General features: G+C 65.5%; 96 protein-coding genes, 1 pseudogene and 1 riboswitch (1 of these 98 only partly in view). Of the genes and pseudogenes, 42 read left to right on the forward strand and 55 right to left on the reverse strand.

Going from position 1 to position 113,889, the window contains the following annotated elements; all coding sequences use genetic code 11:
• Nucleotides 1-468 precede the first annotated feature (468 nt).
• The 6 genes from ACVWWQ_RS06640 (at nucleotide 469) to gltS (ending at nucleotide 9,614) form a co-directional block, all read left to right on the forward strand.
• Nucleotides 469-1,374, forward strand: coding sequence for a LysR substrate-binding domain-containing protein (locus tag ACVWWQ_RS06640; protein WP_099653378.1), 906 nt, complete (start codon nucleotides 469-471; stop codon nucleotides 1,372-1,374).
• Between the two features lie 366 nt (nucleotides 1,375-1,740).
• Nucleotides 1,741-4,227, forward strand: coding sequence for a TonB-dependent receptor (locus tag ACVWWQ_RS06645; RefSeq protein WP_133948622.1), 2,487 nt, complete (start codon nucleotides 1,741-1,743; stop codon nucleotides 4,225-4,227).
• A gap of 252 nt (nucleotides 4,228-4,479) precedes the next feature.
• The gene (gene ggt, locus ACVWWQ_RS06650; RefSeq protein ID WP_457383403.1) at nucleotides 4,480-6,138 is read left to right on the forward strand and encodes a gamma-glutamyltransferase; all 1,659 of its coding nucleotides are present in this window, start codon (nucleotides 4,480-4,482) and stop codon (nucleotides 6,136-6,138) included.
• Between the two features lie 176 nt (nucleotides 6,139-6,314).
• Complete coding sequence (gene dgcN, locus ACVWWQ_RS06655) at nucleotides 6,315-7,358, forward strand: N-acetyltransferase DgcN (RefSeq protein WP_133948618.1); 1,044 nt, start codon at nucleotides 6,315-6,317, stop codon at nucleotides 7,356-7,358.
• The gene (gene dgcA / locus ACVWWQ_RS06660; RefSeq protein WP_133948615.1) at nucleotides 7,343-8,329 is read left to right on the forward strand and encodes an N-acetyl-D-Glu racemase DgcA; all 987 of its coding nucleotides are present in this window, start codon (nucleotides 7,343-7,345) and stop codon (nucleotides 8,327-8,329) included. The genes dgcN and dgcA overlap by 16 nt, the downstream gene beginning before the upstream one ends.
• Nucleotides 8,330-8,393: 64 nt before the next feature.
• Nucleotides 8,394-9,614: a sodium/glutamate symporter gene (gene gltS, locus ACVWWQ_RS06665; RefSeq protein ID WP_133948613.1), complete on the forward strand. Its 1,221-nt coding sequence runs from the start codon at nucleotides 8,394-8,396 to the stop codon at nucleotides 9,612-9,614.
• Between the two features lie 15 nt (nucleotides 9,615-9,629).
• Here gltS and ACVWWQ_RS06670 read toward each other — a convergent pair whose 3' ends face one another.
• Nucleotides 9,630-11,612, reverse strand: coding sequence for a UvrD-helicase domain-containing protein (locus tag ACVWWQ_RS06670; RefSeq protein ID WP_133948611.1), 1,983 nt, complete (start codon nucleotides 11,610-11,612; stop codon nucleotides 9,630-9,632).
• A gap of 104 nt (nucleotides 11,613-11,716) precedes the next feature.
• Here ACVWWQ_RS06670 and ACVWWQ_RS06675 point away from each other — a divergent pair, with 104 nt between their 5' ends.
• The 3 genes from ACVWWQ_RS06675 to ACVWWQ_RS06685 all read left to right on the forward strand — a co-directional run bounded on the left by ACVWWQ_RS06675 (nucleotide 11,717) and on the right by ACVWWQ_RS06685 (nucleotide 14,625).
• Entirely contained in the window at nucleotides 11,717-13,060 is a 1,344-nt protein-coding gene (locus tag ACVWWQ_RS06675; protein WP_133948609.1) for a tryptophan 7-halogenase, read from the forward strand.
• 130 nt (nucleotides 13,061-13,190) lie between these two features.
• The gene (locus ACVWWQ_RS06680) at nucleotides 13,191-13,823 is read left to right on the forward strand and encodes a thymidine kinase (protein WP_099652998.1); all 633 of its coding nucleotides are present in this window, start codon (nucleotides 13,191-13,193) and stop codon (nucleotides 13,821-13,823) included.
• 31 nt (nucleotides 13,824-13,854) lie between these two features.
• Nucleotides 13,855-14,625, forward strand: coding sequence for a hypothetical protein (locus ACVWWQ_RS06685; protein ID WP_133948607.1), 771 nt, complete (start codon nucleotides 13,855-13,857; stop codon nucleotides 14,623-14,625).
• A 66-nt stretch (nucleotides 14,626-14,691) separates the two neighbouring features.
• On the opposite strand, the gene ACVWWQ_RS06690 is transcribed toward ACVWWQ_RS06685, so the two are convergent.
• The 8 genes and pseudogenes from ACVWWQ_RS06690 to ACVWWQ_RS06725 all read right to left on the reverse strand — a co-directional run bounded on the left by ACVWWQ_RS06690 (nucleotide 14,692) and on the right by ACVWWQ_RS06725 (nucleotide 20,914).
• Complete coding sequence (locus ACVWWQ_RS06690; RefSeq protein ID WP_133948605.1) at nucleotides 14,692-15,291, reverse strand: nitroreductase family protein; 600 nt, start codon at nucleotides 15,289-15,291, stop codon at nucleotides 14,692-14,694.
• A gap of 265 nt (nucleotides 15,292-15,556) precedes the next feature.
• Nucleotides 15,557-15,787 (reverse strand): annotated as a pseudogene (locus tag ACVWWQ_RS06695) (DNA-formamidopyrimidine glycosylase); the annotation flags it as partial.
• An 11-nt stretch (nucleotides 15,788-15,798) separates the two neighbouring features.
• The gene (locus ACVWWQ_RS06700) at nucleotides 15,799-16,578 is read right to left on the reverse strand and encodes an SEL1-like repeat protein (protein ID WP_133948602.1); all 780 of its coding nucleotides are present in this window, start codon (nucleotides 16,576-16,578) and stop codon (nucleotides 15,799-15,801) included.
• 123 nt (nucleotides 16,579-16,701) lie between these two features.
• Nucleotides 16,702-17,529 (reverse strand): bifunctional DNA-formamidopyrimidine glycosylase/DNA-(apurinic or apyrimidinic site) lyase, encoded by an 828-nt coding sequence (gene mutM / locus ACVWWQ_RS06705; RefSeq protein ID WP_133948600.1) that lies wholly within the window; start codon nucleotides 17,527-17,529, stop codon nucleotides 16,702-16,704.
• Between the two features lie 12 nt (nucleotides 17,530-17,541).
• Entirely contained in the window at nucleotides 17,542-18,039 is a 498-nt protein-coding gene (locus tag ACVWWQ_RS06710) for a hypothetical protein (protein ID WP_133948598.1), read from the reverse strand.
• Nucleotides 18,040-18,042: 3 nt separating this feature from the next.
• Nucleotides 18,043-19,398: a GldG family protein gene (locus ACVWWQ_RS06715; protein WP_133948596.1), complete on the reverse strand. Its 1,356-nt coding sequence runs from the start codon at nucleotides 19,396-19,398 to the stop codon at nucleotides 18,043-18,045.
• On the reverse strand, nucleotides 19,398-20,153 hold the full coding sequence (locus ACVWWQ_RS06720; RefSeq protein ID WP_133948594.1) for an ABC transporter permease: 756 nt from the start codon (nucleotides 20,151-20,153) through the stop codon (nucleotides 19,398-19,400). Before ACVWWQ_RS06720 ends, ACVWWQ_RS06715 begins: the two co-directional genes overlap by 1 nt.
• The gene (locus ACVWWQ_RS06725; protein WP_133948592.1) at nucleotides 20,150-20,914 is read right to left on the reverse strand and encodes an ABC transporter ATP-binding protein; all 765 of its coding nucleotides are present in this window, start codon (nucleotides 20,912-20,914) and stop codon (nucleotides 20,150-20,152) included. Before ACVWWQ_RS06725 ends, ACVWWQ_RS06720 begins: the two co-directional genes overlap by 4 nt.
• Before the next feature lie 175 nt (nucleotides 20,915-21,089).
• On the opposite strand from ACVWWQ_RS06725, the gene ACVWWQ_RS06730 reads away from it, so the two are divergent.
• Together ACVWWQ_RS06730 and ACVWWQ_RS06735 are read left to right on the forward strand one after the other, a co-directional pair.
• On the forward strand, nucleotides 21,090-22,283 hold the full coding sequence (locus ACVWWQ_RS06730) for a DesA family fatty acid desaturase (RefSeq protein WP_133948590.1): 1,194 nt from the start codon (nucleotides 21,090-21,092) through the stop codon (nucleotides 22,281-22,283).
• Between the two features lie 73 nt (nucleotides 22,284-22,356).
• Complete coding sequence (locus tag ACVWWQ_RS06735) at nucleotides 22,357-23,469, forward strand: saccharopine dehydrogenase NADP-binding domain-containing protein (protein WP_133948588.1); 1,113 nt, start codon at nucleotides 22,357-22,359, stop codon at nucleotides 23,467-23,469.
• Here ACVWWQ_RS06735 and ACVWWQ_RS06740 read toward each other — a convergent pair.
• The 4 genes from ACVWWQ_RS06740 to rpmB form a co-directional block, all read right to left on the reverse strand.
• Nucleotides 23,459-23,875: a thiol-disulfide oxidoreductase DCC family protein gene (locus ACVWWQ_RS06740; RefSeq protein ID WP_133948586.1), complete on the reverse strand. Its 417-nt coding sequence runs from the start codon at nucleotides 23,873-23,875 to the stop codon at nucleotides 23,459-23,461. The two genes, ACVWWQ_RS06735 and ACVWWQ_RS06740, sit on opposite strands and share 11 nt — an antisense overlap.
• The gene (locus tag ACVWWQ_RS06745; RefSeq protein ID WP_133948584.1) at nucleotides 23,865-24,440 is read right to left on the reverse strand and encodes a DUF4166 domain-containing protein; all 576 of its coding nucleotides are present in this window, start codon (nucleotides 24,438-24,440) and stop codon (nucleotides 23,865-23,867) included. The genes ACVWWQ_RS06740 and ACVWWQ_RS06745 overlap by 11 nt, the downstream gene beginning before the upstream one ends.
• A gap of 89 nt (nucleotides 24,441-24,529) precedes the next feature.
• Nucleotides 24,530-24,697, reverse strand: a complete 168-nt coding sequence (rpmG, locus tag ACVWWQ_RS06750) for a 50S ribosomal protein L33 (protein WP_007810357.1) — start codon at nucleotides 24,695-24,697, stop codon at nucleotides 24,530-24,532.
• 10 nt (nucleotides 24,698-24,707) lie between these two features.
• Nucleotides 24,708-24,944 carry a 50S ribosomal protein L28 gene (gene rpmB / locus ACVWWQ_RS06755; protein ID WP_007810354.1) on the reverse strand — a complete coding sequence of 79 codons (237 nt, stop codon included), beginning with the start codon at nucleotides 24,942-24,944 and terminating at the stop codon, nucleotides 24,708-24,710.
• 293 nt (nucleotides 24,945-25,237) lie between these two features.
• Here rpmB and secB point away from each other — a divergent pair, with 293 nt between their 5' ends.
• The 3 genes from secB (at nucleotide 25,238) to ACVWWQ_RS06770 (ending at nucleotide 29,903) form a co-directional block, all read left to right on the forward strand.
• Complete coding sequence (gene secB, locus ACVWWQ_RS06760) at nucleotides 25,238-25,741, forward strand: protein-export chaperone SecB (protein ID WP_133948581.1); 504 nt, start codon at nucleotides 25,238-25,240, stop codon at nucleotides 25,739-25,741.
• A gap of 8 nt (nucleotides 25,742-25,749) precedes the next feature.
• Nucleotides 25,750-26,775, forward strand: coding sequence for an NAD(P)H-dependent glycerol-3-phosphate dehydrogenase (locus ACVWWQ_RS06765; RefSeq protein WP_133948579.1), 1,026 nt, complete (start codon nucleotides 25,750-25,752; stop codon nucleotides 26,773-26,775).
• Nucleotides 26,776-26,885: 110 nt separating this feature from the next.
• Complete coding sequence (locus ACVWWQ_RS06770; RefSeq protein ID WP_457383339.1) at nucleotides 26,886-29,903, forward strand: DEAD/DEAH box helicase; 3,018 nt, start codon at nucleotides 26,886-26,888, stop codon at nucleotides 29,901-29,903.
• A 172-nt stretch (nucleotides 29,904-30,075) separates the two neighbouring features.
• Here the strand turns inward: ACVWWQ_RS06770 and ACVWWQ_RS06775 are convergent, their stop codons facing one another.
• The 4 genes from ACVWWQ_RS06775 to ACVWWQ_RS06790 all read right to left on the reverse strand — a co-directional run bounded on the left by ACVWWQ_RS06775 (nucleotide 30,076) and on the right by ACVWWQ_RS06790 (nucleotide 33,953).
• Nucleotides 30,076-30,393, reverse strand: a complete 318-nt coding sequence (locus ACVWWQ_RS06775) for a hypothetical protein (protein WP_133948575.1) — start codon at nucleotides 30,391-30,393, stop codon at nucleotides 30,076-30,078.
• Nucleotides 30,394-30,508: 115 nt separating this feature from the next.
• Nucleotides 30,509-31,192 carry an HAD family hydrolase gene (locus ACVWWQ_RS06780; protein WP_133948573.1) on the reverse strand — a complete coding sequence of 228 codons (684 nt, stop codon included), beginning with the start codon at nucleotides 31,190-31,192 and terminating at the stop codon, nucleotides 30,509-30,511.
• A 26-nt stretch (nucleotides 31,193-31,218) separates the two neighbouring features.
• On the reverse strand, nucleotides 31,219-32,232 hold the full coding sequence (glk, locus tag ACVWWQ_RS06785) for a glucokinase (protein ID WP_133948571.1): 1,014 nt from the start codon (nucleotides 32,230-32,232) through the stop codon (nucleotides 31,219-31,221).
• Between the two features lie 104 nt (nucleotides 32,233-32,336).
• A complete protein-coding gene (locus tag ACVWWQ_RS06790; protein ID WP_133948569.1) occupies nucleotides 32,337-33,953 on the reverse strand; it encodes a S53 family peptidase in 1,617 nt (538 codons plus the stop codon).
• A gap of 171 nt (nucleotides 33,954-34,124) precedes the next feature.
• On the opposite strand from ACVWWQ_RS06790, the gene hemB reads away from it, so the two are divergent.
• Nucleotides 34,125-35,114, forward strand: a complete 990-nt coding sequence (gene hemB / locus ACVWWQ_RS06795; protein WP_099652979.1) for a porphobilinogen synthase — start codon at nucleotides 34,125-34,127, stop codon at nucleotides 35,112-35,114.
• 624 nt (nucleotides 35,115-35,738) lie between these two features.
• Nucleotides 35,739-36,788, forward strand: coding sequence for a dihydroorotase (pyrC, locus tag ACVWWQ_RS06800; RefSeq protein WP_133948565.1), 1,050 nt, complete (start codon nucleotides 35,739-35,741; stop codon nucleotides 36,786-36,788).
• 3 nt (nucleotides 36,789-36,791) lie between these two features.
• On the opposite strand, the gene ACVWWQ_RS06805 is transcribed toward pyrC, so the two are convergent.
• The 4 genes from ACVWWQ_RS06805 to trxA form a co-directional block, all read right to left on the reverse strand.
• Complete coding sequence (locus tag ACVWWQ_RS06805) at nucleotides 36,792-38,027, reverse strand: lytic murein transglycosylase (RefSeq protein WP_133948563.1); 1,236 nt, start codon at nucleotides 38,025-38,027, stop codon at nucleotides 36,792-36,794.
• A gap of 10 nt (nucleotides 38,028-38,037) precedes the next feature.
• Nucleotides 38,038-39,405 (reverse strand): glutamate--cysteine ligase, encoded by a 1,368-nt coding sequence (locus tag ACVWWQ_RS06810; protein WP_133948561.1) that lies wholly within the window; start codon nucleotides 39,403-39,405, stop codon nucleotides 38,038-38,040.
• A 225-nt stretch (nucleotides 39,406-39,630) separates the two neighbouring features.
• A complete protein-coding gene (rho, locus tag ACVWWQ_RS06815; protein WP_133948559.1) occupies nucleotides 39,631-41,463 on the reverse strand; it encodes a transcription termination factor Rho in 1,833 nt (610 codons plus the stop codon).
• A 187-nt stretch (nucleotides 41,464-41,650) separates the two neighbouring features.
• Nucleotides 41,651-41,977 carry a thioredoxin TrxA gene (trxA, locus tag ACVWWQ_RS06820; RefSeq protein ID WP_099652973.1) on the reverse strand — a complete coding sequence of 109 codons (327 nt, stop codon included), beginning with the start codon at nucleotides 41,975-41,977 and terminating at the stop codon, nucleotides 41,651-41,653.
• Between the two features lie 453 nt (nucleotides 41,978-42,430).
• On the opposite strand from trxA, the gene ACVWWQ_RS06825 reads away from it, so the two are divergent.
• The 5 genes from ACVWWQ_RS06825 to ung all read left to right on the forward strand — a co-directional run bounded on the left by ACVWWQ_RS06825 (nucleotide 42,431) and on the right by ung (nucleotide 47,732).
• Nucleotides 42,431-44,191 (forward strand): DEAD/DEAH box helicase, encoded by a 1,761-nt coding sequence (locus ACVWWQ_RS06825; protein ID WP_133948557.1) that lies wholly within the window; start codon nucleotides 42,431-42,433, stop codon nucleotides 44,189-44,191.
• A 188-nt stretch (nucleotides 44,192-44,379) separates the two neighbouring features.
• On the forward strand, nucleotides 44,380-45,057 hold the full coding sequence (ftsE, locus tag ACVWWQ_RS06830; RefSeq protein ID WP_133948555.1) for a cell division ATP-binding protein FtsE: 678 nt from the start codon (nucleotides 44,380-44,382) through the stop codon (nucleotides 45,055-45,057).
• 23 nt (nucleotides 45,058-45,080) lie between these two features.
• Nucleotides 45,081-46,034: a permease-like cell division protein FtsX gene (gene ftsX / locus ACVWWQ_RS06835; protein ID WP_457383404.1), complete on the forward strand. Its 954-nt coding sequence runs from the start codon at nucleotides 45,081-45,083 to the stop codon at nucleotides 46,032-46,034.
• A gap of 139 nt (nucleotides 46,035-46,173) precedes the next feature.
• Nucleotides 46,174-47,016 (forward strand): response regulator, encoded by an 843-nt coding sequence (locus ACVWWQ_RS06840; RefSeq protein WP_133948551.1) that lies wholly within the window; start codon nucleotides 46,174-46,176, stop codon nucleotides 47,014-47,016.
• Nucleotides 47,013-47,732, forward strand: coding sequence for a uracil-DNA glycosylase (gene ung / locus ACVWWQ_RS06845; protein WP_133948549.1), 720 nt, complete (start codon nucleotides 47,013-47,015; stop codon nucleotides 47,730-47,732). Before ACVWWQ_RS06840 ends, ung begins: the two co-directional genes overlap by 4 nt.
• A gap of 4 nt (nucleotides 47,733-47,736) precedes the next feature.
• On the opposite strand, the gene ACVWWQ_RS06850 is transcribed toward ung, so the two are convergent.
• The 8 genes from ACVWWQ_RS06850 to thiC form a co-directional block, all read right to left on the reverse strand.
• Nucleotides 47,737-48,411, reverse strand: coding sequence for a Fe2+-dependent dioxygenase (locus ACVWWQ_RS06850; protein ID WP_133948547.1), 675 nt, complete (start codon nucleotides 48,409-48,411; stop codon nucleotides 47,737-47,739).
• Between the two features lie 100 nt (nucleotides 48,412-48,511).
• Entirely contained in the window at nucleotides 48,512-49,276 is a 765-nt protein-coding gene (gene thiD, locus ACVWWQ_RS06855) for a bifunctional hydroxymethylpyrimidine kinase/phosphomethylpyrimidine kinase (RefSeq protein ID WP_133948545.1), read from the reverse strand.
• Nucleotides 49,273-50,259, reverse strand: a complete 987-nt coding sequence (locus ACVWWQ_RS06860; protein WP_133948543.1) for a ThiF family adenylyltransferase — start codon at nucleotides 50,257-50,259, stop codon at nucleotides 49,273-49,275. The genes thiD and ACVWWQ_RS06860 overlap by 4 nt, the downstream gene beginning before the upstream one ends.
• A complete protein-coding gene (locus ACVWWQ_RS06865) occupies nucleotides 50,256-50,864 on the reverse strand; it encodes a thiamine phosphate synthase (RefSeq protein ID WP_133948541.1) in 609 nt (202 codons plus the stop codon). The genes ACVWWQ_RS06860 and ACVWWQ_RS06865 overlap by 4 nt, the downstream gene beginning before the upstream one ends.
• The gene (locus ACVWWQ_RS06870; protein WP_133948539.1) at nucleotides 50,861-51,631 is read right to left on the reverse strand and encodes a thiazole synthase; all 771 of its coding nucleotides are present in this window, start codon (nucleotides 51,629-51,631) and stop codon (nucleotides 50,861-50,863) included. The genes ACVWWQ_RS06865 and ACVWWQ_RS06870 overlap by 4 nt, the downstream gene beginning before the upstream one ends.
• Nucleotides 51,632-51,634: 3 nt before the next feature.
• Complete coding sequence (gene thiS / locus ACVWWQ_RS06875) at nucleotides 51,635-51,832, reverse strand: sulfur carrier protein ThiS (protein ID WP_133948537.1); 198 nt, start codon at nucleotides 51,830-51,832, stop codon at nucleotides 51,635-51,637.
• Nucleotides 51,832-52,815: a glycine oxidase ThiO gene (gene thiO / locus ACVWWQ_RS06880; protein ID WP_457383340.1), complete on the reverse strand. Its 984-nt coding sequence runs from the start codon at nucleotides 52,813-52,815 to the stop codon at nucleotides 51,832-51,834. The genes thiS and thiO overlap by 1 nt, the downstream gene beginning before the upstream one ends.
• Complete coding sequence (gene thiC / locus ACVWWQ_RS06885; RefSeq protein WP_133948535.1) at nucleotides 52,812-54,653, reverse strand: phosphomethylpyrimidine synthase ThiC; 1,842 nt, start codon at nucleotides 54,651-54,653, stop codon at nucleotides 52,812-52,814. Before thiC ends, thiO begins: the two co-directional genes overlap by 4 nt.
• A gap of 69 nt (nucleotides 54,654-54,722) precedes the next feature.
• Nucleotides 54,723-54,823, reverse strand: a riboswitch (TPP riboswitch).
• Between the two features lie 274 nt (nucleotides 54,824-55,097).
• On the opposite strand from thiC, the gene rpoH reads away from it, so the two are divergent.
• Nucleotides 55,098-55,958 carry an RNA polymerase sigma factor RpoH gene (gene rpoH, locus ACVWWQ_RS06890; RefSeq protein WP_099652960.1) on the forward strand — a complete coding sequence of 287 codons (861 nt, stop codon included), beginning with the start codon at nucleotides 55,098-55,100 and terminating at the stop codon, nucleotides 55,956-55,958.
• 98 nt (nucleotides 55,959-56,056) lie between these two features.
• Here rpoH and ACVWWQ_RS06895 read toward each other — a convergent pair whose 3' ends face one another.
• The 3 genes from ACVWWQ_RS06895 to ACVWWQ_RS06905 form a co-directional block, all read right to left on the reverse strand.
• Nucleotides 56,057-57,352 (reverse strand): NAD(P)/FAD-dependent oxidoreductase, encoded by a 1,296-nt coding sequence (locus tag ACVWWQ_RS06895; RefSeq protein ID WP_133948533.1) that lies wholly within the window; start codon nucleotides 57,350-57,352, stop codon nucleotides 56,057-56,059.
• Nucleotides 57,353-57,356: 4 nt separating this feature from the next.
• Complete coding sequence (locus ACVWWQ_RS06900) at nucleotides 57,357-58,730, reverse strand: S41 family peptidase (RefSeq protein ID WP_133948531.1); 1,374 nt, start codon at nucleotides 58,728-58,730, stop codon at nucleotides 57,357-57,359.
• A gap of 131 nt (nucleotides 58,731-58,861) precedes the next feature.
• Complete coding sequence (locus ACVWWQ_RS06905) at nucleotides 58,862-60,085, reverse strand: peptidoglycan DD-metalloendopeptidase family protein (protein ID WP_133948529.1); 1,224 nt, start codon at nucleotides 60,083-60,085, stop codon at nucleotides 58,862-58,864.
• A gap of 87 nt (nucleotides 60,086-60,172) precedes the next feature.
• On the opposite strand from ACVWWQ_RS06905, the gene ACVWWQ_RS06910 reads away from it, so the two are divergent.
• A complete protein-coding gene (locus tag ACVWWQ_RS06910; protein ID WP_133948527.1) occupies nucleotides 60,173-60,946 on the forward strand; it encodes an NRDE family protein in 774 nt (257 codons plus the stop codon).
• A gap of 108 nt (nucleotides 60,947-61,054) precedes the next feature.
• On the forward strand, nucleotides 61,055-62,746 hold the full coding sequence (gene ligB, locus ACVWWQ_RS06915; RefSeq protein ID WP_133948525.1) for an NAD-dependent DNA ligase LigB: 1,692 nt from the start codon (nucleotides 61,055-61,057) through the stop codon (nucleotides 62,744-62,746).
• Nucleotides 62,747-62,749: 3 nt separating this feature from the next.
• Here the strand turns inward: ligB and ACVWWQ_RS06920 are convergent, their stop codons facing one another.
• From ACVWWQ_RS06920 to dinG, 6 genes are all read right to left on the reverse strand, one after another.
• Nucleotides 62,750-63,151 carry a YchJ family metal-binding protein gene (locus ACVWWQ_RS06920; protein ID WP_133948523.1) on the reverse strand — a complete coding sequence of 134 codons (402 nt, stop codon included), beginning with the start codon at nucleotides 63,149-63,151 and terminating at the stop codon, nucleotides 62,750-62,752.
• 29 nt (nucleotides 63,152-63,180) lie between these two features.
• On the reverse strand, nucleotides 63,181-63,789 hold the full coding sequence (locus tag ACVWWQ_RS06925; protein WP_133948521.1) for a DUF938 domain-containing protein: 609 nt from the start codon (nucleotides 63,787-63,789) through the stop codon (nucleotides 63,181-63,183).
• 13 nt (nucleotides 63,790-63,802) lie between these two features.
• Nucleotides 63,803-64,000 carry a hypothetical protein gene (locus ACVWWQ_RS06930; RefSeq protein ID WP_099652952.1) on the reverse strand — a complete coding sequence of 66 codons (198 nt, stop codon included), beginning with the start codon at nucleotides 63,998-64,000 and terminating at the stop codon, nucleotides 63,803-63,805.
• Between the two features lie 80 nt (nucleotides 64,001-64,080).
• On the reverse strand, nucleotides 64,081-64,659 hold the full coding sequence (locus ACVWWQ_RS06935) for an NnrU family protein (protein WP_133948519.1): 579 nt from the start codon (nucleotides 64,657-64,659) through the stop codon (nucleotides 64,081-64,083).
• Nucleotides 64,660-64,727: 68 nt separating this feature from the next.
• A complete protein-coding gene (locus ACVWWQ_RS06940) occupies nucleotides 64,728-65,267 on the reverse strand; it encodes a HutD family protein (RefSeq protein ID WP_133948517.1) in 540 nt (179 codons plus the stop codon).
• Nucleotides 65,264-67,384: an ATP-dependent DNA helicase DinG gene (gene dinG / locus ACVWWQ_RS06945; RefSeq protein ID WP_133948515.1), complete on the reverse strand. Its 2,121-nt coding sequence runs from the start codon at nucleotides 67,382-67,384 to the stop codon at nucleotides 65,264-65,266. The genes ACVWWQ_RS06940 and dinG overlap by 4 nt, the downstream gene beginning before the upstream one ends.
• A 212-nt stretch (nucleotides 67,385-67,596) precedes the next feature.
• Here dinG and ACVWWQ_RS06950 point away from each other — a divergent pair, with 212 nt between their 5' ends.
• Complete coding sequence (locus tag ACVWWQ_RS06950; RefSeq protein ID WP_133948513.1) at nucleotides 67,597-70,536, forward strand: EAL domain-containing protein; 2,940 nt, start codon at nucleotides 67,597-67,599, stop codon at nucleotides 70,534-70,536.
• Nucleotide 70,537: 1 nt separating this feature from the next.
• Here the strand turns inward: ACVWWQ_RS06950 and ACVWWQ_RS06955 are convergent, their stop codons facing one another.
• The 4 genes from ACVWWQ_RS06955 to ACVWWQ_RS06970 all read right to left on the reverse strand — a co-directional run bounded on the left by ACVWWQ_RS06955 (nucleotide 70,538) and on the right by ACVWWQ_RS06970 (nucleotide 74,882).
• Nucleotides 70,538-71,197 carry a DsbA family oxidoreductase gene (locus ACVWWQ_RS06955; RefSeq protein ID WP_133948511.1) on the reverse strand — a complete coding sequence of 220 codons (660 nt, stop codon included), beginning with the start codon at nucleotides 71,195-71,197 and terminating at the stop codon, nucleotides 70,538-70,540.
• An 80-nt stretch (nucleotides 71,198-71,277) separates the two neighbouring features.
• Complete coding sequence (locus ACVWWQ_RS06960) at nucleotides 71,278-72,921, reverse strand: NAD(P)/FAD-dependent oxidoreductase (RefSeq protein WP_133948509.1); 1,644 nt, start codon at nucleotides 72,919-72,921, stop codon at nucleotides 71,278-71,280.
• 87 nt (nucleotides 72,922-73,008) lie between these two features.
• Nucleotides 73,009-73,515, reverse strand: a complete 507-nt coding sequence (locus ACVWWQ_RS06965) for a DUF1993 domain-containing protein (RefSeq protein WP_133948507.1) — start codon at nucleotides 73,513-73,515, stop codon at nucleotides 73,009-73,011.
• Complete coding sequence (locus ACVWWQ_RS06970) at nucleotides 73,512-74,882, reverse strand: TCR/Tet family MFS transporter (protein WP_133948505.1); 1,371 nt, start codon at nucleotides 74,880-74,882, stop codon at nucleotides 73,512-73,514. The genes ACVWWQ_RS06965 and ACVWWQ_RS06970 overlap by 4 nt, the downstream gene beginning before the upstream one ends.
• Nucleotides 74,883-75,009: 127 nt before the next feature.
• On the opposite strand from ACVWWQ_RS06970, the gene ACVWWQ_RS06975 reads away from it, so the two are divergent.
• Nucleotides 75,010-76,722: a dipeptidyl-peptidase 3 family protein gene (locus ACVWWQ_RS06975; RefSeq protein ID WP_133948503.1), complete on the forward strand. Its 1,713-nt coding sequence runs from the start codon at nucleotides 75,010-75,012 to the stop codon at nucleotides 76,720-76,722.
• A gap of 79 nt (nucleotides 76,723-76,801) precedes the next feature.
• Here the strand turns inward: ACVWWQ_RS06975 and ACVWWQ_RS06980 are convergent, their stop codons facing one another.
• Together ACVWWQ_RS06980 and hemH are read right to left on the reverse strand one after the other, a co-directional pair.
• Nucleotides 76,802-77,653, reverse strand: a complete 852-nt coding sequence (locus tag ACVWWQ_RS06980; RefSeq protein WP_208321580.1) for an alpha/beta fold hydrolase — start codon at nucleotides 77,651-77,653, stop codon at nucleotides 76,802-76,804.
• Nucleotides 77,637-78,773, reverse strand: a complete 1,137-nt coding sequence (gene hemH, locus ACVWWQ_RS06985; protein WP_099652942.1) for a ferrochelatase — start codon at nucleotides 78,771-78,773, stop codon at nucleotides 77,637-77,639. The genes ACVWWQ_RS06980 and hemH overlap by 17 nt, the downstream gene beginning before the upstream one ends.
• 128 nt (nucleotides 78,774-78,901) lie before the next feature.
• Between hemH and ACVWWQ_RS06990 the strand changes: the two genes are divergently transcribed.
• The 4 genes from ACVWWQ_RS06990 (at nucleotide 78,902) to tatC (ending at nucleotide 81,146) form a co-directional block, all read left to right on the forward strand.
• The gene (locus ACVWWQ_RS06990; RefSeq protein ID WP_099652941.1) at nucleotides 78,902-79,591 is read left to right on the forward strand and encodes a lipid-binding SYLF domain-containing protein; all 690 of its coding nucleotides are present in this window, start codon (nucleotides 78,902-78,904) and stop codon (nucleotides 79,589-79,591) included.
• A gap of 64 nt (nucleotides 79,592-79,655) precedes the next feature.
• A complete protein-coding gene (gene tatA / locus ACVWWQ_RS06995; RefSeq protein WP_099652940.1) occupies nucleotides 79,656-79,904 on the forward strand; it encodes a twin-arginine translocase TatA/TatE family subunit in 249 nt (82 codons plus the stop codon).
• Nucleotides 79,905-79,921: 17 nt separating this feature from the next.
• Nucleotides 79,922-80,401: a Sec-independent protein translocase protein TatB gene (tatB, locus tag ACVWWQ_RS07000; protein ID WP_133948501.1), complete on the forward strand. Its 480-nt coding sequence runs from the start codon at nucleotides 79,922-79,924 to the stop codon at nucleotides 80,399-80,401.
• Nucleotides 80,388-81,146, forward strand: coding sequence for a twin-arginine translocase subunit TatC (gene tatC / locus ACVWWQ_RS07005; RefSeq protein WP_099652938.1), 759 nt, complete (start codon nucleotides 80,388-80,390; stop codon nucleotides 81,144-81,146). The genes tatB and tatC overlap by 14 nt, the downstream gene beginning before the upstream one ends.
• A 39-nt stretch (nucleotides 81,147-81,185) precedes the next feature.
• Here the strand turns inward: tatC and ACVWWQ_RS07010 are convergent, their stop codons facing one another.
• Complete coding sequence (locus ACVWWQ_RS07010) at nucleotides 81,186-83,360, reverse strand: primosomal protein N' (protein WP_133948499.1); 2,175 nt, start codon at nucleotides 83,358-83,360, stop codon at nucleotides 81,186-81,188.
• Between the two features lie 401 nt (nucleotides 83,361-83,761).
• On the reverse strand, nucleotides 83,762-84,964 hold the full coding sequence (locus tag ACVWWQ_RS07015) for a DUF3667 domain-containing protein (protein ID WP_457383341.1): 1,203 nt from the start codon (nucleotides 84,962-84,964) through the stop codon (nucleotides 83,762-83,764).
• Between the two features lie 103 nt (nucleotides 84,965-85,067).
• Between ACVWWQ_RS07015 and ACVWWQ_RS07020 the strand changes: the two genes are divergently transcribed.
• Both ACVWWQ_RS07020 and sppA read left to right on the forward strand, forming a co-directional pair.
• Entirely contained in the window at nucleotides 85,068-86,453 is a 1,386-nt protein-coding gene (locus tag ACVWWQ_RS07020; RefSeq protein ID WP_099652936.1) for an MATE family efflux transporter, read from the forward strand.
• A 40-nt stretch (nucleotides 86,454-86,493) separates the two neighbouring features.
• The gene (sppA, locus tag ACVWWQ_RS07025) at nucleotides 86,494-88,353 is read left to right on the forward strand and encodes a signal peptide peptidase SppA (RefSeq protein ID WP_133948497.1); all 1,860 of its coding nucleotides are present in this window, start codon (nucleotides 86,494-86,496) and stop codon (nucleotides 88,351-88,353) included.
• 122 nt (nucleotides 88,354-88,475) lie between these two features.
• Here the strand turns inward: sppA and ACVWWQ_RS07030 are convergent, their stop codons facing one another.
• Nucleotides 88,476-88,676, reverse strand: a complete 201-nt coding sequence (locus ACVWWQ_RS07030) for a hypothetical protein (protein WP_099652934.1) — start codon at nucleotides 88,674-88,676, stop codon at nucleotides 88,476-88,478.
• 107 nt (nucleotides 88,677-88,783) lie between these two features.
• On the opposite strand from ACVWWQ_RS07030, the gene ACVWWQ_RS07035 reads away from it, so the two are divergent.
• Complete coding sequence (locus ACVWWQ_RS07035) at nucleotides 88,784-89,566, forward strand: SDR family oxidoreductase (protein WP_133948495.1); 783 nt, start codon at nucleotides 88,784-88,786, stop codon at nucleotides 89,564-89,566.
• A 40-nt stretch (nucleotides 89,567-89,606) separates the two neighbouring features.
• On the opposite strand, the gene ACVWWQ_RS07040 is transcribed toward ACVWWQ_RS07035, so the two are convergent.
• Nucleotides 89,607-90,551, reverse strand: coding sequence for a DegV family protein (locus ACVWWQ_RS07040; RefSeq protein WP_199107339.1), 945 nt, complete (start codon nucleotides 90,549-90,551; stop codon nucleotides 89,607-89,609).
• Nucleotides 90,552-90,749: 198 nt separating this feature from the next.
• Here ACVWWQ_RS07040 and ACVWWQ_RS07045 point away from each other — a divergent pair, with 198 nt between their 5' ends.
• From ACVWWQ_RS07045 to ACVWWQ_RS07055, 3 genes are all read left to right on the forward strand, one after another.
• Nucleotides 90,750-91,541 (forward strand): AMP nucleosidase, encoded by a 792-nt coding sequence (locus tag ACVWWQ_RS07045; protein WP_099652931.1) that lies wholly within the window; start codon nucleotides 90,750-90,752, stop codon nucleotides 91,539-91,541.
• A 239-nt stretch (nucleotides 91,542-91,780) separates the two neighbouring features.
• Nucleotides 91,781-93,112 (forward strand): hypothetical protein, encoded by a 1,332-nt coding sequence (locus tag ACVWWQ_RS07050; protein WP_457383342.1) that lies wholly within the window; start codon nucleotides 91,781-91,783, stop codon nucleotides 93,110-93,112.
• A 454-nt stretch (nucleotides 93,113-93,566) separates the two neighbouring features.
• A complete protein-coding gene (locus tag ACVWWQ_RS07055; RefSeq protein WP_457383343.1) occupies nucleotides 93,567-96,740 on the forward strand; it encodes a TonB-dependent receptor in 3,174 nt (1,057 codons plus the stop codon).
• A gap of 142 nt (nucleotides 96,741-96,882) precedes the next feature.
• Here ACVWWQ_RS07055 and ACVWWQ_RS07060 read toward each other — a convergent pair whose 3' ends face one another.
• From ACVWWQ_RS07060 to ACVWWQ_RS07075, 4 genes are all read right to left on the reverse strand, one after another.
• Entirely contained in the window at nucleotides 96,883-98,487 is a 1,605-nt protein-coding gene (locus ACVWWQ_RS07060) for a tetratricopeptide repeat-containing sulfotransferase family protein (protein ID WP_166669710.1), read from the reverse strand.
• 82 nt (nucleotides 98,488-98,569) lie between these two features.
• Entirely contained in the window at nucleotides 98,570-99,493 is a 924-nt protein-coding gene (grxD, locus tag ACVWWQ_RS07065; protein ID WP_133948491.1) for a Grx4 family monothiol glutaredoxin, read from the reverse strand.
• Nucleotides 99,494-99,603: 110 nt separating this feature from the next.
• Entirely contained in the window at nucleotides 99,604-100,218 is a 615-nt protein-coding gene (locus ACVWWQ_RS07070; protein ID WP_133948489.1) for an SGNH/GDSL hydrolase family protein, read from the reverse strand.
• On the reverse strand, nucleotides 100,218-101,459 hold the full coding sequence (locus ACVWWQ_RS07075) for an aminotransferase class I/II-fold pyridoxal phosphate-dependent enzyme (RefSeq protein WP_133948487.1): 1,242 nt from the start codon (nucleotides 101,457-101,459) through the stop codon (nucleotides 100,218-100,220). Before ACVWWQ_RS07075 ends, ACVWWQ_RS07070 begins: the two co-directional genes overlap by 1 nt.
• A gap of 171 nt (nucleotides 101,460-101,630) precedes the next feature.
• On the opposite strand from ACVWWQ_RS07075, the gene rsgA reads away from it, so the two are divergent.
• The 5 genes from rsgA (at nucleotide 101,631) to ACVWWQ_RS07100 (ending at nucleotide 107,992) form a co-directional block, all read left to right on the forward strand.
• Nucleotides 101,631-102,686 (forward strand): ribosome small subunit-dependent GTPase A, encoded by a 1,056-nt coding sequence (gene rsgA, locus ACVWWQ_RS07080; RefSeq protein ID WP_099652924.1) that lies wholly within the window; start codon nucleotides 101,631-101,633, stop codon nucleotides 102,684-102,686.
• 114 nt (nucleotides 102,687-102,800) lie between these two features.
• Nucleotides 102,801-103,247 carry a hypothetical protein gene (locus ACVWWQ_RS07085; protein WP_457383344.1) on the forward strand — a complete coding sequence of 149 codons (447 nt, stop codon included), beginning with the start codon at nucleotides 102,801-102,803 and terminating at the stop codon, nucleotides 103,245-103,247.
• A gap of 2 nt (nucleotides 103,248-103,249) precedes the next feature.
• Nucleotides 103,250-104,533 carry a flavohemoglobin expression-modulating QEGLA motif protein gene (locus ACVWWQ_RS07090; protein WP_208321579.1) on the forward strand — a complete coding sequence of 428 codons (1,284 nt, stop codon included), beginning with the start codon at nucleotides 103,250-103,252 and terminating at the stop codon, nucleotides 104,531-104,533.
• 103 nt (nucleotides 104,534-104,636) lie between these two features.
• Nucleotides 104,637-106,952 (forward strand): NADP-dependent malic enzyme, encoded by a 2,316-nt coding sequence (locus tag ACVWWQ_RS07095; RefSeq protein ID WP_099652921.1) that lies wholly within the window; start codon nucleotides 104,637-104,639, stop codon nucleotides 106,950-106,952.
• A gap of 26 nt (nucleotides 106,953-106,978) precedes the next feature.
• Nucleotides 106,979-107,992 carry a glycosyltransferase gene (locus tag ACVWWQ_RS07100; RefSeq protein ID WP_133948480.1) on the forward strand — a complete coding sequence of 338 codons (1,014 nt, stop codon included), beginning with the start codon at nucleotides 106,979-106,981 and terminating at the stop codon, nucleotides 107,990-107,992.
• Between the two features lie 15 nt (nucleotides 107,993-108,007).
• On the opposite strand, the gene ACVWWQ_RS07105 is transcribed toward ACVWWQ_RS07100, so the two are convergent.
• Nucleotides 108,008-108,973, reverse strand: coding sequence for a glycosyltransferase (locus ACVWWQ_RS07105; protein ID WP_166669709.1), 966 nt, complete (start codon nucleotides 108,971-108,973; stop codon nucleotides 108,008-108,010).
• A 159-nt stretch (nucleotides 108,974-109,132) separates the two neighbouring features.
• Between ACVWWQ_RS07105 and aceE the strand changes: the two genes are divergently transcribed.
• Nucleotides 109,133-111,832 carry a pyruvate dehydrogenase (acetyl-transferring), homodimeric type gene (gene aceE / locus ACVWWQ_RS07110; RefSeq protein WP_133948476.1) on the forward strand — a complete coding sequence of 900 codons (2,700 nt, stop codon included), beginning with the start codon at nucleotides 109,133-109,135 and terminating at the stop codon, nucleotides 111,830-111,832.
• Nucleotides 111,833-111,890: 58 nt separating this feature from the next.
• Here the strand turns inward: aceE and ACVWWQ_RS07115 are convergent, their stop codons facing one another.
• Together ACVWWQ_RS07115 and ACVWWQ_RS07120 are read right to left on the reverse strand one after the other, a co-directional pair.
• Nucleotides 111,891-113,492: an MFS transporter gene (locus ACVWWQ_RS07115; protein WP_133948474.1), complete on the reverse strand. Its 1,602-nt coding sequence runs from the start codon at nucleotides 113,490-113,492 to the stop codon at nucleotides 111,891-111,893.
• A gap of 234 nt (nucleotides 113,493-113,726) precedes the next feature.
• Nucleotides 113,727-113,889 carry the final stretch of a hypothetical protein gene (locus ACVWWQ_RS07120; RefSeq protein WP_099653373.1) on the reverse strand. The gene runs 170 nt beyond the window's last position, so only the last 163 of its 333 coding nucleotides appear in the window; the start codon falls outside the window, past its right edge — the gene reads right to left on this strand; it ends in the stop codon at nucleotides 113,727-113,729.

Raw genomic sequence — 113,889 nt, forward strand, 5'->3', positions numbered from 1 at the left:
CGCGCCCGCGCGTGGGAGCTGCTGGTGGCGATGCTGCTGATGGAAGCCGCCTTCGGCCTGCCCGGCGTGATCGCCGCGCCGATCTATTACGCGTACCTGAAAAGCGAACTGGAAGCCGAGCAGCTGCTGTAGGAGCGCACCCTGTGCGCGATGTTCTTCGTGACGCTGAAGAGAAAGCATCGCGCACAGGGTGCGCTCCTACGGGAACGCGCGCATCGTGGGCACGTAGATCCGCGCCCGCGCGTGGGAGCTGCTGGTGGCGATGCTGCTGATGGAAGCCGCCTTCGGCCTGCCCGGCGTGATCGCCGCGCCGATCTATTACGCGTATCTGAAGAGCGAGCTGGAAGCCGAGTCACTGTTGTAGCGTCGCCGTGCGGGCGCCATTCGGACAAGGCTTGCTTCGTTCCGGGCGCTATGTTGCACTCGACGGCCGTCGCCGCGGTGATGCCAGGGGGCACTGATCCGATCATGCGTCTGCGCCATATCGAGCTGTTCCATGCCGTGCTCACCACCGGCAGCCTTACCGGTGCGGCCGACCTGCTGAACATTTCGCAGCCGGCAGCCAGCAAGGCCTTGCAGCATGCCGAGCACCAGCTTGGCTTCGCCTTGTTCAGTCGCGTGCGCGGACGGTTGCAGCCGACCGAGCAGGCACTGCTGTTGCGCCACCGGGTCGACAAGATCATCCAGGAGCTGCACGACCTGCAGCGGCTCACCGCGAACATCAGCCGCCCGGAAAGTTACCCGTTGCGGGTGACCTGCACGCCAACGCTGGCGCAGGCGCTGGTACCGGACGCGACCACGTTGCTGCGCAAGAGCTTTCCCGGCACCACGGCGGAACTCTTCACCCAGCACTCCGCGGAAATGTGCGAATCCCTGATGCTGCACGAATCCGACATCGGGCTGACCTTGCAGGACGCCAGTCATCCGGGGCTGCGCCAGCAGGCGTTGTGCCATGGCCATGTGATGGTGATCGCGCCGCCGGGATGGTGGTCGGCGGAGGAGCTGACGCAACCGTTGCCGGTGTCCGCACTGGCCGACCAGCCGATGATCGGCATTGCGGTGCATGACGCGCTGGGGCGCATGTTGCAGAGCCAGCTGGCGCAGGTCGAGCCGGCGCCACGCACTTCGGTCTGGGTGCAAACCTATCAACTGGCCTACTCGTTGGTCGCCCAGGGCGAAGGACTGGCCCTGGTCGATCCCTTCACCGCCTCGCGCGGCAGCGGCGTGGCGGTGCAGACGCGCCCCTTGAAGCTGCAGCTGGATGTGGTGCTGTATGCGCTCTACCGCTTGGACAGTCCGCTCAATCCCGTGCAGCGGCAGTTCCTGGAACTGGTCGGCCAGCAGGCGCGAAGCATGCTGGCGTGCCCGGCCTGACGAAGCCCGGCAGCGCCAAAGTCGGCGCCGTTCGGCGTCGGCACATCCACAACCCTCGGTTATGGCCACTGCCGGTCTTTTCATTGGTGGCCCGCGTCGCCCTGTGACTATGCTCGGTCATGCGGTGGTGCATACCCATTCGGGACGGCCATACCGCGACAAGGCACGAACGCGGCGCGGGGGCGCTGCTTTGGGCTGCAAGAGAGACATCCGGGAGGTCAGTGATGCGCCCGTTGTCTGCACCAGTGCTTCGCGACAAGGACACGCTTCAGGACCATCCACCAGGGACCAGTCGTTGCCTGGCAGCCGCACGGTCGCGTCGACCGGTGGCGCGCTCATGGCGCCAAACCACGTTGGGGAGATCTCATGAACAAGCGCTCCGGTCGGCTCACACCGACTCTGCTGGCCACTGCGGTCATGTTGGCACTCAGTCACGCGGCGGCAGCGCAGACTGCCACTCCGGCCGATCCGACCGAAGCGACTTCGACGTCCGCGCAGACGCCAGTCAAGGCGAAGAACCTGGGGCCGGTGGTGGTGACCGGCACGCGCGCCGGCAACCGCACGGAAAGCTCGTCGCTGACACCGATCGACGTGATCTCCGCCGACGTGCTGAAGCAGACCGGCACGATCGACCTGACCCAGGCGCTGGAACGCGCCATCCCCTCGCTGAACTTCCCGTTCGCGCCCGCCTCGGACACCTTCGCCTTCCAGCGACCGTTCGAAATGCGAGGGTTGTCGCCGGATCAGGTGCTGGTGCTGGTGGACGGCAAGCGCTGGCATCCCGGTGCGCTGGTCTTGAGCCTGGGCCAGATCGGCCAGGGCTCGCAGGGCATCGATCTCAACACGATCCCGCTATCGGCGATCGATCACATCGAAGTGCTGCGTGACGGCGCGTCAGCCCAGTACGGTTCGGACGCGCTTTCCGGCGTGGTCAACATCATTCTGAAAAAAGGTGCCGCCGGCGGCGACGTGCAGGTGAGTGGCGGCCAGTTCTCCGCCGGTGATGGCCGGCAATGGCAGGGTGCGGCGAACTTCGGCATTCCGTTGGGGGGCGAACAGGGCTGGTTGCGGATCACCGCCGAAGACAGCAACCAGAGTCCGAGCAACCGTGCCGGGGTGGATCGACGCCCCGGCCTGGCGCAACTGGGCGTCAAGTTCCATTACGGCACGGTGTCGTTCAAGAACAAGAACCTGTTCCTCAACACGCAGTACGACATCAGCCCGGGGGTGCAGTTTTACGCGTTCGGCCACTACGGTCGCCGCGTGGGCGAACCGCGCGGCTTCTATCGCTACGGCAGCAATACGGCCTACCCGAACAATCCGCTGATCGGTCTGGTCTATCCCGATGGCTTCCTGCCGCGCGAGCATGGCGATTCGTCCGACAACTCGCTGGTGGCCGGACTGCGCGGCACCTGGAACGGCTGGCGCTGGGACGTCAGCGGCAACTACGGCGGCAACCGGGTTTCCTACAGCACGCGCAACTCCACGAACTACGCGATGCTCAATGACTTCGGCAGCAGCCCGACGAGTTTCCACGACGGCATCCTCACCGCCAAACAGCAGACCTTTGACATCGACATCTCCAGGGAAGTCGCTTTCGGCTGGCTGCCGAATCCGCTGACGGTGTCCTTCGGCACGCAATGGCTGCGGCAGAGTTACGACGTGACGGCGGGCGACTTCGGTTCGTACTACGTGGGCACTTCCGGTGTACGCGGCGGCGCCCAGGGCTTTGCCGGCTGGGGTCCGCAGGATGCCATCTCGGTAGCCCGGCACGACGTGGCCGAGTACCTGCAACTGGAAGGCAACCTGACCGAGCGCTTCGGCTTTTCCGCCGCCGTGCGACATGAAGACTATTCGGACTTCGGCACCACCACGTCGGCCGCGCTGTCCGGTCGCTTCGACTTCACCGACTCGTTCGCGCTGCGCGGCAGCGCCTCCACCGGATTCCGCGCTCCGGGCCTGGGTCAGCAGCACTATTCGGAAACCACGTCGGCCGCCTACGGCACCGGCAATTCGCTGGGCTTGCCGCCGGGCATCTACCTGCGCGGACTGGTGCCGGTGGACAATCCGCTGGCACGGCTGCTCGGCAGCGAACCGCTGAAGGCGGAGAAGTCGCGCAACTTCACCGCCGGCGTGGTGTGGAATCCGACCAACGAACTCAACATGTCGTTCGATGCGTACCAGATCACCGTCACCAATCGCATCGCCCTGTCCAGCTCGCTCTCGCTGTCGACGCCTTCGGTGGTGGCCTACCTGGCCGCCAACGGCGTGACCAATCTGCAATACAGCGGACTGTCCTACTTCACCAACGCCGGCACCGTGCGCACCCAGGGTGCCGATGTGGTGACCAGCTATCGCAGCGATTTCGGCGACAGCGGCAACCTGCTGTCGACCCTCAGCTACGGCTACCACAAGAACAAGGTCACCGACGTCAAGCCGAACCCGGCGGTGCTGGATTCGCTGGGGGTCATGTTCCAGCGCCTCAATCGCAGTGCGACCAAGGGTCTGCTGGCCGACACCGCGCCGCGCAGCAAGCTGATCCTCAACGAGACCTACAGCATCGGCCACTGGGGCTTCAACGGCACGCTGACCCGATATGGCGGGATCACCGAGTACGGCTCAAGCAGCTATCTGGATGATGTGGTCTACCCGAGCAAATGGCTGCTGGACCTGGCGCTCAGCTACAACCGTGATCGCTGGACGTTCACCGTGGGTGGCGACAACGTGCTGAACACGTATCCGAAGAAGGCGCCGATCGGCGACGATCAGAATGGTGCCTTCCCGTATTCGTCCAGTTCGCCGTTCGGGTTCCAGGGTGCGTACGTGTACGGCAAGGTGCAGTACCGCTGGTGAGCGCGCTGCTGCGAACTGGTCGGCCGCGTTTCCCGTGGACGGTAGCGGTGCGGCAGGGGTGCATGGCACAACCGTCGGTTATGCCATGCCGCGGTCTTTTCATTGGTGACACACGAGCGCCTGTGACTATGCTCGAACCTTGTCAGGGAGGGTGATCGGATGACCGACCGCAACACGCCATGCAGCGACGCTGAAACCATCGGCCGCCGGCCAGCGCGTCGCCAGTCGTACTGGCACCGCAGCTTGCTGGTGATGACGATGGGCAGCTTCGGCGTGCTGGCTCACGCGCAGGGTCCTGCGGCCAATACGGCGGCGATCGCCAGCGCCAACGCGCTGGCCACCGAAGCCGGCTTCGAAGTGCTGGCGCGTGGCGGCAACGCGGTGGATGCGGCGATCGCGGTCGGTAGCGCGCTGTCGGTGGTGCAGCCGGAAGCGTCAGGCATGGGTGGCGGCTTTCTCGCCGTGATCCACGATGCCACGACCGGCAAGAACACCTTCATCGATGCACGCGAGATGGCGCCGCAGGCAGTCAGCGAGAAGGATTATCTGAAGGCGGACGGTACGCCCGATCGCGACACCTCCCTGAATGGCCCACTGGCCGCGGGCATCCCGGGCTTTCCCGCGGGCCTGGCCTACATGGCGGGCAAGTACGGCAAGCTGCCTTTGGGCGTCTCGCTGAGTCCGGCGATCCGGCTGGCCGAGGCAGGTTTCCATCCGAGCGGTTCACTGGTGCGTTCGATCGGCCACAAGGCTGACGTGTTGCGCCGCTATCCCGCCTCTTCGGCCAAGTTCATGCCGGGCGGCAAGACCCCCCTGGAGACGGGCCTCCTCCGCGATCCCAACCAGGCGCGCACGCTGAAGGCGCTGGCCGAAAAGGGCGCGGACGGTTTCTACAGGGGCGCCGTGGCGAAGGAACTGGTGAAGTCGGTGCGTGCCGCCGGCGGCACCTGGACGCTTACCGACCTGGCCAACTACCAGGCGAAAGAGCGTCAGCCGATCGAACTGAATTACGCCGGCTACAAGGTGATCACCGCGCCACCGCCTTCCTCCGGCGGCGTGGCGATCGCCGAGATGCTCAACATCATCGCGCCGCTTGATCTCAAGAGCATGGATGAGGCCCATCGCATCCACTACCTCGTCGAAGCGATGCGGCGCGCGTTCCGCGACCACAACGAATACCTCGGCGACCCCGATTTCGTGAAGATGCCACTGGACATGCTGCTGTCGCCTTATTACGCGGACGGCCTGCGCCAGAGCATCCTGCCGGAGCAGGCGACCAGATCGGCGTGGCTGCCGTCGGTGCATGCGAAAGATCCGGGCATGCACACCACGCATTACTCGATCATCGACAAGGACGGCAACATGGTCTCGATGACCGCCACGGTGAACACCACGCTGGGCTCCAGCTTCGTCGCCGGCAACACCGGCATTCTGCTCAACAACGAGATGGACGATTTCGCCCTGGTCTCGGGCCAGCCGAATGCGTTCGGGCTGATCGGCGGCAGTGCCAATGCGCCGGTCGGTGGCAAGCGGATGCTCTCGTCGATGTCACCCAGTTTCGTCATCGGCAAGGATCGTCTGGCCGTGATCGGCTCGCCCGGTGGCTCCACCATCATCACTCAGGTGTTCGAGGCGATGCTCGCCTTCATCGATGGCAAGGATGCCGGCCAGATCACTGCGCAGAAACGCATCCACCACCAGTTCCTGCCTGATCGTATCGACATCGAGAAAGGCAGCGACATCCCTGCTGACGTGCTCGCGAAGCTGAAGGCGATGGGCTATGAGATCAACGACAGCGAATCGTGGGGCAACATGAACGTGGTGGTCTGGGACCAGTCCGGCAACACCAAGACCGCGGCCAGTGATCCGCGCAATCCGGACGGACTGGGCAAGGTGGAAGCCATCGAATGAGGTGGCGGCCCGTGGTCGGCGCACTGCCGGGGAGCTTTCCAGCCAGGCTTCGTGCGCGTGCCCGCCCGTGACCTCCCCAGTCCTGCCACCGCACCGGTCTCATTCCTCGGACCTGGTCGGGCGCGAAAATTTTTCCCACTGAACGACGGCGCGGCCGCCATCTGGAGTCCTCTTTCATGTCCACCCATGGCGATGCGAGCCTGCCCGCTCAGTGGCGTCCCCCGTACCTGCTGTATCTCGGCAACGCCGCCGACGATCTGGCCATCAAGACGGCCAGGGGCGTGGCGTACTGGCGGCCGGAATGGTGCGTGGGCCAGCATCGCCATCCCGAATGCAAGCCGACGCTCGGCTTGCCCGACATCGGATTCGCCGAAGCGAAAGCCATGGGCGCCGACACCATGCTGATCGGTACCGCCAACGCCGGCGGCGTGATGCCGCCGGAAATGGTGGCGGATGCGATCGCGGCACTTGATGCCGGGCTCAACGTCGTGGCCGGGCTGCACAAGAAGCTGCGAGAGAATGCCGACATCGTGGCCGCGGCGCGTCGCAATGGCCGGGTGCTGTTTGATGCCCGCGACCCCGCACCCGGCATCCCGGTCGGCAATGGTCGCCCGCGCGCTGGCCGACGCCTGCTCACCGTGGGCACCGATTGCTCGGTCGGCAAGATGTACACCACGCTGGCCCTCGAGCACGCGATGCGTCAGCGCGGGCTGTCGGCCGATTTCCGCGCTACCGGCCAGACCGGCATTTTCGTGGCGGGGGCGGGCGTGCCGATCGACGCGGTGGTGGCGGACTTCATTTCCGGCGGCGCGGAATGGGTCTCCCCGGCGCGCAACGACAACGGCTGGGATCTGATCGAAGGTCAGGGCTCGCTGTTTCACCCGTCCTATGCCGGCGTTTCATTGGGTTTGCTGCATGGTTCGCAGCCGGATGCGCTGGTGTTGTGCCATGAGCCCACCCGGCGCCACATGCGTGGCTTGCCAGGCTATCCGCTGCCCGATTTGAAGCAGTGTCTGGAGGCAAACCTGGTCGCCGCGCGCCTGACCAATCCCGCGGTGGTCGCGGTCGGGGTGGCGCTGAACACCGCCGGCATGGTGGCCGCGCAGGCGGGGGATGCCTGTCGGCAGGTGAGCGACCTGCTCGGCTTGCCCTGTCAGGACCCGGTCAGCATGGGTGTCGAAGCGATCGTGGACAACCTGCTCGCATGCTTCGCGAACTGAACGTCAGCGAGCGCAGCTATCCGCTGGTGGCGCCCTTCCGCATCGCGCGCGGGGTGAAGTACGCCGCCGAGGTGGTCACAGTGGAAGTGCGCCAGGCAGGTCGGGTTGGTCGCGGCGAAGCGGTGCCCTACGCACGCTACGGCGAGTCGATGGCCTCGGTGCTGGATGAGATCGAGTCATTGCGGGGGCGGCTTTCGACCGGCATGGGGCGCGACGAACTTCAACTTTGTCTGCCACCCGGTGCCGCACGCAATGCGCTGGATGCGGCGCTGTGGGATCTCGAATCGCAACTGAGTTCGGTTCCGGTATGGGTGAGCCTGGCGCGTCAGCCGCGTACCCCACTGAGAAGTGCGATCACCCTGAGCATCGACACGCCTGCGCGGATGGGCGAAGCCGCTGCGCGCATTGCCGATGCGGGACTGATCAAGATCAAGGTGGATGCCGACGATCCGGCCGCACGGATCGAAGCGGTGCGGCGAGCGGCGCCTGCGGCGCATCTGATCGTTGATCCCAACGAAAGCTGGACCATCGACATCCTGCGCGAGCTCGAGCCGATGTTGCGGCGGATGGGGGTGGAGCTGCTTGAGCAGCCGTTGCCGGTGGAGGCGGATGACGCCTTGCGGGACTTTCGCAGTCCCATTCCGATTTGCGCCGATGAGGCCTGCCACGTGACTGCGGATCTGCCACGGCTGCGCGATCGCTATCAGGCAATCAATATCAAGCTGGACAAGACCGGTGGACTCACCGAGGCTTGGCGTCTGTTGCGCGCCGCCCGCGCCGGGGGTTTCAAGATCATGGTGGGTTGCATGGTGTGTTCCTCGCTCGGCATCACGCCGGCACTGGAAATTGCCCGCGAGGCAGAGTTCATCGATCTCGATGGCCCGCTGTGGTTGCAGGACGACTATCCCGGTGGAGTCAGTCTTCACGATGGCTTGCTGGCGCCGCCGGCGGCGGCGTTCTGGGGCGGCTGACGATGCCGGTCACGCGCCAGCCAGACCTTCTGCTGTTGCCGCGGCTCAGGCGGGAACCGGGCGCATGCTGACACTGGATCCGATCCAGAGCGTGGCCTGCGGCGGCCTGTTCCTGCTGCTCGGTTACGCGATACGCAAACGCGTGCCGCTGCTGACGCGCTTCAGCATCCCGGCGCCGGTGATCGGTGGCTTGCTGGTGGCGCTGGTGATGCTGCTGTGTCGCCAGTGGGACTACACGCCGGTCCGTTTCGACAGTGCGCTCAAGCAGCCACTGATGATTGCGTTCTTCACCGCGATCGGCTTCAACGCCAGTACTTCCCTGCTCAAGGCCGGTGGTCGCCAGATGCTGTTGTTCCTGGGCCTGGCCAGCGCCTTGGCGGTGGTCCAGAACATGGTCGGCATCGGCGTGGCCATGGCCTTCGGCCTGCCGCCGCTGTTCGGCGTGATCACCGGCTCGGTGACGCTGACTGGTGGGCCAGCCACCGGCATGGCCTTCGCGCCGCTGTTCGCCGAGGCTGGCGTGCATGGCGCAGCCAGTGTGGCGCTGGCCAATGCCATGGCCGGCATCGTGCTGGGTTCGGTGATCGGTGCGCCGGTGGCGACCATGCTGATCGAGCGGTTGAAATTGCGTGCACCAAGGATGGCCGCTGAGGCGGTGGATACCTTGCCGGTCGCCGCGACCACACCGATACCGGTTGTCGCGCCAGCGCGCCGCGCCGACGAGAGGGCTTATGCGGGACTGCGGAGCTTCGTCTGGATTCTGCTCGCGATGGGCATCGGGGCCTGGATCAGCGCTGGATTGGGCGCCCTCGGAGTGACCCTGCCCAGCTATATCGGCGCCATGCTGACAGGCGCCCTGATCCGCAACGTGGATGATCGCCGCGGCTGGTTCGGCCTGTCGATGCCCGACATCGACATCATCGGCAACATCTGCCTCTCGCTGTTCCTGGTGATGGCGCTGATGGACCTGCACTTGTGGGAACTGAGCGGGCTGGCCGCGCCGCTGCTGGTCAATCTGGGCGTGCAATCGCTGATCGTCGTGGCGTTCTGCTGCTGGCCGCTGCTGCAACTGATGGGGCGCGATTACGATGCCGCAGTGATGGCCAGCGGCTTCATCGGCTTCATGCTGGGAACCACCGCCAACGCCATGGCGGTGATGAGTTCGCTTACCGAACGCTACGGCCCGGCCGCGCGTGCGTTTCTGGTGGCGCCCATCGTGGGTGCGTTCCTGATCGACTTCACCAACGCGTTGATCATCACCGTCTTCGTCAACGGTTTCAGTTGAGCGCGCCGCGAAGGTCTACTGGGCGGCCAGCATCGCCTTGATGCGCGCCATGTGCGACTCGGCGGTTTCGCGGGTCACTTCCTTGTCGGCTACCGGGTCCTTGCCCTGCCAGTGCAGGTCGTCTTGCGGCAGTTCGTGCAGGAAGCGGCTGGGCTGGTTGCGGTGGATCTCGCCGTAACGCTTGGTCTGCGCCGACCACGACAGGGTCAGCAGCTCCTTGGCGCGAGTGATGCCGACGTACATCAGGCGGCGCTCCTCGTCGATGCGGCCTTCGTCGATGGCTCCCTCGTGCGGCAGCGTGCCGTCTTCGCAGCCGACGATGAAGACGAAGCGGAATTCCAGCCCCTTCGCCGCATGCATGGTCATCATGCGCACGGCATTGCCTGGTTCGTCGCGATCGGCGTGGCTCAGCAGGGCCAGCTGCGGGGCGAGATCGCCGGCGCTGTTACCACTCTTCTGCATCGCGCGGAACCAGTCGGCGAGTTCCTGCAGGTTGCCCAGCTTGCGGTCACGCACGCTGGCATCGGGTGTGCCGGCGGCAATCTGCGCGGCGTAGCCGGTACGCTTGAGGATCATCTCCACCAGGTCGGCGGCGCTTTCATGCAGCGAGGCGCTGCGCAGTTCGTCGAGCAGGTTGGCGAATGAGGCCAGTGCCGCTGCCGGACGTGGGGTGAGCTGTCGCAGCACGCTGTCGCTGCGGGTGGCGTCCAGCAGCGACGAATGGCGCGATTGCGCGAACTGGCCGAGTTTTTCCAGCGTGGTGGCGCCGATCTCGCGCTTGGGCACGTTGACCACGCGCAGGAACGCCGCGTCGTCGCTCGGGTTGGTCAGCAGGCGCAGATAGCACAACAGATCCTTCACCTCGGCGCGGTCGAGGAAGCTCAGCGCGCCGGTCAGGTGGTAGGGCACACGCGCCAGCCGCAGCGCCTTCTCCAGCGGACGTGCCTGGAAGTTGCCGCGGTACAGGATCGCCATGTCGTCCCAGCGCGCCTTGTGCTTTTCGGCCAGGATGGTGGCGATCGCGGCGACGCGCTCGGCCTCGTGCTCGGCTTCCTTGCATTCCAGCACGCGGATCTGCGCACCTTCGGGATGTTCGCTCCACAACTTCTTTTCGTGCAGGTGAGGATTGTTCGCGATCAGTTTGTTCGCGGCGCGCAGGATGCGCTTGCCGCAGCGGTAGTTCTGCTCCAGCTTGATCACGCGCAGGTTCGGCCAGTCACGGCCGAGCTGGTCGATGTTCTCCGGATTGGCGCCGCGCCAGGCGTAGATCGACTGATCGTCGTCGCCCACGCAGGTGATGCCGCCGCGTTCGCCGGTCAGTGCTTTCAGCAGGCGGTATTGCGCGTCGTTGGTGTCCTGGTATTCGTCCACCAGCAGGTAGCGAAAGCGCTCTTGCCATGCCGCGCGGCATTCGGCGTCGCTTTCCAGGATGCGTAGCGGCAGGCGGATGAGGTCGTCGAAATCCACCGCGTTGAACGCACTCAGGCGCTGCTGGTACAGGTCGTAGATGGTGGCCGCCTCGATCTCGCGCGGACTGCGTGCGGCGGCCATCGCCTCCTCCGGCGACAGTCCGCCGTTCTTGGCGCGACCGAGCAGGTTGCGGATGCCGAACAGTACGTCGTTCTTGGCGCCCTTGGGGGCGAGCTCCTTGACGATGCCGCCGCTGTCGTCCGCATCCAGCACCGAAAAGCCGCGGCGCAGACCGGCGCGCTCGTGCTCGATCTGCAGGAACTTCAAGCCCAGCGCGTGGAACGTGCTGACCGTGAGTGCGGCGGCGTCCTCGCTGCTGACCAGCTTGGCCACGCGCTCGCGCATCTCGCGCGCGGCCTTGTTGGTGAAGGTGATCGCGGCGATCTTGTGCGCGCTGAGTTTGCGGCGCTGGATCAGGTACGCGATCTTCTGGGTGATCACGCTGGTCTTGCCGGAGCCGGCGCCAGCCAGCACGAGCAGTGGCCCCTCGCAGTGTTCGACGGCGGCCAGTTGTTGGGGGTTGAGCATGGATCGGAACAGTGCGTGATGCGGAGGCCGATGTTAGCAGAGCGAGGCTGGCGTACCGGCGCGCTTCAGCCATAATCGTCTCCGGACAGTCGCTGGGGAGAGGCATGGCGGAACAGGATGTGGGGAATCAGGTGGAGCAGTGCGATGTGGTCGTGATCGGGGGCGGCCCGGGGGGCAGCACCGCAGCGGCATTGTTGGCGCGCAAGGGCTACAAGGTGATCGCGCTGGAGAAGGCGCATCACCCGCGCTTCCATATTGGCGAGTCGCTGCTGCCGATGAACCTGCCGGTGTTCGAGCGCCTGGGTGTGCTGGACAAGGTGCGGGCGATGGGCGTGTTCAAGCCCGGCGCGGATTTCGAGGCGGACAACGAGCGCGGCTACAACACCTACGCGTTTGCGCGCGCGATCGGGCAGAGTCCGCCGCATGCCTACCAGGTGTGGCGGCAGGATTTCGACCAGATGCTGTACCACCACGCCGGCGAATGCGGCGCGGATGCTCGTGAGGGGCATGAGGTGCGATCGTTCGAGCAGCGAGGGCCGCGCGAAAGCCTGCTTCAGGTGCATGCCGACGATGGTCGCGACTACACGATCCAGGCGCGTTACGTGGTCGATGCCAGCGGTCGTGATGCGCTGTTGTCGGCGAAGAAGAAACTGCGGCGCAAGAACAGCCAGCATCAGAGCGCGGCGATCTTTGGCCACTTTCGCGGAGCCGAGACACGTGCCGGGGAAGATGCGGGCAACATCAGCATCTACAGTTTCGAGCACGGCTGGATGTGGATGATTCCATTGCCGGGCGGGGTGATGAGCGTCGGGGCCGTGTGTCGGCCGGAGTACCTCAAGCAGCGCAAGGGCCGCACCGTCGAGTTCCTGCTGGACACGCTCAAGCTCAGCCCCGCGCTGTGGCAGCGTGTGCGGCATGCCGAGCTGATCGACGACGAGGTGCGGGTCACCGGCAACTATTCCTATGATTCCACCTGCATGGGCGGACCGGGCTGGATTCTGGTCGGCGATGCGTTTGCCTTCCTCGACCCGGTGTTCTCCTCCGGCGTGTATCTGGCGATGAGTGGCGCGGAAAAGGCGGTGGAGGTGGTTGACGCCGCGTTGCGCGATCCGGCCTGCGAGACGCGGCGGATGCGCCGGCTGGAAAAGCGGCAGCGGGCCGCGATGGCACGTTTCTCGTTCTTCATCTACCGCTTCAATGGTCCGGTGATGCAGCAGATGTTCCGCCAGCCGCGCAACACCTGGCAGCTGGAACAGGGCGTGATCTCGATGCTGGCCGGCGACCTGTTCGATACGCCGAAAGTGTTGTGGCGGCTGAAGCTGTTCAAGCTGGTCTATGCGATCTGCGGCCTGCGCGACTGGCGTCGCTGGCGTGCCGAGCACCGTTATCGGCTGGACCAGGCACGCACACAGTTCACCGGCGGCAACACGCCGCTGGACAAGGCCTGAGCTTGCTTCCTCCCCGGCACACGCCGGGGAGGGTCGGGGCAGGTGCCTGGGCTTGCGCGCGGTTCGGGCAGGGCGATGAACCGCGGCCGGTCCGCGTTACCATGCATGGTCATTACACCAGCACACGCCCATGGCCAAACTCTATTTCTATTACTCGGCAATGAACGCCGGCAAGACCACCACCCTGCTGCAGAGTGCGTACAACTATCACGAGCGCGGCATGCGCACGCTGATCCTCACGCCGGCGCTGGACAACCGTTTTGGCGACGGCGTGGTGGCCTCGCGGATTGGGCTGAAGGCGAATGCGCGACGCTTTGCCGGTGACGAGGACCTGTTCGCCCTGGTCGATGCGGATATCGCCGCGCGCGGACCGCTGCACTGTGTGTTCGTCGACGAGGCGCAGTTCCTCACCAAGTCACAGGTCTGGCAGATCAGCGACGTGGTCGATCGGCTGAACATTCCGGTGCTGGCTTTCGGTCTGCGCACGGATTTCCGCGGCGAATTGTTCGAAGGCAGCCGTCACCTGCTGGCGTGGGCCGACAACCTGGAAGAGATCAAGACGATCTGCCACACCGGGCGCAAGGCGACCATGGTGGTGCGGGTGGACGAGCAGGGGCGCGTGGTGACCGACGGCCCGCAGGTTGAGATCGGCGGCAACGACCGCTATGTCTCGGTGAGTCGCGCCGAGTTCAAGAAGATCAGCGCCGGGCAGGGTCGCATCGAGTTGCAGCAGACCGTATTGCCGCTGGGCGAGCGCGAATGAACCGAATCACGAAGTCCCTCAAGGAATCCGCATGAACGAAGCCACCCCACCCGCCAGCTGGCCTCGCCCCTATTGGCAGGGCAGCGACGAAGAGGCGGTCCTGCAGTTCTACGTGTTCGGCAAGTTCGAGCCGGAGCTGCTGATCCCGTCACCGCGCTACGGCAGCCCCGGCTTGCCGGCCGGCGTCGAGATCCAGCGGTTTCAGAATGCGGTGCTGCGCCAGTGGGAGGGCTATCCGCTGAGCGGCGCGCTGGGCAAGCTGCTCAAGGAAGACACGCCGGCCGCCTGCGAAAGTGCGCGGATCGCGCCGGAGGTGCTGGTAGTGCGTGGGGTGCTCAAGGATGCTGCCAGCCTGGATTACCTGCGCGACACGATGGGTGTGCTGGCCGGCATGCTCGACGTGGGCGGCACCACCATCCTGGACCCGCAGATCCTCACCCTGTTCGACGCCGAGCATTGGCGCCGGCACTACCTGGTGAAGGGCGGTGCACCGCCGCGCAACCATGTGCTGATCCTGCGCAGTGGCGATGAAGGCGCCGATCGTTCCTGGATCCATACCCGCGGCATGCGCAAATTCGGCCGCGCGGACATCAGCTTGCGCAACGTGCCCGAGAGCGACATCGATCGCGCCGGCGTGCTGTGCGAACGGCTGGTGGAACTGTTGTCGCTGGGTGCGAACTTCCACGCCGGCCAGGAGCTGGAGGTCGATGGCCTGGCCGAGGGTCTGGTTGCACAACCCGGTGGCAGCCTCGACGATCCCGACTTCAACAACAGCCATATTGCGTTCCACTGGCCGCAGTAGGCGCGGCTGCCAGCACGACAAAGGGCGACACCGTGGTGTCGCCCTTTGCGCGCGTCAGGCCATGGCTCAGCCCTTGACGATGAAACGCTGGCTGTCGTCCATGAAGCCTTTCTCGCCAAAGCCGCCTTCGTGTGAGCCGAACGGCATCTGTGCGCGCAGCTTCCAGGACGTCGGCACGTTCCACTCCTGCCGTGTCGCGTCATCCGCCACCGGGTTGTAGTGCTGCAGGCTGGCGCCCACGCCGGCCTCGGTCAGTGCCAGCCAGACCGCAAACTGGGCCATGCCGCCGGCCTGCTCGGACCAGACCGGGAAGTTGTCCGCATACAGCGCGAACTGTTCCTGCAGACCGGTCACCACGGACTGATCCTCGTAGAACAACACGGTACCGACACCGGCGGCGAAGCTGTCCAGCTTGGCGGCGGTCGGTTCAAACGCTTCGGGCGGCACGATCCTGGCCAGCTCCTGCTTGGTCAGCTCCCAGAACTTCTCGCTCTGCTCGCCGAACAGGATCACCGCACGTGAACTCTGCGAGTTGAACGAGGACGGCGTATGCCGGATCGCTTCCTTGATCAGGGCGGTGAGAGCGTCCTTGTCCAGCGACACGTTCCTGCCCAGTGCGTACTGGGTGCGGCGCTGCTTGAGCTTTTCGATCAGGGTGCTGTTCATGGTGATTCCTCGGGCATGTGGGGTTCGATGCATGGGAATCGCGATGCGTACAGGCGCTTCAGGGAAACAGTCGACATCGGGCCATTTTGCATGAGCCGGCCGGCCTGGACTTCCTCTTCATCGCCTTGTTCGCGCAATATCGCGATTCATGGCCGACAGGTTAGGCCCATATGGCGGCTTGGCTAGCCCGTAACTCGAAGTCAGTCTGTTTCCAAAAGGAAACGATGGGCAGCCGAACGCAGCCCTGCTTCAACACTGGCGGCGGGGCACCAGAACGTCGACGCAGATCGATGCCGGCGTAGAACGGCGCCTCGCCCACGCCCATGACGATGGCGTTGTCCATCAGGAACAATTTCACCGCGGCCGCACGATGGCGTGAAAGCCGCTACATCAGCTCGCCATCGAATGCGTCCATCCGCGGCTCCGGGCCCAGCTTGGCTGGCAGCAATTCATTGGTCTCACCCGGCGCCTGCCACAGCAGGCAGCCGAAGCGCCGCGATGAAGGCGCTACTTGCTGTCCGATGCAGGTGCTGCCGGCAAGCTCTGCAATGGCCCCACCTCGACCCTGCCCATTTCATGGTGCGCATATTCCCACACGCGGTCCTTCAGCTTCGCGTAGGGCGCGGCCGACCACAACATCGGTGAGTAGTAGTCGGTACCGCGAACCGGTGTGCCACCCAAAACGGTGGGTCCGCCATCCAGGGCGGGCGCGAGCGAAGGGCCCGCTTTGCCGCCACGCATCCGGACCGTCAGGTTGCCGCCGCCGAACCCGGTGCGGCTTCCCGTCGCCTGATTGGCTCCCCGCTGCAATACCTGGTCGAGCTTGCGCAAGCCTTGCTCGTCATTGTATTCGGCATAGATCCGGCGCCCTTCGCTGACCGCGCGCTGGCGCTCGGACGTGCTGAGTTCTGCCCAATATTTCTCGCGCTGGATCAGTAGATCCTTGTAGCCACGATCGGCGGCCAGGTCCAGCCAGGCATAACCACGCGGACGGTCTGCCGCGATGCCATCGCCATTCCAGTACATTGCCGCAAGCATCGCCTGTGCCGGCTTGTCGGCATAACTTGCGGCTTTGAGCAACAGAATCACAGCCTTCTGCTTGTCTCCTGCCTGATAGGCCCGTACGCCGAGATCGCGATAAAGCAGGTCGGGGTGCGCCGCCACGATCTGGCTGTTGTTGAGCACGGCGATCTGCAGGCTTTCGTCCGACGACTGCGCCATGGCCGGGAGCACGGCAACGCTTGCACCGAGGACGAGAGCGGCGATCAGCTTGTGTAGAAGGCGCATGGTAATGCGTGTCCTGTGTCGGCGGCAGGCAGGGGGCGAGCTGCCTTGCCTGTTTTGCACGCGTGCCGTCGGGGATGTGTTTACGGCTCTCGACGGGAAGCGTTGAATGTTGATCCGTCCGCCTCAGGTCTGGCAGTGCGGGCACCAGAATGTCGAACGCTGGCCCAGGGTGACCTGGCGGATCGGTGTGTTGCACACGCGGCATGGCTCTCCAGTGCGGCCGTAGACCGTCAGTTCGCGGAAGAAATAGCCGGGCGCGCCGTCGGGACTGATGAAGTCACGCAATGTCGTGCCGCCGCGCTCGATCGCCCAGGCCAGCAGGCGTTTCACTTCCAAGGCCAGTCGCGCGTAGCGTGGCCGCGAGATATTGCCGGCGGCACGGCGTGGATCGATGCCGGCGTAGAACAACGCTTCACTGGCGTAGATGTTGCCCACGCCGACCACGATGGCGTTGTCCATCAGGAACAGTTTCACCGCGGCGGTCCGTCCGCGTGATCGATGCCACATCAGCTCGCCATCGAACGCGTCGGTCAGCGGCTCCGGGCCCAGCCTGGCCAGCAATTCGTGGGTTTCGCCCGGCGCCTGCCACAGCAGGCAGCCGAAGCGGCGCGGGTCGGTGAAACGCAGGATGCGCGGTGCCTGCGCCGGCGTGCGTTCCAGCGCGATGTCGACGTGGTCGTGTTTGCCCACCGGTGCATCCGGCGGCAGCACCCGCAATACGCCACTCATGCCCAGATGCAGCAGCGCACTGCCGGCTTCGGTATGCAGCAGCAGGTATTTCGCGCGGCGCTCCACGGCGTCGATGCGTTGGCCAGGCAGCAGCGCGCCGATCTCGTCAGGAATCGGCCAGCGCAGATCCGGGCGACGCAGGACCACCCCGGTCACGCGGCGACCGATCAGATAGGGCGCGATGCCGCGCCGGGTGGTTTCGACTTCGGGCAGTTCAGGCATGCGGTTCTGCCCTCAGTGCAGTTCGGTGACGGCAACCGCGGGCGAGCGCGGCATGTAGCGCGACGACACCAGTGCGACACGATCGCCAACGCGCACGTAATGTTGCGGCCCGGTGACCGAGCTCTCGCCGAATTCCAGCTTTTCTCCGTTCAGTACCAGCACGGCACGGGGCGGCGCCAGCCCGATCTTCGCCGGCTCGAAGTCGCCGGCTGCACGCCAGCTCAGCACGTGGGCCGCGGCGATGTCGGTGAGGTCGTTGAGGCGGTCGTCGTCAGCGACGCGATGGGGCGTTTCATCGGTTCGCCACCAGTGGCCGTCGCCGCGCCTTTCGTAATGCAGCGGCGCATCGCCCGGCAAGCTGAGGCTGATCTGCGTGATGGTGACCGGCTCCAGCGTGGTCAGGCTGCCGGCTTCGGCCTGGGCATCATGATGAAGTTGCCAGCCGGTCAGGACGGCCAGCACCCCCGCTGCAAGCAGCAGGAAAAGCGTTTGGCGTTGCGCGCGCTTCATGACTCAGCGCCGCCGCCGGCGCCACACGATGGCGCCACCGATCAGCAGCAGCAGCAACGGCAGCGCGATCAGGAAGCCGAAGCTCAGCGCGTTCAATTCCCCCTGCGTTATCTGCAACAGGCGATCGGGTGCGCCACGAGGCGGCATGTTGACCAGCTTGTCGTCGCCCAGCAGCCAGTCGAACACGCGTTCGCCCAGTGCGCGGTTGCCGCCGTTGCCGAGGAAGGTGTTGGAAAGGAAGTCGCCGTCGCCGATGACCACCACCCGTTGTTCGCTCTTGTCGGGACTGGGCGACAGTCGGCTCAGCGCGAAGCCGAAGTCGAGCGGACCTTTCAGCTCGCCCGCGTCGGCATCGAAACGGATGTCCGAAGACTTCGCGTTATCGATCGGGTGGAACTCGGTCCAGCTTTGCGCGCCGGAGCGCAGGAAGGGCGCAAACGCCCAGCCACTCTGGTCAAGCTGCGCCAGCGCCGAGGTCTGCGGAAACAACGTGGTCAGGGTGAACCCGCGGGTGATCGCCTGTGGCGGGTAGTTGCCCAGCGCAAGCAGGCGCGGGTCGTGCAGGCCCAGCGCCGCGCCTGAACCATCCACCAGCACCCCGGGCAGCACGCGCACGCCGAGCGTCGCGGCCAGCGGCTTGAGGCCAAGGTCATCGTTCGCCGGCTCGGTCAGCCACAACAGATTGCCGCCGTTCTGCACGTAAGCGACCAAGGCCTGCACGGCCGCCGGGGGCAGGGCCAGTTCCGGGCTGGCCAGCACCACCAGGTCCGTATGCTCCGGGACACCGCTGACCTGGCTGAAATTCAGCGGTACCGCGCGCATGCCGCGGCTTTCCAGTTGCTTGATGAATGTACCCAGGTCGCCATTGCCCTGGCCGTCGGCGCGACGTTCACCGTCACCGGTGACAAACGCCACGATGCGATCGCTGCCGCGCAACAGCCGCTCCAGCGCATTGGTCAGGCTGCGCTCGGACAATTCGTCGAGTCGTTGCTCGCGATGCTGGTAATGCAGGATCAACGCGCCGTCGACGGTGATGCCCAGTTCGCGCATCTTCGCCGGATCCAGCTGCGGGTCGACGAAGCGCAGGCTGAGATCCGCTTTCGCTGCCTGATAGCGCTGCATGAAGCCGGCGACCGTCTGGCGCAGGTTGCCCTGCGGATTGGCGTAGCTGACGATCTCGACCGGGCCTTTCATCTGCGCCAGCACCGCACGGCTTTCCGCGGACAGGCCGGTGCGGCCGTTGGCCGTCCAGTCGGCCTGAGTCGCGTAACGCGTGGTGAAGTAGCCGAGTGCGCCGACCGCCACCAGCAGCAATGCGGTGAACAACCAGCCGTCCAGACGTCTGAAGATATGTCGCATCAGCCACGCCCCCTGTCAGCGTCGAGTCGGCGAGTGGCGAGCACCAGCGACAAGGCAGTGAGCAGCAGGAACCACGCGATGTCGGCGCTCGACACCAGTCCCCGCAGCAAGGGCTGCAAATGGGTGCTCATCGCGATCCAGTTGATGACGCCGCCATTGATGCCGGCCATTTGCGCGCCGAGGTTCACTCCCCACAGCGCCAGCGCGATGATCAGCGCGGCGGCGGCCGCAATGGCCGGGTGCGACGCGAAGCTGGAACACGCCACCGTGATCGCGGCGAGCGTAGCCAGCATCAGCGCCAGGCCCAAAGTCGCGGCGGCGAGCTTGCCCCAGTCGACGTGGGTGGCGTGCATCAGCACCAGCGGCATCGCCAGGGTCAGTGCCAGCCACAGCAGCAGCCAGCCCAGGACGGCCAGGTATTTGCCCAGCACGATGCGTGAGGCGGGTACCCCGGCAGCAAACAACAGCGGCAAGGTGCCGTTGCGACGCTCACCGGCGATCACCGACATGCCGAGCAGCGGCACCACCAGGAACGCCAGTTGGGCGAGTTGTCCCAGCAGCGGCACGCCAACCAGATCGATGAAGCCCGGGCCGTCAGGTTGCGCGGCACGCTGGATCTGCCCGGCCAGGAAGCCGCCGAGCAGCAAGGTGAAGTTCCATGCCAGCCAGGCCAGCGTCAGTGCTGCCAGTACCCAGGCCAGCGGACGGACCAGCAAGCGCCGCCACTCCAAGCGTGTCACTGCCAGCAGCCTCATGCGGCGCGCGCCGGGGCGTTGCTGCCGCTCATCGCGACTGCGAAAAAGGTCTGCTCCAGCGCGGCATGGTCATCCGCATGCACCGCGCCATCATGGCGCAGCGTGCCTTCGTGCAGGATGGCCACGCGGTCGCAGACCGCGGTCACTTCCGCCAGCAAGTGGGTCGACAGGATCACCGCGGTGCCGGCGGCGGCCTGTTCGCGGATCAAGGTTCGCAGGGCCGCCACCTGCACCGGATCCAGCGCGTTGGCCGGCTCGTCCAGCACCAGCAAGCCGGGTCGATGCAACAGCGCGCAAGCCAATCCGAGCCGCTGCCGCTGCCCTTGCGACAGCACGCCTGCCAGACGTCGCGCCAACGGCTGCAACTCCAGCCGCTCGATGATCGCCGTGCGCGCCTGGCGCAATGCGCCGCCGCTCATCCCTCGCAACCGGCCATGCGCGTCCAGATGTTCCTCGACGCTGAGTTCGGCCCAAACCGGCGCCCGTTCCGGCAGCCAGCCGATCTGCGTGCGGGCCAGCTCCGGATGCTCGAGAAAATCTTCGCCGTTCAGCTTGATGCCACCGCTGTCGGGTCTGAGCGCACCGGCGATCATCGAGAGTGTGGTCGACTTGCCCGCGCCATTCACGCCCAGCAAGCCCATCACCTGGCCTCCGTGCAGCGACAAGGTCAGGTCCTGCACGGCCTGCCGGCCGGCGCGTCGGCGGCTCAGGCGGTCCAGTTGCAGCACGGTCTTCGGAGAGGCGGGAACGATGGTGGTCATTGCGTGATTGTCATGGCGCCCCCATGGTTAAACAACAGGCGCAGGCGGTGCCCGTGAATAACGTCACCTTAGCGTCCGGCGCTTGACCGACTGCTATCATTCGTGGTCAGCGCCATGCTGGCGGGTACGGAAACCCCTCATTTACACTGACTTGTCTCTTATTCCGGTGCCTTCCATGTTCGACGCGGTAATCAATTTCCTCAACGATGGTCTGACTGGCGCAAGCTGGGGCCAGATCGCCGTGTACATGCTGGTGATGACCCAGCTGACCATCTTCACGGTGACTCTGTACCTGCATCGCAGCCAGACCCATCGTGGCGTGGATTTCCATCCGGCGCTGGCGCACTTCTTCCGTTTCTGGGGCTGGCTGACCACCGGCATGGTGACCCGTGAATGGGTGGCGGTGCATCGCAAGCACCACGCCAAGGTCGAGACGGTGGACGACCCGCACAGCCCGATGATCTACGGCATCAAGAAGGTGTTCTGGGACGGCGTGTCGCTGTACCGCGACGCCTGCGAGAACAAGCAGGACATGGAGCAGTACGGTCGCGGCACGCCCGACGACTGGGTCGAAAAGCACGTTTACGGCGCACACCCGTACTGGGGCCCGGCCCTGATGCTGGTCATCAGCGTGGCGCTGTTCGGCGTGATCGGTGCGGCATTGTGGGCGGTGCAGATGATCTGGATCCCGTTCTGGGCCGCCGGTTTCGTCAACGGCATCGGCCATTGGGCCGGCTACCGCAATTTCGAAAGCGCCGACACCGCGCGCAACCTGATCCCGTGGGCGTTCTGGATCGGCGGTGAAGAGCTGCACAACAATCACCATGCCTTCCCCAGTTCGGCCAAGTTCGCCCTGCGCAAGTGGGAATTCGACATCGGCTGGGCGGCCATTTGCGGTTTGCGTGCCGTCGGTCTGGCCAAGGTGCTGCGCGTGGCGCCGTCGCTGGATGTTCGCCCGAATGTGCGTCTGCCTGACTCCGATACGCTGAAAGCCGTGCTGACCCACCGCTTCCATGCGATGACCGACTATTACCGCGCAGTGATCGTGCCGACCATCGGCGACGAGGCACAGCACGCCGGCGAAAGCATCAAGTCCGTTCCGCGTCGCCTGCGCCGGGCCCTGGCCGATGGCGGACGCTGGCTGGACAGCGAAGGGCGCGATCGCCTGCAGGTCGTGCTGGCCAAGCGACCGACGCTGGCCATCGTGGTGGATTTCCGCACTCGTCTGGTGGCGCTGATGGAACAGCGTGGCGCCGAGCAGGCGCTGAAGGGCTTGCAGCAATGGATTCACGAGGCCGAAGAAAGCGGCATTCGTTCCCTGCAGGAATTTGCCCAGCGGCTCAAGGGCTACAGCGTCGCCGCGGCCTGATCGCAACGACCGTGTTCCAGCAAAACCCGCCGCTCGGCGGGTTTTGTTTTTGGGGATGCCGACGAGGAATGGAATGGCCTTGCACGTAGTGTTGATCGGCGCCAGTGGCGTATTCGGTTCACGGATCGCCAGCCAGCTGGCCGGGGATCCCCGCTTCCGGCTCACGCTGGCGGGTCGGCATGCGGACAGCCTGGCGGTGTTGCGTGATGCACTCGGCGATGGAGCGGTGCAGGTGGCCTCGCTGGACGTCACGGCACCGGATCTGGAGAAGACGCTTGCTGCATGGCGACCGCAGCTGGTGATCCACGCGGCGGGGCCGTTTCAGCAGCAGGACTATCGCGTCGCCGAGGCGTGCCTGGCCTGCGGCAGCGACTATATCGATCTTGCGGACGGGCGTGACTTCGTCGGCGGCATTGGCCGTCTGGACGGCCGGGCGAAAGCCGCCGGACGCTTGCTGGTCAGCGGCGCGTCCACCGTGCCGGCCATCAGCAGCGCGGTGGTGGACAGCCTGCTGTCGCGGTTTGCCGTGCTGGACACCATCGAGCATGCGATCAGTCCTGGCAATCGCACGCCACGCGGCGATGCCACCGTGGCGGCGATCCTCGGCTACTGCGGCAGGCCGGTGAAATATTGGCGCGACGGCCGCTGGCAATCCGGTCATGGCTGGATGCTGACGCGCCGACCCGTGTTTCCGTTCGGGCGGCGCTGGGTCGGTCTGTGCGAGGTCCCGGATCTGCAGCTGTTTCCGTCGCGCTATCCCGGCGTGCGCACGGTGATTTTTCGCGCCGGCCTGGAGCTGGGGCTGCTGCACTTCGGCACGCTCGCTGCGGCGTGGCTGGTGCGGCTCGGTCTGGTCCGCGACCTGGCGCGCCATGCCACGCGATTGCGCCGAGCCAGCGAATGGTTCATCGACGTCGGCAGCGACGTGGGTGGCATGTTGGTGGAAATGGCGGGGTACGACGCTCAGGGACGGCCGTTGCGGCTGCGCTGGTCCTTGCGTGCGGGAGCCGGCGATGGTCCACAGATTCCCGCCACCCCGGCCGTCGTGCTCGCGCGCAAGCTCGCCGACGGCAAGCTTGCGCTGCCCGGGGCGATGCCGTGCATGGGCCTGTTCACGCTGGACGAAACGCTGGCGGCACTCGACGGTTTCGCGATAGACACGCAGTTGGAAATGCTTACGATCTGAAGCGGGCGCGCTGCTCGGGCGTGGGCAGGAAGCAGCTTCGGCTCTGTCCGAAGAGCCGGTAGCGATGGCGGGCCACGAACCGATAGCTGCCATCGCGGACCCGACGAGGCACCAGCCGCAACGCATGACCCAGCCAGCGCCAGCGGCGCGCTCCCAGCCCCTGCAGGATCCGCATGATCGCCCGGGTATCGGTGTAGCCATTATCGCCGTCGACCAGCAGGAACGATAGCGGCGAGTCCGGGTCCAGTCCGTGCGCCAGCAGCAGGTCGCGACCGCTGGCGGACTGCATGGAGGCAAAGTGGTAGCGGCCGGTGCGGTCGTGCTTCAACACGAAGTGCACCCAGCGGCTGCACAACAGGCAGACGCCGTCGAACACGATCACCGCGGGCGCGGCTTCAGTGCTCATCAGGCGTCGGCGCATGCGATGAAGGTTCCAGCACGCCCTGGTACGCCACCAGTTGACCCAGCCACGGTAGCCGCACGTCGACGCTGAAGTGGTAGCGACCCTCGCGAACGCCGCTGCGCGAAAGCACCTGGCCGCACAACGCGTGCGGGCAGGGCAGGCCGAACACATGCACGGAGTGCAATTGCCAGTCGATGGCGTCGCCGTCATGGCGCAACGCAAAGCCCAGTCTGGCCGGCCCCAGGCTCTCGTACAGCAGGGGTGAGCCGGCACGGCGCCCCAGCGTGGAACGCATGTTTTGGCTGGCGAAGCGCCGCGTCCATATTTCGCGCTTGCCCTGGCGTTCGATGGTCAATGCCAGGGCTTGGGCGGGGCCGGGGGATGGCAGCCCCAGCCAACGGCGCAGCCAGCGTGCGGGCCAGTGTTCGGCACCGGCGATATCGGCCGTGCCGCGCGCGTGCAGCAGCGGCGCGGAGCCATGCATGGCCCGTACGGCCGGCGGAAGGTCGCGCCACGTGGTCGCGCCAAGCAGGTCGGGAAACAAGGCGGTGAAAGGGGCAGGGTGCATCCGGCGATGATGCGGGGCCGTCGCCGGCCCGGCAAGCGCGCAAAAGAAAACCCGCCACAGGGGCGGGTTTTCTTCGGGGCGGTGATCAATTACTTGATCTTGCCTTCCTTGTACATCACATGCTTGCGCACCACCGGATCGTACTTCTTGAATTCGAACTTTTCCGGCGTGTTCTTCTTGTTCTTCTGCGTGGTGTAGAAGTGGCCGGTGCCGGCCGTGGAGATCATGCGGATCTTGTCTTGAGTCTTGTTTGCCATGATTTGATCCTCAGACCTTTTCGCCGCGGGCGCGCATGTCGGCAATCACGGCCTCGATGCCATTCTTGTCGATGGTACGCAGGGCGTTGTTGGAAACGCGCAGCTTGATCCAGCGGTTCTCGCTGGCGACCCAGAAACGACGCTCATGCAGGTTCGGCAACCAGCGGCGACGGGTGCGGTTGTTGGCGTGCGAGACGTTGTTGCCGCTCATCACACCCTTACCGGTGACTTGACATACACGGGCCATGACGACCTCCGTAATTATTTTTTGACACCCGTTGGCCAGGGTGTGATCGGCCCAGCGGCGCCATGCGCCACGCGATGCTGGAGTTGGTGCAACGCATGATCGTGAGGTCCGTACCGCGTGGCGGACCGCCCGGAGAAACCGGGTCGACAGAGGCGAGCCGCGTATTGTTGCAGTAAAACAAGGCTCTGCGCAATCTTTATGGCGTGCTTCGGGCGGCGTCGGCGTGCGCAGGGCCGGGATGTATGGAACAATCGTCCTCTTTTATCTCAACGACCCGACTCGAGGAACGCCCGATGGCACAAGAGATCACCCACGACCAGGCCAACGGCCAGTCCAGCCAGCCGCAGCTGGTGATGCAGAAGATCTATGTGAAGGACGTTTCCTTCGAGGCGCCGAATGCGCCGCAGATCTTCCAGGAGATCGACGACAAGGAACAGCCGCAGGTGCAGCTGAACCTGGGCCAGAAGGCGACCGACCTCGGCAACGACCTGTACGAAGTGGTGCTCAGCCTGACCCTGACCTGCACGATCGGCCAGCGCACCGCGTATCTGGCGGAAGTGGAGCAGGCCGGCGTGTTCGGCATCGCCGGTTTCAACGAAGCTGACCAGGCCGGCATCATCGGCAGCTACTGCCCGAACCTGCTGTTCCCGTATGCCCGCCAGGTGATTTCGTCGCTGGTGCTGGAAGGTGGTTTCCCGCCGTTCCTGCTGCAGCCGATCAACTTCGACGCGCTGTTCGCCGAGCAGCAGCGCCGCGCGATGGGCGGCGACGAAGCCCCGGCCACACTGAACAGCTGAGTCCGGCCATGCCTGACCACCCGACACTGACCGTTCTTGGTGCCGGCTCCTGGGGTACGGCGCTGGCGGCATTGATCGCGCGCAATGGCGTGCCCACCACCTTGTGGGGGCGCGACGGTGACGCATTGGCGGCGATGGCGGCCAGTCGCGTCAATCAGCGCTATCTGCCGGGTATCGAGCTGCCGGCGGAACTGCGTTACCAGAGTGATCTGGCTCGCGCCGTGCGCGGCGCCGACATCGTGCTGATCGTGGTGCCCAGCCACGCGTTCGCCAGCATGCTGGTCGAGCTGGCCCCGCTGCTCGATGCGGACACCGCGATCGCGTGGGCCACCAAGGGGTTCGAGCCGGGTACCGGCCGCTTCCTGCACGAACTGGTCGCCGAACAGCTGCCTGGTCGCCCCGCGGCGGTGGTCACCGGACCGTCGTTTGCGAAGGAAGTCGCCTCCGGCTTGCCCAGTGCCGTCACCGTGCATTCGGATGATGCGGCCTTCGCCCAGCAACTGGCGACGCTGCTGCACGCACCGAACTTGCGCGCCTATTCCGGCAGCGACGTGCTCGGTGCCGAAATTGGCGGTGCCATGAAGAACGTGCTGGCGGTGGCCACCGGCATCGCCGACGGCATGGAACTGGGCCTCAACGCCCGCGCCGGCCTGATTACCCGCGGCATGAACGAGATGCTGCGCCTGGGCGTGGCACTCGGCGCGAGGCCGGAGACCCTGATCGGCCTGTCCGGCCTGGGTGATCTGGTGCTGACCTGCACTGGCGATCTGTCACGCAATCGGCGCCTCGGGCTGGCCTTGGGGCAGGGCATCGCGATCGATGAGGCCGTGCGTCAGATCGGTCAGGTGGTGGAGAGCATTCTCACCGCCGACGAGGTGGCGCGACTGGCCGACAAGCATGGCCTGGACCTGCCGATCAGCGCCGGCGTGCGCGCCGTATTGCATGGCGAAGTGACGCCGGTCGACGGCCTGAAGGCGTTGATGGCACGCGAACAGAAGCCGGAATACCCGCACGGTTTGTTCGGCAACGTCTGAGTTTCCCGCGGCACCCGGCCGCTTTGGCCGGGCATCGGATCGCAACGGTCGCATCTTGCCCGCGCACTGCTAAGCTCAATGTTTTGGTCGTCGCCACGGATCGCATGCGCATGCCGCAACCGGACGAAAAGCAGCACGTCGCCAGCGCGCCACCCGGCGACGACGAAGCCTTGCCGCAGGCATGGCGACGGCTGCTGGCTGCGCCAAAGCCGGTCGTGGCGGACGAGCACGGCGTGCTCGGTTTCTTTCTGGAAGTGATGCCCGAAGAGGGCGCTGCCTTCATGCGGCTGGAGGTGGCTCCGGTGCTGCTCAGCAGCGTCGAGCACGGGCGCTACGCGCGACCGGTCCCGCTCGACAGTCGACACCTGGCGCAGTCGCCGTTGCAGCCGCACGAACAACGCCTGGCCGCCACCATGCTCGGTTTGCCGCAGAGCGTCCGCAAGGGGCGCAGCTACGCGCGTCTGGCCGGACACGTCGGCGATACCCTGCTGGCCGAAATTCTCGATACGGCGCCCAGCTTTCTCGGGGGTCTGGCCGGGTTGCGCTTGTCGCGCGGCAAATCGCACCAGCTCAACTGGCATTGGCAGATGGAGCCGGACGGCAGCCAGCGCCTGTCGCCGGTGCTGCCGCACAACCAGCGTCTGCTGCGCATCGACAGTCTTTGGTATCTCGATGTCGAGCGCGCCACGATGGGCCGCCTGGAGGCACCTGCCGAGGAAACAAGCTGGCTCGATCTGCCGTTGCTGAAACACGAGCACGGTCGCCGTCTGCGCCAGCGCCTGGGTGGCAGCCGGCTGGCAACCCGGGTGCCGTTGCCCCAGGTATTCGGCGAAGTGCTGCGTTCCGAGCTGGCACCCAGGCCGATCGTGGTTCTGCACGCGCTGACCCGCCATGCGCGGTTGGCGGCCGGTACGCCGCCCCTGGGCTATGCACGCCTCGCCTTTGACTATGCGGGCGAGCGTTTGCCTGGACGCGGTGGCGAACCACTGGTACGCCGCGTGCGCAACGGAGAGCTGGTCGAGATCAACCGTCGTCGCGCCGAAGAGCTTTCCGCCATGGAACAGCTCGAACGTGCCGGACTCACTCCCGGCGTGGACACCGAGGGGTTGCCCTGGGATGTCGCCGAAACCCTGCCCGACGATGCGTGGCTGTTCCCCGGCACCGGCTATGCCGGTGCGCTGGAGGTCAACACGCCCGCGCGCTGGCTGGCGTTGCGGCCCAAGCTGGAGGTCGAGAACTTCCAGATCGAATACGCGCCCAGTTTCCCGTTCGAGGTGCTGGAAGGTCCGGTGCGCTGGTACGGCCACGCGGTGGAGGATACCGACGACCATGCCTTCGATCTGGAGATCGGCATCGAGCTGGACGGGCAGCGACACAACCTGCTGCCGGCGGTGGCGCAGGCGCTGGCCGAGCATCAGTTGAACCTGAGTCCGGCCCCCAACGAGCCGGAAGACGCCGTGTGGTATGCACCGGTCGACACGCGCCGGCGCGTGCCGATCCGGTTGAAAGAGTTGCGCGGGTTGCTGGCGCCGCTGGCCGAATACCTGGAGAAGCCGCGCAAGAAGCTTCACCTGCCGCGGGTGCAGGCGGGCCGGTTGGAGGAACTGGCCGCGGCCATGCCCGGCGGCGGCCAGCTGGAAGCCGCCGAGCCGTTGTTCGGCTTCGCCAAGCGTCTGCGCGACGCGGCCGAGCGCGCCAGCGACGCGGTGCCCGAAGGCCTGACCGTCGAGATGCGGCCCTACCAGCGCGAAGGCCTGCGCTGGCTGAACGCGCTGGCCGAAGCCGGCGTGGGCGGCGTGCTGGCCGACGACATGGGCCTGGGCAAGACGCTGCAGCTGATCACCCACTTGCTGTCGCTGAAGCAGTGCGGCGCACTGACCCAGCCGGCGCTGATCGTGGTGCCGACCAGCCTGATCCCGAACTGGCAATCGGAGATCGCGCGCTTCGCGCCGATGCTGCAGGTGCTTACCCTGCACGGCCCGCAGCGCGCCGAGGAATTTGATCAGCTGGGCGCGCAGGACATCGTGCTGACCAGTTATGCGCTGTTGCCGCGCGACGTCGTCGCGCTGCGCCAGCAGCCGTTCGCGTTGATCGTGCTGGACGAGGCGCAGCAGGTGAAGAACCCGCGGACCCAGGCGCGGCGGGCCCTGCTCAGCCTGCGCACGCCGCGTTACGTCTGCCTTACCGGCACGCCGCTGGAAAACCATCTGGGCGAGCTGTGGTCGCAGATCGATCTGGCCGTACCCGGCCTGCTCGGCGACGAAAGCGCGTTCCGGCGTTTCTATCGCGTGCCCATCGAAAAGCAGCACGACGAGGAATGCCAGCAGCGCCTGAACCTGCGCCTTGCCCCCTTCATCCTGCGCCGGACCAAGGGGCAGGTGGCAACCGAGCTGCCGCCGAAGACCGAGATCACTCGTCGGGTCGTACTCGAAGGCCGCCAACGCGAACTCTACGAAGGCCTGCGTCTGGCACTTGCCGAGGAGTTGCGGGAAGTGATCGCGCAGCGCGGCATTTCGCATTCCGGCATCGTGGTGCTGGATGCGCTGCTCAAGCTGCGCCAGGTCTGCTGCGATCCGCGCCTGGTGAAACTGGAAGCGGCACGCGGCGTGCACGAATCGGCCAAGTTCGAATTGCTGATGGACATGCTGCCGGCACTGCTCGACGAAGGCCGCAAGGTGCTGCTGTTTTCGCAGTTCACCGGCATGCTGAAATTGATCGCCGCCGAGCTCGATCGCCGCCGCATTCGCTATGTCACGCTCACCGGCGAGACCCGCGATCGCGCCGAACCGGTCCAGCGTTTCCAGAACGGCGACGTACCGCTGTTCCTGCTGTCGCTGAAAGCCGGCGGCGTGGGGCTGAACCTCACCGCCGCCGACACCGTGATCCACTACGACCCGTGGTGGAATCCGGCGGCCGAGGCACAAGCCAGCGATCGCGCCCACCGCATCGGCCAGGACAAGCCGGTGTTCGTGTTCCGCCTGATCACCTCGGGCACCGTGGAAGAGCGCATCGAAGAGTTGAAGCTGCGCAAGGCCGAACTGGCCGCGGCCGTGCTCGAAGGCGGCGGCAGTCGGCAGAAACTGAGCTTCGACCAGAGCGACCTGGATACGCTGCTGGCGCCGGGCTGACTGGCGAAATCAACTTTCGGGTTACGCCCCTGCCAGCTCATCTTCCCGGACACATGGCCCGAATGTCGGCGCCGCAGACGCAACGCCGAATTCGAACGGCCGGCGCGCAGGGCGTCGACGATCGCGCGTCGATATGAACTGCCGCGGGCGGCGGATGTCAGGCAATGGACGGCTATTTCGGGCCGACCGCGCGGGTACGCAGCAACGCATCAACCGATTGCTGCCATTCCGGTGAACCGGGTTGCGATTGCGGCGCCTCCTGGCCCAGTTTGCGTTGCACTGCCTGGTTCCACTCCGGCGAGCCGCGGTCGGGGCCATGGCCATCGCTGTCAGTGACAGACAGCGTCTGGTCGACCCAGGCATACCACTGGGGAGAGCCCAGGGCGGCATTGGCCGGCGCAGTTTGCGCGGTGGCCGAAGGAGGGGATGGCGCGGGCGAGCACGCGCTGAGCAACAACGCGAATGGCAGGCTGGCGAGAAGTCGACGCATGGGCGGCTCCCTTGACGGTAAGGACGTGACAGATCGGCAGCCTACTGCGTGGCGTGATGCTGGTGATTAACTTTTCATTGGCTGCCGCATGACGGTTCAGCTGCAGTGAGCCTGCTCAGTCGCGGGCGGCGACTTCGTCCACGTGACGCAGCAGATCGGCCGGATCATCGTAGACGCGGAACGCGCCCGACTGTTGCAATTCGGCCAGGCCGTAGCCGCCGCTCAGTACGCCGACGCCCAGGGCACGCGCTCGCTGCGCGGCCAGCATGTCCCACACACTGTCGCCGATCACCAGTGATCGCTGGATGTCCACGCCAAGGCGATCGGCAGCGGCGATGAACAGGTCAGGGTCGGGCTTTGCATGGCGCACCTGGTCGCGCGTCACCACCGGCACCTTCGCCGGGTCCACGCCAAGTGCCTGCAGATTCGGCGCGGCGGTTTCCATCCGTCCACTGGTCGCGATCGCCCACGGAATATCTTGCGCAGTGAGGTAATCAAGCAGCTCGCGTGCTCCCGGCAGCGGTCGCACGGCTCCCAGCGCGTGCTGACGGTTGAACGCCTCGGCATGCCAGCGACGCAGGCGCTCGAGTCGATCATCGGTGATGGCCAGTCCGGTCTCGCGCAACAGCATGTTGGCGAACAATCCGCCGCTCATGCCGATCTTGCGGTGGATGCGCCATACCGACAGTTCCACGCCTTCGCGGTCCAGCGCTTCCTTCCAGGCCAGCACATGCTGGTACACGCTGTCGATCAGGGTACCGTCGAGGTCGAACAGGAAAGCGGTATCGCGGCGAGGCATGAGGGCTTCCGAAGTCAGGGGGCGGTTCAGGAGTTGTGCAACAGCGATCGACCCGATTCCAGCGCCGCCAGCGCGGCCGCGCCGAGCAGGCCCGGTTCGGGATTCATGATGGCCTGGGTCGGCACCTTTTCCATGATGTCGCGGAAGCGCCCCTTGGCCTCGAAACGCTCGCGGAAGCGGCCACGTTCCAGCCACGGCAGCAGGATCGGAATCAGCCCGCCGGTAAGGTAAACACCATCCCATGCACCCAGAGTCAACACCAGGTCACCGGCCACGCTGCCGAAAATGCCGGCGAAAGTTTCCACCGTGCGCGTGCACAGCGGGCAGCTGCCATCCTTGGCGCGCGCGGTAATGTCTTCCGGCTTCAGATCTGCCGGTGTGGCACCGACCATGTGACAGATGGCGTCGTAAAGATTGACCAGACCCTGACCACAGATCAGCCGTTCGTTGGAGACGCGGCCGTATTTGTGGTTGAGGTAATCGAGGATGGCGATGTCTTCCGGCGTATGCGCCGCGAAGCCGGCGTGGCCGCCCTCGGTCTGCAGCACGCTGCAATGGCCCTGGCGGACCAGCAGGCCGCCCACGCCGAGGCCGGTACCGGGCCCCACGATGGCGAAAGTCTGCTCCTTCTCGGCCCCGATCACCGGACGTGGCATGGGCCCCACGTCGACCAGATCGTCGCCTTGCAGCAGGGTCACCGCCATGCTCTGCGCGGCGAAATCGTTGACCAGGTGAACCCGTTCCAGTCGCAAAGCCGCGGCCGTCTGGTGCGCCGAGATCGCCCACGGATTGTTGGTGACCTTGACCGTCTCCCCGTCGACGATGCGACCGGCGGCGGCCACGATGGCGCGGCGTACTTCCAGCCCGGTGTCGGCGAGGTACTGCTTCGCGGTGGAGACCAGGGAGTCGTGCTCGGCCACCCGGTAGCGCCGGATGCTGTCGGTCATTAGCGGCTTGTCGTGCGAGGGGTTGGCCACCCCGAAACGAACGTTGGTGCCGCCGAGGTCGACGAGCAGGGTGGGGGCGGCGGGAACGTGCATCGGATCTCCATGAGGGCGCGCAAGACAGCAAGCCTGCCGTGAATGCAGGCCATCGTCCAGCACTCCTGAGGATCCGGAATAGTGGACGAGGGATGGGGCGCCGGTCAGCTCGACGATTTGCCGTTCGGCGGCTTGTGGCCGGAGGCAGGAGGCTTCGCGGGCTTCTTGTGCTTTTTGTGAGCCGGCGCCGGCGCGGGAGCTGGAGCGGCCCCTTGCAGCGCGCCGAGCAAGTCCACTCCGTTCGGGCTGCCCAGCCCGGTGCAGGCATCCCAGCCCGGGCCGGCGGCATACGCGCCGTTGTTGCCCTGGATGATGTCGCGGAACCCCTTCGTGCCGGCGCCGTAGAGGGTGGCGTGGGCAGCGCCCAGCGGATGGCCGAGTTGCTGGTTGAGGCGCGCAACCAGCGCCGCCCACAACGGCGCCACCGCGCTGGTGCCGCCGATGACTTCGTTCTTGCCGTCGACGCGCACGTCGTAGCCGGTGAGGGGATCCGCGTTACCGGCGACATCGGGCACGCCGCGTCCGGCGAAGCCGGCTGCGGTGGTCGGTACTTTCGAGCCTGCCTGCCATGCAGGCAGCGCGAACACGGCACTGACGCCACCGCCCGTGGCACCCTCATTGCCGGCGATCTGGTTCCACACCACTTCGCTGCCGATCTTGCTGCCGCTGCCCAGCAGCTTCGTGCCCCCGCAAGCCAGCACGGAGGGGCTGGAAGCGGGGAAATCCACATGCGGCAGGCCATCGCTCTCGCCGTCGGTGTCACCGCTGTCGCCGGCCGCCACGGTCACCGTCACGCCGAGCGCGACCGCATCCTCCAGCGCGGATTCCATGGCATCGCGCGATGCCGCACTCCAGCTGTCCTCGGGGCCACCCCAACTGATCGACATGACCGTGGCCGGCTGACTGGTGCTGTGCGCGGCCTGCGAGATCGCATTGTAGAAACCCTGGTCGGTGTTCGTGGTGAAGTAGACGACGAACTTTGCCGCCGGAGCCAGTGCGCCGGAAACCTCGATGTCCAGCATCACTTCCGCGTCTGCGTCGCCACCCGGCTGGTTGCTGCCGCCATCGACGGAAACCGTGCTCACGGCAGGCGTGACCAGGCCAAGTCCCTTGAAGTACGTAGCCAGGTCGGCCGCTAGGTAACCGCCCCCGAGCTCGATGATCGCGATGATCTGGCCGCTGCCGTCGCCGCCGGGGAAGTTGTACAGCCGGCCCACCTGCAGCGGCGTGTACGTCGTGGCAGGTTGGGCCTGCGCGATGCGGAAATGCGGCCGCGCGACCGGGCGCCGGTCCAGCCCCAGCACGGCGAGCACCGCCGGGTCAGGCAGGGCAGGTATGTGTGCGGCGCCGACATACGGCGTGCCGCCGGGCGTCAGCTCGTACTGCCCCAGCTGCACGCCGAAGGCCTGCTGCAGCGATTGCGCGGTACCGCGCAACTGCAGCGTTCGCCGTCCCGGCTCACAGGCCAGTTCGTGCAGGTCGTGTTGCCGACTGAAGTCGCGCAATCGCGTCACGTCGGCCGGATCGGCACCGTAGCGCGCCACGAAATCGGCGTGCCGGGCACTGCGCGACGTGGAAGGTGCCAGCGCTTCCAGCGGGTTCTTGCGGCGCAACACCAAGGTCACGTCGAGCGTTTCATCGGGCGCATGCGGCCCCAGGTATCGCGCGCCAAAGGGCAAGGGTCGACTGACCGTCGAGGCGGCAGGCCTGGTCTTGTTCATGATGATTCCTCCGGCGGGAACCTCGACAGATCTCAGCGGCAAGCGTGCTCCCGGAAACGTTAGGGCGAGGTATCCGGGCTCGTCGCGAAAGGTGCAGCGCCTTGTCGCAGCACGGCAGCAAGCTGCGGATGTAGCCTAAAATGGCGGGGTTATCCACCGTCAGGATCCGCCATGAGCTTTCCCGCCATCCGCATGCGCCGCATGCGCCGCGACGCCTTTTCCCGCGCGCTGATGCGCGAGCACACCCTGCTGGCCAGCGACCTGATCATGGTCGCCTTCGTGATCGAGGGCGAGGGGCAGCGCGAGCCGGTGCCATCGATGCCGGGCGTGGATCGGCTGTCGATCGACGAGCTGCTGAAACTGGCCGGCGAATGCATGCGCCTCGGCATTCCGGCGTTGGCACTGTTCCCCTCGCCGGGTTCGTCGGTGAAGAGCGAGGATGCCGCCGAAGCCTGGAACCCCGACGGCCTGATGCAGCGCGCCACCCGCGCGCTGAAGGCCGGGTACCCCGAGCTGGGCCTGATCGGCGACGTCGCGCTGGATCCGTACACCACGCACGGTCAGGACGGCCTGATCGACGACACCGGCTACGTGATGAACGAGCCCACCGTCGAGGCACTGATCAAGATGTCGCTGGCGCAAGCCGACGCCGGCATGGATTTCGTGGCCCCGTCCGACATGATGGATGGTCGCATCGGCGCGATCCGCGAAGCGCTGGAAGACGCCGGCCACATCCACACCCGCATCCTCGCGTACTCGGCCAAGTACGCCTCCGCGTTCTACGGCCCGTTCCGTGACGCGGTCGGTTCGTCGGCCAGCCTGGGCAAGGGCAACAAGCACACCTACCAGATGGATGTCGGCAACAGCAACGAAGCCCTGCATGAAATCGAACTGGATATCGCCGAAGGCGCGGATGCGGTGATGGTGAAACCGGGTCTGCCGTACCTGGATGTCGTGCGCCGGGTAAAGGACACGTTCGGCGTGCCGACGTTCGTCTATCAGGTCAGCGGCGAGTACGCGATGCTGAAGGCCGCCTCGCAGAATGGCTGGCTGGATGAGAAGGCGGTGGTGCTGGAGTCGCTGACTTCGATGAAGCGGGCAGGGGCGGATGCGATTCTGACCTATTACGCGGTCGACGCCGCACGCTGGCTGAGAGAGTAGGCACAGAAAGCGTTGATGCAGACACGCCGGTGGCATGCGCGGGCTTCTTTGTTTGGCAAGCACCCGCTAAGATCCAGATGTGTGATGTTCATCACATTTGAGACGATACGGATGGCGGCGCAAGCCGCCATCTTTGCGTCGATTTGATCACGGTCATCGGACCTTGCGCGCGTCACGGATGTGATCGCGCGATGCCGCATGCCCGCCATGCATGACAGCCAAGGGGGTGGCTCCATGAATAAAGCGGCAGACAGAAAGGGGTGGGTTTGGGCCTATCGAAAGATACGCTCTCTGCATTGCGGTCGAATTGTCGCCGCCTATCGGGCCACGTTGTACGTCCTGTTGGGGGACACGGGGAAGTTCTGGACTCATCGTGGCAGCGTGAAGGCGCGCATATCCCGCGAACGCTCCACAGCTTCCGATTAGCAGAGGAAGGAGGCTGGGAGGTCGGGGCAGGTTCAGTTTCTGTGGCAGCCCAGTGCGTCGCCGACGCAAGAGCTTTCGTGCGCCTTCCGAAGGAGGACGAAAGCTCTGCGTTTCAAGCTGGCCAGCCTGTACGCAGGCCCTTAAGCACGCTCGCGCGATACCATTGCAAATCTGATCGCAAATCCGAGTTCGCCTGCCATGACGCCGACACGCCTGGAAATCACCCGCCCCGACGACTGGCATCTGCACCTGCGTGATGGCGATGCACTCGCCTCCGTGATCGGCCACACCGCCGAGCGCTTCGCCCGCGCCATCGTGATGCCGAACCTCAAGCCGCCAGTGACCACGGTGGTGCAGGCCAAGGATTATCGAGCACGGATTCTGGCGAGCCTGCCAAAAGACTCAAGTTTCCAGCCGCTGATGACGCTCTATCTCACCGAAAGCACGACGGTCGAGGAAATTGCCCGCGCCAAGGCCAGCGACAGCGTGTTTGCGGTGAAGTACTACCCGGCGGGGGCCACCACCAATTCCGACTCGGGTGTGCGCGAGTTGTCGCGGGTGTATCCCGTGCTCGAGGCAATGCAGCAGCATGATCTGCCGCTGTTGTTGCATGGCGAGGTCACCGATCCGCAGATCGACATCTTCGATCGCGAGCGGGTCTTCATCGAACGTCACCTGATGCCGCTGCGCGAGCGGTTTCCGGGTTTGCGCATGGTGCTGGAGCACATCACCACCAGTGACGCAGTCGACTTCGTCAGCCAGGCGTCGGCCACTCTGGCGGCGACGATTACCGCCCACCATCTGCTGCTCAATCGCAATGCGATCTTCGAGGGCGGGATCAATCCGCATCATTACTGTCTGCCGATCCTGAAGCGCGAGACGCATCGTGCCGCGCTGGTGAAGGCGGCAACCAGTGGCAGCGGGCACTTCTTCCTGGGCACCGACAGTGCCCCGCATGTGCGTTCGGCGAAGGAGTCGTCATGCGGTTGTGCCGGCATCTATACGGCACATGCGGCGATCGAGCTGTATGCCGAGGCGTTCGAGCAGGCGGGAAAGCTGGATCAGCTGGAGGCGTTTGCCAGCTTCCACGGCCCCGACTTCTATCGTCTGCCACGAAATCAGGAGCGCATCACGCTCGAGCGCAAGGCGTGGACGGTACCCGATGCCTACCCGCTGGCAGGCGAGAGCTGCAAGCCGTTGCGGGCCGGCGAGCCGATCGCCTGGTCGATGATGGGCGCGGGCGACTGATACTCAGGAGCCAGGCTGCGTGTGCAGTGCCGCAAGAAACTTTTTGCCGGCGCGTCCATCGACCGGCATGCCCAGCTTCTGCTGTTCGGCGCGAATCGCGTCACGCGTCTTGCCGCCGATCAGCCCGTCGGCTTCGCCGATGTCGTAACCGCGCTTGAGCAGCAGGCTTTGCACTTCGCGGTTCTCCGCGCGCGACAGGCCCGGGTCATCGGTGGGCCATGGAGTGACGAAGCCGATATCGGTCTTGTGGTTGTCGACCAGGGTGGATAGCTGGGCGATCGCCAGCGCGTAATTCTCGCTGGCGTTGTAGCTGTAGATCGTGTCGAAGTTCTTGCCGGTCAGGAACGCCGGACCCTCGCTGCCGGTCGGCAACAGCAGGCCGGAATCGGGCAGCGTCGACGGCAGTGGTTGACCGTTGGTTTGCCTGATGCCGCGAGCGGACCAGTAGGCGACATCGTGCTTGCCCTTGCGCCCGGATTCACCGGCATAGCCGCTCGGCAGCTTGACTTCCATGCCCCAGGGCTCGCCTTTGCGGTAACCCGCGCGGTGCAGGAAGTTGGCGGTGGAGGCCAGCGCATCGGGCACGCTGTCGACCAGGTCGCGACGACCATCGCCGTCGAAATCGACCGCCGTGGTCAGAAACGTACCCGGCATGAACTGGGTCTGCCCGAACGCACCCGCCCAGGACCCGTTCAATTTGAACGGTGCGATGTCGCCGTTCTGCAGAATGATCAACGCGGCGGCAAACTGCCCGCGGAAAAACGCCTGGCGTCGCCCGAAGCACGACAACGTACCGAGGGACTGCACCAACGGCCGGCCACCGGTGTTCTTGCCGAAATTGCTTTCCACGCCCCACACGCTGACGACGATCGCCGGATCGACGCCGTAGCGTTGCTGGATCTCGCGCAGCTGCGGAAGCCACTTCTGATAGGCAGCGCGTCCGTCGGCCACCCGCTCCTGGTCCGCCAGTATGGCGATGTAATCCCATGCGGGCAGGGTGAATTCGGGCTGCTTGTCCAGCTTCGGCAGCACGCTGCCGTCCGGCGCCAGGTTCGTGGTGAAGCGACGCCAGGTGTCGGCACCGATGGACTTGAACTGGCTGTCGTGGTGCAGGCCACCGAGGCACTGGTTGAATTCGCCCTGGCTGAGCTGTGGCGTCGCCGTGTCATTCGCGGCCGCCGAGGTGATCGACGGCACCGCCAGAAGCACGGCGACGGTGAGGCTCAGGTTGCGAAGCATGGTCAATCCTTCAGTAGGCAAACTCGCGAAACACCGGGTCCACGCTACCGTTCCACGCGCCGTGGAACAACTCCAGCTTTCGCTCGGCCGGCGTCTGGTTGGCCTGCACGATCTCGATCAGCGGTTCCAGAAAAATGCTTTCGTCGGCGCCATGCTTGTTGAGACGGGCGCGGCGCTTGAGTCCGTGCGCGGCGATCTTCAGTGCTTCCTCGGCAAGGTCACGTACCGTGCCGCCGCGGAACGGCAGCTTCAGTGCATGCTTCGGCACGCCGTCGCGCAGGACATGCCGTTCCACCGGGGTGAAATCCTTGACCAGTTCCCAGGCGGCATCCAGTGCTTCCTGGTCGTACAGCAGCCCGACCCAGAAGGCGGGCAACGCGCACAATCGATTCCACGGGCCGCCGTCCGCACCGCGCATTTCCAGATACTGCTTCAGGCGCACTTCGGGAAACGCGGTAGTGAGGTGATCGGCGAAGTCCTTCATGGTGGCATGCGTGCCGGGCAGCGCGGCCAGCTCGCCAGTCATGAACTTCTTGAAATCCTGGCCGGCGAGATCGAGATACTGACCGTTCTGCAGGCTGAAATACATGGGCACATCGAGAATGTAGTCCACATAGCGTTCGTAGCCGAAGCCGTCGGCGAAGACGAAGTCGAGCATGCCCGTACGGTCCTTGTCGGTATCGGTCCAGATGTGCGAGCGATACGACAGATAGCCGTTTGGACGTCCTTCGGTGAAGGGCGAATCGGCGAACAGCGCGGTGGCGATCGGCTGCAGCGCCAGGCTGGTGCGGAACTTCTTGATCATGTCCGCTTCGGACGAGAAATCCAGGTTCACCTGCACGGTGCAGGTGCGCGTCATCATGTCCAGGCCGAGCGAGCCGACCTTGGGCATGTACTCGCGCATGATCTTGTAACGGCCCTTCGGCATCCACGGCATCTCGTCGCGGCGCCACTTCGGCTGGAAGCCCATGCCGAGGAAACCCAGGCCGAGTTCGTCGGCGACCGAGCGCACGTCCTTCAGGTGCGAATTCACTTCGCAACAAGTCTGGTGGATGGTCTCCAGCATCGCGCCGGACAATTCGAGCTGGCCGGCCGGTTCGAGCGTGATCGACGCACCTTCGCGTGACAGCGCAACGGGGTTTTCACCCTCGCGCGCCACGTCCCAGCCGTAACGGGTGGCCAGCGTTTCCAGCAGCATCTTGATGCCGCGATCCCCCTCGAAGGTGGGTGGACGCAGATCGTCGGTACGGAAGCCGAATTTTTCGTGCTCGGTGCCGATGCGCCAGGCCTCGCGCGGCTTTTCCCCCGCGGCAAGATAGTCGGTGAGCTGCTGGCGACCCGAAATCGGGGTGCTCTTCACGGCGCTGGGTATGGACACGGACGAAGCCTCGCAGGGGGAGCCGACACTATGGGGGCGGCGCAGCGCCACGAAAAGGGGTGTCGTGGGAGCCGAGCCGCTCAGCCTATTGGATCAGTGCCCGATGGAGCGCGCCTTGCGCTGGGTCAGGGCGCATGGCATTCAAGACAAAACGGCGGCCCAGGGCCGCCGTTTTGTTGGAGCGGGGGAGTCGTGGTTGACTCCCCAATACCGATTCCCGGTTCTTTACCGCTTCATCGAATTGAAGAACTCGTCGTTGGACTTGGTGTTCTTCATCTTGTCGAGCATGAACTCCATCGCGGAGAGCTCGTCCATCGGGTGCAGCAATTTGCGCAGGATCCAGATCTTGGCCAGCATGTCCGGGTCGATCAGCAGGTCCTCGCGGCGAGTACCGGAGCGGTTGATGTCGATCGCCGGGTAGACGCGCTTCTCGGAGATACGGCGGCTCAGGTGCACTTCCATGTTGCCGGTGCCCTTGAACTCCTCGTAGATCACCTCGTCCATCTTGCTGCCGGTTTCGGTCAGCGCGGTGGCGATGATGGTCAGGCTGCCGCCTTCCTCGACGTTGCGGGCGGCACCAAAGAACCGCTTCGGGCGCTGCAGCGCGTTCGCGTCGACACCACCGGTAAGCACCTTGCCGGAGCTGGGGATCACGGTGTTGTAGGCACGCGCCAGGCGGGTGATCGAGTCGAGCAGGATGATCACGTCCTTCTTGTGCTCGACCAGGCGCTTGGCCCGCTCGATCACCATCTCGGCGACCTGCACGTGACGCACGGCGGGTTCGTCGAAGGTCGAGGAGATGACTTCGCCGCGCACGGTGCGGGCGATCTCGGTGACTTCTTCCGGGCGCTCGTCGATCAACAGCATGATCAGGTGCGCTTCGGGGTGGTTGTACTGGATCGCCTGGGCGATGTTCTGCAGCATCATCGTCTTGCCGGACTTCGGCTGGGAGACGATCAGGCCGCGCTGGCCCTTGCCGATCGGCGCGATCAGGTCGAGCACGCGGCCGGTGATGTCCTCGCTCGAACCGTTGCCGCGCTCCAGCTTGAAAGCCTTGCGCGGGAACAGCGGGGTGAGGTTCTCGAACAGCATCTTGTTCTTGGACGCTTCCGGCGGATCGCCGTTGATCGTCTCCACCCGCAGCATGGCGAAGTAACGCTCGCCTTCCTTCGGATGCCGCACGCGGCCGGTGATGTAGTCGCCGGTGCGCAGGTTGAAGCGGCGGATCTGGCTGGGGCTGACGTAGATGTCGTCCGGACCGGCCAGGTAGGACTCGTCGGCCGAGCGCATGAAGCCGAAGCCGTCCTGCAGGATTTCCAGCACGCCTTCGGCCCAGATGCCACCGCCGGAGCGGGCGTGTGCCTTCAGCACGTTGAAGATCACGTCCTGCTTGCGCGCGCGGGCGACGCCTTCGTGCACGTTCAGCGACTCGGCGAATTCGAGCAGCTGTGGCGCCTTCATGCGCTTCAGCTCGGTCAGGTTGATGACCCGGTCGTTGCTGCCGGGATCGGCGTTGTCATCGTCGACCGGCAGCCCGTTCGGGTTGGGTCGCGGATGATTCTGCGGACGGCCCTGCGGCTGATTGCTGCGCTCATTGCGCTCGCCACGATCACCGCGCTCATTGCGTCGGCGGCGGCCACGACCTTCGCGAGCGCCATTACCCTGGCCGCCGTTCTGGCCCTGATTCGGGTTGGAGCCGGACGCCGCCTGGTTCTGCCCGCCCTGATTCGGCGTGGCCTGGTTCTGGCTGGGCGGCGTCTGTTGGCCACCGTTCTCGCGAGGTTCCTGCGCAGCGCGCGGTGCAGCAGGTTCCGCGTTCGTCACCGGCAGGCTGGCCTGCACCGGAGCGGGTGCCGGGGCTGGGGCTGGTGCTGGTGCCGGTGCCGGTGCCGGTGCGGCGGCCTTTTCGCCGCCGGCTGCCTTCTCCGCATTCGCTGCCGCAATGGCGGCGGCGGTACGGCGCGGCGCACGGGTACGCGGCTCGGGCTTGCCTTCGGCAACAGGCTTGGCATCGGCGCTCTTGGCGTCGTTCGGGGTTTTGTTATCGGTATCAGACACGGGCAATCCTCGCAGGGCGCCGTTGAATTACAGGAGGGAGGGTGTGCGTCGCGCGGAAGGCGCAAGGGGACAGGACTGTCCCGACGGACGCGAGGAATCTAGCACCCGTCGTGGTGTGGCGTAAAGCCTCGCGAGCCTGCCGGACAGCGCCGGGCAGGCTGCGGGTGACGGGTTGGCAACAACCGGATCAGATGGCCTTGTCGATCATCTGGGTCAGCTGGCCCTTGCTGACGGCGCCGATCTGGGTCGCCTCGACCTTGCCGTTCTTGAACACCATCAGGGTGGGAATGCCGCGTACGCCGTACGTACGCGGGGTCTGCTGGTTCTGGTCGATGTTGACCTTGACCACGCGCAGCTTGCCTTCGTACTGCTGGGCCAGCTCGTCCAGCATCGGCGCGATGGCCTTGCACGGACCGCACCATTCCGCCCAGAAATCCAGCAGTACGGGGGTTTCGGACTTGAGCACCTGCTCTTCGAAGGCGTCGTCGTTCACATGGGTAATCAGGTCGCTCACCGGGAATCTCCGTGGCTGGGGGCCAGAACTGGCAGGTCGAGAACAATGGGGTGGCAGGGGCAGGAAAACAAGGATTGACGACGCGCAGGGCCGTCATCGGCTACACTCAGGCGCCCACGAAGCGCGGGTTGAGCCCGGAACAGGTCCTGCCACGACGGCAGGTCTTCATTCCAGCGCAACTCTGGGCACGATTCAAGGGTGGTCCTCCAGACCGCCTGTCAGGCCGCCGGCAAATACGGCGTCGCAGAGTCTTGATGGCAGAAATCCGGCAGCGACAGGCGCTGTGTTTCTGCCATCCGGACTCACCACCGCGGCGCGATCTTGTTGACCTGGCATTGAGCCGCTTCGCTGCGCATCGCGCACCCGTCCTGCACCGTTTCGCGCCGAATGTCGGCCGCACAAACGGGTGCAGCGCATCACGCCGCCGTCAGGCAAAGGTCCCGAATTCCCCATATGTCCCAAACTGTACTCACCGATACCTTCTTCACCAATTTCGATCTTCATCCGCTGCTGCAGCAGGGCCTGGACGACAGCGGTTTCACCCGCTGCACGCCGATCCAGGAAATGACCCTGCCGCTGGCCTTGGCCGGCCGCGACGTTGCCGGCCAGGCCCAGACCGGCACCGGCAAGACCTGCGCCTTTCTGGTCGCGTTGATGAATCGTCTGCTGACCACGCCGGCCGTCGCCGACCGCAAGGACAGCGATCCGCGTGCGCTGATCATCGCGCCGACCCGCGAGCTGGCGATCCAGATCGACAAGGATGCGCGCAACATCGGCCAGCACACCGGCCTGAAGACCGCGCTGATCTACGGCGGCGTGGATTACGACAAGCAGCGCCAGCAGCTGAAGGATGGCTGCGACATCATCATCGCCACCCCTGGCCGCATGCTCGACTATCACAAGCAGGGCGTGTTCAGCCTCAACAGCGTCGAGGTGATGGTGATCGACGAGGCCGACCGCATGTTCGATCTGGGCTTCATCAAGGACGTGCGCTTCATCTTCCGCCGCCTGCCGCCACGCGAGCAGCGCCAGGTGCTGCTGTTCTCCGCCACGCTGAGCCATCGCGTGCTGGAGCTGGCCTACGAGCACATGCACGAGGCCGAGAAGCTGGTGGTGGAGAGCGACAACGTTACCGCCGACAAGGTGCGCCAGCTGGTCTTCTTCCCGGCCAAGGAAGAAAAGATGCCGCTGCTGCTGAACCTGATCGACCTGCACAAGCCCACGCGCAGCATCATCTTCGTCAACACCAAGGCCGCTGCCGAGCGCGTCACCGACCGGGTCAAGCGCCACGGTTGCCGGGTGGGCGCGATCTCCGGCGACGTGCCCCAGTTGAAGCGGCAGAAGCTGCTGCAGCGTTTCCAGGATGGTCAGCTCGACATTCTGGTGGCCACCGACGTGGCCGCCCGCGGCCTGCATATTCCGGCCGTGAGCCACGTGTTCAACTACGACCTGCCGCATGACGCGGAAGATTACGTGCACCGCATCGGGCGCACGGCTCGCCTGGGTGCCGAAGGCGACGCAATCAGCTTCGCCTGCGATCTGTACGCAATGTCGTTGCCGGATATCGAGACCTATATCGGCCAGAGCATCCCGGTGGCTGCGATGGATCCGGCCTTGCTGGTCATGCCGAAGCCGCGCGAAGTCGACGCCGAATTCGCCGCGAATGCCGCCGCCGACAGCGCCGCGTTCGGTGACGTGGTGCCGCCGCGTCCGGGTGAAAAGCCGCGTCGTGGCGCCGACTCCAGCCGCAGTGGCGAACGCAGTCGCGGCAGCCGCAGCGCGGGTGCTGCGCGTCCGCCGCGCGAGCCCAGGCCGGCGACGATCGATGCCGGCGCGGCCGCAGCGGCCGAACAGCCGGTAGCGGTTCCGGTGCAGACGACCGCCACGGCACCGTCCGCTGATGGTGGCGCCGCCGCCGAAGGTCCGCGCAAGCCGCGGCGCCGTCGTGGCGGTCGCAATCGCCGTCGCGAAGGTGCGCCCGCGGAAGGTGTGGAGGCGAAGACCCCGCCGGGCACGGTCGCCGAGGGTGATCGTGCTCCGCGAGGCGAACGCCGACCGCCGCGCGATCGCAATGCGACCCAGGCCTCCGAGGCGCCCAAGCACAGCCGGCCTTCGCGCCAGGTGGCGGTGACTTCGGGCAAGCCCGTCGAACATGCGCATCCCAAGAAGCCGGGTCTGTTCCGCCGCCTGACCAAGTTGTTCACCGGCCGCTGACCGCTGACCGGGGAACGTCGCAAGACGCGTCCCGGCCTGCCAGGCGACACGTGCGCGGCATCTGCCGCGCCGTTTTCGCGCCCGTCCTGAATCAACCGCGCTGGATTGTTGCGTCAAGACGTCATCTTGATGCCGGCATCCCTTATCCTTGCGACTGATATGACGAAACACAGGCTCGGGGACGCTCGGTGATCCAATTCGACCAGGTCAGCAAGCGCTACGAGGGCGGCCATGAGGCGCTCTCGCAGTTGTCGTTCGAGGTGCCGACGGGCGAGATGGCCTTCGTCACCGGGCATTCCGGTGCCGGCAAAAGCACCTTGCTGAAATTGCTCGGGCTGATCGAGCGGCCATCGCACGGCGTGATCAACGTCGATGGCAAGAGCCTGGCGAAGATTCGCCACAGCGGGATTCCGAAGTGGCGCCGCCACGTGGGCATGGTGTTCCAAGATCACCGCCTGCTGCTTGATCGCACCGTGTTTGCCAATGTCGAACTGCCCCTGGTGATCGGCGGCATTGCCCGGGCGGAGCGTTCGCGGCGGGTGCGTGCGGCGCTGGAGAAAGTCGGCCTGCTTGCCTATGAACGGCAGTTGCCGGCCACGCTGTCCACCGGCGAACAGCAACGCGTGGGCATCGCCCGCGCGATCGTGGCGCGGCCCAGCCTGCTGATCGCCGACGAACCCACCGGCAACCTCGACCCGCAACTGGCGGTGGAAATCATGGGCCTGTTCGACGAGTTCCAGCAGGTCGGCACCACGGTGCTGATTGCCAGCCACGACCTGCCACTGATCAAGCGCATGAAGAAGCGGGTGATCGTGCTGGATCATGGCCGGCTGGTGGCGGACTTGGCAGCGCAGGAGGTGTTGTGAGCGAGTCTTCCGAATCCGTGCGGGTGGCGGCGGATGCGCCACAGCGCAATGGCCACAGTCGCGGCAGCCGTTTTGGCAGCTGGCAGGAACACCATCGCTGGAGCGCCGGTTCCAGCCTGCGCCGATTGGCGTCCCGTCCTCTTGGCAGCCTGCTCACGATTGCCGTGATGGGCCTGGCGCTGGCGTTGCCGCTGGCGTTCTATCTGTTGCTGGGCAATGTGCAGCAACTGGGTCGCGCGCTTGGCCAGAGCCAGTCCATCAGCGTGTTCCTGCAACCGGGGCAGAGCGCGACACAAGCGCAACTGCTGGCCAGACAGCTGGGCGATCGGCCTGAATTGGCGTCGGTGGCTGTGAAAACGCCGCAGCAGGGCATGGACGAGCTGGCCAGGATGCAGGGCTTCTCCGGTGCGCTGCAGACGCTTGATGACAACCCGCTGCCGTACGTCTTGCAACTGCAACCGCGCGACGGCAGCACCGCCCAAGCACTGGAGCAACTGGTGGTGGATGTGCGGGGCATGCGTGGCGTGGATCTGGTGCAGGACAGTGGTACCTGGCGGCAGCGCCTGGATGCCCTGCTGGGCGTCGGCAACCGCGTGGTGCTGGTCTTGGCCTCGTTGCTGGCGCTGGCCGCGCTGCTGGTGGTGGGCAATACCGTGCGCGTGGACATCGCCAGCCGCAGCGAGGAAATCGGTGTGCTGCTGCTGGTGGGCGCCAGTGGCGCCTTCATCCGGCGCCCGTATCTTTACGCCGGCATCTGGTACGGCTTGTTCAGTGGCCTGCTGGCCGCCTGTCTTGCCGTCCTGATCGAGTGGACGCTGGCTGCACCGGTAGCGCAGCTGAGCCAGGCTTATGATGGCAAGCTGCATGTGGGCGGCTTGCCGCTGTGGTTGTTGCTCGCCGTGCCGCTGGTGGCCGCCGCACTGGGCTGGCTTGGCGCACGTCTGGTCAGTGCCTGGCAATTGCGCAAGGCGGGCTAGCCGCATGCGACGGGGGTGACGTGAATCGCAGCGCCGGGAGCGCTGATCGAGGCACTATGGTTGTTCAAGCTTGTGCAGGGGATGCGCTTGCAGGTTCCGTGGCCGGGAATGGTCACAGGTCAAGTGGATGAGCTAAGGAATGACTACGAATATCAGTGGCCGTCTGCTCACCGATGCACCGCGGGTGCTGGTGGTGGATGGCTCGCGGGTGGTGCGCCAGCTGATAACCCGTGTACTGAAGGCGGAATTGCCCGGGGTGGAGGTGATCGGTTGCGGCAATGGCGCCGAGGCACAGCAGGTGCTGGGCGACGGCGTGTTCGACTTCATCACCATTGCGCTGCGGTTGCCCGACATGGACGGGCTGGAGCTGGCGCGATTCGTGCGCGAGTCCGCGCCACAGGCCTATGTGCCGATCGTGGTGGTGTCCGGTGACGTCGACGATCGCCTGCACCGGCGATCGCTGGGCGAACATGTCACCGACTATTTCGACAAGGCGCTGGGTTTCCAGGCGTTGGCAGAATTCATTCGTGGCTACGTGAGTCCGGATGCCAGCGCCCAGGGCGTGGTGCTGTACGTCGAAGACAGTCGCGTGGTGGCGCTGGCGACGCGTCGCATGCTGGAGAAAGTCGGCCTTACCGTGCGTCACGTGGTCAGCGTGGAAGACGCTCTGGCGCAGCTGGAAACCTCGCGTGCGCAAGGCGAGGTCGGTGCCGACGTGGTGCTCACCGACGTCAGCCTGAAAGGCGAGCTGACCGGTGGCGACCTGCTCGAACACATCCGCAACGAGTTCGGTTACGGCAAGGGTCGTCTGCCGGTGCTGGTGATGACCGGTGACGAGAACCCGGCCAATCAGGCGGCGCTGATCAAATCCGGCGCCAACGATCTGGTCGAGAAGCCGGTCGAGGAAAAGCTGCTGATCACCAAAGTGCTGTTCCAGTTGCGCGTGTCCAGGCACCTGCGCGAGCGCGCGGACCAGGCATGAGCGAGGCGGCGAAGGTGCGACTGGAGTCGTCGTGGGCGACACGCATCGGCGACTACCTGCAGCGTCCGGACATGCAGGCGCTGGCAACCTTCCTGCGCGAGGAGATTCGTCGCGGCAAGCATGTCTATCCGCCTGGTCCGGAAATCTTCGCCGCGTTCGCGCATACGCCGTTTGATGCCGTGCGTGTGGTGATCCTGGGACAGGATCCGTACCACGGTCCGGGCCAGGCGCACGGTCTGTGCTTTTCGGTACGCCCCGGCGTGCGGGTGCCGCCGTCGCTGGACAATATCTTCAAGGAAATCCAGCGCGACCTCGGGCTTGCCCGCCCCGACCATGGTTGTCTCACGCCGTGGGCGGATCGTGGCGTGCTGTTGCTCAACAGCGTGCTCACGGTGGAAGAGGGGCATGCCGGCGCACACCAGAAAAAGGGCTGGGAAGGCTTCACCGACGCGGCGATCGAGGCGCTCAACCGGGAGCGCGAAGGCCTGGTGTTCCTGCTGTGGGGCGCGCATGCCCAGCGCAAGGGGCAGTTGATCGATCGCACTCGCCACTGCGTGCTGAGCTCGGTGCATCCTTCGCCGTTGTCGGCGCACCGGGGTTTCATCGGCTGCGGGCATTTCTCCGCAGCCAATCGCTATCTGGAAAGCCACGGGCATGCGCCGATCGACTGGTCGCTGCCGCCGCGCGCCGCGTTGCCGGACGTCGCGGCGGGCTGAGCCGCTAGACGTTGGCCCACATGCGCAGCAGGTTCGCATGCGACTTGCTGATGGTGTCGAACGTGGCGCTTTTGCCCTCGCGGCTGAAAATCTGTCGCTTGGCGGTGTCCAGGTCCCACAGCACTTCACGCCTGGCCGGATCGCGTACTTGGCTTTGCACCCAGATGATCGCGGCATGCCGCGCGCCGCGGATAACCGGTGTCACGTGGTGAAGCGAATTGGCCGGATAGGCGATGGCGGCGCCCGCGTCGAGCTTGAATCCGCAATCCATGCCGCCGGCATCCACCACCAGATCGCCGCCGTCGTAGGTGCCCGGATCGGAGAGAAAAAGTGTGATGGCCACGTCGGTGCGCACTGCATGGCCCAGGCCGCCCATGACGGGTGCGTCGACATGCCGCCCGTATTGCATGCCGACGTCGTAGCGGTTGAACAGCGGCTGGGTCATCGCCATCGGCAGCAACGCCGTCTGCAACATCGCGTGGCGCATGAAGGCGCTGCGCACGATATCCCGCAGCCGCGACTGACTCTCGGTATCCGCATTGACCTGCAGATTCTTCTTCACCTCGCGCGCCGACCAACCCGCCGTCCCGGCGCCGTCGATGAAAGGCGCCTCGCGGAGTTCATGGCGAATAGTGCCGAGTTCTTCGGGCGTCAATACGTTGGGGGCGCAAATGATCACTGATGCCACCTGGCGGTGCGGCCGTGGAAGTGTGTGGATGAATGCGGATTGATTGTATCGGGCCATCCGGTGTGTGGAAACGCGCGACGAGTGGTGCCCGTCAAGATGCGTGCGCAGACGGTGCGCTTTGCCGACCGGTCAGCACGCGCCGCAGGTGGGTCCTCGCACGAGCCACCGCATCCGCCAGATCGTCACCCAAGACCACGCCGGCCGCGACACCTGCCGCGAGCATGCAACCGGTGCCGTGCAGCTGATTGGTGGCGATCCACGTGGCGGCGAAGCGTCGGGTAGACCGCGCGGTGACCAGCAGGTCGACGGCTTCCGGCAAGTCGGCATGGCCGCCTTTCATCAAAACCGCGCGCGGCCCGAATGCGAGCAGGGCGCGGCCCTGTGCTTCCATGTCCTGTTCGGTGCGGGCGCAGGGCGCGTTGAGCAGCGCGGCGGCCTCTGCCAGATTGGGTGTGAGGCAGTCCACCCGTGGCAGCATCTGCACGCGCAGCAGCTCCAGTGCGGTGGCATCCAGCAGCTGCGCACCCGACGTGGCGCGCAGCACCGGATCGAGGACGGTGAAGGGCGGTCGCCTGCGATCCAGCTGCGCGGCAACGGTCGTGGCGATTCCACCATCGCCCAGCATGCCGATCTTGACGGCGGCAATCATCATCTCGTCGAACACCGCATCCAGCTGCGCCTGCACCAGAGCTGCCGGCATCAACTGGATGGCGTGGACTCCCTGGGTGTTCTGGGCGGTGACCGCGGTGATCACGCTGGCGCCGTCCACGCCGAAGGCGGCAAACGTCTTCAGGTCGGCCTGCAGGCCGGCACCGCCGCATGAATCGGAGCCGGCGATGGACAAGGCATGCTTCATGGCGCGGCAGCAGCGAACGACACCAGCGCGAGGTCATCGAATCCGTGCGACTGCAGCATTCGCCCCGCCCGCCAGGCGCGTATGCCGCTTTGGCAACAAAGCACGACACGCTGACTCGTTGGGGTGGGGGCGGTGGCAAAGCTTTCGATGTGCCCGACGTCGAGGCGCAAGGCCCAGCCAAACACTGAAACGGGCGCTTCGTCCAGGCTGCGCAAGTCGATCACGACATCGCGGGGTGTGACGTCATCGGCGTCGATGAAGCGCAACGGCGTGCCGCTCGGCTCGCTGGCGTGGTGGAACGCGAAGCCGCCGAAGGCGAGGCGACCGGCATCGAAACTCAGCAGTCGCCCCAGCGGCGAGGGCTCGATGCCGAGTATCAGCTGCAACACGAACTGGGCCTGCAGGCAGCCGACCAGGCCGACCAGGCTGCCGAGCACGCCGGCACTGCTGCAGTTCGCGGCACGCTCGGGCATGTCGGGAAACACGGCGCGATAGCTCGGTGCGTCGCCACAGAATCCGCCCACGTAACCGGACAGGCCGAGTGCCGAGGCGCTGATCAACGGTGTGTGTCGTGGCCAGCAGGCATCACTCAGCGTATAGGTCGCGGCCAGGCTGTCCGTGGCATCGACGACGATATCGGTCGCCGCGACCAGCGTTGCCGCGTTGCCCGGCGTCAGCCGTTGCGCCAACGCCTCCACCACGATGGCCGGATTCAAACGACGCAGAGCCTCGCACGCCGCTTCCGCCTTCGGTGCGCCGACATCAGCCATCGTGTACAGCGGTTGTCGGTGCAGGTTGCTTTCCTCGACCACGTCATCATCGAGGACGATGAGCCTGCCGACCCCCGCCGCGGCAAGATAGTGCAGCACCGGACAGCCCAGTCCGCCGGCGCCGACCACCAGCACGCGCACGGCGGCGAGTCGGGCCTGGCCGGCCTCGCCGATCTCGGGCAGGGCGATCTGACGCGCGTATCGTTCACTCATGGGCGTGCTTCCGCCGACGCGATCCACGCCGTCACGCGAGCGGCGGGATCGGGGTGCCGCGTCACATCGCTGACCACCGCCACGCTATCCGCGCCGGACTCGAAACAGCCCGCCGCACGCTCCAGCGTGATGCCGCCGATAGCCACCAGCGGCAGCTCGCCGACCCGCCGCTTCCACTCGCCGATGCGGGGCAGGCCCTGCGGCGCCCACGGCATCTGCTTGAGCGTGGTGGGATAGATCGGGCCGAGTGCGACATAGTCCGGTGCCAGGTTCAGCGCGCGATCCAGCTCGGCGTGGTCGTGGGTGCTGATGCCCAGCTTCACGCCGCGCGCGCGAATTGCCCTGAGATCCGCCTCGTCCAGATCCTGCTGGCCGAGGTGGATGAAGTCGGCGCCTTCGTCGAGCGCGATCTGCCAATGGTCGTTGATGACCAGTTGCACCCGGCGTGACCGACAGATCGCCAGCGCGGCGCGCACCTCGGCGCCGACGACTTGCGGCGACTTATCCTTGATCCGCAGCTGCACCATCGCGACGCCGAGCGCGGCCAGTCGCTGCACCCAGTCGGCGCGATGGACGATCGGATAGAAGCTGGGGAATGCGCTCATTCCAGCCACGCCTGGCCGGACACCGGTGTCGACGGACGGGCGAGGTCGCGTGGTTCCATTGGCTGCGCTTCAAAGCCCGCGCGACCGGCCTCGATCGCGCGCGCGAACGCGCTGGCCATCGCTACCGGATCGCCGGCCATCGCCACGGCGGTATTCAGCAACACGCCATCGTAGCCCAGCTCCATTGCTGCCACGGCATGCGACGGCCGGCCGATGCCGGCGTCCACGATCAGCGGCACGTCCGGGAAATGCGCGCGCAGCGCACGCAGCCCGAACACATTGTTCAACCCGCGGCCACTGCCGATCGGTGACCCCCACGGCATCAATACGCGACAGCCAGCCTGCAACAGCCGGTCGGCGACGACCAGATCCTCGGTGGTATAGGGAAACACCTCGAAGCCGTCAGCGCACAGCCGGGTGGCGGCTTCGACCAGGCCGAACACATCGGGCTGCAGGGTGTCGGCGTCACCGATCACTTCGAGCTTGATCCATGCCGTCTGGAAGATGTCGCGCGCCATCTGCGCGGTGGTCACCGCCTCCTTCGCCGAATGGCAACCGGCGGTGTTCGGCAGCACCCGCACGCCCAGCTCGCGGATCAGCGACCAGAAGCCTTGGCCGCCGCGCTGCGTGCCGGCTTCGCGTCGCAGCGACACGGTGACCACCTCGGTGTTCGCGGCGCGTACCGCAGCGGCAAGCATGGCCGGCGAGGGGTAGCGTGCGCTGCCGAGCAGCAGGCGTGATTGCAGTTCGATGCCATAGAGATTCATGGCTCAGCCACCCTGCATGGGCGCGAGGATTTCCAGTGCATCGCCGTCTGCCAGCACGGTGCTGTCGCGACGGCTGGCTGGCACGAACGAGCCGTTCAACGCGGTGGCGACGATGGACTCGCCGTAGCCGAGAGCGCCCAGTGCCTGGGCCAGGGTAGTGGCGGCGACCTCACGGGCGATACCGTTCACGAGAAGACGCATCAGGATGCCTGCGAAAGGTCGGGGAAGAGAATCTGCGCGGCTTGCCGCGCGACGGCTGGCGCCAGCAAGAAGCCATGGCGATAGAGGCCGTTGATGCACAGGGTGTTGCCGCGACGGGACACGCGCGGCAGGTTGTCGTCGAATGCCGGACGCACGCCCACGCCCAACTCCAGGATTTCCGCCTCGCCGAACGCCGGGTGCAGCGCGTAGGCGGCGTTGAGCATCTCCATGGCCGAACGGGCGGTGACCGGGCCGTGGTTGCTGCTTTCCAGCAAGGTGCCGCCGAGCATGAAGATGCCGTTGCCACGCGGCACCACATACACGCTGAAGCGCGGATGCAGCAGGCGCACCGGGCGCGACAGCTGGATCTCGGGTGAACGCAGCAGGATCATCTCGCCACGCACGCCACGCAAATCCTTCAGCGTGTCGCGTGCGGCGATACCGCGGCAGTCGATCACCTGGTCCGCATCGATGCGCTCGGCCTCAGCATCGACACCATGGCGGATCGTCACGCCCAGGGCCTGCAATCGCGCGGCCAGCGCATGCAGCGCGCGGCGGGGATCGAGATGCGCTTCTTCGGCGAAAAACAGGCCCTGCCGAAAGCGTCCGGCCAGCTCCGGTTCCAGTGTGCCGATCCGGTCGGCGTCCACGGGTTGAAAGCGTTCGGTGCGTCGGCCGAACAAGGTCAGTTCGCTGGCATCACGGGCGGCGGCCACCACCAGGCTGCCGCGGCAGACCGTGCCCTCGAAGTGCTTTTGCCACCACGCGATCGCCGTGGCGCCCAGCCTGGCCACCTCGGGTTCGGCGGTGGCCTGTTCGCACCAGGGTGCCAGCATGCCGCCGGCGAACCACGCGCAGGCCTGTGTGCCCAGGCTTGGTGCGCGTTCGAGAATTTCCACGCGCGCACCGTGCCTGGCCAGTTCCGTGGCCGTGACCAGGCCGGCGACACCGGCGCCGATGATGGTGACGCGCATGGTGCTCATGGCGTCGGCACGTAGAGCGTGGCGCCCTGCTCGGCGAACTCGCGCGACTTGTCGTCCATGCCTGCGCGTGCTTCGGCTTCCTCCATCTCGCGCACTTCGCGGCGCAGGTCCTGAGTGATCTTCATCGAGCAGAACTTCGGTCCGCACATCGAGCAGAAGTGCGCGACCTTGTGCGCCTCCTTCGGCAGCGTGGCGTCGTGGTAGGCGCGGGCCGTGTCGGGATCGAGCGACAGGTTGAACTGATCCTCCCAGCGAAATTCGAAACGTGCGCGCGAAAGCGCATCGTCGCGGCGCTGCGCGGCCGGATGGCCTTTGGCCAGATCGGCGGCATGCGCGGCGATCTTGTAGGTGATCACGCCGGTCTTGACGTCGTCGCGGTCGGGCAGGCCCAGGTGTTCCTTCGGCGTCACGTAGCAGAGCATGGCGGTGCCGAACCAGCCGATCATCGCCGCGCCGATGCCCGAGGTGATGTGGTCGTAGCCCGGCGCGATGTCGGTGGTCAGCGGGCCGAGCGTGTAGAACGGCGCTTCGGCGCAATGCTCCAGCTGCTTGTCCATGTTGAGCTTGATCTTGTGCATCGGCACGTGACCGGGCCCTTCGATCATCACCTGGCAGCCGTGCGCCCACGCGATCTTCGTCAGCTCGCCGAGGGTTTCCAGTTCGCCGAACTGCGCCGCATCGTTGGCGTCGGCGATCGAGCCGGGGCGCAGGCCGTCGCCCAGCGAGAACGCGACGTCGTAGCGCCGCATGATGTCGCAGATCTCGGTGAAGTTTTCGTACAAGAAGCTTTCGCGATGGTGGCTCAGGCACCAGCGCGCCATGATCGAACCGCCACGCGAGACGATGCCGGTGACGCGATTGGCGGTCAGCGGTACATGGTGCAGGCGCACGCCGGCGTGGATGGTGAAGTAGTCCACGCCCTGCTCGGCCTGTTCGATCAGGGTGTCGCGGAAGACTTCCCAGGTCAGCCTGGCCGGGTCGCCGCCGACTTTCTCCAGCGCCTGGTAGATCGGCACCGTGCCGATCGGCACCGGCGAGTTGCGGATGATCCACGAGCGGATGTTGTGGATGTTGCGACCGGTGGACAGATCCATGATCGTGTCGGCGCCCCAGCGGATCGCCCACACCAGCTTCTCGACCTCCTCGGCGACGCCGGAGGATACCGCCGAGTTGCCGATGTTCGCGTTGACCTTCACCAGGAAGTTGCGCCCGATCACCATCGGCTCGAGTTCGCCGTGGTTGATATTGGCCGGGATGATGGCGCGCCCCCGCTCGATCTCGCTGCGCACGAACTCGGGCGTGACGAAGGCGGGCAGGGCAGCGCCGAACGCCTCGCCGTCGGCGAGGCGGGCAGCGGCGTCTTCATGCCACTGCGCACGCGCCAGGTTCTCGCGCTGGGCGACGTAGATCATTTCCTCGGTGATGATGCCGGCGCGGGCAAACTCCAGTTGGGTCACCAGCTGGCCCGGCGCGCCCATGCGCAGCGTGCGGCGCGCCGGGCAGGGCGCCACCAGCCGCTCCGGTCCCACCCCGCCGTTGTCTTCCGGCCGCGTGACGCGGCCCTCGATGGTCGTGAAAGCACGGGCCTCGACCCATGTCTCGCGCACCATCGGCAAGCCGGCGGCCAGATCGATCCGGGCATGCTCGTCGGTGTACGGCCCGGACGGGTCGTAGACATGCAGGGTGGGGGTCAGCGCATCCTTCAACGCAATTTCGCGTACCGGCACGCGCAGCGACGGATGTCCTGGCGGGGTGATGTAGACCTTGCGCGAGCCGCCGATGGGTCCGGTGGTGACCGTCAACGGCGTGGCGCCGGATGCAGGTGCGGGATGGTTCATGGATCTCCTCCTTGGATGGAGACCCGGGGCGTGACGCTGCAACGGCACACGGGCGCGCCGCAGCCGGCCGCCCATGGTGATTCCCGTTCCTACGCCGGCATGACCCGGATCAGGTTCAAGGGTCAGCTCGCGCTATCTCAGCCCCTTGCAGGGCACCCCTCGGAATGCGCCGGAGGATGGCGGCGCGGCCGGGGGCTGTCAAGGCGCGTCCTCCCGGAACGGGATCCAGCAGGCCGTTTTCCCCGTAACAGCTTCCAAGAGGCGCCCGGTCGTGACGTGTTCTGGACGTAACCGGGCGCAGGCTGGCTTCGAAAGCAGGTATGGCTGGACAGTTTCCGGCAATATGTGTACCATTAAGTTCATTAAAAGCCCGGAACCAAAGCCGGGCTTAGCACTCCAAGTACCCGAGTGCTAAACTTTGACGTCTTGCAGGAGGTTTCATCCATGTCTCAAGCCTTGGTGACCGCCAACTTCCCGCTGCCGAGCGTCGTCGGCAGCCTGGATGCGTACATTTCCGCGGTCCATCGGATTCCGGTGCTCAGCTCCGAAGAAGAGCAGTCGTTGTCGCGTGACTATCTCGAGGAAGCCAACCTGGCGGCCGCGAAGAAACTGGTCATGTCGCACCTGCGCTTCGTCGTGCACGTGGCACGCGGCTATTCCGGTTACGGTCTGCAGCTCGCCGACCTGATCCAGGAAGGCAACATCGGCCTGATGAAGGCGGTCAAGCGTTTCGATCCCGACCAGGGCGTGCGTCTGGTCAGCTTCGCGGTGCACTGGATCCGTGCCGAAATGCACGAATTCATCCTGAAGAACTGGCGCATCGTGAAGGTCGCCACGACCAAGGCGCAGCGCAAGCTGTTCTTCAACCTGCGCAAGAGCAAGAAGCGCCTGGGCTGGATGAATGCGGCGGAAGTGAGCAAGGTGGCGCTGGATCTGGGCGTGCCCGAGGCGACCGTGCGCGAGATGGAATCGCGTCTGTCCGGTCGTGACATCGGCTTCGAACCGGTAGGCGATGACGAGGATGCCAAACCGGCACCCGCGGCCTTCCTTATCGACGATGGCGCCGACCCGTACGAGAACGTGTCCGACGAGGATTACGCCGACAACCAGATGCAGACGCTGACCGATGCGTTGAGCCATCTGGACAAGCGTTCGCGCGACATCATCCAGCGTCGTTGGCTGGATGACGACAACAAGGCTACGCTGCAGGATCTGGCGGACGAGTACGGCGTTTCCGCCGAGCGCATTCGTCAGGTCGAGGCCAACGCGATGAAGAAGATGCGCGGGCTGTTTGCCACCGCCTGAGGTCATTCGCGCCAGCGCCCGTCCATGGATGGGTGGATGAAAAAGCGGCTCCGTGAGGGGCCGCTTTTTTTGTATCGGTCAGGCCAGGTCAGGCCACGTCACTCATCGGCGGGAGCGTCGTCATCCGGCGTGTCACCACTGGCGACGATGCGAGCGCTTCGCTGGTGCGTGCAATACGCCCACGCCCAGTCCAGCATCACCACCAGCCGGTTGCGGAAACCGATCAGGAAATAGATGTGTGCCAGCAGCCAGGTGGCCCAGGCGGCGAAGCCGGAGAGTTTCAGCTTGCCGAATTGCGCCACCGCCGCCATCCGCCCGATCGTGGCGAGCGAGCCGTCATCGCGATAGCGGAACGGCGGCCTTTCGTCGCTGCCGTGCAGGTGCGCAAGGATCATCGTGCCGACATGCCGGCCCATCTGCTTGGCCGCCGGCGCCACGCCCGGTACCGGCTTGCCACTGGCCTGGGCGATCCCGGCGAGGTCGCCGATGACGAACACCCGCGGGTGCCCGGGCAGACTCAGGTCAGGAAGCACCTGCACCCGACCGGCATGATCCAGCGCGGTATCGAGCATCCGTCCCACAGGTGAAGCGGCCACGCCGGCGGCCCACAGCACGGTGCGTGCGGTCAACCGGCGTTCGCCCAGTTTCACGCCAGTCGCGTCGATCCCGGTCACGGCGGTGCCGACATGCACTTCCACGCCGAGCTGCTCGAGTTGATGGCGTGCCTTGTCTGACAAGCCCGGATCAAACGCCGGCAGCAGGCGCGGACCCGCCTCGATCAGGCGCACCGAGGCACGCCGCGGATCGCTGCGGCGAAACTCGTGCGACAAGGTATGCCGGGCCAGTTCGATCAGAGTGCCGGCCAGTTCGACGCCGGTGGAGCCGCCGCCGACCACGACGAAATTGAGCCAGGCCTGCCGCAGCGCAGGATCGTCCTCGCGTTCGGCGTGTTCGAACGCCAGCAGCACCCGACGGCGGATAAGGAACGCGTCGTCCAGTGTCTTCAGTCCGGGCGCATGGGGTTCCCATTCGTCGTGTCCGAAATACGCATGAGTGGCGCCAGTGGCGACCACCAGAAAGTCGTAATCCAGCCAGCCATGGGCGCATTGCACCCGCTGGCCAGCGAGGTCGACGCCGGTCACTTCGTCCAGCAGGACGTCGAGATTCTTCTGGCGACGCAGGATCTGCCGCAAGGGCGCCGCGATCGATGGGGCGGCCAGACTCGCCGTGGCGACCTGGTACAGCAGGGGCTGGAACAGGTGATGGTTGCGCCGATCCACCAGGGTGATGCGTGCCGCCGCGCCGGCCAGTCGCCGGGCCGCCGTCAGGCCGCCGAAGCCGCCGCCGAGAATCACGACATGCGGCAGGCGGGCATGGTCGGCAGCGCTGGACATGGGATCAGCGTTTGGCAGTCACAGGCTGGCGCAGCGCCATGCCCTTCAGCACATTCAATGCCTGTGACAGCGCGTAGTCGCTGGTGGCCAGCTTTGCATCGGCGGCGCTGCCGTCGTTGTTGATGTCGGTGCCTGCCGCCGCGTTTTCGTTGGCCAAGTGATTGGGCAGGTCCGCTTCCGAACTGATCAGCACCGGGCCATTGTCGGCCTTGTTGACGGTAAGGTCGGCCAGCGGAATGTCGGGCTTGATGCCTTCGGCCTGGATCGAGGTGCCGTTCGGGGTGTAGTAGCGCGCGGTGGTGATCTTGACCGCGTGGTCCGCGTCCAGCGGCAGCACGGTCTGCACCACGCCCTTGCCGAACGTGCGCTGGCCCATGGTCAGCGCGCGATGGTTGTCTTTCAGTGCGCCGGACACGATTTCGGCGGCCGAGGCGGTGCCGTTGTTGGTCAGCACGATCATTGGCGCGCCATTGAGCTGGTCGCCGGGATGCGCCTTGAAGCTCATGTTGGCGTCCTGCAGCCGACCGCGGGTGGTGACGATGATGCCGCTGTCGAGAAAGTCATCGCTGACGCCGACGGCCGCGGTCAGCAGGCCGCCCGGATTGTTGCGCAGGTCCAGCACGACGCCTTTCTGCGGACCGTTCTTGCTGATCAGCTCTGCCAGTTTGTGCTGCAGGTCACTGGCCGTGTCTTCCTGGAATTGACTGATCCGTACATAGGCGTAGCCCGGCTCCAGTTCGCGCACCTTGATGCTGCTGACTGAAATGTTTTCGCGCACCAGGTGCAGATCGATCAGCTTGTCGCTGTTCGGGTGCACGATGGTCAGGTCGATCTTGCTGCCGGGCTTGCCGCGCAACTGCTTGAACATGGTGTCGACATTCTGCGGGTCGATCAGCGTGCCGTTGATCTTGACGATGCTGTCGCCCGCCTTGATGCCGGCGCGCGCGGCCGGCGTGTCATCGATCGGCGAGACGATGCGCAGGCCGCCATCGACCTGCAGCACTTCGATGCCGAGGCCGCTGTATTCCCCGGTAGTGTCTTCGTTGAGCTGGGCCAGGCCTTCCTTGTCCAGATACTCGCTGTGCGGATCGAGCCCGGCCAGCATGCCGGTGATCGCGGCCTTCATCAGCGTCTTGTCGTCGACCTTCTCCACATACGCCTGGCGCACTACTTCGTAGACCCGGCTGAAATTGCGGATGTCGTCCAGATCCACGCTGCTGGGTGCGCTGGCACTGCTGCTGCTGGTGGCTGGCAGGTCCACCGGCGGTGCCACCGAGGCACTGGTGGCTGGCCGGTCCTGAGCGAACCCGACCGGTGCTGCCAACAGGAACGGTGCGGCCAGCAGCAGGGCAAGCGGGGTGCGGGAAATGGGGCGCATGAAGGGTAACTCCGTACAACGGACAGGCAGCAGGCTCGCATGCCATTGAAAGGGTGACAGGGTTTGGGACAACCAAACCCCGGGGGAATTCATCGAACCCTGGCCTAGCCTGCGGCGCCACCGATGCGGCGTCAACGGCGCTGGCTCAGCCAGCTGCGCGGATCGACCGGCTTGCCGTTCTTGCGCAACTCGAAGTAGACGCCGGTATTGATGCCCGTGGGCGGGCTGGCAGTGCCAAGCACCTGTCCGGCCTCGACCGCGTCGCCGACGTCGCGCAACACGCTTTCGTTGTTACCGTACATGCTCATCCAGCCGTTGCCGTGGTTGACGATCACCAGCATGCCGTAGCCGCGCAGGAAGCCGGCATAGATCACCTTGCCGCGTGCCACCGAATGAATCTCGCTGCCACCGCTGGCCTTGATCAACACGCCATTGCCGTAGCTGTTGACCACGCCGCTGGCCGGCCATGGCAGGTTGCCGCGGATGTTCGCGCCGGCGCCGCCGATCTCGATCGCCGGTGGCGGCTTGTGGCCCGGATGTTTCCGGGCCGCCTCGGCACGTTCCGCGGCGGCGCGTGCGGCAGCATCGTCGATCGCCTTCTGCAGCTTGGCGAGCAGATTGTTCAGGGACTGCGCGTTCTGTTTCAGGGCGGCCAGCTTCTCGGCCTGATCCTTGTACTGGGCGTCGGTTTCAGCCGCCAGCTTCTGCTGGGCGGCACGTTGCTGGCCCAGTTCCGCCGCTTGCTTCTCGCGCTTGGTCTTGGCCGCCTGGAGTGCCTGCTGCTCCGTGTTGATCGAGGTTTCCAGCTGCTGCAATGTGGCCAGGTCACCCATCAGTTTCTGGACGCGTTGCACGCGGTCTTGCTGGAAGTACCTGGAATAGACCAGCGCGCGCGCGATGCGAGAAACGTCCTCATCACCCAGCAGCAGGCGCAAGTCCGAGCCGTGACCGAGCGCATACGTGGCGCGCAGCAGATCGGCGATCGCGGCGCGCTGGCTGTGCAGGGTCTGGTTCAGCGCCGTGCGTTGTTGCTGCAACTGTTCCAGCTGTCGCTGCTTGCCGGCCAGCTCCGTATCGGTCTGGCGCACCGCGCGCGCCGCGCTGGCCAGCGCATTGGCCTGCTTCGCCAGCTGTGCATTCACGCTGTCCCGTTTTGCGGCGGTGTCGGCCTGCTGCTTGGCCAGCGCCTCCATTTTCTGCTGCAACTCGGCCAGCTTCTTCTTCGCTTCGGTCTGCTCCGAAGTGCCGCCCTTGCTGGGGCGAGCCAAGCTCGCGGAGCTGGCCAGTCCGCATACCAGCAACGCGGCAAGCAGACCGGGGATGAATGAGCGGGCAAAGCGATGGCGAGTGGGCATGCGCCGATTATCGCCGAGGTGGAGCCCCGGCGGCGAGCGGGCATTGGACGATGGCGGACGCCACCTTGCATGGCGTAGATTCACCGCATGTGCCTGATCGCCTTCGCCTGGAACGTGCACCCGCGCTGGCGCCTGTTGCTGGCGGGCAATCGCGACGAGTTTCATGCGCGTCCGAGCGAGCCGCTGGCTCATTGGGCGGGTTCGGCGATCATCGGCGGCCGGGATATCGAAGCCGGGGGCAGCTGGCTCGGGGTGACGGATGCGGGTCGCTGCTGCGTGGTGACCAATGTGCGTGATCCTGGCGATCCGCAGGTTGGCAATTCGCGTGGCTTGCTGGTCACCGACTATCTGTCGGCTCACGCCGATGCCGCGACGCATGCGGAACGGCTGCTGGAATCGGCGGCCGGCTATCGGCCGTTCAACCTGCTCACCTTCGACGCCGATGCCGCGTTCTACCTGGGCAACCATCCCCTGCCGCGTGCGCAGCGGATCGACGACGGCGTGCATGGCTTGTCCAATGCCGACTTCAACACGCCGTGGCCCAAGACCCGGCTCCTGATGCAGCGCCTGCAAGGCTGGATCGACGAGGGTGGCGACGGGGCGTTCGAACCCTTGTTCGCGGCGCTCGCCGACGAGCGGCAGGCGCCGGATGCGCAACTGCCGGATACCGGGCTGGGGCCCGAACGCGAACGCTGGTTGTCGTCAGCGTTCATTCGGGGCGAGCACTACGGCACCCGCGCCAGCACGGTGGTCGCCATCGATCACGACGGCAGGGGTGTGATCGTCGAGCGGCGCTTCGGCCCGAATGGCCGCTTCGATGGCGAAACCACGTTGCCGTTTGGCGCGCCTCCGCCTGCCTGAGTCGTTCACTGCAAGCGTGGGCCTTACGTGCAGCGTCGGCATCCACGGCTGCCCGTACATCCGCGAGCTGGATAGCCTGTGCGTCATGTCCACGGAGGGGAACGAAACATGCGCAAGAAAAGCATTGTGCCGGTGCTGCTGATCGTCTTGCTGGCCACCGGCGGTGTGCGTGCGGCGGACTGTCCCGGATGGTCGGCGGCGCAGGCACGACAGGAACTGGCGGCGCTGCATGATCGTCTCGACGGCTGGAACCACGCCTATCGGGTCAGCGGCCAGTCGCCGGTGGATGACGCGGTCTACGATCAGGCAAAGCAGCGCCTGGCGCAGTGGAGTCGCTGCTTTCCCGCGCAGGCGCCGGCGCCGCTGGCGCATCTGGCCGATGCCGGCGGCAAAATTCGTGCGCCGGTGGCGCAGACGGGGCTGGCCAAGTTGCCGGATGCGGCCGCGCTGGTGGCATGGATGCACCAGCGCGGCGATCGCGATCTGTGGGTGCAGCCAAAAGCCGATGGTGTCGCGGTGACGCTGCTGTATCTGGACGGCCAATTGCGCCAGGCGAGCAGTCGAGGCGATGGCCTGCACGGCTCGGACTGGCTGGCCAAGGCGCAAGTCATCGACGCGATTCCCAAGCACCTGCCGAACGCCCCGGCACGCGTGGTATTGCAGGGTGAACTCTACTGGCGCGTGCCAGGTCACGTGCAGGCGACCGCCGGCGGCGTCAACGCGCGCTCGGCGGTTGCCGGCGCGCTCGCGCGGGACGTGCTGGATGCGCAAGCTGCGGCGCGGATCGGCCTGTTCGTATGGGACTGGCCCAGCGGGCCGGCCGACATGGAGGCGCGATTGGCCGGCCTGCAGGCGATGGGGCTGGCCGACAGTGTGAGTTACACGCACGCGGTGTCCTCTCTTGACGACGTGAAGCGCTGGCGCGAGCAGTGGTATCGCCATGCGATGCCATTCGCTGCGGACGGCACCGTCGTGCGCCAGGGCCACCGTCCGGCCGCGGCCAGTTGGCAGCCCGCACCGCCGGAGTGGGCGGTGGCGTGGAAATATCCGGCCGCCTCGGCGCTGGCCGAAGTGCGCGCGGTGAACTTCACCGTGGGTCGCAGCGGCCGCATCACGCCCGTGCTCGAACTCGAACCGGTGCAGCTGGATGATCATCGCGTGCAGCGGGTCAGCGTGGGCTCGCTCAGGCGTTGGCAGGAGCTCGACATCCGGCCCGGCGACCAGGTCGAGGTGGTGCTGGCCGGGCTGACCATTCCGCGCCTGCAGTCGGTGGCGTGGCGCGCGCAAGAACGTGTTGTCGTCACGGAGCCGGATCCCCAGCAACACGGGCCGCTCAGTTGCTGGCGCGCCAGCCCCGCGTGCACGCAGCAGTTTCGCGCGCGGCTGGCCTGGCTGGGTGGTCGTCAGGGCTTGCAGTTGGAGGGACTGGGTGAGGACACCTGGCAGGCCCTGGTCGAGGCGGGCCTGGTGCATGACCTGCTGGACTGGATGTCACTCACGCCGTCGCAGCTGGCCCGTGTGGCCGGCATCGGCGACGTGCGTGCGGCCACGCTGACGAGTGTCTTTGCCGGTGCGCGTGAGCGTCCGTTTCCGCGTTGGCTGCGTGCTCTCGGACTTCCTGCCGGCGTCGCCACGAGTGGCCCCGACTGGTCCACCTTGAGTGCGCGTACGGCAAGCGACTGGCAGAGGATCGACGGCATCGGTGCTGCCCGCGCGGAGCAGTTGGTGCAATTCTTCGATTGCCAGGACGTGCGCGCCCAGGCAGAGCAGCTACATGCCGCAGGTGTACAGGGTTTCTGAGGGTCAGTTCTTCAGTTCGCCGTCGAGGTAATACCAGCGCCCGTCCCGGCGTTCGAAGCGGCTGGTCTCGTGCTGACGTTGGGCGCGGCCGCCGCCCAGCCGATAGCGGGCGACGAATTCGACCGTGGCGTGATCGCCATCGACATCTTCCGAACGGCGTACCTCCAGCCCCAGCCAGGTCGGTGGCGGCTGCTGCGCGGACAGCCGCAGCGTGGCCGGACGGGTATCCGGATGCCAGCTGGCCAGCAGGTAGTCCTCGCGCTTGAGCACATAGGCGCTGTAGCGCGAGCGCATCAACTGCTCGGCACTCGCGGCCACGACTCCATCGTGCAGCGTGCCGCAACATTCGGTGTAACCGGCCGGGTTGCCGCAGGGGCAGGGGGTCAGGGTATCGATCGACTTCATGCCGCCTTTGTACCCGGTTCGGCGAAATTTTACAGGTGGGGCCGGGCCGGGCCGCGACGCCACACGCGGCAGCGGTTGTTGGCCGGCATCGCGATGTCGGCGACCAGATGCAGACCGGCGTCCGCCGCCAGCGCGTCCACCGCTTCCGCATCGCGGATCGCCATGTGTGCGCCGCGAGCCTTCAGCCACTGATCGAACGCGGCATTGCTGTCGCTGCTGTAGCGACCGTCATGGTTGAACGGACCGTAGATCACCACCATGGCATCGTCGGTGAGGATCGTCGGCAGCCGCGCGAACAACTGGCGTACTTCGCTCCACGCCATGATGTGCAAGGTGTTGGCGCTGAACACGGCATCGAACGGACCGACAGGCCAGTCACCGCCGACGTCGAACTCCAGGGGATCGGGCGTGTTGGTCAGTGCGGCTTCGTCCAGCCACGCGCGAATGCCGGCCAGGTTGTCGCTGCGGTCGGAGCTTTGCCAGCCCAGTTGTGGGAGTGCCGCGGCGAAGTGCGCGGCATGCTGGCCGGTACCGCTGCCGATCTCCAGCACATGGCGGCGATCGGCGAAATGCTCGCGCAACACTTCGAGAATCGGATCGCGATTGCGTTCGCAGGCGGCCGAGTACGGTTTCTCCATGCCCCGGTCGGGGTCAGACCGGATGGCCGCGGAGCACGCGTGCGGGAAGCATCAGCAAGGCACCGAGAAAGGCGAACACGGCATGCACGGTGATGCCGACCAACCGGAACGGCAGCAACACCAGCCACACGATCGGATACAGCACCAGCGCCAGCAGGGCGATCGGCCAGCAGAACACCAGCAGCAACAGCCAGAGCAGAAAACCAGCCATGGGTAGCACCTCAAGTCAGGTCGATGGAGCCGATTCTAGTCCACGATGAGGTGGCGGGAGCAGATGACTCCCGGCACCCCTCAGCCCATCGGTTTCACGCCGATCAGCCACAGATGCAGCCAGAACGCGAAGGCGACCCAGCCCGCGATGCCGATCACCACGACCAGCGCGTCGCCAGCCAGCGTGCCGGCAGAATAAACCGTGCCGAGCCGGCGATCGCGTCGTCGCGACACGATGAACAGCACCACCGCCCACGCCAGGAACGCGCCAAACAGCACCACGTCGCGCAGCATGCCGGTGGCGAGCAGGTGACCGAAGGCCCAGACTTTCACGCCAAGCAGCATCGGGTGGCCGAACTTTGCCTTGAGATGGTTGCGCGGAATGTAGGCGGCAGCCACCAGCACAAAGGCGATCAGGGTGAACAGCGCATTGAGGTGGCGCAGCGCCATTGGTGGCGTGTACAGATGCACCGGATGCTGTCGCGCCAAGCCGAACCCCCACACGATCAACACGAAGCCGATCAGCGAAATGACGGCGTAGATGCCCTTCCAGCGCATCTCGCCCAGCCGGGCCACCTGCCGGCTGCGCCAGTCGTCGGCGAAAATGCGCAGTGAGTGGAGTCCGAGAAAGATCAGCAGGCCGATGAGCAGTACGGTCATGACAGGAACCCCGGGTGGCAGATCCGTCGAGTATAGGCAGCTATCGCACGATCCACAGGCAACAAGGGTCAGGTCACGCGAATGATGAAGGCGACCGCATCGGCAGCAAGGGTGATCTCGCGTGTGCCGGGTAACCAGCTGTCGCCAGCCTGCAGTATGCCGTCGACGGTTTCGATCTCGCCGCGTGCGCAGTAAACCAGTACGACGCCTTCATCGAGCGGGTGCCTGCCGCCCACGCGGCATACCTGCAGTTCGCTGCTGGCTTGCGCACGTCGCACCATCAGGTTGAAGTCGCGAGTGGGGCCGCCATTGAGGGTCACCGTCACGGCGTCCTCGCCGGCAAATGCAAACGGAACGAACGGCGTGGTCAGCGCGTGCACTCGGCTCGCACCCAACATCATCGTGAAACCCTCGCCGTCGAGCAGCACGATCTGTCGGTCGATGCCGGGAAACAGCGAGAACGGCGCGCCGCTGTCGACCTCGGCGATGCTGACGCGCCAGCGGAAATCGTCGATGCCGGCGCCGGCCGGATGGACGGCTATTTCACGGGTGCGACCCAGCCCGTTCTTCCACGGTTGCGAAGGGCAGTCGGCGAGGCGAATGATCATGGGCTTTTCTCGATGACGCGCTCGAACGGTGGCAGCGCGCGCAGCATGCCGGCGCCGTAGCGCTTGGTGACCACGCGACGATCCAGCAGCACGATGCGGCCGTGGTCGGTCTCGTTGCGGATCAGTCGGCCGCAATACTGGATGAGCAGCCGGGTGGCCTCGGGGATGCTGACTTCGATGAACGGGTTGCGTCCGCGTGATTCCAGCCATTCGGCATAGGTCGCCCCAACCGGATCAGTCGGCACCGCGAACGGCAGCTGGGTGATCACTACCGTCTCGCAGAACTTGCCCGGGAGGTCGAGGCCTTCGCCGAACGAAGCCAGCCCGAACAGGGTGCTGCCCTTGCCGGCGTCGATGTCGGCGCAGTGTTCGGCGACCAGTTGCGACTTGCCCAGCGAGCCTTGCGCGCGCACCTTGCGCACCTGCGCGATTGGCAGTTTCTGCAATACGCGGTCGAGTTTCACGCGCGAGGTGAACAGCACCAGGTTGCCGGCGTCCCAATCGAGGTTCTCGGCCAGCCACTCGCTGATCTCCTCGGCATGCGCTTCGCGCGCGTCGGGCATCGTGCGCATGGCCGGCACTTCCAGTCGTGCCTGCGCGGTGAGGTCGAACGGCGAGGGCAGGCTCAGCGTGACCGCGTCATTGGGCAGGCCGACGGCATCGGCGAAGCTGCGGAAGTTGCCGCCGGCGCTGAGCGTGGCCGAGGTCATCACCACGCCGCTGGCGTTGTCCCACAGCACGTTGCGCAGCAAGCCAGCCGCAGAGACGGCGGACGCATGGCAGACCAGTTGCTGGTCAGCGCCCAGGGTGACCCAGCGCGCCATCGGCGGTGCGTTCTCCGGATCATCGCTGGACCACGCACGCCAGCACGATGCCTGCTTTCCGATGCGCTCCAACGCGATGCCGAGCTCGCGCGACAGCGCCTCCTGGGTCGGTCCGCCATCGGTCATCTCGACCACCGCGCGACGCACCGCGGCAAGCCAGCGCTGCACCTCGCCGGTGAGCACGTCGAGCACGCGCGCGTGTTCCACCCACGGTTCCGGCAACTGGCCCAGCGAGCCGCGATACATCGGCTCGGTTTCGCCCGGATCGGGCAGCCAGCCGAGGCGGATTTCCTTCTCCAATTCCTCCAGCGTGTTGCTCAGTTCCTGCAGTTTCTCGTCGCCCTGGTCAAGGCCGAGCTTGCCCAGGCGTTCCTTGTCGGTCAGCGAATAGGCGGCGTGCACCTGCCGCCCGAGCCGGCTCAGCTGGCGCACGGTGGCGGTCATGTAGACCTCGGCGGCGCCGCGATCGATCGCCTTGCCCGGCACGTGGTGGCCTTCGTCGAAGATGTACAACGTCTCGTCCGGCCGCGGCAGGATCACGCCGCCCCAACCCTGTACGCCTTCGCCGCCGCCTTCGCCGGGCATGGTCAGGTCGGCCAGCACCAGATCCTGGTTCGCCACGACGATCTCGGCATCGTCCACCGCGCGGCGCGCGGCGAAGAACGGGCAAACCATGAACTGGCCGCACTTGCGCCCGGTGCAGCCGCCGGCGCTGGTGGTGATCATCGGTCGCAGCAGGTCGCTGACCGGCTCCGGCGCGCTGTCCATGTCGCCGTTCCATTCGTGCTGGTCAAACGCCACGCGCAGCTTCGCCAGCGACTGCTTGTCGCGCGCCTGCGGCGGTTTGGTCCACAGCACCAGGTCGGCGTCGAAACCGGCCAGGCCCATCTGCGCGGTGTCATTGATGCTGTTGGCCGCCATCAGCAGGTTGCGCGGGCACAGGTAGCGGCCGCGGCCCTTGGCCAGCGCCACCTTCGCCTCGATCCCGTTGAGCTGCAGATAGAGCGGGATATCACGCTGCACCAACTGCTCCTGCAGTGCCACGGTGGCGGTGGCGATCAGCAGCTTCTTCTTCTGGAAACGCGCCACCTCGACCCCGGCGATCAGGTAGGCCATCGACTTGCCGGTGCCGGTAGGTGCCTCGATCACCGCCACGCCGCCGGTCTGGCCGAACGCCTTGGCCACCTCGGCGATCATCCGCCCCTGCGAGGCGCGGGCGCGGAAGCCCGGCAGGCCGTCTTTCAGGCGCGCATAGGCGGCGCGAATGGCGTCTTTGGTGGTATCGGCAAGCATGGGCGGATCAATAACCTTTGGCGCGGTCGAAGCGGCCGGTCGCAGGATGGCGACGGACCGTGGTGACCGGATGCAAAGGCCCAGTCTATCGGTATTGAGTGTTCCGCCCCATGCAAGCGGGCTGGGCTTTGATCGGTGGCCCTTGCCGCGCAGGCGTGAGGCGGTATCCTGAGACTCCGGCAATGGCAGGCCCGGCAGGGGGATCTTCATCGATGAAGCAGGCGGTTGCTGTGGGTTCGACGCCGCACGGGGGATCGCCGCAGGCAGGCTGGCTGGCCCGGCTGATCATTGCGCATGCACCGGAAGAAGTCGTCGCCGCCCTGCTCGACCTGATCAGCAGTGATCCACGCTGCGCCGCCGCGGAAGTGTTTTGCGAAACGCCTGACGTGGATGCGGGGCTGCACCGGTCCGATGGCCTGGTCGGAGCAGCCGATGCTTCCTGGCTCGAAACGGCGCGGGCGAAGTCCGAGCCCGTCTGGCATGCCGATGCGCAGCGAGTGGCCTTGCGCTTGTGCGAAGCTCCCGAGCCGGCATTGCTGGTGATCAAGGTGGATCGTGCCAGCGCGTCCGACTTTTTCGCGGCCTGGCAACTGCCACTGCAGTTGGCCGGGCAGTTGCTGCAACGCGCGCTGGAGTGGGCCGAGCTGCGCGACTCGCACCAGCAATTGGAGCGTTCGGAAAATCTCCAGCGCGCGCTTTTTGCGATTTCCGACCTTGCCGGTTCCGAGCGTGACATGTCGGACATGTTGCGTGGCATCCACGCCATCGTCAGCACGCTGATGTATGCGGAAAATCTCTTCATCGTGACGCGTACCCGCGATGAGGACACGATCCGCTTTCTCTACTACGTCGACGTCCAGGAACTCGCCGTGCCCGGCAGCGGGGAAGACATGCCGCTGAGTGCGATCGAGCATACCCTGACCTGGTACGTGATGAGTGACGGCAACGCGCGCATGGGCAACGCCGAGGAATTGCGCAATCAGGTGCGGGGTCCGGTCACATTGATCGGGCCGGACAGTCACGACTGGCTTGGCGTTCCGATGCTGCGCGAGGGGCATGTCGGCGGCGTGCTGGTGGTGCAGAGCTACCAGCAGAACATCGGCTTCAGCGACGAGGATCTCGCCCTGCTGCAGTTCGTCGGCAGTCATATCCTCACCGCGCTGGAACGCAAGCAGGGCAAGGATGAGCTGGAGCGGCAGGTGCAATTGCGCACGGTGCAACTGGCCGAGGCCAATCGGGGCCTGCAACAGGAGGTCATCGAGCGTCAGCGCGCTGAGCACCTGCAGACGGCGCTGTTCCGGATTGCCGAAATGGCTACCGCCGACATCGATCAGGACGCCTTCTACCGGCGCGTGCACGGCGTGGTTGGCGAGCTGCTGAACGCCGAGAACTTCTTCATCGCGCTGCTTTCCGATGATCGCCGGAATCTGACATTTCCCTATTCGGTGGATGCCATGAAGCCGCCGCCGGCCGAGCGACCACTGGGTCGCGGCCTGAGCGAGTACGTGTTGCGCACGGGCATCGAATTGCGCGTGGACAATGCGCAGATCGAAGAGCTTGAGCGGCTCGGCGAGATCGCGCCAGGTCGGATGGGCTCGCCCGCGGCGTGCTGGCTGGGCGTGCCGCTGGTCGTGGGTGACGAGGTGATCGGCCTGGTCACCGTGCAGAGCTATCGCACCGAGGTGATGTACGGGCCGGCCGACCAGGAGTTGCTAAGTTTTGCCACCTCGCAGATCGCCAACAGCCTCACCCGGCGCCGCTCGGCCGAGACTTTGCGGCGCGCCTACGGCGAGCTCGAGCAGCGGGTGGAGCAACGCACGCTGGCGCTGCGCAAGGAAATCATCGAGCGCGAGCGCATGCAGGATCAGCTGCGCCATCAGGTCATGCACGATTCGCTGACCGGTCTGCCGAATCGCAGCTATCTGCGCGACCGGATCGACCGCGTGCTGGCCACGATGCGGCACAACGCGGAGCAGCGCTGCGCGCTGCTGTACCTGGATGTCGACCGTTTCAAGATCATCAACGACAGCCTCGGTCACCTTGCCGGTGACGAGGTGCTGAAGGAAGTGGCCAATCGCCTGGCCGCCTGCGTGCGCCATCCTGATCTGGTGGCACGCCTGGCTGGCGACGAATTCGCGATCCTGCTGGAACAGGAAGAGCTGCCGCCAGCGGCGGCTTCCGTGGCCCAGCGCATTCTGGATGCGCTGGGGCCGCCGATGCTGATCGCCGGCAAGGAGTTGCAGGTCACCGCCAGCGTGGGCATCGCGATGGGCGACGATCACTACGCCGCTGCCGACGAAATGCTGCGCGATGCCGACATTGCGCTGTATCGAGCCAAGGAACTCGGGCGCAAGCGTTTCGCGATGTACGACGAGACGTTGGCCAAGAACGTGATCGACGTGCTGGCGATGGAAGGCGAGCTGCGCCAGGCGCTGCAAAACGATCAGTTCGAACCGTATTTTCAGCCGATCTGCGCGCTCGACGGCAGCGACCGCGTGCTCGGCTATGAGGCGCTGATTCGCTGGAGTCATCCCCGTCGCGGCGTGCTGATACCCGGCGATTTCCTGAAAATCGCCGAGGACAGCGGTTTGGTCGAGGCGATCGACTGGCGCATGTTCGAGCTCAGCTGCCAGCGACTGTTGGATCAGGAAAGCACCGCGACATTCATGACCATCAACGTCTCGGCGCTGCATCTGCGCCATGCGGATTTCGACCGTCGCCTGGTGCAGATGCTGGACCGCACGGGCCTGCCACCTTCCCGGCTGGTGGTCGAGGTCACCGAAGGGGCGCTGCTGGACAACCCCGAGCACGTGCGCGCCACGCTCGATCGCTTGCGACTTATCGGCGTTGGCGCCGCACTGGACGATTTCGGCACCGGCTACTCGTCATTGAGCTATCTGCACTCGCTGCCGCTGCGCATCCTGAAGATCGACCGCGCCTTCGTGCATGAACTGGACAAGGGTGCCAACACCTCGGGCACCACCGTGGTCGCGGCGATTCTGGCGCTCGCCCGCGCGCTCAACATCCAGGTGATCGCCGAAGGCATCGAGACGCCGATCCAGCGTGGTGCACTGATCGCCATGGGTTGCGAGATGGGGCAGGGCTATCTGCTCGGGCGTCCCGCGCCAGTGGTGCACGACGCCCCCGGCTGAGTCACCCCGCGTCGCCCGCCGCAATCTGGCGCAAGGCCTGTTCGAACGTCTCCGGCGGCTGACCGCCGGAAATCAGGTGTTGCCCGTTGATGATGACGGCCGGCACCGAACGGATGCCGCGGTTCTGGAAGAAGGCTTCCTGCGTGCGGACTTCGACGGCGAATTCATCGCCGGCCAGAATGGCCCGTGCCCGCTCCACGTCCAGCCCCACTTCACCGGCCAGGCGCAGCAAGGTGGCGTGCGCACTGACGTCCTCGCCGTCCGTGAAATACGCACGCAGCAGCACCTGCTTCAGCGCCAGCTGACGACCTTCCAGCTCGGCCCAGTGCAGCAGCCGATGTGCATCGAACGTGTTGTAGACACGGCTGCGGCGATCCATGTTGAAAGTGAAGCCCAGCGCGGCGCCACGCTCGCGGATCGCCGCGCGGTTGGCGTCAATCTGGTCGGCGCTGCTGCCGTACTTGCGAACCAGGTGCTCGGTGGAATCCTCGCCTTCGGCAGGCATCTGCGGATTCAGCTCGAACGGCTGGAAGTGGATCTCCGCGCGGACTTCGCCGTCGAGCGTTGCCAGCGCCTGCTGCAACGAGGCCAGACCCACCGCACACCAAGGGCAGGAAACGTCGGAGACGAAGTCGATGCGGAGGGAAGCGGGAGCTGTCATGGCGAGCCTGTGAGGTGGACGTCGGGTTCCCTCAATGTTGGGGTGCTGCGAAGGGGTTCAATGGTGGGCGCCTGCCACTCTCAACGCGACATGCTCAATGCCACCGCTTCGGCCACCTTGATGCCATCGACCGCGGCAGAAAGAATCCCGCCGGCGTAACCGGCGCCTTCGCCGGCGGGGTACAAGCCGCGGGTGTTGAGGCTTTGCAGGCTGTCGTCGCGCTTGATCCGCACCGGCGAGGAGGTGCGGGTTTCCACGCCGGTGAGGATCGCGTCGCGCATCGCGTAGCCGCGGATTTGCCGCTCGAACGCGGGCAGCGCTTCGCGGATCGCGGCGATGGCGTAGTCGGGCAGGGTGCTGTCCAGGCTGCCCAGCGTGACGCCGGGGTTGTACGAAGGCTGCACGTCACCGAATTCGCGCGAGGCGCGGCCGGCGAGGAAGTCGCCGACCAGCTGCGCCGGCGCGCTGTAGTTTTCGCCACCCAATACATAGGCGTGGCTTTCCAGCGCGCGTTGCAAGGCGATGCCGGCCAAGGGGCTGCCGCTGGGATCGAACGCGGCGAAGTCCGCCGGTTCGATGCCGACCACGACCGCCGCGTTCGCGTTGCGCTCGTTGCGCGAGTACTGACTCATGCCGTTGGTGACCACCCGGCCCGGTTCGCTGGCCGCCGCGACCACGGTGCCGCCGGGACACATGCAGAAGCTGTAGACCGAGCGTCCCGCTCCGGCATGCTTGCCCTTGCAGTGATGTACCAGTTTGTAGTCGGCGGCGCCGAGGATCGGATGGCCGGCTTGCGGGCCGAAACGGGCCAGGTCGATCACCGACTGCGGGTGCTCGATGCGGAAGCCGACCGAGAACGGCTTGGCTTCGAGGTAGACGTCGCGTGCGTGCAACATCTCGAAGGTGTCGCGTGCGCTGTGGCCCAGCGCCAGCACCACGTGGTCGGAACGCAGCTGCTCGCCGCTGGCCAGGATGACGCCGCGCACATGGCGTTCGCCGCCGGCGTCGGTGTCGATCAGCAGATCATCGACGCGTTCACTGAAACGGATCTCGCCGCCGAGCGACTCGATCGTGGCGCGCATGTTCTCCACCATCGTCACCAGCCGGAAGGTGCCGATGTGCGGTTTGCTGACGTAGAGGATCTCCTCGGGCGCGCCGGCCTTGACGAACTCGGTCAGCACCTTGCGGCCGTGGTGCTGCGGATCGCGGATCTGGCTGTACAGCTTGCCGTCGGAAAACGTGCCGGCGCCGCCCTCGCCGAACTGCACGTTCGACTCCGGGTGCAGGTTGCGTTTGCGCCACAGATCCCAGGTGTCCTTGGTGCGTTCGCGCACGGCCTTGCCGCGGTCGAGGATGATCGGGCGAAAACCCATCTGCGCCAGGATCAGCCCGACGAACAGCCCGCACGGACCGAAACCGATCACCAGCGGGCGGTACGCGAGCTGCGCGGGCGCCTTCGCGACGAAGTGGTAATTCGTGTCCGGCGTGGGCTGCACATGTTGGTCATCGGCAAAGCGCTGCAGCAGTTCGGCTTCGCGCGGGGTGTCGATGTCCAGCGCGTAGATCAGCAGGATCGCGCCGCGCTTGCGCGCATCGTGGCCGCGTCGGGCCACGCTGTAACTGCGGATATCGGAGGCTTCGATGTGCAGCCGCTGGCGAATCGCGGCGCCCAGCGCCGCCTCGTCGTGATCGAGTGGCAGCTTGAGGTCGGTCAGTCGCAGCATGGTCCAGCTATCCGGAAGGGCGTGAGATGCATCCGGCGATTTTCGCAGATATCGCGCCGTCGCGATCATCGCGACGGCGCATGCCACTCATGCCTGGCCGATGAAGTCCGTCTTGCCGATCTCGGTGCCCGCTTCGCGCAGGATGTTGTAGGCGGTGGTGCAGTGGAAGAACAGGTTGGGGATCAGGAAGGTCAGCAGGTAGGTCTGGCCGTCGAAATTCAGTTCGCCGTTGCGCATCTTCAGGTGGATCGCGCGGGTTTCGCTGCCGTCGATCTGCTCGGCGGTGAAGCCCTTTACATACTCGATCGAGCGTTCGATGCGGCTATAGGCCTGTGCCAGCGTGGTTTCGTTGTCCTCGAACGCTTGCGGCTCCATGCCCGCGAGTCGAGCGGTGCCGCGGGTGGCCATGTCGCAGGCGATCTGGATCTGCTTGATCAGCGGCAGCATGTCCGGAATCAGCCGCGTCTGCAGCAGCACTTCGTCGCTGACACCCTTCGCCTGGGCGTGCTGTTCACCCTTCTTCAGCACATGGGCGAGGTTGCCCAGCGCACGGACAAAAACGGGCACGGCGGCCTGATGCATGGAAAGTGTCATGGTGGTTCTTCCTGGTCGTGAACAGCTTGGGGTGGATGGGATGGTGCAGGCGGGTGGATCGCGACAAGCGGCGGCATCTCGCCGGGATTCATTTCCGGCAGTGGCTCCGCGATCGGCGCGATGACGCCAGACGGCACAAGGTCGCGCGTCGCGCGGACGGCGATCACCAGGCCGAGCAACATCAGTGCGGCGGACAGCACGAAGGCTACACCCGGCAGATGAATCGCCGCACCGGGCGCGATCGACAGCGCAAAAACCTGCGCGAACAAAAAGGGCCCGAAGATGCCGGCGAAACTGCCCAGACTGCCGATCGCACCCTGCAGGCGACCCTGCTCGGATGAATCGACCTGCTGCGTCATCAATGACTGGATCGGTGGCATCGCCAGTCCCCACAAGGCCAGCAGCGGAATGCCGAACAGGAAGAGCCAGCCAATATGGGCCAGCCCCATCACCATGAAGGCACCCACGCCGAACAGCATGCCGGCCAGCAGCACGCGACGTTCGCCGAAGCGCGGCGCCAGCTTGCCGGTCAGCACCGCTTGCACGAAGCCGTCGCAGGCGCCGACCAGCATCAATACGTAGCCGACCGCCTGCGGGCCCCAGTGGTAGCGATAGTCCGCGTACAGCACGAACACCGTTTGCAGCACGTAATGGGCGAGGTAGACCAGGAACAGCACGACCGCCAGCTGGAACAGCTGCCGTTGCCGGCGCAGTAGCTTGAGCGCGCCAAACGGGTGGGCACTGTGCAGTTCGATGCGCGCGGTGCGGCGCTCCTTCGGCAGCGACTCGGGCAGGATGAAACAGCCGTACAGGAAGTTGCACAAGGCGAGCGCCGCCGCCACCCAGAACGGCAGTCGCAGCGCGATGCCACCGAGGAAACCGCCCAGTCCCGGGCCGATGATGAAGCCCAGCCCGAATGCGCTGCCGAGGATGCCGAACGCGGCGGCGCGCTTCTCGGCGGGGATGATGTCGGCGACATACGCATTGGCGGTACTGAAGCTGGCTGCGGTCATGCCCAGCAGCACGCGCGCCACGAACAGCAGCCACAACGTCGGGGCCAGCGCCAGGATCACGAAATCCACCGCCAGGCCCAGGTTGGAAATCAGGATCACCGGGCGCCGTCCGTATCGATCGGACAATGCGCCCTGCACCGGCGCGAAGACGAACTGCACCAGGGCGAACACCGTGCTGAAAATGCCCACCCACCACGCGGCCCTGGCGATGCCGCCCCCGGCCAGTTGCTCGATCAGATGCGGCAGCACCGGAATGATGATGCCGAATGCCAGCATGTCCAGCAGCACGGTGACGTAGATGAAGGCCAGCGCGGCACGATGGCGCGGAGCGACGGGAACCGACGGCTGGTCCATGGGCGTGGCGAAGCAGGGGGATGGCGACGATACCTGAAGTGCGGGGCGTGCGGCATGTGCTTCCGGTCAGGTATGCCCGCGGCGTGGCCGCGATACCATGGAACATTCACCTCGTCAGGATACGATCATGGTTCGACGTCTGCTTCCCGTCTGTCTGCTGTTGGCGCTTGCCGCCTGTTCCTCCCATCAGGACGCACCGGCGCCGTCGCCGGTCTCGAAGGAAGAACTGGCTCCGGCACCGCCGGTCAGCGCCGCGACCCCGGGCGCCGTCGAATCCGCCGCCGCCGTGAAAAAGCATGTGGCCGACTACGCCACGGTGAAGCTCACCGCCGACCTGTCGAAGTTTGACGCGAAACAGCAGCAGATGATCGCCCTGCTGGTCGAAGCGGCCGACAGCATGAACGCGCTGTATTGGCAGCAAAGCTGGGGCGACAAGGACGCGTTGCTGCAAAAGATCAGCGACCCGGCCACGCGCGAATTCGCCGAGATCAACTACGGTCCCTGGGACCGCCTCGACAATGACCAGCCGTTTGTGGATGGCATCGGCGCGCGCCCGGCCGGCGCGCAGTTCTATCCGGCCGACATGACCAAGGCCGAGTTCGAGCAATCCCCGCTGAAGGACAAGACCGGGCTGTACACCCTGCTGCGCCGCGACGCCCAGGGCAAATTGATCACCGTGCCGTACCATCAGGCGTACAAGGCCGAACTGGACAAGGCCGCCGGCTTGCTCCGCGACGCCGCGAAGCTGGCCAGCGATGCCGGCTTCCGCAACTACCTCACGATGCGCGCGGACGCACTGCAAAGCGACGACTACCAGCCCAGCGATTTCGCCTGGATGGCCATGAAAAACAACCCGGTCGACATCGTGATCGGCCCGATCGAAACCTACGAAGACCAGCTGTTCGGCTACAAGGCCAGCTACGAATCCTATGTGCTGATCAAGGACCAGGCATGGAGCGCGAAGCTGGCCCGCTTCGCCAAGTACCTGCCCGAACTGCAGCGCGGCCTGCCGGTGGCGGACAAGTACAAGGCCGAGAAGCCCGGCTCGGATGCCGACCTGAATGCCTACTTCGCGATCTATTACGGCGGCGATGCCAACGTCGGCGCCAAGACCATCGCGATCAATCTGCCCAACGACGAGCAGGTGCAGCTGAAGAAGGGCACGCGCCGTCTGCAGCTGGAAAACGTGATGCAGGCGAAGTTCGACAAGATCATGCTGCCGATCGCGCATGAGCTGATCGCCGACGACCAGCAGAAAAACCTCACCTTCGACGCGTTCTTCCAGAACACCATGTTCCACGAAGTGGCGCACGGTCTCGGCATCAAGGAAACCCTCGACGGCAAGGGCACGGTGCGCAAGGCGCTGAAGGATCAGGCCTCCAGCTTCGAGGAAGGCAAGGCCGACATCCTCGGCCTGTACATGGTCAGCAAGCTGGCGGGGAAGGGCGAGCTGGACAAGTCGAAGCTGATGGACAACTACGTCACCTTTCTGGCCGGCATCCTGCGCTCGGTGCGCTTCGGTGCCAGCGACGCCCATGCCAAGGCGAACATGGTGCGCTTCAACTTCTTCAAGCAGCAGGGCGCGTTCAGTCGCGATGAAACCACTGGTCGTTATCGCGTCGACTTCGACAAGATGACCGCCGCGATGAATGCGCTGTCGGCGAAGCTGCTGACCATCCAGGGCGATGGCGACTACGCCGCGGCGAAGCAGCTCACCGACCAGATGGGCAACGTGGACGCCGAGCTGGCCGGCGACCTGAAGCGGCTGGACCAGGCGCATATCCCGGTCGACATCCGCTTCGAGCAGGGACTGGACGTGCTGGGCCTGAAGAAGCCCTGATCGGCGGATACGCGGTGTAGGGCGGGCACTGCCCGCCGCTCTTTCCCAGACCAAAGTCGGCGGGCAGTGCCCGCCCTCCCTACGATGACGAGGACGTGATCCAGTCGGCGACCGCCTGCGGGTGTTCCAGATGCAGGTGGTGGCCGCCGGCCATGTGCTCGACGCTGATCCGCCGCACGCAGTCAGCGCGGGCCTGCATCGGGCCGCCTGGCAGGTAGGACGTCGCCGGTTGCGCCAGCAGCAACGCAGTGGGCGCGGTGATGCCGCGCAGCAGCGCGTGCACCTGTGACTCGGCCAGTCGGGTCGCGCTGGGTCGGGTCAGCGCCGGATCGCTGCGCCAGCTCCAGCCATCTTCGACTTCGATCAGGCCGCGCTCGACGATCGGTCGCGCCAGATCCTCGGCGAGACCGCTGACCAGGCTGCGCGCCTGGATCGCCTGTTCGATGCTGGTGAATACACGCAGGCGCTTGCGGTTGTGGTCATGTGGAGCCAGCGCATCGCGAAAACGCTCCAGCGTGCGTGAGCCATCGTCGCCGAGCGGACCCAGCCCTTCGATCAGGAACAGTCGATCGATCCGTTCCGGTCGTGCGCTGGCCACCAGCGAGGCGACACCCGCACCCAGCGAGTGGCCGAGCAGGGTGTACCGGGAAAGCTGCAGCGCGTCGGCGGCGGCGAGCACGTCGGCCACATAATCGAGGAAGTGATAGCGGCTGCCGGCACTCAGGTGGTCGGAGTGACCGTGACCGGGCAGTTCAAGCGCGATCACGTGATGGCGGCTTTCCAGCAGGGGCGCCAACCGCGCAAAGCTGCCGGCGTTGTCGAGCCAGCCATGCAGGGTCAGCAGCGGCGGCAGTGAAGCGTCGCCCCACTGCCGTGCGCACAACGACAGGTGCGGCAAGTCGATGGTGACGAAGTCAGTCCTGGCTGGCACGGACGGCTTTCGCGCGCTGTTGAGCGTGAACGCGTTCTTGCCGGTTCGCGGCGGCGTCGTAATCGGCAGAAAATTCCGGCCAGCCCCGGGTATGGCGCAGCACCAACCCGGCCAGACTGGTTACCTGGCCTTTGCTGTCGTTGAGTGCGGGGATGTAACGCAGGGATTCACCGCCGGCACCCACGAAGAAGTCACGATTCTGCATCGCGATCTCTTCCAGCGTTTCAAGGCAATCGACCGCAAAACCCGGGCACACGACGTCGAGTTTGCGCACGCCTTCGGCGCCGAGCTGGCGCACGATGGCATCGGTATACGGATGCAGCCAGCGTTCGCGTCCCACCCGCGACTGGAAGCTGATCACCATGTGCTGTTCATCCAGCTTCAGCCGTTCGCGCAACAGCCGCGCGGTGGCATGACATTGGCAGAAATACGGATCGCCTTCGTGCAGGTAGCGTTCCGGAATGCCGTGGAACGACAGCAGCAGCTTGTCACCGCGACCGTTCGTCGCCCACCAGCTTTCGATGCTTTGCGCCAGCGCCTCGATGTGGGCGGGATCGTCGTGGTAATCGTTGACGATGCGCAGCTCCGGCGGCCAGCGCAGCTTCTTGATGGTGTCGGCGACGGCGTCCAGCACCGAACCGGTCGAGGTGGCCGAGTACTGCGGATACAGCGGCAACACCAGCAAGCGACGCACGCCTTCGCGCTGCAGTTGCTCGATAGCCTTCCTGACCGAGGGTTCGCCATAGCGCATCGCCAGCGCCACCTTCACCGGTGCCTGCGGCCGTTGCCGTGATATCTCCGCCTGCAGGCCGGCGGCCAGCGCCTCACTGCCAAAGCGCAGGGGCGAGCCACGGTCCTCCCAGATTCTGGCGTAGGCATGCGCCGAACGTTTCGGTCGCACCCGCAGGATCACCCCGTGCAGGATCAGCCACCACAGCCAGCGCGGATATTCGATCACTCGCGGGTCGGCGAGAAATTCGGCCAGGTACGGCCGCACCGCCTGTGCGGTCGGCGCCGTCGGCGTACCCAGGTTGACCAGCAACACGCCAGCCTGAACGGCCGCAACCGCGGGGTCGTGGGAATAGCCGGCAAGGCCGGTATAGTTGTTGCTGAATGGCATGGCGGTGGTCGTGCGAAGTGGATCAGTGAGTCTGCCACAAGCCCGGCGTACCGCGTTGCGCCACGCCAGGATCCCCGGCCTTCCCCCGTCCCGCCAGGGACGCACACCCGAATCAAGCGGAGCTGCCCATGTTGAAGAACCCGTTGCAACGAATGCTGCTGATCGGCATGGCCCTCCTGCTGCCTGCCATGGCCGTGCACGCCGAAGATCCGCCGCTGGTGCGCGCCACCAATGCGGTGCGCGTGATGAACGACATCATGCAGGCGCCGGACAAGGCGATTCCGCAGGATCTGCTGCGCAATGCCCGCGCCATAGCGGTGATTCCCGACATGATCAAGGCCGGCTTCATTTTCGGCGGCCGTCGTGGTGAAGGGCTGATTTCAGTGAAGTCCGCCGATGGCACCTGGTCCAATCCCAGCTTCATCAGCATGACCGGCGGCAGCATCGGCTTTCAGGCCGGTGTGTCGTCGACCGATGTGGTGCTGATCTTCCGTACCCAGCGAGGCGTGGATTCCATCGTCAACGGCAAGTTCACCCTTGGCGCTGATGCGTCCGCTGCCGCCGGTCCGGTCGGGCGCACCGCGACCGCGGCCACCGATTCGCAGCTGAAAGCGGAGATCTATTCGTACTCGCGCAGCCGCGGTCTGTTCGCTGGTGTCGCGCTGGACGGTTCGGCGCTGCGCATCGACTATGATGCGAATGCGGCGGTGTATGGCGCAGGCATCACCCCGCGTCGCATCTTCGAAGGTGGTGTCAGCAACGTGCCGGCGCCGGTGGTGGACTTCCGCGACCGCCTCGAAGAGTACACTTCACGCTGATGCGGAGGTGCCGGCAGCGTGAGCATGCCGGCGTTTCCGGTTCGATCCGTTCTTGAGGTAATACATGAGCATCTGGCATCTGATAATCCTGCTGGTCGTGGTGGTGGTGATCTTCGGCACCGGCAAGCTGCGCAACATCGGCTCGGACCTGGGCGGCGCCATGCGTGACTTCAAGAAGGGGCTGAACGGCGACGAGGAGGAGGCCAAGCGCAAGGAAGACGAGCGTCTGCGCGCCGATCCGCCCGTACAGCCGGTGCCGCCGCCCGCTGACCAGACCACGCAGAGTCAGCGCGACTCCAGCGATCCGAAGTAAGCCGGCAGGCCACGGCGATGATCGAGATCAGCTTCGGCAAGCTGGTGCTGCTCGCGCTCATCGCGCTGATCGTGCTTGGCCCGGAAAAGTTGCCCGGCGCAGCGCGTACCGCTGGTGCCTTGCTGCGACGCATGCGCAGCGGCTGGGAAGGCGTGCGCGCCGAAGTGGAACGCGAGTTGCAGATCGAGGAAATCAAGCGCACTGCCCGTGAGGCCGCCGCCCGTGCCGAGGCGGCGCAGGCGGAACTGGATGTGGCCGTGCAGAAGGTACGCCACTTCGGCAGCGAGATGCCGCGCGACGAGGCGGTGCCGGTGGACGCGGAAAATCCGGCGGTGATGCGCCCGCTCGTCGACGCGCCCGCCGACGAAGTGCATCCCCGCGCCGATGCCTCCGTCAGCGAAGCGGGTGCTCCGGCAACAGTTGGCGAAGACACCCGCACCGGCGATCTGTTCGCCCCGGCAAAACCCTCTGCGGAGCCGCCGCATGGCAACGTCTGAACCGGACATCGATCTGCAGCAGGGCCTGTTCTCGCATCTGCTGGAGCTGCGCACGCGTCTGTTGAAAGCCTGCGCCACCGTGCTGCTGGTGCTGCTGGCGCTTGTGCCGTTTGCCAACCGCCTTTACACCGAGCTGGCGGCGCCGCTGGTGGCACGGCTGCCGCAGGGCGCGCACCTGATCGCCACCGAGGTCGCCAGTCCGTTCGTGACGCCGCTGAAGCTGGCGTTTTACGCGGCGCTGTTCATCAGCATGCCGATGATCCTGTATCAGCTGTGGGCGTTCGTGAGCCCGGGTCTGTACAAGCACGAGAAACGGCTGGCGCGTCCATTGCTCGCCGCCGCATTGCTGCTGTTCTATGTCGGCTGCGCGTTCGCCTATTTCCTGGTGCTGCCGGCGGCCTTCCGCTTCCTCACGGCGGTGACGCCGCAGGGTGTGGAGATGATGACCGACATCACCCACTACCTCGATTTCGTGATGCTGATGTTCTTCGCGTTCGGGCTGTGTTTCGAAGTGCCGGTGGCGGTGGTGGTGCTTGCCGCGGTCGGCATCGTCGACGTGGACAAGCTGCGCAGCGGTCGTCGTTACGCCATTGTCGGGGCGTTCGCGATCGCCGCCTTCATCACCCCGCCGGACATCACCTCGATGATCATGCTGGCGATTCCGATGTGCCTGCTCTACGAGCTTGGCGTGCTGGCGGTGCGCTGGTTGGTGAAGCCGGCTCCGCCCCGTTCCGACGAGGGCTGAGCGCGGCGCGAGCTGATCCGGTCGGTCAGCAGAAGCCGCTCAGTACAGGTCGATCGGGTCCACATCCAGCGACCAGCGCACTTTGCGCCCGGCCGGCAGCGCGGTGAGCGCTCGCTGCCATGAGCGCAGCATGCCGTGCAGCACTCGCCGGTTGTCGGCTTCCAGCAGCAGCTGGGCGCGATGACGTCCGGCGCGCAGCGGCATCGGTGCGGGCATCGGGCCGGCGATCTGCAGCGTGTCGTCGTCGGGCAGCGCGGCGCGCGCGGCCGCCAGGAAGGTGTCCACCAGCTCGCGCTGGACCGCTTCGGCGCGAAGCAGAACCTGGTGACTGTACGGCGGCAGCTGGATCAGCTGGCGCTCGGCCAGCAGGTCGCGCGCGGCCGCCGCGTAACCGCGGGCCAGCAGGCTGCGCAGCAGCGGATGTTCCGGCTGGTGCGTCTGCAGCAGCACGCGCCCGGGCTTGCGTGCGCGGCCCGCCCGGCCGGCCACCTGCACGACCAGTTGCGCCAGCCGCTCGCCGGCACGGAAGTCGATGCTGTGCAGGCCCTCGTCCACGCCCACGATGGCGACCAGGGTGAGGTTGGGCAGGTCATGGCCCTTGGCCAGCATCTGGGTGCCGACCAGGATCGCCGGCTGGTCGTCCTGCAGCGTGGCCAGCAATTGTTCGAACGAGTCGCGGCGGCGGGTGGTCTCGCGATCCACTCGCAGCACCGGCACCTGCGGAAACAGGGTGACCAGTGCTTCCTCCAGCCGCTCGGTGCCCTGGCCTTGCGGCTTCAGGTCGCCGGCGCCGCAGGTCGGGCAGACCTGCGGCGGACGCTGGCGATAATCGCAGTGATGGCAGATCAGCTGGCGTCGCCCGGCATGCAGGGTCATCGGTCGGTCGCAGCGCGGACAGTCGGCATGCCAGCCGCAGGCGTGGCACAGCAGTACCGGTGCGTAGCCGCGGCGGTTGCGGAACACCAGCGCCTGTTCGCCGCGCGCGACCGTGTCGGTCACTGCCGACAGCAGGGCCGGCGACATGCCGTGTTCCAGTCGTTGGCCGCGCATGTCGATGATCTGCACCTGCGGCGCCCGTATCGCGCCGGGCCGTGCGCGCAAGTGCAAAGTGCGGTAGCGGCCCGCCTCGGCGTTGGCCAGCGACTCCAGCGAAGGCGTACCCGACCCCAGCAGCACCGGCACGCCGAGCGCGCGGGCGCGCACCACGGCGAGGTCGCGGGCGTGGTAGCGAAAGCCGTCCTGCTGCTTGTAGGCGCTGTCGTGTTCCTCGTCGACGATGATCAGGCCGGCTTGCGGCAGCGGGGTGAAGATCGCCGAACGGGTGCCCAGGACGACCCGCGCCGTGCCGGCGCGCGCGCGCAACCAGGCGCGGGCGCGGTCGCCTTCTGACAGGTTCGAGTGCAGCACCTCGACGATCACCCCGAGCCGTTCGCGCAGACGCCGTACGGTTTGTGGCGCCAGGCCGATTTCCGGTACCAGCAGCAGCGCCTGCTTGCCATCGGCCAGCACCTGCTCGATCAGTGCCAGGTACACCTCGGTCTTGCCGCTGCCGGTGACGCCGTCGAGCAGGAAGGGTTGGTACTGGCCAAGGCTGGTACTGACCTCGGCGACCGCTTGCTGCTGTTCCTCATTCAGCTGCGGCGCCAGCGTTGGCGGCAGGCGGTGGTCGAGCGGCGGCCGTTCGCTGCGTTCGATCAACGCGGCCGCGGCCAGTCGGCGGCCAGCTTCGCGCCAGCCGGGCAGACGCTCGGTGAGTTCCTGCGCGCTCAACGCGCCAGCGGCGAGCAGGTCCAGCAAGGTCTTGCTGCCGCCGCGCCGACTGCCGGCAGCGTGGGCGCTGTGGCCGGCGCCGGTGAGCGACCAGTATTCATCGCCGATCGCCGGCAACGGTCTGGTCTCGCGCAGGGCCAGCGGCAGCGCGTTCGCATAGGCTTCGCCGGGCGCGCCGAGCCAGTAGTCAGCAGCCCAGGCCAGCGTCTGCATCAACTCGGCGTCGAGCAGCGGCTCATCGTCCAGCAGCCGCGTGACCTGCTTCAAGCGGCCGCCATCGACGGTCGCGGCAGCTTCGATCGTCACCACCACGCCAACCCGCTTGCCGCGGCCGAACGGGACCAGTACCCGACTGCCCACCCGCGCCTCACCCGCCGCGGGCGGCAGGTAGTCAAACAAGGTGGGCAACGGCACCGGCAGGGCGATGCGCAGGACGGCAGGCATGGGCAATCTCATGGGCGGGCCAGTGTAACTGGCGGACTCGCCGGGCTTGCCTCATCCGGCTTGCAATCCGGCGAGAGGTGGTCGCGCCGAGTTGCGTGACCTTGCTCCCCGATTATCGAGGAGTCCCGGGTAAGTCGCTGCCCTGCAGGGGGTTTTGAGCTTATCCACAGCACCTGTGGATAAGTCTGTGGATGGAGCGGGGAAGGGGCGCTTCAAAGGGCTTGCTGGCGCCTTTCGTGACGACTTGACGACGTTTTGGTCATCCAAAAAAATTGTTTGAAATCAATGCATTGAAAAGTGCGTTCGGGCATGGTTCACACAATTGACAAAGGCTGTCGGCGTCCCTTGACAGGCTCTTGACGCTGTGTAAAACCACCGGCCGGCACGCAAAAAGAGCGGATTCAATGGGCCATTCCGAGCGCGGCGGCCACCATCAGCGCGAAGATCAGCAACCAGAAGTAGCACCAGCCGATGCACCAGAATTTCAGCAGTGTCATGGGCCAGCCCTGACGATAGATGCGCTTCTGGGTGATCAGCAGATAGACCGGTATCCACAACGCCACGGCCCACTCCAGCCAATGCAGCGGGTGATTGATCCAAGCCGCATGCGGCGCCAGCCAGTCGGACATGACTCCCAGGGACACCCCCAGCAACAGGCTGAGAAACATATAGGCGTGACTGTGCAGCGCCACGATCAGGTGTTCCATGTACAGCCGCCGGCGGAATACGTAGAACAGTTGGAGCAGCAGGGCGAACAGCGGGATCATCACGAACATGGTCGGCGGCAGCACGCCGAAGAAATTCGTCAGGATCCGGTGGTAGGCCTCCTGGCGGCTGGCACCCGGGGAATTCATCGCACGAAGATTGGCCTTGAGGCGATCGGAGCCCGAGGCTAGCCGCGTATTGACGAATCCAGGCAACCACGCAATCCGGATGCTCGATGGGCGGGTCAGCCAGTCGTCACTGATCTTGGTGTGGACGTCTTGCGTGTGATCGGCCGCGGCCTCGCCTGACCGGTCGACCGCCGGTTTCGTCGAGGCTGCAGTCCTTGGTGCTTTTTCCAGCGCCTGGATCCGTTCTGCAGCCTGCTGGCGCATGGCCTCCTCAGCCTTGGCCATATTCGGCGCGGCAAGGCTGCCTATCGGCCCCATCGCTGCATTCGCCCGCTGCAGCTCGGCCAATTGTTGTTGCAGGGCCAGTTCCACCGCAGCCGGCGTGTTGGCCCCGTCGAACGCATTGTTCGTCGTGTTGAGCTCGGTATCCGGGCCGAGCTCGATGTGGCTGTTTTCGACGCGCCAGTGGCATACGAAGAACGCCAGCAGGCACAGCACGAACATCAGACGGAACGGCGCGATGTAACGGACCCGCCGCCCGCTGAAATATTCCAGCGTCAGGAAGCCCGGCTTCAGCAGCAACGGGGGCAGGGTATGCACGATGCGGCCATCGATGTGCAGCACGGTCTCAATGGTTTCCTCGACCATGTGGTGCATCGGCTTGAGCACGCTGTGCACGGATTGACCGCACTCGTGGCAGAACTCGCCCTCCAGCGGCGCACCGCAATTGGCGCAATGCCGTCCTTCATGGTTGCTGAGTTGCTTCATCATGATCCCCGTCCGATGCAGCGGCAGATGTTCGCACATGCCGGCGGCTGACCGGCCGTGACCTATGGCTCAGGTAGAATGTGCCGCCTTGGAGTCTGCTGTGCCCATGAAACCCTTTCATCCCGAGCGTGCGCACCTGTGGCATGAAGTGCGCGCCACCGTGCGCCTTGCGCTGCCGCTGATCTGCGCCCAGGTCGCGGCGATCGGCAGCAATGTGATCGACGCCGTGCTGGCCGGTCACGTCAGTGCGCATGTGCTGGGTGCGGTGGCGGTGGGCGCGAGCATCTGGTCGCTGGCGATCGTCAGCGGCATCGGCATGATGATGGCGGTGCCCCCCTCCGTGGCCCAGCTCGATGGCGCAGGTCGGCGCATTGAGGTGGGTTCGGTTTTTCATCAGGCGCTGTGGCTGGCGCTGGGCATGGGGGTGCTGCTGTGGTTCGCGGTGCGTCATGCGGGGCCGCTGATCGACATGATCGGGGTGACCCCGAGCCTGCGCCACGATGTGCAGCGCTTCCTGCTGGCGATCAGCTGGGGCGCGCCGGCACTGACCATCTATTTCGCCCTGCGTGGACTGTCCGAAGGTCTGTCGATGACCCGGCCGTCGATGTACTTCAGCCTCGGCGGCCTGGTGTTGCTGGTGCCGCTGGGCTACGTGCTGATGTTCGGCAAGCTGGGCATTCCGCCGCAGGGGGCGCACGGTTGCGGCGTGGCCACGGCGATCGTGTTGTGGCTGGAAATGCTGGCGTTCGGCATCTATGTGATCTTCCGGCGCAACTATCACGGTCTGGGCCTGTTCGAACGTTTCGAAGGGCCGGACCTGCGCCGCATCGGCCAACTGATGCATATCGGCCTGCCGATGGCGGTGTCCCTGCTGGCCGAGGCCGGCCTGTTCGTGGCCACCGCGCTGATCATCGCCACGCTGGGCGAAGACGTGATCGCCAGCCATCAGGTCGCGCTCAACATTGCCTCGCTGTTCTTCATGATTCCGCTGGGCCTGGCCATGGCAATCACCGTGCGCGTGGGCAACGCGGTGGGTCGGGGCGATGAACGCGGCGTGCGCTACGCCGGCTTCTGCGGAATCGGCCTGACGCTGGTCACCCAGCTGTTTTCGGCCGCCTTGATGCTGATCTTCCCGCACTACATTGCCGCGTTGTATACGCACGACCCGAAGGTGATTGCGCTGGCGGTTCAGCTGATCATGCTGGCCGGCCTGTTCCAGTTTTCCGATGGCGTCCAGGTGGCTGCAAACGGCGCCCTGCGCGGCCTCAAGGACACCCGCGTGCCGATGGCGATCACCCTGTTTGCGTACTGGATTGTCGGCATGCCGGTGGGTTGGTGGCTGACCTTCCATCACGGCATGGGCGCGCGCGGCATGTGGATCGGCCTGATCGCCGGTTTGTCGGTGGCGGCGGTGATGTTGTTCACGCGCTTCTGGCGCAGCGCCTGGAAGCAGCGCTGGCGTCGCCATCTGCCGCTGGTCGCACCCGCCTGAACCGCTACGCTGGCCCCCTCCACACCTGGATATCCATCGCATGACCTCACCACCACCGCTTCGCCGCAACGGCTTCTGGGCTTTCCTGTGTGCCGTGGGACGTTTCATCAACGGCTTCCGGCTGGTGATCATCAACCTGGTGTTCTTCGGCTTGCTGTTCATCCTGCTGCTGGTGCTCGGCGCGGGCGTGGATCGCAACGTGCAGTCCGACAGCGTGCTGGTGATCAAGCCGCAGGGCCAGCTGGTCGAGCAATCCAGCATCGATCCGCTGCAGGGCGCGCTGGCGCGGCTGTCCGGCGAGGAGCCGAAACAGGTGCAGTTGCGCGATCTGGTCGGTGCGATTGACGCCGCGGCAAAGGACAAGCGGATCAGCCGCATCCTGCTGTTGCCGGACGAACTGCAAGGTGGCGGCTTCGCCGCGCTGCGCGAAGTCGGCGCGGCGCTGGACCGATTCCGCGCGGCAGGCAAGCCGGTGATCGCCTGGGGCGTGAACCTCGATCAGGGCCAGTACTACCTGGCCGCGCACGCCGACCGCCTGCTGGTCGACCCGCAGGGCGGGGTGATGATGACCGGGCTGGCCAGTTACCGGCTGTTCTACAAGGATCTGCTCGACAAGCTCGGCGTAGACGTTCATCTGTTCCGTGTGGGCGAGTTCAAGAGCGCCGCAGAGCCGTACATCCTTGACCATGCCTCGGCCGAGGCGAAGCAGGCGGACAGCTACTGGATGGGCGGCCTGTGGGATGGCTATCTGGCCGAGGTGGCGCAACTGCGCAAGCTGGATCCGGCGACGTTGCGCGATGACATCGACAACCTGCCCGAACATATCGCCAGCACCGGCGGCAACCTCGCCGAGCTGGCCGTGAATCAGCATCTGGTGGACGGGCTGGCCACCCGCGCCCAGCTGATCGCGATGATGCGCAAGGAGGGCGTGCCGGCCAACCGCAAGGGCGACAGCTTCCGCCAGATCGCGTTTGCCCGTTATGCGACGGCAGTGTCGACCGAGGACGACCGGTCCGGTCCGGGCGTGGCGATCGTGGTGGCCGAGGGCGAGATCGCCAGCGGCAAGCGCGGACCCGGTTCGATCGGTGGCGAGTCCACGGCGGCACTGGTGCGCAGCGCGCGCGAGGATCGCCAGACCAAGGCGTTGGTGCTGCGGGTCAACTCGCCCGGCGGCGAAGTGTTTGCCGCCGAACAGATCCGTCGCGAGATCGAGCTGACCCGGGAAGCGGGCATTCCGGTGGTGGTTTCGATGGGTGACGTGGCGGCCAGCGGCGGCTACTGGATCTCGATGAATGCCAACCGCATCTTCGCCGAGCCGAACACGATCACCGGTTCGATCGGCATTTTCGGCCTGTATTACACGGTGCCGGGCACGCTGGCCAAGCTGGGTGTGCAGAGCGACGGCATCAGCACCGGGCCGATGGCCGGGGCATTCGACATCACCCGTCCGCTCGATCCGAAAGTCGGCACGGTGATCCAGGCGATCATCGACAAGGGTTACCGGGATTTCGTCGGCAACGTGGCGAAAGCACGCGGCAAGAGTTACGAGGCGATCGACGCGATCGCGCAGGGACGGGTGTGGACCGGCCAGCAGGCGCTGCAGCGTGGCCTGGTCGATCAGCTCGGCGGACTGGATGCCGCGGTGGCCGCAGCGGCCGGCCTGGCGCATCTGGACAAGGGTTATCCGGTGCGTTACGTGGAGCCTCCGCAGGGTGGCTTCGAGCGCTTCCTGATCGGTCTCAACCAGAGCGCCAGCGTGCATTTGTTGCAGTCATTCGGCGTGCGCCTGCCGAGCTGGGTCGCGCAGTTGCCGGCGAGGGCACCCGAACTTCAGCTGCTGCGCCATGCCCGTGCGGGTACGCCAAACATCTACGCGGACTGTCTCTGCCGGCCGCATTGAGCCGGCCAGGTGGCGTCCGGAAGACCCCGGTCGTGTCGCGTCGGTTTTTCCCGGGACGGTCTTCGTCCGGGAAGATGCTGACGCGCAGACCAGCGCGCAAGCATCGCGTACAGGATGCGATGCTACTGCGCGGCCTCGATCTGCTTGCGCTGGTCATCGGACTGTTTTTCCAGGGTCTTGCTCACGTCTTTGGCGCGTTGCTCGTCGGCGCGCATCGCGTCGAACGGGGTGCTGACAGCAGCCGGTTTCGCCTGGGGTTCCGGTGGCTTGCGCGAACACGCGCCGAGCGCGACAAGACAGAGCAGGATCGGCAGCAGCTTCATGGTGGTTCCCGTGCATGTGCTTGATGGATGCGCCGAGTGTCCCGCCAGCGATGGCGGCAGGCAAGGAACGCGTTGGCAGCATGCGGGCGACGCTTTAAGCTGGCTGCATGAACAGCCGTCTCGATGCCTGGCAACTGCAAGGCCACAACGCCCTGATCACCGGTGCCAGCAAGGGCATCGGCTACGCCACCGCGCGCGAACTGGCCGGTCTGGGTGCCCATTTGTTGCTGGTCGCCCGTGATGCGGACTATCTGGAGCAGGTCAGGATCGAGCTGGCCGACGATTTTCCCGCCAGTGAGGTGATGGCGTTCGCCGCCGACGTGAGTGAGTCGGAGGACCGGCTGGCGGTGTTCGACTGGATTGCCGACCTGGGTACCCCGCTGTCACTGCTGGTCAACAACGCCGGCGGCAACCAGCCGGGGGCCACACTGGACTATCGCGAGGACGGCTACCGCGCGATCTTCGAGCAGAACCTGTTCAGTGCATTCGAGATGTGCCGGCTGGCGCACCCGCAACTGGTCCAGCATGCGCACGCGGCCATCGTCAATGTGGGCTCGGTGTCCGGGATGACCCATGTGCGTACCGGCTCGCCCTACGGCATGAGCAAGGCCGCGCTGCACCAGCTCACCCGCAACCTTGCCGCGGAATGGGCGGTGGACGGCATCCGGGTCAATGCGGTGGCGCCGTGGTACATCCGCACCCAACGTTCCGAGCCGGCGCTGACCGGTACTGACTATCTTGATGAAGTGCTCGATCGCACTCCGCTGGATCGCATCGGTGAACCCGAGGAGGTGGCCGCGGCGATCGCCTTCCTGTGCCTGCCCGCGGCCAGCTATATCACCGGCCAGGTGCTGGCGGTCGACGGTGGCTTCCTCAATTACGGGTTCTGAATCCGCGCGGTGGTCGCACGGCGCATTCGCGCGATGACGCTCAGAACTCGGCGACGTGATCCTCGGCGGCGAAGCCGATGGTGACCGCGCCTTCGCCCACATTGACCATGCCGGTGATGCTCATCGGTGCTTCCATCAGTTCCACGCCGCATTCCTCGCAAGCCTGTCGCAGCTCCCGGTAACCGGGAAGATGGGACAGCACGGCAAGGTCGCCGCCATAACTGGCACATACCACCGGCACCATCAGGCCGGCGCGCACGCGCTGGGTGACATAGCCAAACAGTGCTTCGGCGCCCTGCTCGAAGCCACGCACCTTGCCGACCGGGCCGGTCTCGCCCTGGAAGCAACGCAGGATCGGCTTGATGTCCAACGCCGAGCCGAGCATCGCACTGACCAGGCCGACGCTGCGATCATTCTTCTTCTTGGCGCGCGCACGCAGGTAGTACAGGTCGCGCGGCAGCATGTAGCCGTAGGTGTGGTTGGCGATGTGGGTGAGCCGCTCCCGGATGGTTGCCGGCGGTTCGTCCGCGGCGATCAGGCGGGCCGCCTCATAGATCGCCGGTGCCGCGCCGGCGAACACGTTGCGCGTATCGATCACGCGCATCATGAACGGGCCGGGGACGCCGGCCTGGTCGCGCACCTGGCGATAGTTCTTGAGGATGCCGAAGCTGGCCTTGTTGACGTGCTCGTTGATCGGGCTGCGGGTGGCGGTGATGGTCAGGCAGAACACGCAGTCCTGCTCCAGCACCAGCTTCTCGAGGAACAGCTTCTGGACATCGTCCACCGGGCACGGCTCGGTTTCCGCCGAATGGCTGCGGTTGCCCAGCCGACGGTCGATGAATCGCTGGATCTCTTCCGGCCGGCGATCGTCCATGAAAACTTCCCGATCGATCTTGATCGTGATCGGCATGACCGAGACGTTGTGTTTCTGCAGGAACTCCTGCGAAATATCGCAAGCCGCATCAATTGCCAGACCCATCCGCATCAGGTAATCCCCCCGCTCTTTGATGGCAGCCGAAACATAGCATGGGGGCGGCGTTTGTGGCGTCCGTCGCAGCTTTCGAGCGCTGCCGCCTCCAGCCCGGCTGGCGGGGTGCCAACGGCCACCCTAAGATGAAGCGACAAAAACTGGCATCTCGCCGGCGTGGCGTCGTCGGCAACCCTGATTCGGGCAAGACCTCAGATGAAGAACAAACAGGAAATCGTCTCCAACTGGCTGCCGCGCTACACCGGTACCCCGCTGGAACAGTTCGGCGAACATGTTTTGCTGACCAATTTCGGGAATTACGTGGAGTTGTTCGCGCAATGGCATGGCGTGGAAGTCCAAGGACGCGACCGACCGATGCCGAATGCCACGGCCGACGGCATCACCATGATCAACTTCGGCATGGGCAGTCCCAACGCGGCGACCATGATGGACTTGCTCAGTGCCATCGGCCCCCAAGCGGCCTTGTTCCTCGGCAAATGTGGCGGCGTCAAGAAGAAGAACCAGCTGGGCGACCTGGTGTTGCCGATCGCGGCGATCCGCGGCGAGGGCACCAGCAATGACTACCTGCCGCCGGAGGTGCCGGCGCTGCCCGCCTTCCAGCTGCAGCGCGCGGTGTCCACCATGATTCGCGACCTGGGCCACGATTACTGGACCGGCACGGTTTACACCACCAACCGGCGTGTGTGGGAACACGACGACACGTTCAAGGAATACCTGCGGCGCACCCGCTGCATGGCGGTGGACATGGAGACCGCGACGATCTTCGCGGCGGGCTTCGCCAACCGGATTCCGTGTGGTGCGTTGCTGCTGGTGTCGGACCAGCCGATGGTGCCGGAGGGCGTGAAGACCGAAGCGAGCGATCGCAGCATCACGGCAAAGTACGTCGAGGCGCATATCAAGATCGGCATCGAGGCGCTCAAGCTGGTGCGCCGCAATGGCCGCAGCGTGAAGCACCTGCGCTTTGAGGAGGATCCGGAAACGGAATGATCCGATGCCGCACCGGCCGAGGGGTGGGCAGGTGCGGAACGCATGTCGGCATGGGCGCCGGTCCGGAAGCTGGCCGGCGCGTCGCCATGTCGAGAGTGCGCTCGGGAGGCAGGCGCTGCCAGTGCGCCATCCATTGTCGAACGCGTCGGGTACTTGTTGTATGCGCAATTCGCGCGCACGCTTGGTCGCCGCGGGTTTGCCAGTCGATTCCCATGTCGAAAAGTCTTTTCCGGCTGAACGTGTTTCTCGTCGCGGCGCTGACTTTCAGCAGTGCGATTGCCCGGTCCTATGATCGGGAAGGGATCGAGATGTTCCGGCAGATGCGGAAGCAGCCCAGCCAGCTGGCTCGCTACCAGTATCTGCAGCAGGCGATGCCCGGCCTCTCTGCGTCGAACCAGCTGATGGCGGGCCAATTCCGCTCGTTCTCGCTGGACGAGTTGGGGCTGTACAACCAGGCGGTGTTGAGTTTTCCGCTCAAGAGCGAGCCGCCACCCAATCTGGTTCTGGCCGATCGCGACGAATGGAAAAGTGCCGACGCGGTCGACGTCATCGCGAAGCTCGCCGTTGATCGACGCATCGTGCTGATCAACGAAGCACACCACGTCGCGCATACACGGGTTCTTACCCTTGCGCTGCTGCCGCGGCTGCGCGAGCTGGGATTCAAGTACTTTGCGGCCGAGGCGCTGGGGGACGATGATCCCGGTTTGATGCGCCGTGGCTATCCGATCAGGCGCAGCGGCACCGAATACCTGCAGGAGCCGCTCTACGGCGACGTGATACGCGAAGCGATCCGGCTGGGTTTCACCATCGTGCCCTATGACAGCACCCTGCTGGATCCGCAGTTGCGTGATGCTGCACAGGCCAATGCGCTGTTCCAGAAGGTGTTTGCCAGGGATCCGCAGGCACGCCTCTTCGTCCACGCCGGCTATGCACATATCGACAAGGCCCGCGGGCGTCTTGACGACATCGAGCCGATGGCGATGAAGCTGGCGGCGTTGACCGGCTTCGCCCCGCTGTCGATCGACCAGACTCAATTTCTTGAGTCCGGCCCGGAAGCTTCCGATGCTTACCATGTGTTGATCCATCGATTCCCGACGCGATCCCCCGAGGTGCTGGTCAATCGCATCACGGGCAAGCCATGGAGTGCGTTGCCGGACTTTTATGACATGAATGTGATCTTGCCCGAGGCGCTCGATGTAAAAACGTTCGGGGATACCGCGCTGACTCAATTCGGCGGCGCCACACTCAAGAACGTCCGCGACCCATCCAGGCTGGTGGCCGGATCAATGACCTCGTTTAATCAGATGCCTCGTCCGAAATGGTTGACCCTCGCCGGACAACGATATCCCTTTCCCATTGATACGATCATGTGCAGAAAAGACCTGCCATGCGTCGTCAGCGCCGTTTACAGCCGCGAGTCCGATGACGCCACGCCGGCCGACAGCTATGCCTTCACTGCGCCTTATGCCAGCAGCAAGCTGTACCTGCGCCCAGGCGCCTACCAGCTGCATGCCCGCAATGCAGCGGGAAAGACCTTGGCCGAGAAGACCATCCGGATAAAGGCCCCTTGAGGCGCTGACTCTCCGCGCTTGCCGTTCATCTGGTCCGACGAGAGCCGGGGGGGCTTCCAGTCGCCCGGATCATCCTTGGTTTGGCGGTGAAACTGTCGGCCTCGGCGTCTGGAGTACGCAACAACCTGCGTTGAACACGCTAATGCCGATTAATCACGAATGAGCATTATGCGGGCCCGAGAGATTATTTTTCCGCAATAACTTTCGATTATCTCCAGTGCGTCGTCAATTAACGTAAAAACATGCGTTTTCACGCAATATGATGTTGTTGACTTTTTGTTATGTTGACGCTTAGTGTCCGACAACAAATTGCTAACACGCTCGTAATGAAAGCGCGTCTTCCAAAAAAGACAAGCAGTTTGAATTGGCTGCATCAACAAGACGATGAGTCCAGTTGAAACAGCTGTTTATTCAACTCTTTCCAAAGTTCTGGCCGGTGGGGAACCTATCCAACATGAACAGCAAAAATTTGACGCGCATTACTAAAGCGTCTGTACGCCACACTGCACTGGCTGTTGCCATTGCCGCGACCATGGGCTTGTCCGGGCAGGCGTTCGCGCAGGCCACCACGGGTCGCATTTTCGGTCAGGCTCCAGTCGCCAATGGCGAAACAGTGCAGGTCGTCGGCGGCTCCGGCTTCAACCGCACCGTGCCTGTGGACAGCGCAGGTCGTTACTCGATTGCGGTTCCGGTGGGCAGCTATACGGTGAACCTGATCCAGAACGGACAGGTGATCCAGTCCAAGACCAATGTCGAGCCAAACGTTTCGAGCGGCGCCGCGGTGGACTTCGCCGGGGCGAGCAGCAAGAACGCCGAGAACCTCAGCATGGTCACGGTCACGGCCAATGCGCTGCCGGCGATCGACGTTTCCTCGACCCGCCAGAGTCAGGTGATCACCGCCCAGCAGCTTTCGCAGCTGCCGCTCGCCCGTTCCGGTGAGGCCATTGCGTTGCTGGCCCCGGGTACGGTTGCGGCCGCTGGTGCGCTGGGCAGCGGTCCGACGGGTGCACCGCTGGTGTCCTTTGGCGGCGCGTCGGCTCAGGAAAATGCTTATTACATCAACGGATTCAACACCTCCGATCCGCTGGCAAACCAGGGCGGCATCACGCTTCCGTACGGCTCCATCGAGCAGCAGGAAACCCTGACCAGCGGTTACGGCGCAGCGTATGGCCGTTCGGCCGGCGGCGTGATCAGCCAGATCGGCAAGAGCGGCACCAACGACTGGCATTTCGGCGCCCAGGCGCTGTGGCAGCCGGCGTTCGCGCGATCCTCCACCGACAACATCCTGTATGCCAACCCGCTGCGGCCGACCACGGTCGGCACGATGTACCGCTATCGTCAGCCCAACACCCAGTGGCAGACGGTTTACGACGCCTACGTCAGTGGTCCGCTGATCAAGGACAAGTTGTTCTTCTTCGTGTCGGCCGAAGCTTCCAAGACACAGGGAGCCGTGAATGGCAGCGTCGGCAACGGGCATATCGATGAACAGAAATTCAGCGATCCCAAGTTCTACGCCAAGCTGGACTGGAACATCAACGACAGCAACATCATTTCGTTGACGGGCATCCGGAACAAGGATCAGTTCCAGGGCAGCGAGTTCCTTTACGACAACACGGCTCACCAGAAGGGCGCCTTCGACAGCTACGATCCGTCGACCAAGAACGCGTTCGGCATCTGGGTCGGCAAGTACACCGGATACATCACCGACAACCTGACCGTGAATGCCATGTACGGCAAGCTGTCAGGCACGTATTACTCGGCGATCCCCGGCGCCGTCGCTTCGCCGTTGCCCAACATCATCGGTCCGGATCAGCAGAACACCAACCTGCCTGGTGTCGGCCCCAACGGCAATTCCAACTCCAATACGCAGGCGCAGGAAGGCAGCCAGGACCACAGGTCGAGCACGAGCAATCTGCGCATCGATCTGGACTGGAAGCTTGGCCCCCATGACATCCAGTTCGGTATCGACAACCAGCTGACGCAGGATCTGGGTGATGGCAGCATCACGACGGGTCCGGGCTACGCCTGGGACTATGTCAACGTGGGTGGTTATCAGGCGGGCACCGGCCCGACCACGTCGCCCTGGGTTGATGACCCGGCGAATTACCCCAACAGCACCAACCCGGCCAGCCCCGGCAAGGTCTATTCGGTCAGCAAGTATGTATTCCTGACCTCTGCCTCGCTCTCGGTCAAGCAGCACGCGCAGTACATCCAGGACAACTGGCAGGTCAACGACAACCTGCTGCTGAACCTGGGCATCCGCAATGACCAGTTCACCAACTACAACTCGAACAGCAAGCCTTACGCGCGTCTGACGCATGGCCAGTGGGCGCCGCGGCTTGGTTTCAGCTGGGACGTGTTTGGCGATGCCAGCATGAAGATCTTCGGCAATGCCGGCCGTTACTACCTGGCACTGCCGACCTCGGTCGCCTTGCGTGAGGCATCTTCGTCTACCTTCACCCAGCAGTACTACACCTACTCGAGTATCGATGCGAACGGTATCCCGGGCGGACTGATTCCGATCAATTCGAAGGGCCAGACCTCGGGTCCCGGCGTGCCGGTTTCGCTGAACAACGAGTACGGCCAGGCACTTGATCCGAACACGGTGCATTCGAGCAACCTCAAGGCCGAATACCAGGACGAGTTCGTGCTGGGCATGCAGCAGCAGATCAACTCGTCGTGGGTGTATGGCGTGCAGGGCATGTATCGCAAGCTCGGTCGCATCATCGATGACGTCGCCGACGGAGCTACCGAATGTCAGCAACTGATTGCACAGAACGGCGGCATTCGGTCGCAGCTGGACGCGCAGGGCCTGGCCAATGACCCGACGGGCTACGATCCGGCGAATCCGTGCGGTACCCCGGCAGACCTGGGCATTCAGGGCAGCGTACTGATCAACCCGGGCTCGACCAACACGTTCCGCGTGTCGAATGGCGCGGGTGGCTATAACCAGTTCACCGTATCCCCGGCACAGTTCGGTTTCCCGAAGGCCACTCGCAAGTACTACTCGCTTGAGGCCTATCTGGAGCACCCGTTTGACGGCAAGTGGCAGGGCAAGATCGACTACGTGTTCTCCAAGAGCTACGGCAGCACGGAAGGCCCGGTGGAGTCGAGCATCGGCCAGGGCGGTTCGTCGGGTTCGATCACGACTCAGTGGGACTTCGGTTCGATGATGCAGTACGCCAATGGCTTGCAGGCGAACAACCGCAAGCATGTGCTCAAGGCCTACGGTTCTTATCAGATCGCCCCGGAATGGATGATCAGCGGCATCCTGACCCTGGCGTCAGGTACCCCCGCGATGTGCCTGGGTTATCTCGGTCCGAACGAAATCACCGGCGATGGCTATGCCAACTACTACCACTGGTGTGGTGGCAAGCCCGCTCCGGGTGGCTCGACGGGTAATACGCCGTGGGTTCATCAGCTGAATCTGAGTGGTGAATACCGGCCGCTGTGGGCGGGCAAGAAGCTCGCGTTCCAGTTGCAGGTGCACAACGTGTTCAACGAGCAGAATGCGACGCAGCTCTATCCGAACTTCGGAAAGTTGAGTTCGCCCAGCATCAACTACCGTCGTGCCGAGTACACGGAGGCACCGCGTTACGTCCAGGTTGGCGTGACGTACGACTGGTAAGTGGAAACAACGATGGCGCACCGGCAAAGCGGTGCGCCATCCGCGTGAGAGTCCAAACAAGAAGGCCGCCCATCGGGCGGCCTTCTTGTTTGCGCGGGATTGAATGGGAGCCGTTGAGCCGGAGCCAGGTACCCGCGTGCCGTCAGGCGGTTCGTGTATCGCCCAACCGGCTTCGAAGAGGCTCCAGTTGGGTCGGATAGTGCGAACTGTGCGCCATCGGTCCACGCAGCGGTTCGCGCACCTGGGCCGCGCTGGCCGTGCTGCGTACGGTACGGGAGGACAGATGCGGGGACAGGCACGCTTCGTCGAAATCCAGGCCGCAGAACGCCAGCAATCGGCGTATCCGAGTCTCGGGATCGGCCAGCAATGTCTCGTACTGATGGTCCAGCATGCGCTGCGGGAAAAGCGTCTGCCAATGACGCCGCAGGCGATCGTAATCCTTGTAATGGTCGGCCATGTCCGTGAGGTCGTAGCTGAAGTGCGCGCCGTTGCTGAACAATTGGCGATAGCAGGCGAAACAGGTTTCCAGCGGATCGCGATGGCAACTCACGATGCGCGCGCCCGGCAGCATGGCCGCGATGGCGCCGACATATTGCCAAGTGACCAGGTTCTTGTCGGTGAAGCGCGCCCGTTCCTGGCGCCAGCGCCGGGTACGCGCAAGATAGTCATTCCCCAGCCGCGACCAGTCTTCGGCGGTTGCGTCCGCCACCCACAGCGGGAACGCCTTTCCTCGACGCCTTGATTCGTCCTCGATGACCTGCGGAAAATCCGTGATTTCGTTGGCCCCCTCGACATCGGGATGGGACGCGAGAATTTGCTCGGTCAGCGTGCTGCCAGAGCGCGGCAAGCTCACTATGAAAATCACTTCATGGCCCAGGGTCGGCTCTGCCGGTGTCGGCAGCGGCGCTTCGAACGCCGCCATGATGGCACTCACGCGGGCATGCTCCGCGTCCCCGTTCCATCCCACCGAACGCCGCTTCAGCGCATTGGCTTGTTGCAGCGACTTGAACGCGCCGACGTAGTCGGCCTGATCCTCGCAAGCCTTGGTAAGCGCGAATTGCAGCCAGATGCGTGCCTCGTTGTCGGTGGTGCGCTGCAACGCACGTTCCAACTGGGCCACGTCGGCGGGCGCGAACCCCACGGTCTTCAAGTTGGCCAGGGAGAACCAGGCCAGTGCGTGGGTCGGCTGACGGCGCAACACTTCACGATAGTTGCGGGCCGCACCGTCGATGTCGCCCAGCCCGGTCAATGCGTCGGCCAGACATATGCGCGACAACACATGGGCCGGATCAAGGGTGAGCGCCTTTTCCAGTGCAGTCTGGGCAGCCCCATACTGGAGTTGCAGCTTCAGCGCCTTGCCCAGGTTGTACCAGCCGGAGCTCATGTCCGGAGCCAGTTCGCAGGCATGGCGAAGGCTGGTCAGCGCAGCCTCGGTGGCGCCCGTTTCGTAAAGGGCGCTGCCAAGGTTCATGTGCGCGGTGGCGTCGCCGGCGTTGATGGCGAGCGCGTGTTGCAGGAAATCGATCGCCTTCGCGTGGTCACCGCGAATCTGCGAAACAACGCCCATCAACCGGTTTGCCTCCGCGCAGTCCGGCGCCAGCGCCAGCACGCCGAACAATGCACGTTCGGCGTCATCAAGCTGCTGGCGCCCCAGCGCCGTGCCCGCCGCGTTGAGCAAGCGCGTGGCGGTGGGTGACAGGGCGCCGAGTGATACCTGGGCAGGCGGTCGGGACGAGGTTCCCTTCATGGCGGGTGACATCCGGGTTTCATGGGGCCGGGCATGCGGTGGCCCGATTCATTTTCGCGTGCTTCGGAACCGCGCCGGCCGCTCAGTAACGCGGTACCTCGGGGTTCACTTCAATCGCCCAGGCGTCCATCCCGCCTTCCACGTTGTGGAGATTGCTGAAGCCGTGCGCAGCGAAGCGCTCGGCCATGGCGCGGCTGGACATGCCGTGGTGGCAGATGAAGGCGATCGGCGTGTCCTTCGGCAGCGACGCGAGCTTCTCGTAGCCTTCGTCTTCCAGTACCCGGGCCTGCGCCAGCGGTGCGGCGAGCGCGCGGCCCTGGGCCGGGCGTACGTCGATCAACACGATGTCGTTGGCGGCGAGTCGAGTGCTGAGCTGCTGGACGCTGAGCGACTTGATTTCCACGGCGCTGGGGAACTTCAGGCTCAGGCCCTCGCCCTGTACCGTCGATACCCAGTCGATCACGATGCCCTTCGCGCGCTGGGCGCTGGCCGGGTCGAAGTGCACTTCGAGGCCATTGGCCACCGCCACGATGTCGTGCTCGCCGGCCGGCGCCAGCTGGAAGCCGGCGCTGTGGTCGGGGCCGATCTCCAGGTGCAGTGCCACGCCTTGCGCATTCGCGGTGCCCTGCCGGATCGCTTCGGCGGCGGCGTCCGTGATGGTGATTTCCGGCGGGGTACGGTCCGGCGCGGTGGCACCGAACAGCTGGTGCAGTTCGCCGCTGCCGTACATCTGGCGGATGATGTCGGCGCCGCCGACCAGTTCGCCGCCCACGTACAACTGCGGGATCGTCGGCCAATCGCCGTAAGCCTTGATGCCTTCGCGGATCTCCGGGTCTTCCAGCACGTTCACCGTATGGTATTCCGGCAACAATTCGTTCAGCGTGTTGGTGGCGGCGGCGGAGAAGCCGCACATCGGCTGGTTGCGGTCACCCTTCATGAACAGCACCACGCGGTGGTCCTTGAGCAGGGTTTCGATACGTTCGCGGGTGCCGGGATCGAGCGACATGGCGTGATTCCTGAAGAGCGGGTGGGAGACCGTGCATGATACCGCGCCTGCGGGTCGTGCCGGATTGACCGGGATCAGGGGCCGCAAATGCCTGGTGGCCGGCGCTCCCGTCAGTGTGTGCCGCCCAAGGCCTGCGCCGCCGCGGGGGCAATGGCTGCCAGCCACAGGCGGTACTGGGCGGCGGCGGGATGCAATCCGTCCGCGGCGACCAGGGCCGGATGCGCGCGGGAGATGCCGGTGATGTCCACGAAATGCGCGCCGCTGCGCGCGGCGGCATCGCAAGCGATGGCATTGAACGCATCCAGTTCCCGCGCAATTGTCGGGCGATCGCGACCCTGTTGACCGGCGAAGGGGGTCACCCCCCAGTCCGGAATCGACACCACCACCACCCGTTCGGCGTGATCACCGGCCAGGCCGATCGCGCGCGCCAACAGCGCGGTGAACTGCTCGCGGTATTCGTCCGCAGAGCGTCCGCGGTACTGGTTGTTCACGCCGATCTGCAGGGTGACCAGGGCGTACGGCGGTGTCAGCGTGGCTTCGTCCATTCCCCGCGAAAGCTCATCGGTGGTCCAGCCGGTGACCGCGATGATCTGCGGTTCGCTGAGGAGGCCGCGCCGCGAGCGCAAATCCCGCGCCAGCAGGGCCGGCCAGCACTCATCCACGGCCACGGCTTCGCCGATCGTGTAGGAATCGCCCAGCGCGAGGTATCCCGAGGCAGAGGTCATCAGGCTACGGCGGTCGCGACGGATTGCTCGCGCGCCATGCTGGCCAGTACACGTTCGATGCGCACGAATACCTCATGCATCTGCGCCGGCGGCGGCAACAAGGTCAGTCGGAAATGCCGGCTGCGCGGCACGTTGAAGCTGCTGCCGGGAACCACCAGTACCGATTCCTCTTCCAGCAGGCGCAGCGCAAAGGCCTCGTCGTCGAAATCCGGAATGCTGTCGGCGCGGACCTGGGGAAACGCGTAGAGCGCACCGTCGGGGGCAACCAGCTCCAGGTATGGGCTGGCGGCGACACCGTCGATCACGGCGCGGCGCGCTTCGTGCAGCCGGCCACCGGGCGCGGTCAGCGCGCCGATCGTGGGCGCGTCCTGCAGCGCCGGCAGTATGGCCCACTGCGCCGTGACATTGGCACACAGGCGCAACGCGGCCAGCAGCTGCAACGCATCGCGATAGGCGGCACTGCCGCGCGGATCGCCCGAAAGGCTCATCCAGCCGACCCGGTAGCCGCAGGCGCGATGCACCTTGGACAGGCCGCCGAAGCTCAGGCAGGGCAGCTCGCCGGCGACCTCCGCCAGCGGCTGGAAGCGGGCACCGTCGTAGAGAATCTCGTCGTAGATTTCGTCCGCCAGCAGCAGCAGGCGGTGCCGCGCGGCAATCGCCACCAGCCGCTCCAGCATGGCGCGCGGATAGGTCACGCCGGTGGGATTGTTCGGGTTGATCAGCACCAGTGCGCGGGTGCGCGGGGTGATCAGCGCTTCGATCTCGTCCGGATCAGGCAGGTGACCGTTGCGGGCCAGGCAGCGGTAATAGCGTGGCCGGCCGCCGTTGAGGATGGTGGCGGCGCTCCACAGCGGATAGTCCGGACTGGGCAGCAGCACCTCGTCGCCATCCTGCAGCAGAGCGCGCAACGACAGGTCGATCAGCTCGCTGACGCCATTGCCGATGAGGATGCGCTCGGCGTCCACGCCGCGGGCGCCCCGGGCACGCTGCTGCGCGGCGATCGCCTCGCGGGCGACCTCCAGCCCCTGTTCGTGGCCATAGGCCTCGCTGTCGTGCAGGTGGCTGGCGATCGCCTCGCGCAGGTGCGCCGGCGCTTCGAAACCGTAGCGACCGGGGTTGCCGATATTGAGCTTGATGATGTCCAGCCCGGCCGCTTCCAACTCGCGTGCGCGCCGGGTCAGCGCCCCGCGGATTTCATAGCGCACGTCCATCAGGTGCGCACTGGGTGTGATCGAGGCCAACGTGGATTCCTTGTCACAGGGGATGACAGGCGGCGTTCGTGCCGCCGGCAGCTCGATGCTAGCAGCGTGATGCAGCGCGGCGCGAGGGGCATTCGGGGCGGATTTCTGTTCATCGTCGGCTAGTCTTCAGGCAGGGCATAATCCCTCCCGTACCCGCCGACCAAAATCCCCATGAGCGATAGCGAAACGATCGAATGCATGCGCCGCATTGGCTGGCGCGGTGACGCGCTGCCCGGCAATGGCCTGCGCCTGGCGCGGGTGGTCGCCCAGCATCGCGCCGGCTACGAATTGCACGACGGTGAAACCCTGTTCGGCGCGCAGCCGGACGGGCGCTATCTGAAGCGCGGCATCGACCCGACCGAACGGCCGGTGGTCGGCGACTTTGTCGAGGTTGCCGAGGGCAAGCCGCCGCACATCGTCAACGTGCTGCCGCGTCGAACCATCCTGTCGCGCGCTGCCGCCGGCGAACGCTACGAGCGCCAGTTGATCGCCACCAATATCGATTACGTGCTGGTGCTGACCGGCCTGGACGGGGACTTCAACCCCGCGCGGATCGAACGCTACCTGTCGCTGACCGAGGATTCCGGCGCGCAGCCAGTGGTGCTGCTGAGCAAACTGGATACGCGCGAGGACGCCGCCGCACAGATTGCGGCATTGCGTGAGCGACTGCCGGCCAGCGTTCCGATTCATCCTTTGAACGGCAAGGATCCGGCCAGCGTGGCGCTGCTGGCGCCTTACCTGCAGCCGGGCGACAGTGCGGTGCTGGTGGGCTCCTCGGGGGCCGGCAAGTCCACGCTGACCAACACCTTGCTGGGCACCGCCACGATGGCCACCGCCGAGGTGCGCAGCCACGACAGCCGCGGTCGCCACACCACCACCCATCGTGCGCTGCTGCAGTTGCCCAGTGGCGGCTGCATGATCGACACCCCCGGCATGCGTGAACTCAAGCTCACCGGCGAGGAAAACCTCGACCTGTTCGCCGACATCGAGGCGCTGGCCGAGCGATGCCGCTTTGCCGACTGCAGCCACGGCAGCGAGCCTGGCTGTGCGGTGCAGGTGGCGCTGGATACCGGCGAACTGGCGCCCGGGCGCTGGCGCAACTACCTCAAGCTGCACGACGAGCGCGAGGAGCAGGCCGCCACGCTGGAGGCACGTCTGCGCCGCCAGCGCGGCGGCCGTCCGATCGACCGTCCGCACGGTCACCGCGGGCAGCGCGAACGCGACTGAGTGGTGTCTTCTGCCAAGACCTGAACGTACCGCCCAGCCTCTACCATCCCCTTCATTGACGCAGGGGCTCGCATGCAACGACTGTCATCCAGCAGCACCGGGTTCTACAAGCGCGTGTTTCCGGTGCTGTGGTTCGGATTCATCGCGCTTTTCCTCGCGTTTGCGCTGTGGGCGCGACTTCACCCTGACAGCGTCGACGGCGCGCCGCCGGACCTGATGTTTCTTGTCATGCCGCTGTTGATGGGGGCGATCGGATGGGTGGTCTATCGTCGAGTGGTGTCCGACCTGATGGACGAGGTCTGGCTGGACGGCGACTGGCTGGTGGTGACGAACCGCGGCGAAAAGCGCCGTGTGCCGCTGACCGACGTGATGAATGTCAACGCCACCACGACGACCAATCCGCGACGAATTACCGTGATGTTGCGCACCGCGACCCCGTTCGGATCCGAGTTGAACTTCATGCCCGCCAGTCCGCGCAGGCTGTTCAGCCTGTTCCAGCCCGATCCTGTCGTGATGAACCTGATCCGGCGCGTTGATGCCCTCCGGCAGGCGGCCCGGTGAGCATGGCCGGTTCCACCGTGATGCCCGGACTGGAGCGCTACGCCGCGCTCGACCAGCGGCTGCTCGCCGCCGTGCGCGGGATCCGAATCCTGCCCACGGTGGCGTGGCCGGCGTCGCTGGAAAACCGGATGATCGACGCCTACAGCAAGGGCAACTTCATCCTGCCCGAGGTGACGTACACGCGGCCGGACCTGACGGCAGTACGCGCCGAACTGGTGGCCATCGAAGCGGCGGCGGGCGGCGCGGATCCGCATGACATCGATCCGCTCGGCGACTACCTGCGACGCACCGCCGAGTCGTGGCGCATGGCCGCGGAAATGCTGGAACTGGTCGGGACCGCAGGAGTCACTGCGCCGTCGATCGCGCTGTATGGTCGTCCCGACGACCTGATTCCCGGCAGCCAGCGCAGCAATCTGGATGCCGCGCGCTATTTCGTTGCGCTGTCCGACGAGCTCGGTGCCGACCTGCTGGCCGACGACAGCATCGTGAACATGCCGGCAGACGCACTGCGCGCCGACCTTGCTGCCACCCTTGATGACTTCTTCGGCATCGGCACGATCAGTGTGGAAGTGGATGCCGAGCTGACCGCCAAGGCTGCCGCCGGCGCTACCCGCATCCGCCTGCGCGGCGGCGAATCCTTCAGCGAATACGACCGTCACCAGTTGCTGGCGCATGAGGCCTTCGTGCACTCGTTGACGGCATTGAATGGCCGCCGACAGCCGCTGCTGGGGTCGCTGGCGCGTACCTCGCCGCGAGTCACCGCCACCCAGGAAGGGCTGGCGGTGTTCGCCGAGCTGATGTCCGGCGCCATCGACATTACCCGGCTGAAGCGGATCAGTCTGCGCATCCTGGCCATCGACATGGCGCTCAACGGCGCCGACTTCGTCGAGGTCTACAAGTACTTCAGCCTGTGCGGACAGAGCGCCGCCGACAGTTTCCACTCGGCCCAGCGCGTGTTCCGCGGCGTGCCACTGGGCGGTGGCGCCGCGTTCGCCAAGGACAACGTCTACCTGTCCGGCCTGCTCACCGTGCACACCTTCTTCCGCTGGGCGTTGCGGCAGCGGCGGATGGATCTGCTGCGTCATCTGTTCGCCGGCAAGCTGACCCTGCACGACGTGATCGCGCTGCAGCCGCACTTCGAGTCCGGCGCGATCCTGCCGCCGCGGTGGCTGCCGCCGTGGATGCAGCACGTGCATGGACTGGCCGGCAAGCTGGCGTTCTCGGTCTTCGTCAACGGCATCCAGCTGGGCCAGGTGCAAGGCGACGACTGGCTGGCCGGCATCTGAACCCGCACCGCGGCCGGGGCCGGCGCAGGCCGCGCCGGTGTTAACATCACGCCACGTCGGCTGCTTCGCGGCCCGCGCTCCTTCACATGACAAAACGCATCCCATGAGCCTCCCCGAAGAACTGCGCCTCGCTGCACTCGAATATCACCGCCTGCCGCGTCCGGGCAAGATCAAGGTCACCCCGACCACCTCGCTGCTGACCCAGCGTGATCTGTCGCTGGCGTATTCACCCGGCGTGGCGGCGGCCTGCGATGCGATCGTCGAGGATCCGACTTCAGCGGCCGAATACACCGCCCGTTCGAACCTGGTGGCGGTGATCACCAACGGCACCGCGGTGCTCGGCCTGGGCAACATCGGCCCGCTGGCGAGCAAGCCGGTGATGGAAGGCAAGGGCGTGCTGTTCCAGAAGTTCGCCGGCATCGACGTGTTCGACATCGAGATCGACGAGAACGACCCGGACAAGCTGGTCGACATCATCGCCAGCCTGGAACCGACCTTCGGCGGCATCAACCTCGAAGACATCAAGGCGCCTGAATGTTTCGTCGTCGAGCGCAAGCTGCGCGAGCGCATGAAGATCCCGGTATTCCACGATGACCAGCACGGCACCGCCATCATTGTCGGTGCCGCCGTGCTGAATGCGCTGGAAGTGGTCGGCAAGCGCATCGAGGAGGTGCGGGTGGCCACCACCGGCGCCGGTGCGGCCGGCATTTCCTGTCTCGACATGCTGGTGGCGTTGGGCGTGAAGCCCGAGCACATCGTGGCGTTTGACCGCGAAGGCGTGATCCACAGCGAACGCACCGGCCTGGATCCGGACAAGCAGCGCTACGCGCGTGACACCAAGGCGCGCAGCCTGGCCGAGATCGTCGATGGCGCGGACATCTTCCTCGGTCTGTCAGCCGGCGGCATCCTAAAGCCGGAAATGGTCGCCACGATGGCGGAGCGGCCGATCATCTTCGCGCTGGCGAACCCGAATCCGGAGATCACTCCGGAAGACGCCAAGGCGGTGCGACCGGACTGCATCATGGCCACCGGACGCTCGGATTATCCGAACCAGGTCAACAACGCGTTGTGCTTCCCGTACCTGTTCCGCGGCGCGCTGGACGTGGGCGCCACGGTGATCAACGAGGCGATGAAGATTGCCTGCGTGCGCGCGATCGCCGCGCTTGCGCGCATGGAGGCCGGTGACCTGGCCGGCGCCTACGCCGGTGAAGTCCCCACCTTCGGCCCCGAGTACCTGATCCCGCGCCCGTTCGATCCGCGCCTGCTGGTGATGCTGTCCTCGGCGGTGGCACAGGCGGCAATGGATTCCGGCGTGGCCACACGCCCGCTGGAAGACATGGAGGCATATCGCGAGAAGCTCGGCCAGTTCATCTACCGCACCGGCCTGTTGATGAAGCCGGTGTACGAACGTGCCCGTGCCAACCAGCAGCGCGTGGTGTATGCCGAGGGCGAAGAGGAGGTCGTGCTGCGTGCGGTGCAGACGGTGATCGACGATCGCCTTGCCCGTCCGATTTTGATTGGTCGTCCGGACGTGATCGAGACCCGCATCCAGCGACTGGGACTGCGCATGCGCGTCGGTGTCGATTTCGAGCTGACCAACATCAATGACGATCCGCGTTTCAACGACTACTGGCAGCAGTACCACGCGCTGACCGAGCGCCGCGGCGTAACGCCGGCGGCGGCCAAGAATCTGTTGCGTTCGCGACCCACTTTGATCGCCACGCTGATGGTCGAGCGCGGCGAGGCGGACGCGATGATCTGCGGTTTGGTGGGTCGTTACCACAAGAAACTCGGCTACCTGCGCAGCGTGTTCGGTCTGGATCCGGGCGTGCAGTGCACGTCGGCGATGACCGGTGTGATCAACGAGAAGGGGGCGTGGTTCTTCCTCGACACCCATGTGCAGCTCGACCCGAGCGCCGAGCAGATCGCCGATGCCACGTTGCAGGCAACCTACCGGCTCAAGCTGTTTGGCATCGAGCCGAAGGTGGCACTGCTGTCGCACTCCAACTACGGCAGCCATGACAACCCGAGCGCCGCCAAGATGCGCAAGGTCCGCGAGATCCTCAGGGCGCGCGCACCGAAACTGAACATGGATGGCGAAATGCAGGCCGACACCGCGTGGGACGAGACCCTGCGCCAGCGGATCTTCCCGAACACCACGCTGGAAGGACGGGCCAACCTGTTCGTGATGCCGAACCTGGACGCGGCCAACATCACGTATAACATCATCCGGGTGATGACCGACGGCGTCGCGATCGGGCCGATCCTGATGGGCGTGGACAAGCCGGCGCATATCCTGACTCCGGCCTCGTCCGCGCGGCGGGTGGTCAACATGACCGCGATCGCTGCAGTCGATGCCCAGATCCGCGCGGCACAGCGCGGCACCGGCCGCGGCACGCTGCGCGACGAAGCTACCTGACACATGCAGGGGATCCGGGGGGGAGCATGATCAAAAATCAGCCGGCGGCAATCGCTGCTGCACAAGGGTTGCCGACCTGCAGTGTGCTGGTGATTGCTTACCGGATGCAGGGCACCATCGCCGAAGCACTGCGCTCCGCGCTGGCGCAGACCGTGCCGTGCGAGATCATCGTTTCCGATGACTGCTCCGATGACGACACGATCGCGGTTGCCGAGGCGGTCGTGCACGGGTATGAGGGACCACACCGCGTGCGCGTGCGCCGCACCCCGCATAATCTCGGCCTGTGCGCACATCTCAATGATCTTGCCGCGATTGCCGAAAGCGAGGTGCTGGTGTGCATGGCCGGTGACGACGTGGCCTATCCACAGCGCGTCGAGCGGCTGCTGGCAGAGTTCGCGGCGCATCCAGCCGCGCAAGTGGTCGGCTCCGCCGTCGACGACATCGACAGCGTCGGCACGCGTCTTGCGTCGAGCGTGCGTGGCATGCCGGCGCTGCTCGACCAGCGCTGGTTCCTGCGCCGGGGCAAGATGCAGACCGTGCTCGGCGCGTCGATGGCATTGCGGCGCGAACTGCTGACCGGGTTTCCGCCATTGCAAGGCAAGGTCGAGGACAACATGCTCAGTCTGCGTGCGGCGCTGCTCGGCGAGTGCCGCTGCCTGCCCGAGGCCCTGCTTGGCTATCGACGTCACGGCAACAATCTCAACGATTGGGTGTTCGACCGCAGCGGCAAGGATTATCCCACCTATGAGCGGCGCAACCGCCGGGTGCTCGCGATGTATCGCGACATCGCCGCCGATCAGGAACGCTGCGTCGCGGAACGCCCCGATCTGCCCGCGCCGCGGCGGCAGCTGGCGCTGGAGCTGGCGGCGATGTACCGGCTGGAGGCGGAGATGCGCGAGATGCTGCTCGACAAGTCGCGCGACCAGTGGTTTGGTCTGTTATGGCAGGGGCTGAAACACCCCGGTCTGCGTCGCAAGAGCGTCGAGCGTGCCTTGAAGTTGCTGTTGCCGCGGCGCTGGTTCGGGCGCTCGACGCGCTAGCGATAACTGAACAGATCACGCCTTCGCGGGATCGAACGACGCATCGACCAGTTCGGGCTCCCCGCGGGCGCGATGAAGTTTGCGCAGCACCCGACTCTGCAGCCTTATCGCATTGAATGCCGCCGAGCGCTGGCCATGCGACGCTGGGTCGCGTTCACGCCAGATCGCACGCAACAGCGGCAGGCGTGACTGCCCGGAGACCGCGATTTCCAGGGCTTGCAGTGTGCGGGCGGCGCTCCCGTTGCCATCGAAACGACTCCCGATCAGAGCCTGCAGCAACAGCTTGCGTTCGTTGAACCAGGCGCGATTGCGACTGGGTGGCCTGACTCGATCCGCTGTGCCGAGTGACGAGAACGCTTCCTGGTGGCGGCGGAACTGTACCAGCGCCTGGTCCACGTAGACGATGCCGTTGCGCGCGGCGGCAAACATCGCCAATACCCAGTCGTAGTAGAGGCCCGGTGGCAGCGGCCGCACTTCCTCGAACAGGCTGCGCCGCAGCAACGCGGCGTGGCCCGATACCGAGTTGGCGAACACGAACTGCATCAGCGAGGTTCCGCGCAGCATGTCGAGGTCGTCGGAAATGCGGCGCCCGCTCGGGCGGTCGTCGCTGTCGATGTATTCAGAATCGCAATAGGCCAGATCGTGTTCGCCGATCGCGGCGAGCAGCGTGGCCAGCTTGTCCGGCTGCCAGAAGTCATCCTGGTCGCTGGGTGCGAGAAATTCACCGCGGCACAGCGACATGGCGCGCTCGAAGCTCCGCGTGGGGCCGAGGTTTTGCGGGTTGACGTGCAGTTGCACGCGTGGATCGCGCTCCATGTACTCGCGCAGCAGGGCGACGCTGCCGTCCCGCGAGCCGTCATCCACGGCCACCACCTCGATGCGGACATCGCGCTGGGCCAGGATCGAGTCGAGCTGCCGGCGCAGGAAGCGCGCACCGTTGTACACGCTCAATGCCACCGAGATCAGGGGTCGCTGGGTCATGGTCGTCCGCATCGATGAGGCTTCGTGTCAAGTACGACCATGGTAGCGAAAACGGTCAAAAACCGAATGTTGTATGGCGCACCCTTCCGTCGAAAGCTAGAATCGAGGACTTAATCTGCTCACTACGAGGCGTGGCCACGGGGCCCGCGGAGAATCTTCATGGATCAGCTCGACGACATCCTCAACCAGGACCTCGACCCCACCGAAACCCGCGAGTGGATGGATTCGCTCGATGCGGTGATCCAGCACGATGGCACCGAGCGCGCGCATTTCCTGCTGGAGAAGATGGTCGACACCACCCGTCGCTCGGGCGGCTACCTGCCATTCAATCCGACCACCGAATACGTCAACACGATCCCTCCCAGCCAGGAAGCCAAAAGCCCGGGCGACGCCGCGATGGAATGGCGCATCCGCTCGCTGATCCGCTGGAACGCGATGGCGATGGTCGTCCGCGCGAACCGCAAGCCGGGCGAGCTGGGCGGTCACATCGCCAGCTTCGCCTCCAGCGCCACGCTCTACGACGTGGGCTTCAACCATTTCTGGCGCGCGCCCAGCGCCGATCATCCGGGCGACCTGATCTTCCATCAGGGCCACTCCAGCCCGGGCATCTACGCACGCTCGTTCCTCGAAGGCCGTCTGGCCGAGGACCAGCTCGACCTGTTCCGCATGGAAGTGGTCGGCAAGGGTCGGGCGCTGTCGTCGTATCCGCATCCATGGCTGATGCCGGATTACTGGCAGGTGCCGACCGTATCGATGGGCCTGGGCCCGATCCAGGCGATCTACCAGGCGCAGTTCTTCAAGTACCTCGAGAACCGCGGCCTGGTGCCCAAGAGCGACCGCAAGATCTGGTGCTTCCTGGGCGACGGCGAGACCGACGAGCCGGAGTCGCTGGGCGCGATCTCGCTGGCCGGTCGCGAGGGCCTGGACAACCTGATCTTCGTGATCAACTGCAACCTGCAGCGTCTGGACGGTCCGGTGCGCGGCAACGGCAAGATCATCCAGGAGCTGGAAGGCGTGTTCCGTGGCGGTGGCTGGAATGCGATCAAGCTGGCCTGGGGCAGTTACTGGGACCCGCTCCTGGCGCGCGACCACAAGGGCGTGCTGCGCAAGCTGATGATGGAAACCGTCGATGGCGAATACCAGGCTTGCAAGGCATTCGGCGGCGCGTACACGCGCGAGCACTTCTTCGGCAAGTATCCGGAGACGCGCGAGATGGTCGCCAACCTCAGCGACGATGACATCTGGCGCTTGAACCGTGGTGGCCATGACCCGCACAAGGTCTATGCCGCCTATCACGCGGCATCGAACACCAAGGGCATGCCCACGGTGATCCTGGCCAAGACGGTCAAGGGTTACGGCATGGGCCTGGGCACGGGCGAGTCGCAGAACCCGACCCATCAGCAGAAAAAGCTGGACGACGAGTCGGTGCGGCATTTCCGTGACCGCTTCCAGATTCCGATTGCCGACGACAAGCTGCGGGACGAAGTGCCGTACTACCACCCGGGCAAGGATTCGCCGGAAGTGCAGTACATGATGGAACGCCGCAAGGCGCTCGGCGGCTTCCTGCCGCAGCGCCGGCGCAAGGCCGAGGCCAAGCTGAAGGCGCCGGAGCTGTCCGCGTTCGAGCAGATCACCAAGGGCACCGGCGAGCGCGAGATCTCCACCACCATGGCGCTGGTGCGCGGCATCAACCTGCTGCTGCGCGACAAGCAGCTGGGCGAGCGCGTGGTGCCGATCGTGGCCGACGAGGCACGTACGTTCGGCATGGAAGGCATGTTCCGCCAGATCGGCATCTACGCGCCGTTCGGCCAGAAGTACAAGCCGCAGGATTCGGACCAGCTGCTGTATTACCGCGAAGACCAGAAGGGCCAGGTGCTGCAGCAGGGCATCAGCGAAGCCGGCGGCATGGCCTCGTGGATGGCGGCGGCGACCAGCTATTCGAACAGCAACCAGGCGATGCTGCCGTTCTTCATCTATTACTCGATGTTCGGTTTCCAGCGCATCGGTGACCTGTGCTGGGCCGCCGGCGACATGCGCGCGCGCGGCTTCCTGGTCGGTGGCACCGCGGGCCGCACCACGTTGAACGGCGAAGGCCTGCAGCACGAAGATGGCCATTCGCACCTGATGGCCGGCGCGATCCCGAACGTGAAGGCGTATGACCCGACCTTCTCGTACGAGGTGGCGGTGATCCTGCAGGACGGCGTGCGCAGCATGATGCAGGAGCAGGAAGACCACTACTACTACATCACCGTGATGAACGAGAACTACAGCCATCCCGACCTGCCCAAGGGCAGTGAGGAAGGCATCATCAAGGGCATGTATCTGTTCAAGGATGGCGGCAAGGCGAAGAAGGGCGAGCCGCGCGTGCAGCTGCTCGGCTCGGGCACGATCCTGCGCGAGGTGATTGCGGCGGCCGAACTGTTGGAGAAGGATTTCGGCGTGAAGTCCGACATCTGGTCCTGCCCCAGCTTCGTGGAGCTGCGCCGCGACGGTTTCGATGCCGAGCGCTGGAATCGCCTGCATCCGGAAGCGGAGCAGCGCGTGCCGTATGTCACCGGTTTGCTCGACGGACGTTCCGGTCCGGCGGTTGCCGCCACCGATTACGTGCGCGAGTTTGCCGACCAGATCCGTGCCTTCATGCCCGACGGCATGCGCTACACCGTGCTCGGTACCGATGGCTTCGGCCGCTCGGACACGCGTGCGCACCTGCGTGATTTCTTCGAGGTTGATCGCTACTGGATCGCGCACGCGGCGCTGGCTGCGCTGGCGAAGGACGGCAAGATGAACGCGAAGGACGTCAGTCGCGCCATCAAGGAATACAAGCTCGACCAGGACAAGCCCAATCCGTTGACCGTTTGAGCTTTGGCGTCAGCCATGTGCAACGAAAAGCCGCCGTCAGGCGGCTTTTCGTTGGCGGCTATTCGGCCAGCGCGCGCTGGATCGCCTCCAGTCCCTGTCCGCGTGTTTCGATGCCGCTGCGAGCCAGCATCCAGCCTGCCAGAGCCATCGGCACGGCGATCAGCAGCGCCGACAGCATGAAATGGCCGAACAATCCGGCGACACCGAGCAAGGCGCCCAGAATCCCGCCAAGCTTGGAGCCGGCGGCAATCAAGCCCGCACCGGTGCTGCGCAGATGGGCCGGATAGATTTCGGCGGCATACGGGATCAGCGTGGCGATGACCCCGCTGACACTCAGCAGCAGCGCGACTGTGCCCGCCGTGGTGAGTGCGCTGGAGCGGAGCTGGCTGGCGTCGATAAGCAGGAAGCCAAGTAGCGACAGGGCGGTCAAGCCGACGAACAGCGCCAGCGTGCGGATACTGCTCCAGCGCTGGTAAAGCGCCACCACCAGCGCGCTGCCCGGCAGGGCCATGATCGCCGAACGCGCCAGCAACGCGGCGGATTGATGCGCATCGACGCCCAGCTTCACCAGGTTCTCCGGCAGCCACAGCAGGAAGCCGAAGTTCACCAGCCCCCAGCCCACGGCACCGACCATCAGGCCCCAGCTGATCGCCGCGTGTTTTCCGCGCAACAGCTGACGCATGCTCTGCTGCTGGATGGCACGATGGCCATCGTGCGAAGCCGCGTCCCTGGCCACCGTGAGCCCCATCGACGCGCCACAGAATTGTTGCAGTACCGCCTGCGCCTGATCATGCAGTCCGGCCAGCGCGAGGAAGCGCGGCGACTCGGGAATGTAGCGGTTGAGCAGCACGATCAATGCGCCGGTCGGCAGGTTGAGCAGCCACAGCGCGCGCCAGCTGAAAGTCGGCTCCACCAAGGCTGCGGCACCCGATGCCAGCAGATAGCCGGCCGAGGTGCCGACGCCGCCCAGCGCGACCAGTAGCCAGCCGCGATGGCGGGTCGGAATGGTTTCGGCCATCAGGGTGAAAGTGATTGGCAGCATGCCTCCCGCGGCAGCGCCCATCATGAAACACATCAGCAGATTCCAGCCGAATGAAGGCATCGCGCCGCAGATGGACGTGCCCATGAACAACAGTGCCGACAGCAGGATGCTGGCACGCCGACCGAACAGGTCGCCCAGCCGGCCCCAGATCACCGAACCCACCGCCGTTCCACCCAGCGCCGACAGCGCCAGCAAGGCGGTCACCGAGGAGCCGAGCCCGTATTCGGCCGCCAGACCGGGCATCACGAAGCCGATCGTGGCAGGCTTCATCACGTCCACGGCCAGCGCCAGTGCCAGCACTCCGACCAGTTTCCAGTGTTCACGATTGAGTGGAATGTTGTCGGCGAAATCGAATGGCAGTGGTTGGCGGCCGGCGCCCGCGGTGCGACGCATCTGCTCCAGCCGCGGCATCAGTCCGTAGGCGGCCAGCAATACGCCCAGCGGTACCAGCACCATGCCCACCAGCATCGCGCGGTCCATCGGCATGCCAGCCAGTTGGTAATGCATCGGTGCGGCCATCGCCAGCATCGGCAGATGCGCCAGTACGCCTGCGATGATCAGCGCGGTGCCTGACCAGAAGGCAATCGGATGGTGGAAGGACAGACTTCTGGAAAGCATGCGCTGGCTTGGCGGGGGCAGAATCGTTCGAATGAGGGCGGGCCCCGGGAGGATGCGAACCACCAAGCCAGGCTGCATCTCCACGCGGCCCGGCGTTGATCGCAGCGGATCGCTGCATGATGCCTCAATCTCCAGCGCGAAGTTCAGTTCGCGGGCGGACGTTCAAGCCCGACCCATCGGGGACATGAAAAGCCCGCCGGAAGGCGGGCTTTTCATGTCCCCGATGGCGAAGGATTACTCTTCGTCGTCACTGCGAAATGCGCGACGAAGCAACAGGAACGCACCAATGGTGCCGGCCACGATGGCCACCGACGCCACCGGATGGCGATTCACGTTGCGGCGCAGCCGGCGATACTGGTAGTTCGCCTCGTCGGCGAAATCCTCGGCGGCCATGGTC

The organism is Rhodanobacter sp. TND4EL1, assembly GCF_054061035.1.

Coding starts and splice junctions, on each gene's coding strand:
- ACVWWQ_RS06715 (WP_133948596.1), bottom strand. CDS start 19,398: ATGCGACATATCTTCAGACGTCTGGACGGCTGGTTGTTCACCGCATTG.
- ACVWWQ_RS06930 (WP_099652952.1), bottom strand. CDS start 64,000: ATGGCTGGTTTTCTGCTCTGGCTGTTGCTGCTGGTGTTCTGCTGGCCG.
- ACVWWQ_RS06925 (WP_133948521.1), bottom strand. CDS start 63,789: ATGGAGAAACCGTACTCGGCCGCCTGCGAACGCAATCGCGATCCGATT.
- ACVWWQ_RS06950 (WP_133948513.1), top strand. CDS start 67,597: ATGAAGCAGGCGGTTGCTGTGGGTTCGACGCCGCACGGGGGATCGCCG.
- tatB (WP_133948501.1), top strand. CDS start 79,922: ATGATCGAGATCAGCTTCGGCAAGCTGGTGCTGCTCGCGCTCATCGCG.
- ACVWWQ_RS07095 (WP_099652921.1), top strand. CDS start 104,637: ATGAGCCTCCCCGAAGAACTGCGCCTCGCTGCACTCGAATATCACCGC.
- gltS (WP_133948613.1), top strand. CDS start 8,394: ATGCTGACACTGGATCCGATCCAGAGCGTGGCCTGCGGCGGCCTGTTC.
- ACVWWQ_RS06775 (WP_133948575.1), bottom strand. CDS start 30,393: ATGCGTCGACTTCTCGCCAGCCTGCCATTCGCGTTGTTGCTCAGCGCG.
- ACVWWQ_RS06935 (WP_133948519.1), bottom strand. CDS start 64,659: ATGACCGTACTGCTCATCGGCCTGCTGATCTTTCTCGGACTCCACTCA.
- sppA (WP_133948497.1), top strand. CDS start 86,494: ATGACCTCACCACCACCGCTTCGCCGCAACGGCTTCTGGGCTTTCCTG.
- tatA (WP_099652940.1), top strand. CDS start 79,656: ATGAGCATCTGGCATCTGATAATCCTGCTGGTCGTGGTGGTGGTGATC.
- ACVWWQ_RS06740 (WP_133948586.1), bottom strand. CDS start 23,875: ATGAGCACTGAAGCCGCGCCCGCGGTGATCGTGTTCGACGGCGTCTGC.
- ACVWWQ_RS07045 (WP_099652931.1), top strand. CDS start 90,750: ATGAAGAACAAACAGGAAATCGTCTCCAACTGGCTGCCGCGCTACACC.
- ACVWWQ_RS06895 (WP_133948533.1), bottom strand. CDS start 57,352: ATGTCCAGCGCTGCCGACCATGCCCGCCTGCCGCATGTCGTGATTCTC.
- rpmB (WP_007810354.1), bottom strand. CDS start 24,944: ATGGCCCGTGTATGTCAAGTCACCGGTAAGGGTGTGATGAGCGGCAAC.
- glk (WP_133948571.1), bottom strand. CDS start 32,232: ATGCACGTTCCCGCCGCCCCCACCCTGCTCGTCGACCTCGGCGGCACC.
- ACVWWQ_RS06965 (WP_133948507.1), bottom strand. CDS start 73,515: ATGACACTTTCCATGCATCAGGCCGCCGTGCCCGTTTTTGTCCGTGCG.
- ACVWWQ_RS06905 (WP_133948529.1), bottom strand. CDS start 60,085: ATGCCCACTCGCCATCGCTTTGCCCGCTCATTCATCCCCGGTCTGCTT.
- ACVWWQ_RS07060 (WP_166669710.1), bottom strand. CDS start 98,487: ATGAAGGGAACCTCGTCCCGACCGCCTGCCCAGGTATCACTCGGCGCC.
- grxD (WP_133948491.1), bottom strand. CDS start 99,493: ATGTCGCTCGATCCCGGCACCCGCGAACGTATCGAAACCCTGCTCAAG.
- hemB (WP_099652979.1), top strand. CDS start 34,125: ATGAGCTTTCCCGCCATCCGCATGCGCCGCATGCGCCGCGACGCCTTT.
- ung (WP_133948549.1), top strand. CDS start 47,013: ATGAGCGAGGCGGCGAAGGTGCGACTGGAGTCGTCGTGGGCGACACGC.
- thiD (WP_133948545.1), bottom strand. CDS start 49,276: ATGAAGCATGCCTTGTCCATCGCCGGCTCCGATTCATGCGGCGGTGCC.
- ACVWWQ_RS07010 (WP_133948499.1), bottom strand. CDS start 83,360: ATGCCTGCCGTCCTGCGCATCGCCCTGCCGGTGCCGTTGCCCACCTTG.
- ACVWWQ_RS07070 (WP_133948489.1), bottom strand. CDS start 100,218: ATGACCTCTGCCTCGGGATACCTCGCGCTGGGCGATTCCTACACGATC.
- ACVWWQ_RS06940 (WP_133948517.1), bottom strand. CDS start 65,267: ATGATCATTCGCCTCGCCGACTGCCCTTCGCAACCGTGGAAGAACGGG.
- tatC (WP_099652938.1), top strand. CDS start 80,388: ATGGCAACGTCTGAACCGGACATCGATCTGCAGCAGGGCCTGTTCTCG.
- ACVWWQ_RS06870 (WP_133948539.1), bottom strand. CDS start 51,631: ATGAATCTCTATGGCATCGAACTGCAATCACGCCTGCTGCTCGGCAGC.
- ACVWWQ_RS06910 (WP_133948527.1), top strand. CDS start 60,173: ATGTGCCTGATCGCCTTCGCCTGGAACGTGCACCCGCGCTGGCGCCTG.
- ACVWWQ_RS06745 (WP_133948584.1), bottom strand. CDS start 24,440: ATGCACCCTGCCCCTTTCACCGCCTTGTTTCCCGACCTGCTTGGCGCG.
- hemH (WP_099652942.1), bottom strand. CDS start 78,773: ATGCCATTCAGCAACAACTATACCGGCCTTGCCGGCTATTCCCACGAC.
- ACVWWQ_RS07030 (WP_099652934.1), bottom strand. CDS start 88,676: ATGAAGCTGCTGCCGATCCTGCTCTGTCTTGTCGCGCTCGGCGCGTGT.
- ACVWWQ_RS07015 (WP_457383341.1), bottom strand. CDS start 84,964: ATGATGAAGCAACTCAGCAACCATGAAGGACGGCATTGCGCCAATTGC.
- secB (WP_133948581.1), top strand. CDS start 25,238: ATGGCACAAGAGATCACCCACGACCAGGCCAACGGCCAGTCCAGCCAG.
- rsgA (WP_099652924.1), top strand. CDS start 101,631: ATGAGCGATAGCGAAACGATCGAATGCATGCGCCGCATTGGCTGGCGC.
- ACVWWQ_RS07100 (WP_133948480.1), top strand. CDS start 106,979: ATGATCAAAAATCAGCCGGCGGCAATCGCTGCTGCACAAGGGTTGCCG.
- mutM (WP_133948600.1), bottom strand. CDS start 17,529: ATGCCTGAACTGCCCGAAGTCGAAACCACCCGGCGCGGCATCGCGCCC.
- dgcN (WP_133948618.1), top strand. CDS start 6,315: ATGTCCACCCATGGCGATGCGAGCCTGCCCGCTCAGTGGCGTCCCCCG.
- ACVWWQ_RS07040 (WP_199107339.1), bottom strand. CDS start 90,551: ATGCGGATGGGTCTGGCAATTGATGCGGCTTGCGATATTTCGCAGGAG.
- ligB (WP_133948525.1), top strand. CDS start 61,055: ATGCGCAAGAAAAGCATTGTGCCGGTGCTGCTGATCGTCTTGCTGGCC.
- ACVWWQ_RS07115 (WP_133948474.1), bottom strand. CDS start 113,492: ATGCTTTCCAGAAGTCTGTCCTTCCACCATCCGATTGCCTTCTGGTCA.
- rpoH (WP_099652960.1), top strand. CDS start 55,098: ATGTCTCAAGCCTTGGTGACCGCCAACTTCCCGCTGCCGAGCGTCGTC.
- ACVWWQ_RS06725 (WP_133948592.1), bottom strand. CDS start 20,914: ATGACCACCATCGTTCCCGCCTCTCCGAAGACCGTGCTGCAACTGGAC.
- thiO (WP_457383340.1), bottom strand. CDS start 52,815: ATGAGCACCATGCGCGTCACCATCATCGGCGCCGGTGTCGCCGGCCTG.
- ACVWWQ_RS06770 (WP_457383339.1), top strand. CDS start 26,886: ATGCCGCAACCGGACGAAAAGCAGCACGTCGCCAGCGCGCCACCCGGC.
- ACVWWQ_RS06765 (WP_133948579.1), top strand. CDS start 25,750: ATGCCTGACCACCCGACACTGACCGTTCTTGGTGCCGGCTCCTGGGGT.
- ACVWWQ_RS06955 (WP_133948511.1), bottom strand. CDS start 71,197: ATGACAGCTCCCGCTTCCCTCCGCATCGACTTCGTCTCCGACGTTTCC.
- rpmG (WP_007810357.1), bottom strand. CDS start 24,697: ATGGCAAACAAGACTCAAGACAAGATCCGCATGATCTCCACGGCCGGC.
- ACVWWQ_RS06700 (WP_133948602.1), bottom strand. CDS start 16,578: ATGCGCCTTCTACACAAGCTGATCGCCGCTCTCGTCCTCGGTGCAAGC.
- ACVWWQ_RS06825 (WP_133948557.1), top strand. CDS start 42,431: ATGTCCCAAACTGTACTCACCGATACCTTCTTCACCAATTTCGATCTT.
- ACVWWQ_RS06680 (WP_099652998.1), top strand. CDS start 13,191: ATGGCCAAACTCTATTTCTATTACTCGGCAATGAACGCCGGCAAGACC.
- ACVWWQ_RS06685 (WP_133948607.1), top strand. CDS start 13,855: ATGAACGAAGCCACCCCACCCGCCAGCTGGCCTCGCCCCTATTGGCAG.
- ACVWWQ_RS07020 (WP_099652936.1), top strand. CDS start 85,068: ATGAAACCCTTTCATCCCGAGCGTGCGCACCTGTGGCATGAAGTGCGC.
- aceE (WP_133948476.1), top strand. CDS start 109,133: ATGGATCAGCTCGACGACATCCTCAACCAGGACCTCGACCCCACCGAA.
- ACVWWQ_RS06780 (WP_133948573.1), bottom strand. CDS start 31,192: ATGCCTCGCCGCGATACCGCTTTCCTGTTCGACCTCGACGGTACCCTG.
- ggt (WP_457383403.1), top strand. CDS start 4,480: ATGACGATGGGCAGCTTCGGCGTGCTGGCTCACGCGCAGGGTCCTGCG.
- thiS (WP_133948537.1), bottom strand. CDS start 51,832: ATGCGTCTTCTCGTGAACGGTATCGCCCGTGAGGTCGCCGCCACTACC.
- ACVWWQ_RS06645 (WP_133948622.1), top strand. CDS start 1,741: ATGAACAAGCGCTCCGGTCGGCTCACACCGACTCTGCTGGCCACTGCG.
- ACVWWQ_RS06865 (WP_133948541.1), bottom strand. CDS start 50,864: ATGAGCGCATTCCCCAGCTTCTATCCGATCGTCCATCGCGCCGACTGG.
- ACVWWQ_RS06670 (WP_133948611.1), bottom strand. CDS start 11,612: ATGCTCAACCCCCAACAACTGGCCGCCGTCGAACACTGCGAGGGGCCA.
- ACVWWQ_RS07035 (WP_133948495.1), top strand. CDS start 88,784: ATGAACAGCCGTCTCGATGCCTGGCAACTGCAAGGCCACAACGCCCTG.
- ACVWWQ_RS07090 (WP_208321579.1), top strand. CDS start 103,250: ATGGCCGGTTCCACCGTGATGCCCGGACTGGAGCGCTACGCCGCGCTC.
- ACVWWQ_RS06805 (WP_133948563.1), bottom strand. CDS start 38,027: ATGCTTCGCAACCTGAGCCTCACCGTCGCCGTGCTTCTGGCGGTGCCG.
- ACVWWQ_RS06735 (WP_133948588.1), top strand. CDS start 22,357: ATGGCCTTGCACGTAGTGTTGATCGGCGCCAGTGGCGTATTCGGTTCA.
- ACVWWQ_RS06920 (WP_133948523.1), bottom strand. CDS start 63,151: ATGAAGTCGATCGATACCCTGACCCCCTGCCCCTGCGGCAACCCGGCC.
- ACVWWQ_RS06860 (WP_133948543.1), bottom strand. CDS start 50,259: ATGAGTGAACGATACGCGCGTCAGATCGCCCTGCCCGAGATCGGCGAG.
- ACVWWQ_RS06690 (WP_133948605.1), bottom strand. CDS start 15,291: ATGAACAGCACCCTGATCGAAAAGCTCAAGCAGCGCCGCACCCAGTAC.
- ACVWWQ_RS06710 (WP_133948598.1), bottom strand. CDS start 18,039: ATGAAGCGCGCGCAACGCCAAACGCTTTTCCTGCTGCTTGCAGCGGGG.
- ACVWWQ_RS07105 (WP_166669709.1), bottom strand. CDS start 108,973: ATGACCCAGCGACCCCTGATCTCGGTGGCATTGAGCGTGTACAACGGT.
- ACVWWQ_RS06640 (WP_099653378.1), top strand. CDS start 469: ATGCGTCTGCGCCATATCGAGCTGTTCCATGCCGTGCTCACCACCGGC.
- ACVWWQ_RS06720 (WP_133948594.1), bottom strand. CDS start 20,153: ATGAGGCTGCTGGCAGTGACACGCTTGGAGTGGCGGCGCTTGCTGGTC.
- ACVWWQ_RS06730 (WP_133948590.1), top strand. CDS start 21,090: ATGTTCGACGCGGTAATCAATTTCCTCAACGATGGTCTGACTGGCGCA.
- dgcA (WP_133948615.1), top strand. CDS start 7,343: ATGCTTCGCGAACTGAACGTCAGCGAGCGCAGCTATCCGCTGGTGGCG.
- ACVWWQ_RS07055 (WP_457383343.1), top strand. CDS start 93,567: ATGAACAGCAAAAATTTGACGCGCATTACTAAAGCGTCTGTACGCCAC.
- thiC (WP_133948535.1), bottom strand. CDS start 54,653: ATGAACCATCCCGCACCTGCATCCGGCGCCACGCCGTTGACGGTCACC.
- ACVWWQ_RS06990 (WP_099652941.1), top strand. CDS start 78,902: ATGTTGAAGAACCCGTTGCAACGAATGCTGCTGATCGGCATGGCCCTC.
- ACVWWQ_RS06900 (WP_133948531.1), bottom strand. CDS start 58,730: ATGCGCCCCATTTCCCGCACCCCGCTTGCCCTGCTGCTGGCCGCACCG.
- ACVWWQ_RS06790 (WP_133948569.1), bottom strand. CDS start 33,953: ATGAACAAGACCAGGCCTGCCGCCTCGACGGTCAGTCGACCCTTGCCC.
- ACVWWQ_RS06840 (WP_133948551.1), top strand. CDS start 46,174: ATGACTACGAATATCAGTGGCCGTCTGCTCACCGATGCACCGCGGGTG.
- ACVWWQ_RS06970 (WP_133948505.1), bottom strand. CDS start 74,882: ATGGACCAGCCGTCGGTTCCCGTCGCTCCGCGCCATCGTGCCGCGCTG.
- ACVWWQ_RS06675 (WP_133948609.1), top strand. CDS start 11,717: ATGGCGGAACAGGATGTGGGGAATCAGGTGGAGCAGTGCGATGTGGTC.
- ACVWWQ_RS06960 (WP_133948509.1), bottom strand. CDS start 72,921: ATGCTGCGACTGACCGACCTCAAGCTGCCACTCGATCACGACGAGGCG.
- dinG (WP_133948515.1), bottom strand. CDS start 67,384: ATGCTTGCCGATACCACCAAAGACGCCATTCGCGCCGCCTATGCGCGC.
- ACVWWQ_RS06975 (WP_133948503.1), top strand. CDS start 75,010: ATGGTTCGACGTCTGCTTCCCGTCTGTCTGCTGTTGGCGCTTGCCGCC.
- pyrC (WP_133948565.1), top strand. CDS start 35,739: ATGACGCCGACACGCCTGGAAATCACCCGCCCCGACGACTGGCATCTG.